This is a genomic window from Rhodococcus tibetensis (genome assembly GCF_024438035.1).
Classification (GTDB): domain Bacteria; phylum Actinomycetota; class Actinomycetes; order Mycobacteriales; family Mycobacteriaceae; genus Rhodococcus_F; species Rhodococcus_F tibetensis.
In genome coordinates this window covers 1-115,343 of record NZ_JANFQF010000009.1, presented here as the reverse complement: position 1 = coordinate 115,343, position 115,343 = coordinate 1, and the positions used below count along the sequence as shown (strand labels likewise).

The window sequence follows — 115,343 nt, the reverse complement described above, 5'->3', positions numbered from 1 at the left end:
CAGGACGGACTGTTCGAAGAGTGCTGGTCGCGGCTCCGCGACGGCGGCCGACTGGTTGCCAACGCCGTGACGGCGGAATCGGAGGCGCTGCTGGTGCAGTGGTTCTCCGAGCACGGTGGGCAACTCCGTAAGTTTCAGGTGTATCGCGGCCAACCGCTCGGCGGATTCACCGCCTGGCGTCCGCAGTTGCCGGTCGCGCAGTGGTCGGTGTCGAAGCAGGCGAAAGGTGACTCAGCATGACGGTCTACTTCATCGGGGCCGGCCCGGGAGCGGCGGATCTCGTCACCGTGCGGGCACAGCGCATCATTGCGGCCAGCCCGGTGTGCCTCTATGCGGGAAGTCTCGTCCCCGCGGAGTTGCTCGCCGAATGCCCCGAAGGCGCACGGGTCATCGATACGGCCCGGCTGAGCCTCGACGAGATCGTCGCTCTTCTGCTCGACGCCGACGCCGCCGGTCACGATGTCGCGCGGTTGCATTCGGGGGATCCCTCGATCTTCAGCGCGGTCGCCGAGCAGGCGCGCAGGCTCGACGCCGCGGGAGTCGCCTACGCCATCGTGCCCGGCGTTCCCGCGTTCACCGCTGCGGCGGCCTCGCTCGGGCGAGAACTGACGGTGCCCGGCGTGTCTCAGTCGATCGTGCTGACCCGGGTGTCCACGTTGTCCACCGCCATGCCGGAGGGGGAAGATCTGCGTTCGCTGGGACGCAGCGGCGCCACCCTCGTCGTCCATCTCGGTGCGCATCGCATCGATCAGATCGCCCTGGAACTGACTGAGAACTACGGGCCGGACTGCCCGGCCGCCGTCGTCGCCTTCGCGTCACGACCCGACGAGATCGTGTTGCGCGGCACCCTCGCCACCATCGCGGACCAGGTGAAAACCGCCGGTGTCACCAAGACTGCTGTCGTGATCGTCGGCAAAGTTCTTGCCGCCGAAGGGTTCCCGGACAGCTACCTGTACTCGGCTGCCCGCGAGCGCACCACCCACTGACCGTGCAGCGGATATTGATCCTCGGGGGCACCGGGGAGGCGAGGTCGCTGGCAGCAGCGTTGGCCGAGGATCCGGCCATCGACACCGTGTCGTCCCTCGCCGGGCGGGTTCGGGATCCGCGGATCCCGGCCGGTGTGGTGCGGATCGGCGGATTCGGTGGTGAAGGCGGACTCGCGGAGTGGTTGCAGCACAATCGCGTCGACGCGATTGTCGATGCCACCCACCCATTCGCCGCACGGATGACCGAGAACGCTGCCGAGGCGGCCCGGCGTTGCCGGATCCCCCTGGTCGTGTTGCGACGGCCCGAGTGGACACCCACCCCGGGCGACGACTGGCGCCCCGCCCGGGACCTGGCGGCCGCGGCCGCACTTCTTCCCGACCTCGGAGCGCGCATCTTCCTCACCGTCGGACGGCAGGGTGTCGGGGCGTTCGCCGACCTTCCTGCACTGCGGTTCCTCGTTCGCGCGATCGATCCACCGGCAGTCGACCTGCCCGCGCGCTCGACTCTGCTGCTCGCCCGTGGACCGTTCACCGTGTCGGCCGAAATCGCTCTCATGCAGAGGCACCAGATCGACGTACTCGTCACGAAGAACAGCGGTGGTGACCAGACCGCCGCGAAACTCCACGCGGCGCGCGACCTCGGAATTCCCGTGGTCATGATCGACCGACCACCGTTACCTCGCGCGAGCGCGACAGTAGGCGATGTCGCGGGAGCGCTCGACTGGATCCGCTCCGATCGGTAGACCCGAGCAGATCTTCAGCACGCGACGGCGGGTGCGTCCTCCGACAACGGTTTTCCCTCCGGTTCGGTGTAGAACGCCAACAGGACCAGCGGAACCTGACCCAGATTGGAACCGATGTGTACGTGGTCACGTCCGGAGTTTTCGGTGATCGCTTGCCCGGCGGTGGTTACCACTGTCGTGCAGTCGTCCAGAGTCCTTGTGAGAACGCCTGATTCGACGAGGGCGTACACCGGCCCGTCGTGGTAGTGCCACCCCGTGGTGCCGCCGGGGGCGATCTCGATGCGGCGCAGGGTGAGATGGGTGGCACCGGTCTCCGCGGAACCGGTCATGGCGGGCACGGTTGTTTCGAAGAGGATTTGCGCCGTCACGCCGGACGAGGGGGTGGCCTGCGCGGGGGAGGGAAGAAGCACTGCCAGGGCTACACAGGTCAACGCAGCCAGACTCGGTTTGACGGACATCGCCACCACCTCTCGGGGCACGGAAGTGCCCGAACACCCCAGCCTACGGTTGAGGGGGTGACCCGCGGGCCCGTTTCGGGATCGGATACTTCGGGCCCATTTTCGCCTCCCGCGCCCACCACTGCGGGTTACAGTCGGAACGGTTTTTCCTTCGTCAGCAGGGTGGGATCACGATGAACATGGTGAAGAAGACAGTAGCGTCGGCCCTCGTTGCGGGGGCGTTGACCATGGGAGCGGGTACGGCGCACGCCGATCCGGTGGAACCGAGCGGTGTCGTGCCCGCTCAGGCTGTTCCCTTCCGGCACGAGGTCGACAAGCAGAAAGCCCTCGAGAACATGCTCAACGAACTCGGCGTCGGCTGGGCCAACGGCGGCGCTGCGGGGACGGCGATCGGCGCCCTCATCGGTCTCGGGGTGGGGTGTGTGTCGATGTTCCCCGGTAGCCTCGCCGGTTGCATGATCGGGACGCCCATCGGTGCCATCACGGGCGCCATCGTGGGTATCGGTAACGGAAATCCCAGGGCGCAGCAGGCCATTCAGGAGTACATCACCACGCCGTAGGGGTCGGCGGTGGCCCGGACGGGTGGCTGTCCGGGTCACCCACGCCCACGCAGTGCGTCGATGACGGGCGCGAACACCTCCATATAGGGGTCGTGCACGGTGATGTACGAGAAGCCGTACCGTTCGCGGTGCCGCTCGAGTTGTTCGACCATCTCCTCCACAGTTCCGAGGAGCAGGTACGGGGTGTCGAGCACGTCCTCGGCAGTCATGTTTGCGGCCATCCGCTCGGCGATGCTCTGCGCCGCGGATTGTCGGTCGTCTGTCTCGACGACCATCTGTACCAGCAGGTGCCACTCGATACCGTCAGCCCGGCCTCCGGCGTGTTTGCGCACGAATCGGATTCGTTCGTCGGTTTCGCTGGCGGTGGCGAGCCGGAACGTTCCGGGCGGCTTACCGGGAATCTGGAACGTGCCCGCCACTCCGACCGTGTCCGCATGTGCCGCAGCGATGCGCAGCACCCGATCGCCCGTGCCGCCGATCAACAGGGGAGGCCCCGACCCTTCGAAGCCGGACCGCTGCAGTGGCCGCGGGGTGTCGCGCTCCTCGGGGAGTTCGTCGAAATCGTTGGTGAAGAACGTGTGCAGGCCGTCGACCATGGTCGCCAACTGTTCGACACGCCCACCGAACGGCTTCCACTCGATGCCGGCGGCGTCGAATTCCCACTTCATGTGTCCGGCGCCGAGACCGATCTCGAGCCGGCCGTCGGTGAGGACGTCGGTGGTCGCGATCTCCCGGGCGAGGAGGGCCGCGTTCCAGAACGGAGCATTGAGTACCAGAGTGCCGACCCGCTGTCGGGTGGCATCGGCGATGGCGACCAGCATCGGAAACGGTGCCGGTGCGCCGAGGTGGTCGGCGGCGAGCACGACGTCGTAGCCCAGTTCGGCGCTGCGGCGACATCGATCGATCAGCGCGTCGCGGGAACCGACATCGAGGATGTTGAAGGAGAACCGGAAATCGCGCATGACCTTCACGATGCCTGATCGGCGGGACAGTGCGCAGGAAATCCGGCACCACTGTCGAGATGCGAGGGTAACGATATTTTCGTGGCGAACGACCTAACGGCACAGAACTGTCGTGTCCCCGCCACGTGAAGGAGCTCTCGTGCAGAAGAAGTCCGTTCGGCGAACCGCAGCACTCGCCGGCCTCATGGCCGCACCCCTCGTCCTCGGCTCCACCGTCGGTGTAGGCACCGCCGGTGCCGACCCCTGGCACGTCGGACCCGTCTACCGCGCGGAGACCTCCGGTGAAGGTGCCGAGTACTTCTGCAACAAGGCGGCAGCGCTCGAGCAGACCACCGGTTACATCATCATCCCGTGCACCCTCGATACCGCGACGGACGTCTGGTATCGCGTGGTCGTCAACCCGGTCAACTGGGCTTTCGAAATCTGAACTGTGACGAGCGGGGCCTGCGCACCCGACGAAGCGGCACCCTCGAGCGCCGGGCACACTCCGCTTCGGCGAGTGTGCCCGGCGCCGGTTCTCGGCAGACTGACGGGCAGGGCAGAGCGCAGAGCGATATGCGTATCGGATCGTTTCCGACACCGTCGGTCGAGGTTGCGATCGCCCGGAGCTGGTTGCTGGTTCCCGCTGCCGTCACCGAGATTTTGACCGGCCAGCACGGTCGGGAGCCGACTGCCTCGTCGTCGACAGGAGTCGGTCACTCGGGTGGTCACCCCTCAGCTGTCCCGGGTCCATGACATTCTGCGACGTTCGGCGCATTTCGCGGTGTACTAGACCGTCGACGGTGGGCATCACCCGGCCGGTGCTGCGGTGGATCCGCTTCACGGGGCGGTGAGCGCTCCGATGACCGCGCTCGTGGTTTCCGCGACGGCCTCGTTGTTCGGTTGGGCTGCTTCCTGATTCGTCGAACTGTCGGTCAGGATGACGAGAACCAGAGGGTTGCCTTCCGGGTCCCACACCACGCCGGCATCGTTGGCGGTGCCGAAGCGTCCGGTCCCGGTCTTGTCGGCGGCGGACCAGCCCGGCGGCAATCCTGCGCGGATTCGTGTGTCGGAGGTGGTGCTGGCGCGCATCCAGTCGAGGAGTTGCTGCCGGTGCGCGGGCTCGAGTTCGTCGCCGAGGAGTAGTGCCCGGTAGCCCTCGGCGAGGCCGTTCGTCGTGGACGTGTCGCGGGGATCGCCGCGGAGCGCGGTGTTCAGTTCGGTTTCCCAGCGATCGAGTCGGGTGGTGTCGTCCCCGATGTCGCGGGCGAGGGAGGTGATGGCCTGCGGGCCGCCGATTTCGGTGAGCAGTAGGTTTCCGGCCGTGTTGTCGCTGCGGGTGAGGGCCGCTTCGGCGAGCTGTGCCAGTGTCATCGATGTGCCCACGGCCGCTGAGGTGACAGGTGAATTCTCCACGAGGTCAGCGGCATCGACGGGAACGGTCTTGTCGAGTGACGACGTGCCGGCACTCGTGCGGCGGAGTACCTCCGCGGCGGCGTACGTCTTGAACGTCGAGCACAGGGCGAACCGTTCGTCACCCCGATGCCGGTACACCGCGCCGGTGGCGGGATCGAGAGCCGTGACTCCGATCCGGGTCGAGTACCGCGCCTCCAGCGCACCGATGCTCGAGTCGAGGAAGGCGAACTGCTCCGCCGAGACCGCCTGCGGGGCGGAGGGTGCCGGCGTGGTGGGAGCGGCGGATTCGGCGATGTCCGTGCAGGCACCGAGCAGCAAAGGAAGTGCGAGCGCGAGGGCGTAGGCGCTGCGAGGAAGTCGAGTGGGTCGTGGTCGGGTCATGCACACAATCTCCGGCCCGACGTCCACGAACGCAAAGACGTGGCCGCCGCCCCACCGAGTCGTCTTCGATATCACCGCAGGTAGACAGCCGTCCGGAGAGGACCATTTTCGTGGACGCATCGAGTCGCGGCTGTCGCCGCTGGTTCAATGGTGGGCATGGATCTTCTCCGCCACCTCAGTTTCTTTGTCGCCGTTGCGGAAGAGGGTCATTTCGGGAACGCCGCCACCCGACTGGGGATGACGCAACCGCCGCTGTCGCAAGGTGTGCGGCGGCTCGAACAGCGGCTCGGCACCGAGCTCGTGTCCCGCAGCGCCCGCGGTGTCGGGCTGACGGAGGCGGGGCGTCATCTGTTGCCGCGGGCGCGACTTCTCGTCAGCGATGCCGCCCGGTTCGAGGACGAGGCGCACCGCATTGCCGGCGGAAGCGATGCGGTGGTGCGGTGGGGCGTGACCTCGGCGTTGGGTGACGATGTGGTGGTGCGGTGTGTCCGCGTCCTCCGCGACGCGGACCGTGCGCAGCCCACGCGGGTGGTGACGCGAACAGCAGCAACGAGCGAGTTGGTGGAAGAGGTGCGGGGCGGCAGTCTCGAGCTGGCCGTGATCGAACATCCCGCACTGCTCACCGGGCTCGGCAGTGGGCCCGTCCTGAAAATTAGGCGTTGGGTGGTGGTTCCGGACGATCACCCCGCAGCGACTGCTCGGCAGCCTCAGGTCCGTATGCTGCGCGGGCTGACGCTGTCGACCGGTCCGCGCTCGGACAACCCGCCGGCACACGATCTTTTCGTCGACCTGTGGCGGGTCCGCGGCCTCGACCCGGACGTCGTGGTCGCGTCGGGCCCACGGGAGGTGCTCGCTCACGTGGCGGCCGGCGGGTGTTTCGGGGTGACAACGTCTCCTCCGACGGACATGCCGGGAGTGGCCTGGATCGACCTTGCACGGGACGACTTGGCCCTCCGTGTGCGCATTGTCTGGCGGTCGGGCAGCGACGTCGCCGCCTCTGCCGGCGCACTCGACCGAGTGCTGTTCAAGGGCAGGCGATGACTCCTTCTGCCGAGAAACGGATCCGTGACGTCTTCGCCGACGCCGGCTGCATCGGCTGGCTTCATGCGCGGCGCATCGGTACGCCGGGTGGCGGCGCCAGCTCTCCGGACATCTCCGTGGACGGTGACGATCTGGTCGTCACCGCGTCGGTGTACAAACTTCCGCTCCTGGTCGCGCTCTGCCGCGCCTTCGATGCGGGCACTCTGTCGCCGACGGCGACGGTGCGCGTCAACCCGGCGGACTGCACACCGGGACCGACCGGGGTGTCGATGTTCCGCGATCCCGTCGTGATGAGCTGGCGGGATCTGGCGCTGTCGATGATGACCGTCTCCGACAACGCCGCGGCCGATCTCGTCCTCGGCGGTGTCGGGCTCGACGGCATCGAAAAGGTTCTCGCCGATCTGTGCCTGACGCGGACGCGCGTCGTCGGCGGGACGGCGGACTCCCATCGGAAACTCGTGATCGACTCCCGCGCGCACACCACCGCGGAAGCGTTCGCCGCACTCGCCGACAACGACGATGCGTGGACGGTGTCGGCCTACGACCCGTCGTACGCGAGTGCCACCACCCCGCGTGAGATGACGGCGCTGCTCGACGCGATCTGGACGGACCGGGCAGTGTCGCCGGTGCAGGGGAACTTCATCAGACAGGTGATGGCGGCGCAGGTGTGGCAACACCGCATCCGCTCGGGGTTTCCCTATGCCGACGTCACGGTGGCGGGGAAGACCGGGACCATCGGGGCGATCCGCAACGAGGCGGCCGTCGTTACCTTCCCCGGTGAGATCCCGGTCGCGGTGGCCGTGTTCACCCGGGCCGCGCGGGCGGATCCCCTGCTGCCCGTGGTGGATCAGGCGATCGGCCGCGCCGCCCAGATCGCGGTGTCCGAACTCCGGTCCGGACGCATCCATTGAGCCGCAGTGCACGCTGACGCGCGACGAGGCACAGTGAAGAAGTGACACTTCGAGTGGTCGTCCCGGAGTTGTGCTCGGAGGTGTCGGGGGTCATCGAGGCGCTCGACGCGGCGCCGACGACCTCCCTGCACCCCGGGTTGCTCCACGGGAACGGCTTTACCGCCTTCGTGAAGTCTCCCGACGAACTGCACGGCGCCGTGACCCTGCACGGGCGTCTCGAGGCCGACTACGGTGCACTCCTGCCCACGCCGGCCCGGGTGCGTGGCATCATTCGCCGCCGTCAGCTGATCACCCAGACACGACCCCGCGATCCGGACGGACGGCACCGGTCCGCCGGTACCTACGCGTTGAGCGACATGCCCGACGGCAAGGCGTCGTTCGACACGGGTCTCGTCCCGAAACGCCCGGATCCGTCGTCACCGTTCGCGGGCACCGGCTGGATGTCGATGGCGCCGCCCGACAACGGTCCGTGGGTATCGGAACGTGGGGTACTGGTCGCACTCGAGCCGCTCAGCCAGGGTAGCGGCGCGGAGTGAAGACCCGGGTGCCGTGTGCGTTCTCGACGACGGTGGTCATCGAGGACCCGACGATGAGCAGGCACCGCATATCGATCTCGGTGGGGTCGAGATCGGCGAGTCGGACGACCCGCACCGATTCCTGCGCCCCGGCCACGTCGCGCCCGATGACCACGGGAGTGTCGGGGGAGCGGTGCTCGAGCACGAGGTCGCGCATCGCGGCCACCTGCCAGGTGCGCGATTTCGACGCCGGGTTGTAGACGGCGAACGCCATGTCGGCGCTCGCGACGGCGGAAATCCGTTGCGCCACGATGTCCCACGGCTTCAACCGGTCCGACAGGGACAGGACGGCGTAGTCGTGTCCGAGGGGAGCGCCGACACGGCTCGCCACCGCGTTGGCGGCGGTCATGCCCGGGAGCACGCGGACGCGAACGTCGCGCCACTGGTCCTCGGCGGCCACCTCGAGGACGGCGGCGGCCATGGCGAACACTCCTGGGTCACCCGACGACACCACGGCCACCCGGGCACCGTTCTTGGCCAGGTCGAGTGCCATCGCGGCGCGTTCGGCTTCGACGCGGTTGTCGCTCGAATGCCGGCGCTGACCGGGTCGTTCGGGCAGCCTGTCGATGTATGGTCCGTACCCCACGACGTCGGTGGCAAGGGACAACTCGTACTGCACCTCCGGGGTGGTCCAGGCCTGATCGCCGGGGCCCAGGCCGACGACGACGAGCTCGCCCGTGGATGCCGCGGTGGGTGGGCGACTGTTGGACGGGCTCGGGACCACGGCGATCGAGAAGTAGGGCACGTCGCTGTCGGACACTTCGTCCGCGGAGGCGATCCGTTCGCGGTCGGTGCTGGCCCGCTCCACATACCAGGCCTCGTCGATGCGGCCGGAATCCTTCAGCGCCTGCCGGACCGCCGGATAGGTGCGGCCGAGCTTGAGGATTGCGGCGGCGTCGGTCTCGCGCAGGCGTCGGGTCAGTTCCGCCTGCGGCAGCGTGCCGGGCAGGACGGTGAGCACTTCCTCGCCCTCGACGAGTGGCATGGCCAGTGCGGCGGAGGCGGCGCTGACGGCCGTGACACCGGGAATCACCTCGGCGTCGAACCGCTGCGCCAACCTCTTGTGCATGTGCATGTACGAGCTGTAGAACAGCGGATCACCCGCGGCGAGCAGCGCGACCGACCGACCGGCCTCGAGATGCGCGGCGAGCCGCGCCGAGGCTTCCTCGTAGAACTCGTCCATCGCCCCCTGATACCCGCCGGGATGATCGATCGTCTCGGTGGTGACGGGGTAGACGAGGTGCTCTTCGATCTGGTCCTCGCGCATGTATGGAGCGGCGACTCCGCGGGAGATGCTCTTACCGTGCCGGGCGCTGTGAAACGCGACCACGTCTGCCTCGGCGATCACCCGCGCCGCCTTGACCGTCACCAATTCGGGATCGCCCGGACCGATACCGACTCCCCAGAGCTTGCCGGGCGCACCCGCGTCAGTGCTCATTCCACTTCGCTCGCAATCGCATTCAGGGCGGCCGCCGTGATGGCGCTGCCACCCCGCCTGCCGCGGACCACCAGGTGCTCGAGCCCACTCGGATGCTCGATCAGTGCTTCCTTCGATTCGGCCGCACCGATGAAACCGACCGGGCCACCGATCACGGCAGCGGGCCGAGGCGCGCCCGACTCGATCATATGGAGCAGGTAGAACAGGGCGGTGGGGGCGTTCCCGATCGCGACGACGGCGCCGTCGAGCTTGCTGCCCCACAATTCCAGCGCGGCAGCCGACCGGGTGTTCCCGATCTGCGCGGCCAGCACGGGCACCCGGGGGTCGCGGAGAGTGCACACCACCTCGTTGTCCGCGGGCAGCCGCTTGCGGGTGACGCCGGCCGCCACCATCTGTGCATCGCAGAGGATCGGTGCACCGTTCGCGAGGGCCTCACGCGCGGCTTTGACGACACCGGGGGTGAACGCGACGTCGTCCACCAGATCGACCTGCCCGCTCGCGTGGATCATGCGGACCACGGCCTGCGAGACGTCCTCCGGAAAAGCGCTGAGATCTGCTTCGGCGCGAATCGTGGCGAAGGACTGGCGGTAGATTTCCGCGCCGTCTCGGATGTACTCGATCATGGCCTCACGATAGAGGCAGTGCCGTCAGGGGTTGTCGACCCGGTAACCGGTGCCGGTCGCAACGACATCGGTCACCTCACCCTTGGGGCGCCCGCAACAGCGGTCGCAACCCGACCAGTGTTGCCTCCCGGGGGCGGGGAGTTCGCCACCGAGGACCGCGTCGCGAGCGTCGGTGCGCACGTCGGCGAGCGCCTTCTCGCATCCCGGCCGGCCCGTGCACGCGCTGACGAGCAGCCAGGGGGAGTTTTCGTCGAAGATCAGGCCCATCGGTGCGAGGACGCGGACCACCTGCTCGGCGGACCACTCGTCGAGATCGCACAGCAGCACCGACCTCCACGGGGTGACGATCACCGGTTTCTCCACCGCGGCCAGGAACTCCGCCATCCGAGATTCGAGGATGCCGAATGCGAGGCCGCCACCGAGCGTGACAGTGCCGTCCGGCTGATCCAGCCACCCGATCGGGGGCCGGTGCTCGGCGTACCCGGTCACCGGTTCCGCGGTGGGCTGGAGGGTGAGCGCGGTGAGTGTCCGTTCGATCCCGTCGTCGATCTCGGACAGCCGCCACTGCCCCCCGCGTAGACCGAGGAAGGTGCGGGCCGCGTCGAGCAGCACGTCGACCGACTGGGCGACCGAGATCCGGGCACCGCTGTCGCACCCGGCCAGCACCAGCGCCACCTCGGTCTCGTTCACTGCGTGCACTCCGAAATCGCCGCCGAGAGCGGACACGTCACCGCGGCCGTCGTCGAGGGTGAAGAGGACGCGGCCGGGCAGTTCGGCCAGCGCGCTGTCGGCGCACAACCGGCGGTCGAGTTCGTCGACCAGATCCCGCAGGTCGGCGACGCCACCGATGCGGCCTGTCAACGGTGAGGCGAGGATGTTGCGGACCCGTTCGTGGGTGTGCGACGGCAACAGGCCGGTGTCTGCGAGTCGCCGCGCGAACTCCGCGGGATCGTCGACGGCGCGAAGCTGCACGTTGCCGCGGGAGGTCAGTTCGATCTCCCCGTTACCGAGGTCGCGTGCCGATTCCGCGAGGACCTGCAGCTGCGCCGGCGTGAGGACACCACCGGGCAGTCGCACGCGGGCGAGCGGGCCGTCGGCGGCCTGATGGACCTGCAGCGCGCCCGGGCAGGCGTCGGGGCGGGAACGTGGGGCGACCATGGTCCCAGGTTACGTCGGCCGCCCGGTAGCATCACGACCACTTGCGGCAGCAGGAGAGGAAGCCGGTGTAATTCCGGTGCGGTCGCGCCACTGTGAGCTCGCCGAACCCGGTGGGCGAGCCAGACCCTCACCTGTCGTCCTGTTGACCCACGGTTCCGAAGCCGACCTGGTTTTCGGTGAACCACCGCCACGGGGCGCGACACCCCAGGAAGGCTCCACCTGTGATCCTGCTGCTCTCCACCTCCGACACCGACCTGCTCAGCGCACGTGCCAGCGGAGCGGACTACCGCTGGGCCAACCCGGCACGGTTGCTGATCGAGGAGGATCTGCCGGCCCTGCTCGCGGGCGCCGACCTCGTCGTGGTCCGGATTCTCGGTGGTCGCCGGGCGTGGGAAGACGGGCTCGACGCCGTGTTGGCCAGTGGCCGGCCGGTGGTGGTGCTGGGCGGTGAGCATGCCCCCGACGCCGAGTTGATGGAGTGCTCGACGGTGACCGCCGGGGTCGCCGCGGAGGCGCACAACTATCTGGCCGAGGGCGGAGCCGACAACCTCGCCCAACTGCATCACTTCCTGTCCGACACCGTCCTGCTGACCGGTCACGGCTTCGAGGCGCCGGTCCACCTGCCCAGCTGGGGCCTGGCACCGTTCGCCGTCGAGGGCGATGCGCAGCGCCCCACCATCGCCGTGCTCTACTACCGCGCCCAGCACCTGGCCGGGAACACCCGCTACATCGAGGCGCTGTGCGCCGCGATCGATGCGGCCGGGGGCAACCCGCTGCCGATCTACTGCGCGTCGCTACGCACCGCCGAGCCCGAGCTGCTGCAGACGCTGCGCCGCGCCGACGCCATGGTGGTCACCGTGCTGGCCGCCGGTGGCACCAAGCCGGCCGGAGCGTCCGCCGGCGGTGACGACGAGGCATGGGATGTCGCCGCGCTCGCCGCACTGGACGTGCCGATCCTGCAGGGTCTATGCCTGACGAGCAGCCGGGAGTCGTGGGCGTCCAACGATGACGGACTCTCCCCGCTCGACGTCGCGACCCAGGTCGCAGTGCCCGAGTTCGACGGACGCCTCATCACGGTGCCGTTCTCGTTCAAAGAGATCGACGCGGACGGGCTGTCCACGTATGTCCCCGATGCGGAACGCGCATCCCGGGTGGCCGGCATCGCCGTCCGGCACGCCCGCCTGCGCCACATTCCCGCATCCGAGCGCCGGATCGCTCTGATGCTGTCGGCGTACCCCACGAAGCACGCCCGCATCGGCAACGCCGTCGGTCTCGACACCCCGGCCAGCGCGATCCGGTTGCTCACCGAGATGCGCGCGGCCGGATACGACCTCGGAGCGGAGGACGGCCCGGACGCGGTGCCCGGCCTCGCCGCGCAGGACGGGGACGCGCTCATTCACGCGCTGATCGCCGCGGGCGGTCAGGACCCCGACTGGTTGACCGCCGAGCAACTCGAGGGCAACCCGATCCGCATCTCGGCCGCCCGCTACCGCGAGTGGTTCTCGGCGCTGCCCGCCGATCTGCGCGAGGGCGTCGAGGAACACTGGGGCCCGGCACCGGGAGAGCTGTACGTCGACCGGTCTCAGGACCCAGACGGTGAAATCGTCATCGCGGCAATGCAGTTCGGAAATCTGGTACTGATGGTGCAGCCGCCCCGCGGATTCGGGGAGAAGCCGGTCGCGATCTATCACGATCCGGACCTGCCGCCGAGCCACCACTACCTCGCCGCCTACCGCTGGATCGCCGCGCACCCCGGAGACGGGGGTTTCGGCGCCGACGCCGTGGTCCATCTGGGCAAGCACGGCAACCTCGAATGGCTGCCCGGTAAGACGCTCGGCATGTCGGCCTCGTGCGGCACCGACGCTGCACTCGGCGATCTCCCGCTCATCTACCCGTTCCTCGTCAACGACCCCGGCGAGGGGACGCAGGCCAAGCGCCGCGCCCACGCGACACTCGTCGATCACCTGATTCCGCCGATGGCCCGCGCCGAGAGCTACGGCGACATCTCCCGGCTCGAGCAGCTCCTGGACGAGCACTCCAACATCTCCGCCCTGGACCCGTCGAAGCTGCCGGCCATCCGCCAGCAGATCTGGACGCTGATGCGGGCCGCCAAGATGGACCACGACCTCGGGCTCGAGGAACGACCCGACGAAGACGTCTTCGACGACATGCTGCTGCACGTCGACGGCTGGCTGTGCGAGATCAAGGACGTCCAGATCCGGGACGGGCTGCACGTGCTGGGGCAGGCGCCCCGCGGCGACGCCGAGGCGGAGTTGATTCTCGCCATGCTCCGTGCCCGACAGATGTGGGGCGGCGAGCAGAATGTTCCCGGTTTGCGGGAGGCCCTCGGACTCAGCGAGGACGGCGACGAATCGCGCACCCGCGTGGACGACGTCGAGGCCCAGGCCCACGCGCTCGTGCGGGGCATGGCCGACGCCGATTGGCGGCCCGAAGCAGCCGACACGCTGACCGACGACGCCACGGTCGCGAAGATCCTGCGCTTCGCCGCCACCGAGGTCGTGCCGCGACTGCGGGAAACCGACAACGAGATCGCGCAGGTGCTCCACGCCCTGGACGGTGGTTTCATCGCCGCCGGGCCGAGCGGGTCGCCGCTGCGGGGGCTCATCAACGTGCTTCCGACGGGCCGCAACTTCTACTCCGTCGACCCGAAGGCCGTACCGTCCCGGCTCGCCTGGGAGACCGGCCAGGCGATGGCCGAATCGTTGCTGGACCGCTACAAGTCCGATCACGGCGAGTGGCCGCGCTCGGTGGGTCTGTCCGTGTGGGGCACGTCCGCGATGCGCACCTCCGGCGACGACATCGCGGAGGTCTTCGCGCTGCTCGGTGTGCGGCCGGTGTGGGACGAGGCCAGCCGGCGGGTGGTGAACCTCGAGGTGATCGACCTCGCGGAACTGGGCCGCCCGCGCATCGACGTGACCGTGCGGATCAGCGGCTTCTTCCGCGACGCGTTCCCGCACGTGCTGGCGTTGCTCGACGACGCCGTCCGGCTCGTTGCCGCGCTGGACGAACCCGCGGAGAGCAACTTCGTGCGCGCGCACGCGCAAGCCGATCTGGCGGACCACGGTGACGAGCGGCGCGCGACCACCCGCATCTTCGGTTCGAAACCCGGAACCTACGGCGCCGGACTGCTGCAGCTGATCGACTCCAAGAGCTGGCGCGGCGACGCCGATCTCGCCGAGGTGTACACCACCTGGGGCGGTTTCGCCTACGGACGCGGACTCGACGGCGCCCCCGCCGCCGACGACATGCGTGCGGCGTACCGGCGAATCACCGTGGCCGCGAAGAACACCGACACCCGCGAGCACGACATCGCCGATGCCGACGACTATTTCCAGTATCACGGTGGCATGGTCGCGACGGTGCGCGCGCTCACCGGGACGTCACCGGAGGCGTACATCGGTGACAGCACCCGACCCGACTCGGTGCGCACCCGCACCTTGTCGGAGGAGACGTCCCGCGTCTTCCGCGCGCGGGTGGTTAACCCGCGCTGGCTCGAGGCGATGCGCCGGCACGGGTACAAGGGTGCATTCGAGATGGCCGCCACCGTCGACTACCTGTTCGGTTATGACGCCACCACCAACGTCGTGGCCGACTGGATGTACGAGAAGCTGGCCGAGTCGTATGTCCTCGACGAGCAGAACCGCAAATTCATGGAGAAGTCGAACCCGTGGGCGCTGCACGGTATTGCCGAGCGGCTGCTCGAGGCCGCCGAGCGAGACATGTGGGAGCGCCCCGAACAAGGCACCCTCGACGGGCTCCGGCAGGTGTACCTCGAGACCGAGGGTGAACTCGAGGGCGACTGAGACGGCGCTCGCGCGGGCTAGCATGGGCCGGGTGACCACAGAATTCGATCGGGTGTCGGCCGCCAAGTATGTTCTGCTCACCACCTTTCGCCAGGACGGCTCCCCGGTGGCTACGCCACTGTGGGCGGCCCCCGACGGGGGCCGGTTACTGATGTGGACGGTCACCGACTCCTACAAGGTGAAACGAATCCGCCGCAACCCGGAGGTCACGGTGGCGGTGTGCGATGTCCGGGGCAAGCCGAAGGGCCCGGAAGTCCCGGGGCGGGCGGTCGTCCTCGACGCCGCGGACACTGATCGTGCGCGCGACGTCATTGCCCGCAAGTACGGGATCCTCGGGTGGGTCTCGATGAAGCTCAGCCTGCTTCGGCGAGGCAGAACGGGCACGATCGGGCTCGCCGTGACCGCGGGCGACCGGTAGCAGCGGCCACCCGCGCCGACGAGTGCGGCGAGGGGGCCGGCATCGCAACCACATCGGAATGGCTGCTCGACCGGCCTCTCGGAGCGGGCGCACGGAAGCCGCGCACGACAGGGTGGTGGCTCGGCCACCTAAGGTGTTCGATTGACCCACTCCGGGGTGGTGGTGGTCGATCCCGTCGCCCGCAACGATTGAGCAGGTGCGCCGTGGAATGTCTCGATCTGCTCATTCGCTCTTCCTCGAGCCGAGGGACGGCGCCCGATGAGCCGTCGTGCGATGATCGCGGCTGCCCTCTCGGCGGCCGTGCTGGTTGTTGCGGTGACGGCTTCTGTCGAGTGGCAGATGTGCCGGACCACCTTCGGCCCAACGGAATTGGCGTTGTTCCTGATGGTGGGCGGGGTGTTCGTGGCGGCGGGTCTGGTCGCGGGCTGTTACCGGCCGGCGGACACTCTGGGGCGGCTGCTCGTGGCGGCCGGGTTGCTCTGGTTGGTGAAAGGCTTTCGGCTGTCGACGGTCCCGGCTTTGTTCACCGCCGGCACGGTATTGACCAACATGTATATACCGGTGCTGATCCAGCTGGTGTTCAGTTTTCCCTGGGGGCGGTTGCACCACCGGTGGGAGCGCCGGTTCATTGGCGGGTGTTACGGGTACTACGCGGTATCCGTCATCTGCGAGCTGGCCTTCCTCGACACCCGCCGCGTCAACTCCGCTCATCCACCGGGATTGAACCTTCTCCTGGTACGGGACGACCCGACCATTTTCGCAGCGATGCAGGTCGTCTTCGGTGTCGGGGGAATGGCCATCGGTCTGGTTCTGATCGGTGTGCTGCTTGCGCGGTGGCGTTCGGGTACGCGAGCTTACCGGGCCGCCGTGGCACCGCTCTGCTGCGCCGCCCTGCTCGGAACTGCCGCCACCGCATGGACGCCGCTCGCGTCGGTCTGGGTGCACAGTCCACAACAGGCGTGGACCCTGCTTCTGCGGTACCCCTCGACCGCGCTGATCCCGCTCGCCGTATTGGTGGGGCTGTGGCGATACAGAGTCACGCGTGCCGCGGTGCGCAACCTGTCCGTCGACATCGGCGCCACCCCCTTCGGTGAGGGCTTCGTCGACGCCCTGCGCGAGGCGCTCCGGGACCCCAGCCTGGCGTTGTGGTCATATTCCCGCGTCCACGACGGATATGTGGATGCGCAGGGACTACGCCAGGTCCTTCCGCGCAGAAACGATGCCCGGGAAGCGACCGCTCTCATCCACGAAGGCGTTCTGATGGGCGCGCTGGTGTACGACAAGGCGGTCGCCGATCAGCCGCGGCTTCTCGCGGCTGTGCGCACCGCCACCACCCGGGCGCTCGACACTCGGCGACAGCGAGGTGGCCCATGCGCCGAACGCCATGGCACTCGATCCGGCGGGTAGCGGCGCCGCCGGTCGACGATCGGCCAGCTCCACCAGCATTCTCGCGGCTCGCTGCACGCTCACATGGTGGTGCCGGGACACATCCAGTAGTTCCTCGAATGCTTCGGCATCGCCGTACCCGCGGCTGGCGATGAGAATGCGCTTCGCCGCGGCGAGGATCTCACCGGGACCAGGCAGAGCTCGCGAAGTAGTGGCTTCCGGGGTGGGACGCAGGCATAGGGGAGTGCTCATACAGCGGCAACTGACAGGGCGGTCGCCAGAAGAACGATCGATCCCACTGCTGCTCCGACCAGCAGCGAGCCGGTGATGGCGCCGCTGCCCACACCCGAGACGAGGCAGACGAATCCGGCAAGAGCCACGTTCCCGAAGTCGGCTTTCGCCGCGACGATCGATCGACGCGACTCGGGGGTCAGCGAGTCGTGTTCGAGGGCACTGGAGTGCATACAACCTCCTGGGCAGAGTACGAGGGACAGAACTCGGCGCACGCCGAATACGCGGCAAGCCACCTGAGTTGTGGTCCCCTTCTCTGGAGACCGAAATGTGACGTCTCCCGCCCCTTCAGTGGTGAGTGAGAAATGTCATAACGAGGACGTCTGGACCTTTATAGCGTAAACGGGCACCAGATGTCATCTGGACAATCGTTCAGACAATGAACTTGCCGTTTCGGTTCGCAGCGGCCGGAATGAACATCACCAGTGTTCACGAGCACGCGCCCGAGTTCGGGGCGGCCACGGTGCTGGACAGGCGGACGAGGAGCCCCGTGCGAAGGACCGGCCGGCCAATGCCCGCCTGCGGAGCGGGGGAGTGGGCGGTCTCTTCCGGGAACGACGAGCGCCCCTGAGTTACGACGCCTGACTCACCGAGGACATGTGGAAGTCGGGGATCCGTAACGGCGGCATGGCCGTTCGGGTGAACCAGTCCTTCCATTCGCGCGGAAGCGTGCGCTCGGTGGCCCCGGCTTGGGAGACCCTGCGGAGCAAGTCGAGGGGGCTCTCGTTGAAACGGAAGTTGTTCACGGCGCCGGTCACCTTCCCGTTCTCGACGAGGTAGACACCGTCGCGGGTCAGTCCGGTCAGCAGCAGGGTGGCCGGGTCGACCTCGCGGATGTACCACAGAGTGGTCAGGAGCAGCCCGCGTTCGGTCTCGGCCACCATCTGATCGAGTGACAGCGATCCGCCCGCGTCGAGGATCAGGTTGTCCCCGGGCACCGTGACCTCGGCGCCGAACTCCCGGGCCGCTGCGCGGGGATAGGCGAGGGCGTGGACGGAGCCCTCGCGCACCCAGTCGACGCGCCCCGCGTCCAGTCCGTTGTCGAACACCGACACCGACTCGGACGAGGATCGGATGGCGACGAAGGGGGCGTACTCCAGGCCCAGTGCGGCGGGATCGGACGTGAGCGTGAGTGGTAGTGCGGAGAGGCGTTCGCCGATTCGTGTGCCGCCGGGCGCCGACAGTGCCGAATGGCCTTCCTCCGCGGCCCGCCCCTCCATGGTCCACATGAGGTAGATCATCAGATCTGCCACGGCGGACGGCGGAAGCAGAGTCTCGTACCGGCCGGCGGGTAGTTCCACCCGGGTGCTCGCCCAGTCGAGGCGAGTCGATAGTTCTTCGAGCATCTTCGTGCCGGGGACGTCGGTGAAATCCTTGGTGCTCGTGCCCACCCATGCGCTGGCGTCGCCGCGTTTGGCGTTGATCTCGACGGACCCGGTGGGCTGGACGAATCGGCGCCGGATTCCGGTGGACGTCCCGAGCCAGGTGGTGTGCAGCTGGTGATGGGCGAAGCCGTAGAGCTGATCGCTGCCGTCGAAGCCCATCGCGAGATCTTGGGCGAGGTGCTCGAACGCGCCGATCTCGGTGCCTGCGGCCTTCTCCTCCCACCGCGGGTCGGTGTCGGCCGCCGCGAGCAGGGGCATAGCGTCGGAGGCGGATCCGGCTGCGCGAGCGGCGGATTCGGCGGAACGGACGACGCCGTCGATGTCCGCGGCATCGACGGAGGCGGAGGTGACGATTCCGACTTTCGCCTCGTCACCGTCCCGGACGATGGAGACGACGGTCCAGCTGCGTGACGTCGACAGGCCGTTGGTGGTCATCGAGTTGCCGGCCCACCGCAGGGCCGCCTCGCTGGCGTCGGTCACGAGGACGATGGTGTCGTCCACGGTGGCGCGGGCGAGAACCTGCTCGACGAGTTGCTGCGGGGCGATCATCGGGCACCTTCCGTCCGGGTGTTCAGTACGTTGACGCCGCGGAACAACGCGGACGGGCAGCCGTGGCTGACGGCCGCGACCTGACCGGGTTGCGCCTTGCCGCAATTGAATGCGCCGCCCAGCTGCCAGGTAGAACGTCCACCGAGCGCCTCCAACGACCCCCAGAAGTCGGTGGTGGTCGCCTGATACGCGACGTCGCGGACCTGCCCGTGGATCTTGCCGCCGCGAATGCGGTAGAACCGCTGGCCGGTGAACTGGAAGTTGTACCGTTGCATGTCGATCGACCAGGACTTGTCGCCGACCACGTAGATGCCGTCCTCCACGCCGGCGATGAGGTCTGCGGTGCTGCGGTCGGTGTCCGGGTCGGGCTGCAGCGACACGTTCGCCATGCGCTGGATGGGAACGTGGTGGGGAGAGTCGGCGTACGAGCACCCGTTGGATCGGTTGAGCCCCAGGCGAGGCGCAAACGCCCGATCGAGTTGGTAGCCCACCAGGACACCGTTCGCCACGAGATCCCAGGACTGCGTTTCGACGCCCTCGTCGTCGTATCCGATGGTGGCCAGACCGTGGGGCACCGTCCGGTCCGCGGTGACGTGCATGATGGGGGTTCCGTACTGCAAGGTGCCGAGCTTGTCGGGTGTGGCGAACGAGGTGCCCGCATAGGCGGCTTCGTAGCCGATGGCCCGGTCGTATTCGGTGGCGTGCCCGATGGACTCGTGGATAGTCAACCACAGGTTGGTCGGGTCGATCACCAGGTCGGTGGGTCCGGCCACCACGGTCGGAGCCTTCACCTTCTCTGCCAGCATTTCCGGGATCTCGGCGAGTTCGGTGGCCCAGTTCCACGTGCTGTCGGATCGGACGTACTCCCAGCCGCGGCCGACCGGGGGAGCGAGCGTGCGCATGGTCTCGAACACCCCTGCCGACTGGTCGACGGCGGTGGCCTCGAGGTGCGGGTGCAGGCGTACCCGCTGCTGGACGATGGAGGAGCCGGCCAGGTCGGCGTAGAACGTCTGCTCCTTCACCTGAAGGCAATCGGCGGTGACGTGGTCGACACCGTCGGACGCGAGTAACCGGCGGGAGTACTCCCCGAGCAGTGAGATCTTCTCTGCGGTAGGCACTTCGAACGGGTCCACCTCGTACTCCGACACCCACTCGGCATCGGTGTACACCGGTTCGTCGGCGAGTTCGACGTGTTCACGGTTGAGTCCGCGCAACGCCCTGGCCACGGCGACCGCCTGCTCGGCCGTCGCGGCGGCGGTGGCCGGGGTCAGTTCCGCATGGGAGGCGAACCCCCATGTCCCCTCCACCACCACACGGACCGCGAAACCCACCTCGTTGGTGTCGACCGCCGCCTGAACTTTGCCGTCGCGCAGCCGGAGAGACTGGCTGGTCAGTCGGTGAACCCGCAGATCGGCGTGCGACGCGCCCGCAGCGCGTGCGGCCCCGAGTGCGGCGTCCGCCAGCACACGCAGAGGGAGGGCAAGAAATTCCGGATCAACCTGTCGTGGAGCCGTCACGGGGACCACCGTAGTCGGAAACTCAGCCGAACTGTTGCCAACCCAGCCGGAGCACCATACCGATGACCACCACCAGCAGGGTGATGCGGACGAATCCAGCGCCCTTGCTCAGCGCCATGCGCGATCCGACGATCGCGCCCAGCACATTGCAGACCGCCATACCGAGGCCCAGCGCCCACAACACGTTTCCACTGGCCGCGAAGAACACCAGCGCGCCCAGGTTGGAACCGAGATTGATCACCTTCGCCATCGCGGCGCTGCGCACGAACTCGGTGCCGAGGAAGGTTGCGAAGGTGATGATGAGGAAGGTTCCGGTGCCGGGGCCGAACAGCCCGTCGTAGAACCCGAGCAGCCCGGCGGCCAACAACACGACGGCGATCATCTTCCGTTGCGTCGGAGGATCCTTCGCCAGGGTGACGCCGAGTTGCGGCCGTGCGGTCACGAACACGGCGACCCCGACGAGAACCACCATGATCAGCGGGATGAAGACGTCCTTGTCGATGCGGGTGACCGTGGCTGCGCCGAGCGCGGACGTCGCCGCGGCGAGGAGACCGGCCGGAATCAGCAGCCGCCAGTTCATCCGGACACGCCGCGCGAAGGTGACGACGGCCGCGAACGTGCCGGTGACTGCGGTCAGCTTGTTGGTGCCCAGCGCGGCCTGTGGCGTCAGATGTGGGGCGACCAGAAACAGCGCCGGTATGAGGATCAGTCCGCCGCCGCCGACCACGGCATCGACCCACCCTGCGGCTGTCGCGGCGGTCAGCAGCAGGGCCCAGTCGCTGACGGTCATCGCCGGGTCGCTGCCGCGGACAGGGGAGGCGAGCTCTTGCGGACTTGCGATCGTCGGGGCACGGCTCACCATAGTAGGAGCGGGGGAAGACCCCGACTGCGCGGGCGAGCGCCGGCCGTTTCCGGTCGCGCCGGTGACCAGGTCGGTGGACACGAGCATCGCGCCACCATCGCCGCCAGCTCGGTCCTCACGACTACCCGCTGCTCCCTGCCGCCCGGGTCGCGCGGAAACCTCCGGGGGAGGACGCAGTTCGCCCAGTGCGCCGCTGTCCCCACCCACGGACCGTCGCTCGATATTGCGGCAAACCGGGGTGGACGCCCAGAATCGAAAGTGCCAGGAATTCGCTTCAGCCCCCGGTTCCCTGCGTTCGACGGGCGAAGGTCCGCCGCATCTGTGGGAGCCGCCCCAACGACGTGGGAGGACAACGATGTCCGGTCTCATCCGCAAAAGTCTCGATTCACCCGAGGAAACCCGCCCCTTCGAGGAGGACATGGGCAAACTCGAACTCGTCAACGTCCCATCCGGCGCTGTGGGGAGGGCAACCTTCCAACCCGGCTGGCAGTGGTCCAAGCACGTCAAACCGATAGCCAAGACAGACAGCTGCCAAGCCGCCCACATGGGTTACGTCATCTCGGGTCGAATGAAGATCGTCATGGACGACGGAGAGGACATGGAGTTCGGCCCCGGCGATCTCATGATCTGCCCGCCCGGACACGACGCCTGGATTCTCGGCGATGAGCCCTGCGTGTTCGTCGACTGGACCGGCGTCGCCGACTACGCCAAGCGGTAGTTCGGTCGCGCCGCATCCTTCCCGGCCGCGCTGGGCAATGTAGGGCTGACCCGGTCAGGATTGCAGCGCCACCCGCTATCCCATCCGGCTGATCACGTCCAGCACCTCGCGTAGCGCGGACACGGAGTGCGCTGGGAGGAAGGCATCGCAGAAGGGCAGCGCAGCCGCCATCGATCCGGCGAGCGGCCGGAAGTCGGGATCACCGGCGCGGGGGTTGAGCCACACGAGTCGATGGGCGCGGCGCCGGACCCGGGCGAGGGCATGCGCCAGGCGCGTCGGGTCGTCGCTGTCCCAGCCGTCGGACGCGATGACCACGACTGCGCCGCGCAGCGCGTTGCCGTGCGGGGACGCGAGCAGTTCGCTCACGCTGCCTGCGATGTGGGTGCCACCGAATCTGTCGACCACCTTGTCGTTCGCCTTGCGGACCGCGGTCTCGGCGCTGCGGTGCGCGAGCACGGGTGTGAGCCTCGTCAGCGAGGTGGAGAAGGCGAACACCTCCGGCCTGCCCGCGGTCTGTCGTTGCACCGCCGCCCGCATCAGATGGAGATAGATCGCGGCGTACGGCTGCATCGACCGGCTCACGTCGCACAGCATCACGATGCGCCGCTGACGGTTCCGCGGGCGGCTCCGCGCGAGGACCACCGGCTCCCAGCCCGTGGCCCTCGACCGGTTCATGGTGGCCCGCAGGTCGATACGCCGGCCGCGGCGATGCACTTCGCGACGCCGGGTGCGGCGGGACGGCCACGCGTCGGTGGCCTGCTCCAGCCAGGCCCCGAGGAGCCGGAGGTCGCCGGCGTCGAATCGGGCGAAGGGTTCGTCGGCGCGAGCCACGAGCCTGCTGGGCAGGGTGTCCGGCACGGCGGTGAGCACGTCGTGAATGTCGTCCTCGCCGCTGTCGTCGTCGCCGGTCATCATCGGTCATCCACGGCACGCCCTCGACGTCCTGCGCGTCACCGGGCCGGTCGCGGTCGTCGCGGACACCGGCGAGGTCCGTCTCCCGTCCCGCAGTGGCTCGCCGCGCAGGCGGATCCACGGACAGCAGGGCGTCCTCGAAGACCGCGGAGAAGACGGCGTCGAACGGCGCGAGGTCGTCGACGCGGTTGACGAGTGTCAGCCGCGCCGACCAGTACAGCCGCGACCGCGAACTCGGCGGCGACAGATGAAGCGCCTGCACGAACGCCGCGGGGCCACTCGCGGAGACAACGACGCCACGGGAACGCAACCGGGCGACGAGTGCCACCGCGAACGCCGCGAGATCGACGCCCCGCAGGACGCCCGACGCTGTCATCGCCTGCGGCGGCCCACCACGAGGACGACCACGATCCCGGCGAGGATGGCAGCGAGGATCGGGGCGTACCGTTTCCACGCACCCGCACCCGCACCGGACAGCGCCAGCAGGTCCAGCGGCGCCGGTTCGGCGGCAGGCCGGGCCACGGACAGCGTCGTGGTGCCGGCGGACTCGGGCTCGGCCGCGGGCTGGTCGGCGGGTCCCCCGGCGAGCTTCGCTTCCAGCGATTCCGCGAACTGGCCCATGAGTTTCTCCGACACCTGCTGGATCATCCCGCTGCCGAACTGCGCGAGTTTGCCGACGATCTTCATGTCGGTGTCCACGGTGACGCGGGTGCGGTCACCGACCTCGTGCAACTGGGCGGTGATCGTCGCGGACGCGTTGCCGGACCCGCGCGAGTCCCTCCCGCGGGCATCGATCACGGCGCGATGCTCCTTCGGGTCACGCTCGACGAAGGCGGCCTTGCCTTTGAACTCGCTGGTCACCGGGCCGACCTTGACCTTCACCTGCCCCAGGTAATCGTCACCCTCCCGCCCTGTCATCTGAGCTCCGGGGAGCAGGGGAGCAACCTCCTCGAGGTCGCTGAGCACCTCCCACGCCTGCTCGATCGGGGCGCTGACGGTGAACTCGTTGGCGATCTTCATGGCAGTTGCCTCTCATCCGGTGGCCAGGCCGTGCGCGTAGTCGGTGAATGCGTCCTGAACTATTGTGCGGTCGTCCGGGGTCTTCGCGAGGGCACTCAGGCTCTGGATCGCGTCGTCGCGCACCAGATCGGCCACTCCCAGCGCCGCGAGTGCGGACACCCAGTCGATCGTCTCGGCGATTCCGGGCGGCTTGTCGAGGTCGAGTTCGCGGGCCCGGCCGACGAAGCGGGTGGCGTGCTCGATGAGGGGCGACGCCGCCACGGGCACCGTGCGGCGCACGATGGCGGCCGCCCGCGCCGGCTCCGGATAGTCGATCCAGTGGTAGAGGCATCGTCTGCGCAGCGCGTCGTGGAGGTCGCGACTCCGGTTGGACGTCAGCACGACGACGGGGTGCTGTTCGGCCGTGAACGTTCCCAGTTCCGGAACGGTGACCGATGCCTCCCCCAGGAATTCGAGGAGGAGTGCCTCGAACTCGTCGTCGGCTCGGTCTATTTCGTCGATCAGCAGTACGGGCGGGGTCGGTCCTCGATATCTCACGCAATGAAGTATCGGACGTTCCAGCAGGAACTCCTCGGTGAACAGGTCGTCCTCGGTGAGGCCGTCGCCCCGCGATTCGGCCAGCCGGATGGTGAGCAACTGCCGCTGGTAGTTCCAGTCGTAGAGGGCTTCGTTCGCGGTGAGGCCCTCGTAGCACTGCAACCGGATCAGCGGGGCGCCGAGGACGGTCGCGAGAGCCTTCGCCGCGGTGGTCTTGCCGACTCCGGGTTCGCCTTCGAGCAGGAGCGGGCGGCGCAGGGCCGCCGCGAGATACAGGGCCGACGCGGTTCCGAAGTCCAGGAGGTAGTCCTCGGCATCGAAGCGCCGGACCACGTCCGCCACGTCCTCGAATGCCGCCGTCATACCGCTCCCGTCCGCTGCGCGAACGATGCCCGGCAACCCGGCCCGCAGAACCAGAAATCGTCACCGCCGCGCCGTAGGTGGGCGGTGTCCCGCCCCACGACGACGCGCATCCCACACACAGGATCGATCACCTCCGTCACCGCCGCTCGCGAAGTCGAATCATCTTCGGGCGCGCAAAGTCCCGCGGTTCGCAGTTCCTGCACCAACTCGGCCGCGATCGACACCGCGATCTCCGCCGACGTCCGCGCCCCGATGTCGAGACCGACGGGGGTGTGCACCCGCGCCCGTTCGGACTCGGTCAGCCCGAGGGTGTCGAGGATGGCCCCACCGCGTGTTCGGCTGGCGACGAGCCCGACATATCCGACCCCGGCGTCGAGCGCCGCACGGATCCCCTCCGCTTCGGGTCCGCCGTGGCCGGCGAGCACCACCGCCGTCGTGCCGGAGAACTGTTCGATTCCGGCGTCGTCGTGCTCGACGGTGAATCCCAGCAGTTCCGCTATGCCCCCCAACGCCTGCGCGATCGGCGTGGTGCCGAAGATCCGTACCAACGGCGGTGGCAGCTGCGGCTCCAGAAAGATCTCCATGGCACCGCCGGACAGGCACGGATTCACCACGACGGACGCGCCCGGAGTCTCGGGGAACTGCACCGCCCCGTCGGGAAGGACCCGCAACAGCACGCTCTCGTTGGTTGCCAGCGCGCCCAGGGCGGCCATGCGTACCGAATTCTGCGCGCACTGACCACCGACGAACCCCTCGATCGTCCCGTCCTGCAGGAGGATCGCCTCGTCGCCGGTGTGACTGGACGTGGGCGGCTGCGCCCGCACCACGGTCGCATGGACGAACGGCCTGCGGTCGCGCGTCAGTTGCGCCGCACGCTCTTTCAGATCCATCGGGCCTCCTCGCAGCCGACGGGCGACATTCAGATCGGGGGCGTCGCGCGACCCTGCATGGCCTCCCACACCCGGGACGGGGTGAGCGGCATGTCGGCGTGCCGGACACCGAACGGGGCGAGCGCATCCACAACCGCGTTGACCACGGCTGCGGGCGATCCGACGGTCGCGGACTCACCGATGCCCTTCGCGCCGATCGGGTGATGCGGCGACGGGGTCACGGTGAAACCGGTCTCGAGCTTCGGGACTTCGAGCGCGGTGGGGATCAGGTAGTCCATCAGTGATCCGCCGAGGCAGTTGCCGTCCTCGTCGAACTCGATGATCTGCATGAGCGCCATACCGATGCCGTCGACGATGCCGCCGTGGACCTGCCCCTCGATGATCATCGGGTTGATGCGCGTGCCGCAGTCGTCGACGGCGAGGAACCGCCGCACCTTCACCACCGCGGTGCCGGGATCGACGTCGACGACGCAGAAGTACGCGCCGTAGGGGTACGTCAGATTCTCGGGGTTGTAACAGATCTGCGCGTCGAGTCCGCCTTCGATTCCCTCCGGCAGGTCGCCGGCGCCGTGCGCCCGCATCGCAATGTCCTGGATGGTCACCTTCGCCGAGGGATCGCCCTTTACATGGAATTCGCCCTTCTCCCATTCCAGATCCGCGACCGAGGCCTCGAGCATTCCGGAGGCGATGATCTTCGCCTTGTCCCGGACCTTGCGGGCCACCAGCGCCGCGGCCGCCCCCGACACCGGTGTCGACCGGCTGCCGTAGGTGCCTAGCCCGAACGGCGTGTTGTCGGTGTCGCCGTGCACGACGTCGATGTCGTCCGGCGGGATGCCCAGTTCCTCCGCCACGATCTGCGCGAACGTCGTTTCGTGACCCTGCCCCTGGGTCTGCACCGACAACCGCACGACGGCCTTGCCCGTCGGGTGGACGCGCAGTTCGCAGCCGTCGGCCATGCCCAGGCCCAGGATGTCCATGTCCTTCCGGGGTCCGGCACCGACGGCTTCGGTGAAGAACGACATGCCGATTCCCATCAGCTCGCCGCGTTCGCGGCGTTCCTTCTGCTCCTCGCGCAACTGCTGGTAGCCGATCATGTCCATGGCCTTGCGCATGGTGGTCTCGTAGTCGCCCGAGTCGTACACCCACCCGGTCTTGCTGGTGTACGGGAACTGTTCCGGCCTCAGCAAGTTCTTCAGTCGCAGTTCCGCCGGATCCATCTTCAGGTCGAACGCCAGGCAGTCGACGAGCCGCTCGACCAGATACACGGCCTCGGTGATGCGGAACGAGCAGGCGTACGCCACCCCGCCAGGCGCCTTGTTCGTGTAGACCGCCGTCATCGCGCAGTGCGCGGCCTCGATGTCGTAGCTGCCGGTGAAGACGCCGAAGAAACCAGCCGGATACTTCACCGGGGCCGCAGTGCCGTTGAACGCACCGTGGTCGGCCAGCACCTTCGTGCGGATCGCGAGCATCTTGCCCTCTGCGGTCGCCGCGATCTCGCCGACCATGATGTAGTCGCGGGCGAAGCCCGTGCTCATCAGGTTCTCGCTGCGATCCTCCATCCACTTCACCGGTTTGCCGGTCACGAGCGACGCCACGATGGCACACACGTATCCCGGGTAGATCGGGACCTTGTTGCCGAATCCGCCGCCGATGTCCGGGGACACCACGCGGATCTTGTGCTCCGGGATCCCCGAGACCAGGGCGTAGACCGTCCGGTGCGCGTGCGGTGCCTGGGACGTGGTGTACAGGGTGAGCTTGCCGGACACCTTGTCGACGTCGGCGATCGCACCGCACGTCTCCATCGGCGCCGGATGCACCCTGGGGTAGACGATCTCCTGCTTCACCACCACGTCCGCCTTCGCGAACACGGCCTCGGTTGCGGCGGCATCGCCTGTCTCCCAGTCGAAGCAGTGATTGTCCGTCTTGCCCTCGAGGTCGTCGCGGATCACCGGCGCGTCGGGTGAGAGCGCGGCGCGCGCGTCGACGACGGGATCGAGCATGTCGTATTCGACGTCGATCAGTTCCAGCGCGTCCCGGGCCGAATAACGGTCCTCGGCGATGACGAACGCCACCTCCTGGCCCTGGAAACGCACCTTGTCGGTGGCCAGCACGGCCTGCACGTCGTTGGACAGCGTCGGCATCCAGGCGAGGTTCTTCGCGGCGAGGTCGGCGCCCGTCACCACTGCCGTCACCTTCCGGTGTTCCTGTGCGGCAGTGGTATCGATGTTCACGATCCGGGCGTGCGCGACCGGCGACCGCAGGATCGCCAGGTGCAGCATGCCGGGGAGGGTGATGTCGTCGACGTAATTTCCGAGCCCCCGGATGAAGCGGGGATCCTCCTTGCGCAGCATGCGGCCGTGGCCGCAGGGTTTCTTGTCGTTGTCGACGATGTCCGCGCCGCCAGACGGCGGGCGGGATTCGACGGTGGTCATGATGCACTTCCGGTCGTCGCGTGTTCCTCGACTGTCATCGGTGCGCCCTCGGCGCCCCGCGTCTTGTCCTCCTGCACCTCCGCGTCGAAGTCGCCTGCCGGTTCCGGCTCGGCGGCCTCGCCCGCCCGATGGTCCGCAGCCCACTGGATCGAGCGCACGATCGTGGTGTACCCGGTGCAGCGGCAGATCTGCCCGGAGATCGCTTCCCGGATGGTGGCCTCGTCGGGGCTCTCCTCCCGGTCGAGCAGTGCCCGCGCCGTCATCATCATGCCGGGGGTGCAGAACCCGCACTGCAGTCCGTGGCACTGCATGAAGCCCTGCTGGACGGGATCGAGTTCACCGTCGTGTTCGAGGCCCTCGACCGTGCGAACGTCGTGTCCGCTCGCCATCGCGGCGAGCATCGTGCACGACTTCACCGGATCGCCGTCCACGGTGACGACGCACGTGCCGCAGTTGCTGGTGTCGCAGCCCCAATGCGTCCCGGTCAGGCCGAGCTGGTCGCGGAGGAAATGGACCAGCAGCATGCGCGCTTCCACCTCGGCGGCCACTGCTTCACCGTTGACGGTCATGTTCACCTGCATGGCTATGCCTCTTCTCCGGTCGGCTCGTGCTCCACGTCGCTGCGGAGCACCCGGTCGACCGCTGTACGGAGTGTGCGGATCGTGAGTTCGGATGCGAGATGGCGTTTGTAGTCGACGGTGCCGCGGGCGTCCCCGACGGGCTCACAAGCCTGCGCGGCCATTCGGCCGGCCTGGGCGAACGCCTCCTCGGACGGGGGACGTCCGGTCAGGTAGTCGGCGACATCCGAGAGTCCGGACGGAACCGGGTTGACCGCCGTCAGGCCGACAGCGGCCCGGGCGATCTCACCGCCCTCCACCGTGACGGCCGCTCCGGCCGCGGTGATCGCCCAATCCCCGGTCCGCCGTTCGACCTTCGCGTACGCGCTGGAGCTGTGGCCGTGGACCGGGAGCACGATCTCGGTGAGCATCTCGTTGTGTGCGAGCGCCGTCTCGTATGGCCCGACGAGGAACTCGGACATGGGGATCTCGCGGCGTCCGCCGGGCCCACGCACCACGCACGTGGCGTCGAGAACAGAGCAGACAGTGGTGAGGTCCTCGGCCGGATCCGCCTGGCACAGCGATCCGCCGATGGTCCCGCGGTTTCGGACCACCGGGTCGGCGATCACCTTCTCCGCGTCGCGGAAGAGGGGGAACGCCGCCGCGAGTTCATCCGACTCGAGCAGTCGGCGGTGCCGTGTCATCGCACCGATCCGCAGCCTCGACCGCTCGGTAGTGATGTAGCCGAGTTCGCTCTCGAGGTCGTTGATGTCGATGAGAAACTCGGGATTGGCGAGGCGAAGTTTCATCATGGGGAGCAGGCTGTGGCCGCCTGCGACGAGGCGGGCTTCGTCGCCCAGCCGGTCGAGCAGGGCGATGGCGTCCTCGACGCCCCTTGCACGCTCGTATTCGAAGGATCCTGGTGCTTGCATTGTGACCTACCTCACAAACGTGGATCCTTTCAGCCTGCGCAACAACCTTGGGTCCGTCAACCCCGGGTGTACGGCCCTAGTCGACGCAGGAATCGACGTGTTCCTCGTGGTGGATCCGGCCGCTCGACTCCGCCAGCGGGCGCCCCGTGCCACCCCACCGGCGGGCGATGATCTCGGCGGCGATGGACACCGCCGTCTCCTCGGGTGTCCGGGCGCCGATGTCCAGGCCGATGGGGCTCGACAACCGGTCGAGTTCGGTGTCGGTCAGGCCGGCCTCACGCAGGCGTTCGCGCCGGTCCAGGTCCGTCCTGCGTGATCCCATGGCGCCGATGAACGCGACATCCGGGAGGCGCAGCGCCGTCTCGAGGAGAGGGACGTCGAACTTGGGGTCGTGGGTGAGCACGCAGATCACGGTCCGGCCGTTGATGGCCTGAGCCTCCGCCTGCGCAGCGAGATAGCGGTGCGGCCAGTCAACCACCACCTCGTCGGCCGTCGGGAACCGCGCGTGCGTCGCGAACACCGGGCGGGCGTCGCAGACCGTCACCCGATATCCCATGAAGGCGCCCTGCCTGGCCACCGCGGCGGCGAAGTCGATGGCCCCGAACACGAGCATGCGGGGTCTCGGCGCGTAACTGGCGACGAACACCTCCATACCTTCGCCGCGACGCTGACCGTCGGTGCCGTACGTCAGGACCGTGCTGCCGCCCGCCGCGAGGAGGCCCCGGGTGTCGTCGATGACCGCGGAATCGGCACGGTCCGAGCCGAGCGAGCCACTCACGTTCTCGGGCCGGACGACCAGCCGGCGCCCCACGCGGGCGGCATCGGGATGCGCCACGACGGTGGCGACCGCGACCGGCCGGTGGTTCTCGATGTCCCGGGCGATCTCACCGAGCTCGGGGAAATTGTCCCGCGACACGGGCTCGACGAAGATGTCGATGATTCCACCGCAGGTGAGACCCACCTCGAACGCGTTCTCGTCGCTGATTCCGTACCGCTGCAGCACCGGCGTGCCGGCCGCCGTGACCTCGGACGCGAGTTCGTAGACCGCTCCCTCGACGCAGCCGCCGGACACCGAACCGGACGCGCTGCCGTCGGGCGCCACGACCATCGACGCCCCCGGCGGTCGCGGCGCGGAGCGGAACGTGCGAACCACGGTTCCCACACCCGCCGTCCCACCCGCGGCCCACACCGCCATCAGGTCCGCCAGCACGTCGCGCATCAGTACCCTTCCCGCTCGAGTCGGACGTGTGATCACGCTCGGTTACAAGACTATTCCGCCGAAACGAGTTCGGCCTGGGAGACAGGAACCTCGACCTCCACCGGCGCCAGCGAGAACGGGGACGTCCCCACCCCGGCGAATGCGAGCCGCGCAGGCACTTCGGAACTGCCCCTGACTCCACCGAACCGTAGTCATCATCCCCGGCGGCCCCGGGGACACGGTGTCCGGACGGCCCCAGCGCTCACAGGGGCGGAGCGTGACGTGGTGTATCGGGTGTCGGGAAAGCAACTGATGGGGTGAATTCGTCCGAGTGTTTCGGGATGGGTGTCGGTCTCGTCGACGTCCACGACAAGGGACTGGGTGTCTTTCCTACCGGCCGTAGGTTGTTCGAGGGAGGTGTCCATCGACTCGTCGGATCCCGTGACTTTCGGCGCGGAGCCCGGGATACCTACGCTGTGGTCATGCGAAGGTTCAGTCTGTGGCTGCGAGGAAAGCCGACGGTTGCGGACTCCATGCTGGCGGCGATCTTGTTCACGCTCGAGGTGTTCGTGTTCGCGGCCTCCGAGGACAGGCCGCCGTGGGTGCAGTTGTTCATGGGCTTTCTGGTGTGCGTGCCGATCGTGTGGCGCCGCCGGTATCCGCGCGCGGCCGCCGGCGCCATTCTGCTGATCTCCGTCACCGTCACCTTCGTCAGTTATTCGATCGGTGACGTCGACGCCGAGCATCCCGCCCTCCTGGGACTTGCCGTGGCCCTCTACACCCTTGTGGCGTATGTCGATCGGCGGACGGCTGCCATCTATGCGGTCGGGCTCGTCGTCGACTCCGTCCTTTCCATCTGGCTGCTCGAACAGAGGGTGATCGAGGTCGGTCTGTATTCCGCGCTGATCTACGCACTGTCCTGGATCACTGCCGAATTCCTCGGCGCCCGCCGGGCCTACGACGAGGAGGTGGCCGCGCGGTTGGCCGTCGCGGACTACGACCGCGACCGCCGCGCCGAGGACGCGGTGGCCGCGGAGCGGACGCGCATCGCCCGGGAACTGCACGACGTGGTGGCACACGCCGTGAGCGTCATGATCGTCCAGGCAGATGGCGCGTCGTATGCGTTGACGAAGAACCCGGCGGTGGCGGAGCAGGCGCTGACCAACATTGCGAGTACCGGGCGGGAGGCGCTGGCGGAATTGCGGCGCACGGTGTCGCTGCTGCGAACCGAACCCGCGGTCGACGACATGCCCCAGCACGGGACCGCTGGTCTCGCCCGGGTGGTCGACATGATGCGCAGCGCAGGCTTGCCGGTCGAGCTCGAACTCACCGGGGAACTGGACGACATCAGCCCTGCCGTCAGCCTGGGCATCCACCGGCTGGTCCAGGAATCGTTGACCAATGTGTTGCGCCACGCGGGTGAGCGTCCCCGGGCGAAGGTCCGGGTTCGCCGCCGAAATGTCGACGTGCTCGTCGAGATCACCGACAACGGCAACGCGACGGAGAAGTTCACCCTCGGCTCGGGCAACGGGTTGCTCGGAATGCGGGAACGGGTGGCCGTTCTGCACGGCACCCTGGAGGCGGGTCGGCAAACCGACGGAAGCTGGCGGGTCACCGCGGAGTTACCGCTGCAACTCGAGGACTGAACCCGGGCGCATTAGTTAGCTCTTGATCTAAGTATTGCGTCGGTGATACTTTGCCTTATGGCTCAGTATTCGGAGCAGTTGGACGGCATCTTTCAGGCACTCGCGGATCCCACCCGCAGGGCCGTGTTGACACGGCTCGGCGAAGGGCCTGCCAGTGTCGGCGAACTGGCGAAACCGTTCGACATGGCGCTGCCGTCGTTCATGAAGCACATCCGTTTCCTCGAGGACAGTGGGTGGATTCAGACCCGCAAACAAGGGCGCGTGCGCACCTGCGCCCTCGAGCAGGAGTCGATGATCACCGCCCAGTCGTGGCTGGCGGAGCAACGCGCCCTGTGGGAGGGCCGCACCGACCGGCTCGAACAGTTCGTCACTACCCGAGAAGAGGACAATCGGAATGGTTCCATCACTGACAAATGAGCTCGACCTGACGATCTCGCGCATCATCAAGGCGCCGCGGTCGGCTGTCTGGGATGCCTGGACGGATCCCGCCAGCTTCGAACAATGGTGGGTGCCGGCTCCCGCCAAGTGTCGGGTTCTGGAAATGGACCTTCGTCCCGGCGGGGCCTTCGCCACCCAGATCAGCGAGGACGGCGGTGAATTCGCGCCCCACATCAACGGGTGCTTCCTCGCGGTCGACCATCTCGAACGGATCGTCTTCACCAACTCTCTCGTCGCTGGATGGCGACCCGCAGAAAACCCGTTCATGACCGCGATCATCACCCTGGGTGACCATCCGCAGGGCACCGAATATGTGGCTCATGCGATGCACAAGAACAACGCGGACCGGAACCTGCACGAGGAAATGGGTTTTGCCGACGGGTGGGGCACTGTGGTGGCGCAGCTCGCCGCGCTGGTGGAGCGGTAGGGGAGTGCCGCGGTCCTCGCCGTGACGGAGGTGGCGCCGATGTGGATTCGTGCCCACACTGGAGGGGGTACCCCACCCGCGGACGTTGGGTGGGTCGAACCGTCAGGAGACCGCCATGGCCAACGAGAGACCCTTCGGGTTCGACCCCGACGACCTCGACCGCGTGATTCGCGAAGCGAGTGAGGAGCTGCGCGGCTTCAAGGACAAGATCGTTCAGTTCGTCGAGGCGGACGCCCAGATTCCCTGGACCGGCCTGTTCGCCGACATCGCCGCCAGAACCAAGCGACCCGGACCTCAGCCGGAAACGACTGGCGAAACCGGCGACGGCGTGTGGGCCGTCTACAGCGTCGACGACGGCGGACTCGCCCGCGTCGAGGAGGTGTACGCCACCGAACTCGATGCCCTCCGCGCCCACAAGCACAACACCGATCCGCGGCGATCGGTGCGCTTCCTTCCCTACGGAGTCACCGTCAGCGTCCTCGACCAGCCGAAGGAACCGACACCACCGGAAGCTGAGTAACCGGACGCGGAGAGTTTCGGTGGCGGCCTGCTCGTGGTGCGAGCAGGCCGCCACCGATCAGTCTTCCGGAAGTGCGGCGAAGGCCTTCTTTGTCTTCATGTACCACCCCATGCCTGACAAGGGCCGTTTCCACCTGTCCTGCATGCTTTTCAAGGCGCTTTGATGCGTGTGGTCACCCTGGGCGCCCATCTCTTTCAGATGCTTGTCTTGCGCTTGGATGACCTCGTCGGCCTTGTTACCGTGGAACGGGGTATCGCAGGGGCCACCCATTTGTTTGCACGTCATCGTCTTCATTCTCATCACGTCCTTCAATGGTGTATCGGCAGCAGGATGCAGCGCGGTCGCGAGTCCCTGACAGAAGAGCCGGTTATGGTCGCTTTCTGAATTCGCGGCCCATCGACCAGGTCGTGACGGTGACTCTATTTGCGGTTCGGGGACCGGCGCTTCTCGATTCCTGACTGCTTTGACTGCCGACCTGCGCGCGAGCGCCTCGGGGCCCACACAAGCGTTCCCGCGGGCGTGGGCGGCACCCGGGCAGAAAGCCGATGACTGCGGTCAGTAGCGGGAGTAGTGCTGCCCAGTCGCCTGTCCGTCGGAACAGATGCAGTGTCGGTCGAGGTTTCGCTCCGAGGTCACGGCGCAGAACCGAATACCGAGCGCATCGTGAGAATCAGCACTGTGTGGACATGCCGTGCAGGACGGAGTTGAATCCAGTGCCTGCGCATCGCTCGTTGACTCAGAAGTTGCTACAGAATTCGATACAACAGTCGGGTTCGACGCCATGGCGGCGCTCCAGTTCTCGGCCCTTGAACTTCGGGCCGGTTTGGGCGCCGAGGACGATATGGCTTGACCGCGCATATTCGAATGGCCCTCGACACCCACGACGCTACTCTTCCCCGCCGGCCCCTTCGAGGTCGCGGGTCATGGCACCCAAACAGCGGACTGGTCCGGTCCGGCGGCGTCGTCGTACCGAGCCCTTCTCGTCGCAGACGGGTGGTTGCGGGCCGATGGTGTAGAACGCCCCCACGCAGGAGGGCCGATGCGCTGGTTCCGCAGCTTCTCGCTGTGTACGCGCAAGGGGTGTTACCGGCTGTGGGGTGCCGGCGGATCTGTTTACGCAGGGTCGGTCACCCTTGCACTCGCCGCGTCCGCGTGTCACGCTCTAGAATTATGACTACCGGAAAGGCGGACACCGCCACGGTCGCGTGAGCGCCGCACCGTGTCGCTCGGTGGCTCGACACCGAGCGACATTCACCGAGAACGCTGATGTCTCTTCTGAGCACCTGTCCGTCGTCAAGGCCGTGCGCGACACATGGCTCGGGCACGGGCTGTGCGCATACCCCTCCGATCGCACCACTGCAGAATCGGCTGTCGCGCAACTGTATCGGCAATCAGGGTCCCGAGAGCCGAAGTTCGTCTGGGTTCCGTCTCCCGTCGCCGGATCGGACCTGATCGCCGCCGAGGGATTGTCAACGTCGATGTCGCTCGCGGGCAACGGAGTCCGCTGCGCCTCCGCCCGTATCGCTACCCTGCTGTTGAAATCCCGCAGACGTATGGACGCACGTATCGAGCGGAGGAGATCCGACTGGCCCAGCGAACGCTGGGCGGTCGAGACCGCGCGGGTCCAGTCAACCGAGGATGCTGCCCGCGCGGGCGTCAGCCCCGATCGGATCATCCGAGCCGCCGTTTGGGATTCGTTGCACACCACACTTTTCGACGGGGTCGCCGCTGCAATACGGACGCTCTTGCCCCCTGTCGTCGTCGGTGTGACCTGGTACGGACAGCAAGAAGCCCACCGAGTCGCCTACTACAACACATACCGTCGGCTCGGCCTCGCCAAATTCCACTCCGACGACGACGAGCTACTCGACGCCAATGCCGCGCTGACTGGCGCAACCGGATGGTGGTGGGCGTTCGACAACGTGTGTGTCATGGCTGAACGACCGACGGCCCTTCATTTCGAGTCCATACCGGGCCGAGTGCACAACGAACGACGGCTGCACCACTCGGATGCCCCTGCAGTCCACTTCGATGACGGTCGCGCAGTGTTCGTTCAGCACGGAACCATCGTCCCGGATTGGGTCGTCCGAGACCCGACTGCCGAACGCATCGCACGCGAACGCAACGTCGAGATCCGCCGATGCGCGATCGAGCGCATCGGGTGGGACACCTACATCGATACGGCCGGACTCGCACTGGTCGACCGAGCCGACGATCCCGGCAATGTCGGTTGCACTCTTCAGCTCTACGCGACACCGGACGGTTGGGGGCGCAGTGGCCGTATCTTGCTCGCGGTCAACGGTCCTTCCGAACGCGACGGACATCGTCGACGGTATGGCCTTCACGTGCCCGGATGGATCTCGTCCGCACTGGACGCCGCTGGCTGGACCTATGGACTCGACGGTGCCGACTATGCCCGTCTCGTTCGTCGAACCTGACCCGAAACCCGAACTCGAAGGTGTCTCAGATGAATTCAAGCACGACCTTGTCCGCTCTCACTGCCCTTACCGGCCTCGATGTGTTCGACTATCTCGACCAGGAGGTATCCATACCCGTCATCGACGGCCTGCAGGCCCAAGGGGATCTACTTGTGATCCCGTATTCGCTTGTCGCCGACATCGTCACGCCCACCACGTGGACGCGGTCGGAGAATGTTCCGCTCTCAGGAGTGGAGTTGCTGCGTAGCGCTGTGGGCGGGAACCCGCACAGCCTGGTCGCTGACGAAGGGGTCTGCACGTGGTCAACGCCCGTGAACGACCCCCGGCGGCTTGCGCTCGGTATCCTCGACACCCGAGTGACCGCTTACCTCATTCATCCCGAGCACGGAGCCACCGGTATCGCCCCTGGCCGGTATGTCATCGGACGGCAACGAGAACAGGGCGTCGGGCGGTCCTCCGGGTGGGCGCAACTGGTCGCCGATTAACGTTCGGGGACGTCGTCTGAAGTATCGGAACTGCACTCGTATCAGGAACCCCGAAGATCAGAACATCTCTAGGGATACCCCTCGCACAAATGGCATGGTTACTAGGCAAGGGGTCGAACAACGCGATCCCCAAACCATGTGACGGTCAGGATGCCTGTAGATTCTCGCCGCCGATGGCATCTGAGATGCTTCGACCTTCGCGTTCATCGTCCGTCTCACGGCATGGGCACCACGTTCTCTCAGATGTCCGCTTCCCAGATCAGGTGCGGTCGTTCGGGGCCGTTCTTCGGGTGGCAGGATCAGCGGTATCGAGATCGGGAATTCGATGTGAGTGCCCGGATCGACATTTAGGGAGTATCAGCATGGCGCAGTGGCATCGTGAAGTGGTTCAACGGCGAGAAGGGCTTCGGTTTCATCGCACCCGATGACGGAACACCGGACGTCTTCGTGCACTACTCGGAAATCTCGGGCAGCGGCTTCAAGTCGCTCGATGAGAACCAGCGTGTGGAGTTCGAGGTGGGCCAGGGCCAGAAGGGCCCGCAGGCCACGAATGTGCGGGCTGTCTAACTAAGTCTGCGGGGGACCGCACCCGGTGGGTGCGGTCCTCATTCCATCGCCGGATGAGGATCTCTGATAGGGCATGTTCGAGTAGAAATAGATTTTCAGGTGGGGGAGTTCTTGGCGGATGGACGAAATGAGCGGCTGGGTCATGGCGGAGTTCAGGTCCATCTGCCTGATCGATGATTCTCAGGCCGACCCTGCATATCCGGGTGTCACCTCCGCCGAGGACGTCGACGACTATCTCCCACCTCCGGATCCCCCAGAGGGATTCGATCTGCTCGCCGCTGCACCTGGCGTCGTCACTGTGGTCACCACGGTGATGCGAGGCAGAGTGCATCTGACGGTTCAAGTTCTTGTCAGCGAGCCGATCGAGCTGGCTTTCGGTAATTGGGAGACAGTCGAGATCGGGTTCCGCGCGTTGAGCGCCTGAACAAGGGCGGCGGCCGGCAACTACTACCCGTTCGCTGCTGATGCACTTGGCACTTTTCACCAGTCGGTGACAGCGAGAGGTGCTGGTCTTTACCGAGTGCGCGCTCACGAGGTGAACACGAAGAGAGGCATTGGGCGGGCATCGAGAAGACGACGATCCGCCGACCGAGGAGCGGTATTACTCCAAGTTTGGCCTCGAATACAGAGGGCGAAGACCGCAGGCGGCTTCTTGGCCGGCAGCCCACCTTGCTTCTTTGACCGCGCTCTGGCTCAGGCATATCCGTGGTACCGGCCACTGGATCTGGCCGGGAACGCACCGCCGGCACAGCAGCGGTGAGACGTTGATCGATTAGCGGAGATCCTACGATCACGTCAGCCAACTCTGGATCTGGGATGAGGACTATCGCGTTTGGGGTCAACTGCCCCGGCCGCGAGTTCAAGTCGTCCGAGTTGGCCGAGCCGGCTCGTGATTCGCTCAATATCGACAGGGAGTTCGGTGCCGTCCGAAAGTGCGTCCAAGGGCGTGGTCGAGAGGAAAATGCTGGTGATGTCACGGTCGTACAGCACGTCAACGACGTTCGCGAAGCGTTGAGCTGGCTCCCGTCCTGACGCCCGAAGATTCGGCACGTCGCTGACAACCCACGTCCGGAACTGTTGGGTGAGTGCGAGGTAATCGACGGGGGCGGTGGTGTTCTCACAGAGGTCGACGAAGTCCACCCACAGGCATTGGTTCGTCGCGCGCCGGACGTGTACGGGATGCCCGGCCGGAGCGAGTGTCCTGCGTTCGTCGGGGCTCGGCGGGCGGAGTCCGAGACGCGCTTGTTGCTCTGCAGTGCCAGGACTGACCCACCATCCGGCGGCGAAGCCCGCCTCGTGGCTGGAGATGGTGCGGTAATCGACGGGACCGTCAATGGCGATGATCGTCAGCGCCTGCTCGATCAGCTCGATCGCGGGTACGAAGTCGTCGTGGAACATCGGATTCGGGAGCAAAGAGCGTGGAGGATAGTTCGAGGTCAGGATGACCCGGATCTTCCGATCGAGAAGTGCAGGCAGTAGGCGGGCGATGAATTTGCCGTCCGCGGGGTCGTGCACATGGAACTCGTCGAAACACACGAGATCCAAGCCACCGAGGAGCTCATCCAAGGCAGCCGCAAGGTCGTTGCCATGTCTTCGGATGGCCAGGTGTAGGTCGCGAAAGAACTCATGGAAGTGCATCCGCATCTTCCGGTCGGTCGGCAGTGCAGCGAAGTACGTCGCCATCAACCAGCTCTTACCCCGTCCGACGGGGCCCCACAGATACAGATTCCGAGCACCGGTCGCGAGTGCTGCCGCGGCCCGAAGCTGCGCGTCGTCGAGAGCAAACCCCAGTTCTTCCGCAGCCGTGTCGAACACAGACTCCTCTACGTGGAGCGAGCGACGGGGAGGTGAAGTCCGGCGAGGCCAACGCATCCCAAAACTCTAGCATCGTAGAGTTCTGGGAGGATGGTGGCATGGCTGACCGTCGCTCACGTCGAGATCTCATCTGCGAGGCCGCGCTGGATCTTGCTGCCGAAGGCGGTAACCACGCGCTCACGCATCAGGGAATCGACGCACGGCTCGGCCTGGCCCGGGGCTCGACCTCGTACTACTACCGCACCCGTCACGCCCTGGTGTCCGCCGCCATCACGCACCTGGCGCGCCGGTCCCGTGAACTCTTCGACAAGGCCGTCTCGTCGGTCCCGCCGCAGACGACCGACGAGGCAGGGAGGCTGATCGCCGACCAACTCGAAACGCTGCTAGTGGACCGTCGCAGGGATGTGCGGGCCCGGTACGCACTGGTCGTGGACGCGACAAACGATGACGCCCTGCGAACAGGCCTGGCGTCGTGCTTGTTCTCGCGCTCCGAGGCGACGGCACTGATGGGTGCTCTGGGCGCGTCCGACCCCCAACTTGCCGCACGTGACCTCATCAGCCTGCTCGAGGGACTCGTGTTCGATCTTACATTTGGGGCGCGGACTCTCGTCCCCAGTAGCTCTTTCGCCGAACACCGCGATTCGATGCGGACCGCGATCACCCTCTGGATCGACACACTCGTTGTGAGTCGATGATGTGCCCACAGTCGACGAGCCAGAACCACCCGCACGGAATCTATTCCGGTCAGCGATCCACCATCGGGGACTCGCTGTCGAGATCCCAGCCCCGGCTCCGTCCCAGCATCGAATCGGCAAGACAACAATTGGAGGATGGATCCCATGGCACACGTACAACGTTTCGACCACATCGGCATCACCGTCGCGGACCGCGCCTCGGTAACGGCGTTCTTCGTCGGACTGGGCCTCGAGGTAGAGGGCACCGGATCCGTGGAGGGCGAGTTTGTGGAGACCGTCTGCGGCATCTCCGGCGCGCACTGTGAGATCGCAATGCTGGGGCCGCCCGACGGAGGGTCCCGGCGTGCCCGTTGTTCCACGGCGCTACCTGACGCCGGCCGAGTACGCTGCCCACTGCACCCACACCCACCAACCGGTGGACGGGTGCGAGATCGACTGAACTCGAACAATCGCGACTCTAGAACGACGTGGTCCGACTATCGGGGACCTGCCAGTGGGGATTACGCAAATTTGCGACGTTATTTCGGAATGTAGATGCTGACGATCTCTGCAATACAAACCGGCTTGTCGGCATTCTCTCGTTCGATTGTGACGCCTGTGACAACTTGGGCGCCCGAGGGAACGGTTTCAACGTTTGCTATGTCAACCGTGGCCCGAATCCGTGAGCCGACGGGTACGGGTGCTGGGAATCGGACCTTGTTCGACCCGTAGTTGATTCCCATTCGGACGCCGTCGACGGCGTAGACCTCCCATACAAGCATCGGGATCATCGAGGTCAGCAGATGTCCGTGGGCGATGGTGGCGCCGAACGGTCCGTCAGCAGCCCGTGAGGGATCGACGTGAATCCACTGGTGGTTACCCGTCGCGTCACCGAACGAGTCGATTTTCTCCTGGGTGAGGGTGTGCCATGACGAGTAGCCGATCCGGGTGTTCGCCACGGCGTGCAGATCGTCGATTCCGTTGAGTGTCTTCATATCTTGGGCCCTCCGGCGACGTAGAGAACCTGCCCGGAGACGAATCCAGCTCCCTCGCTCGCGAGGAATGAGATCGCGTGTGCGATGTCTTCGGGGACCCCAACTCGGGCGACGGGGATGTCGGCGGCCGCCCTCTTCTTGAGATCGTCGAATTTCATTCCCATTCGCGCTGCCGTCGCGGCTGTCATCTCGGTCTCGATGAAACCGGGAGCAACTGCGTTGGCGGTGACGCCGAATTTGCCGAGTTCGAGGGCTAGAGTTTTGGTGAAACCTTGCAGCCCGGCTTTGGCTGCGGCGTAGTTTGCTTGGCCGCGGTTTCCGAGAGCCGACACGCTCGAGAGGTTGATGATTCGTCCGAAACCAGCCTGAGTCATGTGTCCCTGGCCCTCTCTCGTCATCAGGAACGAGCCACGTAAGTGGACGTTCATGACGGTATCCCAGTCGGTGGCCGACATTTTGAATAGAAGATTGTCGCGGGTGATGCCGGCGTTGTTGACCAGAACGACCGGTTCTCTGAGCTCCGTTGTGATCTTATCCACTGCTTTCTCGACACCAGTTCCGTTGGAGACATCTGCGCCGACAGCAAGTGCGGTGCCTCCGGCCTGGGTGATCGTGTCCGGCAAGGTGTCCCTGAACTCCACCAGGCGCGGGTACTTGTAAGCCGCCAACCGTTCCCGTGACCAGCCGATCAGGTCTTCCTCCTTCAACTCCGATCCGGGCTCGCGGATGACGAAGGCTTTCACTTCCTCACCGATTCGCTCATCGGGGATTCCGACGACGGCCACGAGGCTGACCTCTGGATGGCCGATGATCACCTCCTCGAGCTCGCGCGGATAGACGTTGAAGCCTCCCCGCACGATCAAGTCCTTGGCGCGATCGACGATGAAGTAGTAGCCGTCCTCGTCTCGCGTTGCGATATCGCCCGTCCGGAACCAGCCGTCGCGGATCACGTCCTTTGTCGCCTCGGGCCGCCCCAGGTATCCCTTCATCACGTTGTATCCACGTACGGCGAGTTCTCCTGGCTCACCGGCGGGGACCTCGTTCCAGTGATCGCCGATGAGCTTCACCTCTACTCCCCAGATCGGTTTGCCGATCGATCCCGACCGGTTCGGTTGGTCGAGCGGGTTGAACGTGACGGTCGGACTGGTTTCGGAGAGTCCGTAGCCTTCCCGGTTCCCGACACCGAAGACATCCCTGAACCGCTCCAGCACATCGACGGGCATGGCAGCTGCGCCGGAAAGCGCGATTCGCAGGAGACCGGCGAGGTCGACGTCTATTCCGTCAGCGGTCTTGTTGAGCAGAGCCCAGTACATCGTCGGGACAGCGGCGAAGACCGTCACCCGGTGCTTTGTCATCAACGCCAGTGCCTCAGCTGCGTCGAATCGCGGCAGCAGGACCAGGGTCGCACCCAATGTAAAACCGGCGTTCAGCTGTACGGTCTGTGCGAACGAGTGGAAGAGCGGAAGAGTGACCAGATGTACGTCGTCGGCTCGGGCGTCGAGCAGTTGGTTATGCCCGATGGCGTTGAGGACCATGTTGGCGTGGGTGAGCTCCGCCCCCTTCGGCTTGCCGGTCGTCCCGCTCGTGTACAGGACCACCGCTGTGTCCGTTGCCTCGGTCACCTGCAGGACGTCTTCCGCGGGGTGTTCGGCCAATGCGTCAGCCAAGGTTGTTCCCACGCCTGGCTCATCGAGCATGGCGGAGCCAAGGGTGACCAGATGCTCGCAGGATTCGACGTCCTGGAATCCGCGCCACGCCTCGTCGTCTAGCCCCGGCACGGTACAGAAGTATGCCGTCGCACCCGAATCACGGAGGTGGTAGGCAATCTCCTCCCGCTTGAGCATCGTGTTGAGCGGAACGACGGCTCCACCGGCCTTGAGGATGCCGAAGTAGACGATCGGAAACTCGACAACATTCGCGATCGTCAAGGCGACGCGGTCGCCTGGGCGCAACCCCCGTGAGAGAAGAAAATGGGCAACACTGTTCGCAGCCGCATCGATTTCACCGAAGGTGAGGGTTCGGTCACCTTCGATGACAGCGGTTCTGCCGGGAGTGCGTCGAGCAGTGTCGGCAAGCATGGTGGCCAGGTTGAGCATGATCCTGCTTTCAGATGATGACGGCGTGACGTTGTGAATGTGGATTGCCGACTCAGGACCAATCCCAGTCGTATTCGGCTCCCACCCGCTTAGCCAACGGCTTGAACATGCGATCTTCGTAAGTCGCCATAGTGTCGAGGCCGGGAATGGGCGCGAGGTTCAGGATCTCGGCAAGCCGCTCGAAGTCGAGTTCAGGTTTCGGCAAGCCCGCAGCAATCGCGAACCTTTGTAGCTGGTTGGTGAAGCTCTCACTACACGGCGGCTTCCCGAAGTTCACCGGATGCTTCATCGCCTCATCGAGGGTTACAAACTCCACGCCACGCTCGAGGAATGCCTCGAGGATCGGAGCGAGGGTGTCACGAGAGATCGTGGTGCCGTGTACGAGCCAGATGAGAGGCGCGTCGGCACCGAACAGGGTGTGCGCGGTGTCCGCGTGCTTGTAGAGCATGTCAATCGCGGTCGACACGTGCAGGTCGCGTACCTGCTTCTGCACGTCCTTGTCGCCAAGGGTCATCGCGCGGAAGTACGGCATGATGAACGCGAAATCACTGAACCAACTGGTGATCGGGGCAGTGCGGTAGCCGAGATCTGCGAGGTAATTCTCGACTTCCCCTCGACGTCGTTCCGATCCTGATGACATGTCCATGGGGTACCGGAAGTACTTCGACGGTGCGGCGTCGATCAGATGACCGATGTACTTCTCGGCCGTCTCAAAATCGCGTCGGAATGCCGCGTCGGGCATCCAGCGCAGTGGAGCATGCTGGTGAGTGTGGTTGCCCAGGTGATGGCCCGCTTCGGCCCACGCCTCGAAGGCCTCGATTTGCTCTGGCTCGTTCTCGAGCCGGTATGTGTGGGAGAAGCCGTAGGTCCCCGCGAGTTCGTAGTCGTTCAGCGTTTTCGCCACAGAGCGCGTGATGTCAGTGGGAGTCGTGTCGTCTGGCATGGGAACGCCGTCCCACAGGACGAAGTCGTCGATCGTGACCGCAATCTCGAGAGGTCGGTCGGCGCGTGTGTCATTCATTGCGTTGACTCCGGATCTTCCAGGAGGGCTCCTCGGCACGAAGCCCATTTGTCACCGACCCTATGAAGTGATGGACATCACGTCTTGGCTGTTTGCGCGTATCTGCTTTCATCAGGCGCACACGCATTCGGCATTGAGATGCGCGCTGTGCGCGCCCTTCGAGTCCCGTGCGCGTAGGGCCAAGTTTCGCCTTGTTATGACTTCTACCGTCGTTGGTGACGAAGGAGTAGCACACCGTGAATTCATCACAACAGATCGTCCTGGCGCAGCGCCCCCACGGGCACGTGAGCTTGGAGGACTTCCGCGTGGAGGACGTCGCCCTGCCCGAACTCAACGCTGGCGACGTCGCACTCGAGACCCTCTTCATCTCGATCGATCCGGCCATCAGGGGCTGGCTCGACGACCGACCGAGTTATCTTCCGCCAGGCGCACTCGGAGAGCCAGTTCGCGCTTTCGGTCTGGCACGCGTGACCGCCTCACGCAACAGCAACTTCACCGCGGGCGACATCGTTCGTGGCTTCGTCGGCTGGCAACGGCGCCAGATCGTCAGCTCGCCCGGTACTGACTGGGATCGCATCGCATCACGTGAGGACGTTCCCTTGGAGCACTACCTTGGCGTCCTCGGGATGACGGGGCTGACCGTGTGGGCCGGAGTGTGCGACATCCTGCGGCCGAAACCAGGGCACACCGTCTTGATCTCCGGTGCCTCTGGCGCAGTCGGAAGCGTGGCTGTCCAGCTCGCGAAGCAGGCGGGCGCACAGGTTGTCGGCATCGCAGGAGGCGCCGAGAAGTGCTCGATGGTGGCCCGACTGGGCGCCGATGCCGTCGTCGAACGCAAGCTCCGGATTGGAAGGACCAACTCGAGGCGGCAACACCGGACGGCATCGACCGCCTCTTCGAAAACTCGGGGGGCCCGATGTTCGAGGCATCGATCGCCCGGCTGAACAACCACGCACACATCGCGTTGTGTGGCCTGATCGACGGCTACAACTTGACCGAACGGCCCTCCGGCCCAATCAATTTCGGACAGCTTCTCACCAAGCGAATCCTTACGCAAGGATTCGTCGTGCTCGACTACATGGACCGCGCAGCAGAGGTTGAAGCCACGCTCGGCGAACTCATCAGTTCCGGACAGTTGGAGGCCGTGCAATCGGTATTGCCCGGATTCGAGCAGCTGCCGGCCGCCTTCGTGGAGTCGTTTTCCAACGGCCAACCAGGCAAGCTCATCATCGACCTGACTGCGTAGCCAGCCTCTGACGCCGCCTCAGTCGGAGGTCGTATACCGTCACCGCGCGGCCGGGATACGACCTCCTATGCATGCAATGGCCTGCTGGAAGTACTCCTCGACCCGCCGCCGCGATCCACCATGATCGGCGTGCGAACAGCCAGCGCCCCACCCTGGCGAGTAGATTGTGAAGCCGCACTTTTCGAGGCTGTCGAAGTGGCGGTGCTCGTTCGGGGAGTTGGGGGTGCTTTCGTAGCCCACCTGCGTTGCGCCGTTCGAGAGTGGCCCGTAGACGATGAAGGGGTGCCCGGTGACCCAGCCGATAGCGGCGGTGCACCAGCACATCTGTTTCGGGCTCGATGCGAAGACGTGCGGCTACGAAAGGACGATCTGCCGTCGCCCATGATCGACCGTCCCCACTACTGGGAAGTGGGGCGCACCCGACCGCGCCAAGGCCCGGCGCGGTCATGGAGGACATGAACGACTGATTGCGAGAACCCACGCCTACGATAGCCAATCCCAGGCCAGGTGTTGGTTTGCTGCAACGCCCCAATGGATCCCTTGTCATCGTCATCGTTGTTGGCGAGTCTGGTTCGTAACTCATACCGAGACTATCCGGGTGAACGAACTCCTTCATCGAACGGTGATCGAAGCCTGAGAAGCAACGCTATGGTTCGGTGTGCCCGAAATTGCCGGCCGGCGTCGCACCCAACCACCGCCGCCTCGTATCGTCTACGAAGCTCTCACCAACCCGGACCGTGACCCGGTTCGTCCGTGGCTGATCCTGCACACTGACGAACAACGTCCCGCGATTGCCGAAGCTGTCGAACCGAACCTTGTCGTTTGGACATCGATATGGCGGTGGCGACCGGATGCACGGATCCGATTCGACATCATTGGCCCACCACACGGCTGCACCACTCTGTCCTGGACATTGATCGTCGACGAACCGGTCCCGGACGGGGAAACGACCGTCCGCATGCGCAAGCGAGTGAACGAACTCATCAACGCGAACCTGCGCTTCACGTTCGGTCAGTAGTCGCCCCGATTGCGGATCGCTGACCGGTCACCGATCGTTGACCGGTCGCCGATCCTTCAGAGTTCCTGGCGTCCTTGACGTGCGGGACTCGGTTGACAGGGCCGGCCAGCTGGGCGAACGTTGACGTAGGTCGGGGTGGCTGCGAGCACTTGCCGTGCGATCGACGAGAGGATCCCCGATGTCCCCTTCCCCGATGTGGTACTGGCTCGGTGACCATTACTGGTACACGGTGTACCCGCTGATAACGGTCTTCGGCCCGATCTTCGGCTAAATGCGATGATCGGGTTAGGTGACGACGTTTACTTCTGGTGGCCGTTCGCCGACTAACCTGGGTTTATGGAGCACTACGTGCGCAAGGAACCGATCCCGTACGAGTCTGAGCCCTCGCCCAACCTGAGACGCTGGTTCCAGAGGATGACGTTTCGAGACCTCCTCCGTGGACTCCGAGGGCTTCTCCATGACCGGAAACCGAGCGCCTATTCGTCGGTATCACCTCGACGCGTGGACGGGTCCCATACCGAGATTTTTCCCTTCAACAGCAGCGGTGGTGGAGTAGGCGGCGGACTATAACTTCTGCGGCACAGAAGATGTCGTCAGTAGCGGATCGGAGAACGGTCACCGATCGACGGCTGCAGCCACTTGATGCCGGTTCGGCTGAGGACCCCACCCGACCGCGTCGGCTGAGGCCTTCGCATCGGAGCTCCAAACCGTCGGTTGATGTGCGACCGCCTGCTCCCTCCTAGGGGCTGCCGTCACTGTCAACGCCAGGACTGCTCGAAGACCGGCCGCATGATCTCGGTGGAGGTTCGACGAGGGAAGCGTCGGCCCCGGAAAGCCCAGCGAGCCGGGGGTGTTTCGGCCGCAATCCAGGGTTGACGTCGATAGGTTTGCGCAATGAGTGTTGAGGCGAACTGGGTTCGAATCATTCGATGGTGCGAGCAGCATGCCCCCACGACGGCGTCGCGGGTGCTACCGCCGTCCGGACAGCAAGCCGTACATGCAGCCGAGGCTGCAACGGGTCGGATCTGGCCTGCGCAGTTGCACGAGTGGTTCGCACTGCATGACGGCGGGTTCGATAGCCAGCCGGAGTCGATCGTGCTGCCGAGCAATGAGCCAATCTCGGTTGCTCTCGCGGTCCGAACTCATGACGAATTGGTTGAATTGTGGCAAGACAACACTGATGACCTCGGTGGCACGGAGGCTTTGATGGCGCTGCCGGCAGGAACCGAGACAGAGACCTTCCTACCTGCGTTCATTCCGATTGGAAGCGACGGGGCCGGGAACTACCTTGCGGTCGACACCCGTGGCGGTGTCCGCAGTGGCTGTGTCGTCGAGTTCTACAAGGAGGGTGGTGCAGCCTTCCGTTGGGACTCTATCGCGGACATGCTCGATTGCACGGCGACGGCGCTAGAGCAAGGAGTGCACTGCGAGGGGTGGGTGCCGGTCATCGAGAACGGTTTACTCCGATGGGACTATCAGCCATAGCGTCCGATCAGGCGATTGAGGTGTACTCCAAGGCGTCCGAACGTCGAGCTCCCGACCAGTTCCGCAACCGGATCCTTGACCGGCCGAGGAAGCTCACCACCCAGGGCACGGGTGGGACGATTGACCGATGGAGTACCACGGCAGCGTCCGCGTCAGTGATCATCTTCTCTGGTTGATACAGGAGCCAGTGTCCTATGAATTGATGTGGCCTCCTACAGGTGTGCAAGGCTTCGTTCATTTCGGCACGGACGGTGCCATTATCAAAACGGGGGTCTCCGGTGGGTTGGTCGACGTCACCGTTTCCATGCTCGATGCTGAACCACCGATGGACACCTCGTGGGATGACATCAACGAAGGCGATCTACGAACAACCGAGGGCGGTGTGTACGTCGCCGGCGGATACTCGTTCGAAAACATCATCCCCGGCAGATCCGATGGGCTCACCCCACAAGGTCCAACGGCACACAGAGTTCGAGTGTCAGCTTCGGGCCGGGCGTTGAAGTACGACGAGATCGGTGACGACGAGAAGTACCTCATCGAGATGTGGCCGACGTCAGAGGTGGCCGCAAGCACGGTGGTCCAGTTCAAGTCCGGAAGGTGATGACCTGCATCGAGTGATCAGTTGACCGCTCAAAGTATCGGCGGCCGTCACAGGCGATATCCACTCCATCAGAGCCCATGGTGTCCCATGTGCCGGTTGCCGATCCCGGAACGGTCACTGACTGCCTCGAATCGCTGGTCGCCTCCGGCGTTGCATGTGATGCCGCAAAATCACTCACTCATTAATTTCTGCGCTCGGTCTGTTCCACAACAGGTCAAGTGCTTCGAGGTCACTTTCGTCGATCTCAAGTACACCGTAGATCGCAAACACAGTGATGTCCCAAGGGCGTAGCCCGTCGTGGCGGGGTGTCAGAAGTATCGCTACTGTCCAGATATCCTCTCGGCCGTCGCTGGGAAGGGTTTCGGTCCACTCGTGGTGACGCAACATCACCCATCTGCGGAACGCTTCGCGGTGATGTGCGCTTAATTTGTTGCACACCCCGAACCCGAGTTGAAGATCCCCCTCACCGAACACATACCGTCGGAGATCGAATCGTGTTGCTTCGCGCGAAACGGACGATGCGCCGCGTAGCAGGCTGATCATGCGTCGACCGACTCTCGCTCGCTCAGTTACAGCTTGTCGATCGAGCAAGTGCAGAAGGGTCAGTCGATCTTCCTCAGGTCGATCCCATGGCGACGTGGCGAGGTCCTCCAGCATCTGTCGGAACATCGCTGCGCCCTGTTCGTCAAGGCTTGAGGCCGGTTCCATGGGCAGCAGCGGATACGAAAATCGCTGTTCCCCGGAGCCGAGGGCTACCGGTAGTCGCCCTGGATTCGGTGTGGCGCGTTCGTCTGCGGTGGCCAGCTCGTAGTAGTGCCCCGGATGATCACCAGGGGCGACCGCATCGCCTTTGATGCGGTGCAGGTAGGAACCCAGAGCGGTGACCGATCGCAGGTGGTCGAACAAGAACTCCCATTCGCGCCGCAGAAGGACGACGATCGGCAGGGCCGGTGTACTTTCGACAGGCGCGATGTTGTCAGGAGGGTCGTCGTGATCGACAATCACAACACCCACCCAGTCCAGGGACTTACCGTCGACTTTTATCGAACGTCCGCGGACATTAGTCATCGACACGGGCGTATCGCTGAGCGACCGTACCGAGCCCGCTGCCTGACGTGCACCCTTGGCGGCGTTCTTGGCGATCCACGCGCGTTCGCGTTCGGGTTTGGGACCGGGGTGGTCGCGTGCCTTCACTTGAATCGCTAAGGCACGGTTTCCAAAAATAACTGTGCCGTCGCCTAGTTCGCGCGTTGCCGTCGACTTCGACACCGTCAGTGGTGTCAGGACGAAGTCGGGCAAACCCCATCGGGCGGCTGCTCCCAACGTCGCGTTCTCCGCCGCGATCCCGCGCCGCAGATCCGGATCGAGTGCAACAGGCTGAGGCACGATTCTCCCGAAAACACCGTCTTCGGTGTTAACGATCATGATCATTTCGTCACCGTCGCGATATACGGCGAGTCCGAGATCGGATTCACTCAGTGCGATCTCGAGCTCGGGCACTGCGCTTGAGTCGACGGGCGCCCAAGTCGATGTGTCACGTTCGTGGCTCGGGGGCATGCCACCGCCCCTGTTCCGGTCCCGGACCTCGGTCGATCGCAGTCCGAAAGACCGCTCGAAAGATCGAACAACTTCCGCAGTCACCACTAGCAGTTGATGGCATCGCAGAGCGAAGGTGTCGTTCGGATCGATCGGCCAAGGCTCCGCATTGAACGCAATATCCAGCGCCACCTGTGGATTTCCGCGCAAATGGCGTGCGGGCCCGGCCGGTTCGAGTCGGAACCGCGCAACGGTGTAGGCGTCAACAACTCGCCCTGCAGGTTCGACTGTAAGCCCGGCGACGACTTGCGGCGTGTCGACCAGCACTATGGGAGACGCCGAGTGTGCCCACACCGTCACCACCTCAGAGTTCGTGCTCCGTGTAGTGACGCTTGAGAGAAGCCGCATAGTTCGGCGAACCAAGTTCACCGACATATCAATGGCCGGATCATCGGCAAAGGGCTGGAACGCCTCGAGGAGTTGCATATGATCCGGACGAAGCCCGGCCATCCCTCCGCGTTTGTCGTGGGCAATAAACTCGTCGAGGTTGCTGCACAGCGGGAACCGTGCCGGATTATCAGGAGTTGTTAACGACCCCGAGACAATCTTCTCAGCGATCGAAACGGCATCGTCGAGGGAGGCGTGCAATTCTTCTACAAATTCCCGCGCGACCTTTTGCAGTTCTTGGGCTTCCGGTGGCCAATCGACGGTGACAGCGATACTTCCCGAGCCGTCGTCATCGGCTCCAATCCATGTGCCGAACAAGTCCGAGCCGCCCAGCTCATTCCAGGCAGTCTGAATTAGACTTCGACAGTTCTCGGCCATGTCGTGGTGCGCCCACGCCGAAGCAAATTCCTGCGATCGCGAATCGATGGCAGCGTCGTCAGCGGTCACCGAGACATCTATACACGTACTCTCCGACAGATCCGAACGGCGTAGCCGGAGCCCGTATCCACCCGTGATCCAATAAACCAACGTTGATCGGGGCATGTACGCCGAACCCGTGCCGCTCAGCTTGATCCCGTAAGCGGATCGCTTATCGGACCACGACTCTTGACTCAGGATTACTGTGAGGGGATGAACTCATCGACTCGTCGAAAGTATGTTTCCGCCGGATAGCCCGGCGACTGCCGCCGGTGCTGAGGACTGGCTGGCACAAGTTTCCAATCTGATGCGCCACATCGAACGCAATTCTGGGGAGCGCCCACAGTTGGGATGGCCCTTCAAACGTGCACAGGAGTCCCTTACCGGTCGGTCGGTGACGGTTCCAGGGGCCTGGGTCGATGTCACGGCCGGTTACCGTTCCGCCGCAGATCTCGGATCATTCGCCGCTGACGTGGAGCCATTCGCGATCACCGCGCACGTGCATGCGTTCCCTGACATGTACCAGGACATCCGTACCTCTGGTCGCACCCGTATGGAGCTCGGAGACGCGGAGGCGGAGGCCTGGGCGCGCATCATGTTCGGCCCACGATGGGCGGACTACGCGTACCAGCTCACGGTAGAAATACCCGATCGGCTCAAACGTCAGATACCGCCCTACCAGAAGGTGTTCACCCTTCTCGTCGACCGCAATGGTGACCCGATGCTCGCCCCGGACAACTACCGCTGGGGCATGCTGTTCTTCTCCCTCTCCGCACCCCGCAGGCTCGAACCGTCGCCCGAGAACACCGAACTGCGCACGCTCCTTGCCACCTGAGGCCCGTACACCGACTCCGAACCCGTCCGCGATCCTCGGACCGATCCGGACGGGGGTTGGAAGATCGACGTCACCGGCGATCCGCTCGAGACCCTCACTCCCACGGCCCAGCAAGCGGTGGAGGCCGCGCGGCGCCTCTTCCGCCAGCGCGGCGCGGTGAACACGCACTTTCAGCCCACCCGCCTGGTCGTCGAGGGGGCCACGCTGCACGTGCATTTCCGGTGGAAGAAGAACCCCAACGTTTTCGCTATCGGCATCCGAATTCCTCAATCCGAGGCGGAGTTCACCAGCCCACCGGCACATAACCCGAGTGCCTGGATGTCGGCCGCGGCCCTGACCTACGACGAAGAACTGTCGACTGGACTGCTCGTGCGAGCACGCCATGAACGTTTCGACGGCGTGATCCACTTGGGTGGTCCAACGCGGAGAGAGCGCGAGGAACTGCCAGGCCGCGAGTTCGGCCTCGGGAGGACCGTGCCCGGTTATGCCGCCGCAAGCACGCTCAAACGGCTCGGCATGCACGTCGACGATGCCGGCGACGCACATCGAGAAGGACGGCTGATCTCCTGGGTGCACATCTGGCGGAACGATCCCGGTGGATGCGGGTCGGACTACCTCGGGCACACGGTCGCCACCTGGACCGCGACCGAATCGGTCGCGTCCGTCGATGCGATCGAGACTCTGCCCGAGGTCCCCAACGACGTAGTGCACCGTCTGGTGATGGCGGTCGTGCATGACGCCGCCGACGCCGGCGCACAACAAATAGTCACCCCACTCGACCACCCGGCGCTGACGGAACTCGGCTTCAATTCTGCTGAGGGCGGGAAGCTCACACTGGACGTGATGACCATGCTCTGAACAAGGACGAAGGATCGGCAACCAGTGTGCTCCGATAGGCGTTCCGCTCGCGGGAATCGATGGGAGGGCTGGTGCTCCCGCCGGTGCGACGCCGTGCATGATTCATCCTGTGACAGAGGGTAGAGCGTGGACGCATTCGAGATGGGGCACGGTCGCATGGTTCGCAGCGTGCGGTCTGGTTGTCGGAGCTCTGGGGGTCACTGCATGGCGATACGGAGCGCCGTACGGAGGTGTCGAGCATGCGCCGGTCCCGCCCGAGTTGATACCGCCGGGACCTGAGCCTGGGTTCATGATCGTCTTCGATCACTACGTCTACGTTTCCGGTCCCGCGTGGATGCCTATGGTGGTCGTGGTGCCCGTGCTCGGAACGCTGGTGGGGCTCTTAGTCGGTGTTGTGGTGGCGGCGCGTGGGCTGAGGTGGTCTCGACAGGAGCAGGGCGGTTGTTGGTTGGTCGCGGTGGCCCTTGGTGCCATCGGACTCCTGGGGGGTGTTGTGACCGCCGTCGCAGCTGCCGTGCATCCGCCGAGACTGTTGGTGACGACATCGACGACTGCATCCTCGGATCTGTATGCGATCGAAGGAGCGCCCTGGCATGTGGACCTGTCGCCGATTGCCCTGCTCTTCCCGGCTCTCGGACTTGCAGTCGGCGTTGCGCTCGCTCTCATTGCGGTTGCGTTCGAGTTGCGGCTGGGAAAGGGAGCGGGCTCTTAGAAGAACGCTGACACGCGTGGCGACAACTGAAGTTTCGACGCAGTAGAGATCAGGCGCCAGCTTGGGACGCGGACACACCGCGCCAATACACATTCAAGATCAGACCCGCAAATCACGGGAGTGCGCCTGATTGCGGGTCGGTCGCCGCAAGACGATCGCTGACGGGTCACCGATTCTCGAATGCCTTGGGAACACGGTGCGGACAGCGTCGGCTAGGTTTCTGACCATGCGTGGCGCCATCGCTATACTCGGAGTTGTCGTTGGCCTGTGTGTGTACGCCTCTGCCTTCCTCATTCGATCGCCGGAGGCCCTCTGTTCAGGGTACGAGTTCCCACCTCGCGTGGAGTTCGGCTGGGTGGGTTCGACGTTCGTTCCTGAGTACCGCAGGACCTGGTCACCTTTGGTTAGTGCGACGTGCCGAGTGACTGAGCCGGATGGGTTCCAACAATCGGTGGTCCTGATCGACTGGCAAGCAAATCTCGTCGCTTTGTTCGGTCTCGTGATCGTCGTTGTCTCGCTCGCGGTTTGGGTCCGCACACGTTCGACTGACTAGTGACTTCCGCTCGACGATCGGCGAACGGTCTCAACCTGGGACCTCTGTGCCCCGCGGCGGAGTCTTAGTCGTCGATATAGCCAGTCTCGGGGTTGATCTGACCGAGGAAGCCGTGGATCGACTCGCGATGCTCGTCAATCGTGATCGGCTGGAACGTGGATGGAGCGTTCGCTCGGTCTTGAATGCTGGAATAGGCTACGCGTTGGAAGCTGGAGAATCCGTACCCCTCGTTCGGTCCGGATTCCCAGTCATAGTCGCAGGCGCCTGGTTCCTCTGGACGTAGCCTCACCGTGAAAACCTCTCCATCGACAGTCAACGTGAACGGCCCATCGTCAGCCGTCGGTCGACTGTCACCTGCGGGCTCGTCGTGATCCTCAGTACGCATGAACGCATCTTCACATGCGCCCGGCTGATCGGATCTGACGCTTGCCGAGCCCGACAATTATTTGCGGTGACTCGTGCCAGACACTGAGCTCTCGGGGGCAGACCGTAAGGGGATCGCTGCGAGAACGCCGAGATCCGATCGCTCATAGTTCAGGTTTTCGATCGGACGTGGACCGCACTTGTTTTGCGAGGCTCTCGTACTCGGACTCCGTGATGGCAGATAGTCCCGGCACAAATCCCTCGCGCTCCAGGCAGAAGCCGGCCGCATAGCTGACGGCTGGTGTCCAAGACCTACCCAGTCCACTCGAATGTGCTGACGTGTGGATCGGCAATCCTCCCGGGATGCCCACTGCACAACTTCCGGAGCCTGGTGTGTTCCTCGTAGATTTCCCGTGCATTATCGGGCCCGGTGTAAAGCGCCACCATGGATGACCTCATCACCCGGTGACCGCGTAGTGGGCCGGTTCACCTACTGCGGAAGCCAGACCGGGGAATTCATGGGCATCCCCGCCAGCGGCAACCCGGTGGAGATGCGATCCATCGACATCTGGCGCGTCAAGGACGCCGTGTTCGTCGAACACTGGGACGAGTTGAACCTGCTGCAGATGTTCCAGCAGATGGGCGCATTGCCGCCACTGGGCGCCGGCCCCGAGTCACAGTCGTGATACACCTCGCCCATCTCGCCGCAATAGTCGCGGTGCTGAGCATCGGGGTTGCCTATGGTACCGACGTATTCTGCGCGCTCGTACAACGACCCGCAGTTGCCCGTGTCGACGACGCCACGCTCACCGCGGTCATGGGCAACGTGCATCGGTTCGGGGACCGGCGGATGCCCGTCCCCGGGATCCTCGGCATCCTCGCCACCGCCGCCGCATCCGTCTTCGCGATACTGGATGGCCGGCCCATCGCAGCAGCCGCCGCAGGGGTAGCTCTGGCACTGCTGTTGGTCTGGCTGCCGCTCTACCTCCGCGTCAGTGCGCCGATCAGCCGTGCACTCACCGAGGCCGCCGACAAACACCAGACGCTGGCTAACGCGCGTGCACTGCAACATGACTGGGACCGCATCATCGTCCCCAGGGCAATCCTGCAGGGTCTGGCAACCGCAGCGCTGTGCGTGAGCCTGATCAGCTGACGAACTCCCGAGTGCCCACCGTCGACAATTAATCAACGCAACCGAGAGGGGCACCTAGATCATGTTCCAACTCGGGATTTACACCCTGCGGACGGCCGTCGCACTCGAGCTCTACGCGACTGTGCACTGGCCCCGCCACATCCCCAGCCTGCGCGCCTTCGGCGTCACCACCCACGGGATCTGGACCCAACACGATGCCGACGTACACCGACTTACTAATTGAACGCGCGAGTTCAATTAGTAAGGTGATGCCGACAGGTTGTATTGACTCACGGCCGGCGCGGCCCCTTGTTCCTGAACTACCGACACCCACATCGCTGCCGCTCCGACTCGAGCCATTGACGAAGGCGTTCGAACCGGCATCGAGTCGGCAGGTCTGGGTCAGGGGATTGCGGTGTCGAGGGCGATGTCGCGGCCGCCCGGCGCCGGGTCGCCGACCTCGATGTCCTGTGTCCTGCGGGCGGTGGCCGAGGCGAACGCCGCCAATATCACGCAACGGGTGAACCATGAGACATCGGCTTCTCGCAACCGACGATTCATCGCATGCTGCGCACCGTGCTGGCGAACCCGGCTCTTCTCGACCCAACACCGACCGAGGTCATCGACCGCCGCACTGCCGGCCAAATCAGCGACGACGAGATCATGCAGGTTCTGCTGGACTGGGACTTCACCTTCGGCCGAGTCCCGGTCAAAGGGGGTGTCTCGGCGAATGCATACGAGCCCGGTAGTTAGGACGAGACCGACCGCGCCTATCACCGCGGACTGCTGCCCGACGACGAGATCGGCCGGCTAATGGACCTAAACAAGGACGCCCTCGAGCGGGCGGCACGGTATGCGTGAACTACCCGGATCCTGGCGCGGCAGGGTCGCCGCGCAGCTCACCGCCATGTCCGTGCCCGGCGGTCCGCTGCACACCAAATCCGACACGAACACCTCGTGGTCGTCGCCGGTCCGGTCGGTCACGGTTGTCATCCTCCCTGCTGTGGGTCGAACACCACTGGGGCGAATATTTCGCAGGGAGTGTGGTTGGGAGGACGGTGATGCCGGGCTCGAGACGGAGTGCCTCACTTAGGTGGTCAAGGGAATTTGAAAACCTCTAGTACAGAGCGCAATACTGCCTTAGTTGGCATTTGGCAAATTGCCGGCAAATGAATGAGGTTGCGCAACAGGGGCAAACGTCGGCGATGGCACTCTGGAGAACGCGGGCTTCGAGATCCTGCACGTGGTGGGGCGAACGGGGCGTCCGTAAATATTTGAACGTCAGGAAGCTCTGGAGAACAGTAGCTTTGGGGTGTACGTGCGCCGCACCAACAGAGCGGTCTGTGGAGAGCGCGTTATTCTCAGCTGGTCGGGACTGGTGGCGGCGGGAGCGCCGTCGTGGGGAGCGGCGCCGAGGAAGGCTCCGGCGGCGGCGGTTGGGTGGGCGGCTGCGTGGTCGGGTTGTCCGAAGGCACGGGCGGCGGCGGAGGTGGCACCACCATGGTCGTGGGATCAGGGCTCGTGGACGGGAACGTCTCGGGCGGCAGCGGCGGCGGCGTCGTGGGTAGCGGCGGCGGGAGCGTGGGCGGCGGCTGCGGAGGCAGCGTGGATGGCTCCGGCGACGGAATGGGCGGCTGTCCCGGAATCTGCAGATCGGTGGACGGTAGGGTGCCCGGCCCCGGCAGCGGTTCGACTCCCGGCGCCGTTGTGGAACCGGGTGTGCCCGGCACGGTGGCAGGCAGTTCGGCGGTCTGTGTCGGCGAGTCGGTGGTGGCGGTACCGGGCGTCGTCGTCGGCGGTGTGGTGGGAGCGATCTTCTCGAGTTCCGCGGCGAGCTTTGCACGCCACACGTCGAGTTCGTTGCGCATGTCGGCGTCGCGTACCCCGTCGGCACGGTTCGCGGCGCCCTCGAGCAGGTTCTTCGCCGCCTCCGCGTCGCCCGCGGTGATCAGCCGCTCGGCTTCCTGGAGCTGTGACGTGGTGTCGATCTGCGCGACGGTCGAATCGGCCTGTTGGCTGAATACGACCGACTTGACGCTCCACAGCGGATCGCCGGGTGCGGCGTTGTACGAGAAGATGGTGGCGCCGCCCATGACGACCGCGATCGCGGCGGCAGCGCCTGCGATGGGTCGCAACAGGCGGAGCTTGCCGCGGGCGGCGCTGCGTGTGGAACGGGCGTCGGAGGCGTCGATCGCCGCGATCACGTCGTCGAGCAGCGGACCGGTTGGCATCGGCGTCGCCACGATGTCGGCGCGCCACTTGGCCAGCAGAAGCGCGAGCTGGTCCTGTTCCGGTGAATCCGCCGTGACGGGACCGCCGCCGGCGATCGCGTCGATCAGCGCGTCGTCGCGGAGCACCGCCGCTACGTCCACCGGTGCGTCGTCTCCTGGGAGATCGGCAGCGGGATTGCCGTTGCGCTTGATGCCCCTAGCCAAACCTCTCACCTGCCCTCGTCACCTGCGATGGCTCGGTGTTGAGCCACGCGGCCAGCTCCCGTGGTACTTCCCACGGCCGGGTCCTCGGCTGAAATACCGACCACGAGGCGAAGGATCACGATTTCCCGGTGCTTCTCCGGCAGCGTGCTGAGCAGTTCGTTCATCTGCCTGCTCGCCTTTCGAGTGCAGCGCCCGCTGTTGACTGTGTCATCTGTTATTTCGGTGACGGGCCCCGACTTGTTACCGCATGTCAGAGAAGAGCGACAATCGGAGCGCTCCACGTCGGTCGCGGATTCCTCGGTGTCGGTCCGCACGCAGTCGGTTGCCGCACGAGCACACCCGTCCTGTTCGGGCCGACCCCGGCGCACTCGGGCGGTCCTGAGGCCCTGGGCCGGGGTCGACGTTTGCAAGGGCATCGTCTTCGGGGTGGGACGATCCTCCTAGTTGGATTATCCCCCGGCGGTCGGTACTCGGCGAGGCTCGAGTGAGATCCAGGTGAGGACGCGCAGACCGGCGGCGGGCATGATCCCGAAGACCGTGCCGGTACCCGGGTTGGGCACCCCAAGCAGACCGAACAATCTTGTAGAGATCCAAGTGGGGCAGAATCGTCCTCAGTCGGAAGGGCCGGCCATGACCGAGAAACTGCGTGTGAACCCGCTGGGCTCCTGAGCCGACGTTTTCGGTGCGTTGTCCGTGCAGGGTCACCACACCAGTTGACAGCGCGCCCTCGTCCAAAGGCGCCGCCCTTATGGATCCGCGGTCCGGGGCGGGGCGGTGTTAGGTTGGCGCTGTGCCGATCACCGTGCTACTCGTGGACGACCAGGAATTGATGCGTATGGGCCTCAACATGGTGCTCGATGCGCAGGACGACATCGTGGTCGTCGGTGAGGCCGGCGACGGGGCGGCGGCGGTGGCGGCGGTCCGCAAACTCGAACCCGACGTCGTGTTGATGGACGTGCGCATGCCGGTGGTGGACGGGGTCAGTGCGACGGCGCAGATTCTCGAATCGGGCGTCGCCAGCCGCGTGCTCGTGATGACGACGTTCGACCTCGACGAGCATGCGATGGGGGCATTGCGGGCGGGTGCCAGCGGCTTCCTGCTCAAGGACACCCCGTCCGAGGACCTGGTGTCGGCCATCCGCAGTGTCGCGGCGGGAGATGCCGTGGTGTCGCCGAAGGTGACGCGGCGACTGCTGGCCCGCTTCCTCGACGACGGCCCGGCTCCGCGCCGCGACCCGGCCGTGCTGGACGTGCTGACCGAGCGCGAGCGGGAAGTGCTGCAGTTGGTCGCCACCGGATTGTCGAACACGGAGATCGCGGAAAGCCTGTTCCTGTCCGAGTCGACGGTGAAGTCGCACATCGGCCGAATACTCACCAAATTGAATGTGCGGGACCGGGTGCAGGCGGTGGTCCTGGCCTACGAGACGGGTTTGGTGCGGCCCGGCTCGTAGACCCTCACCCGCTGCGGTGGTCAGGACGTGAATGTGCCGACCGTCGGAACAACGGTGCAGTTGACGTTGCCGGGGTAGCTCACGGTGCCGAACATCGTGGCGAGCACAGTGCCCGCACCCGTGTCGACGATCTTCGACAGCAGTGGGGTGTTGATGATGGGCAGCCGGTCGTCGAGTTTCACGATCCCGCCCTGAAAGGTGTTGAGGTTGATCCAGGCAACGCTGAGGTCGGACGACTGCGGTATCGCCACGTATGCGGGGATTGCCTGGAACCGCAACTGGCCGGCGGTGATCTGGGGGAAGAGGTTCGGTCCTGCCTGAGCGCTCGCGAGAGTGACGGTCGCGGGCTCGTCGGCGACACCGCATCCCAGAGTGGGGGAGGGGTACATGAAGTCCTGGGGGGTGGTGAGCCCGAATTCGAGCACGTCCTTCGGAACGAAGACACTGGCGCCGAGGAGCTGGTTCACCGCGTTGCTCGCAACCGGTGACACGTCGGCTGCCAGGGCCTGCAGTTCCCCGATGCCCCGAGCCGCGTCGGGGAGGGGCTGGGCCGAGGCAGGTGCGGCGGACAGCGCGCCGGCGACAGCGACTGATGCCAAAATCAACGTGGCACGGCGGAACAGGGTGGACCGGGACATAGCGGCTCCTCGTTGTGCGCGGGATCGGAAGATCCCCCATCCGAGAGAACTGCACCATGCACCAAGTCTCAATGTCAACTTTAGGGTTAGATCGTGAGCGGTTCGAGATCTGCGCTCGGGAGAAAATCGGCGCCCTCGAACGTTGAAGGGACAGACGGCCAGACTGTCGTTACCCGCCGTTCGAAAGGGGGCGTCATGTACGCCGCAATGTTCCTGCTGTACGTCGTGGTGGAAATCGCCGCCCTCATCTGGGTGGGCGGCACCATCGGCGTCCTCTGGACGGCCTGCCTCTTCCTGGGTGGATCGCTCGTCGGCCTGATACTGATGCGCTCCCAGTGGCGCCGCGTGATCCAAGGATTGCGTGAGGCCGCAGGCGGCAAGGGGTCGCCAGGCGCCGCGGTAGCGGACGGCGCCCTCGTGGCAGTGGGTTCGGCACTGATGGTCGTGCCCGGACTGGTCACCTCGCTTCTCGGACTGCTGCTGCTGATCCCGCCCACTCGATGGCTGCTCCGGCCCGTGGTCGTGCTGGTTGCCGGCAAACGTGCCGCCGTCGTCGCGGCCGGCGCCGAGGCGTTCGCGCGGGCGCCCCGGCGAGGACGCGGAGAGGTGATCGAGGGCGAGGTGGTTCACGACGTATTCGACGGCGAGGTGGCCGATGCACAACCTCCAACCCCGACCCGTGATCCACGCCTTCTGCCCTAGCAGGCACACTGGTTGCCCGTGACTACCCAACTGCTGGTCGGCGGCCGAATCTACAGTTCCTTTGCACCAGACGCGACGTCGATGGCAGTGACCGGCGGCACCGTCGTGTGGGTCGGCGACGACCGCGCTGCCCGTGCTCTGCATCCCGACGCGGAGGTCATCGATCTGGGTGGCGCGTTCGTCACTCCGGCGTTCGTCGACACCCACGTGCACGTGACCGCGCTGGGGCTGAACATCGTGGGCCTCGACCTCGTCGGGGTCGGCTCGTTGCGCGAGTGCCTCGACCGGTTGCGGGCCTTCGCGCGCACACACGCCGATGCCGTCATCTGGGGGCACGGCTGGGACGACTCGAACTGGCCGGAGGGCGCCGGCCCCACCACGGCGCAACTGGACGAAGCCGCCCCGGGACGCCCGGTGTACCTGTCGCGTATCGATGTCCACTCGGCGGTCTGCTCCACTGGGCTGCGGCAGCTGGTCCCGGACCTGAACGAGACCGCAGGCTACTCCCCGGTCGGGCCGCTGACCTTCGAGGCGCACCACGCCGCCCGCACGGTCGCACGGTCCCTGCTGACGGAACGGCAGCGAGCCGTTGCCCGCGCCGCAGCGCTCGACGCCATTGCCGCCCGCGGAATCGTGGCTGTGCACGAATGTGGTGGTCCGGACATCGCCGGACTCGACGACTTTCGCGAATTGTTGGCCACGTCGCACGGAGTTGAGGTACGTGGTTACTGGGGGCAGGCGGTCGGTGAGGTCGACGAGGCCCGAAACCTCTTGCATACCACGGGTGCTCATGCTCTCGGCGGCGACCTGTTCATCGACGGATCCATCGGATCGCACACCGCGTGGCTCCGCGAACCCTATGCCGATGCGCCCGGAACCACCGGGAAGAGCTACCTCACCGTCGACGAGATCGCGGCCCACATTCGGGCATGCACGATCGCCGGCATTCAGGCGGGCTTCCACGTCATCGGCGACGCCGCCGTGCGGGCGGCTGTCGACGCGCTTGCACTGGTGGCCGACGAACTCGGTGGTCCCGCAGTCGCCGCAGCCGGTCACCGGCTCGAGCACGCCGAGATGATGACCGGTGACGACGCGGCGCGGCTGGCGCAATGGGGTGTGATCGCCAGCGTGCAGCCCGCGTTCGACGCCCTGTGGGGCGGGGTAGACGGCCTCTACGCGCAGCGTCTCGGCCGCGAACGAGCCCTCACCCTGAACCCGTTTGCGGCGACTGCGTCCGCCGGTGTGTCGCTGGCGCTGAGCTCCGACGCTCCCGTCACCCCGGTCGAACCGTGGGCGATGGTCCGTGCGGCAGTCCAGCACCGGACACCGGGGAGCGGCATCTCCCCGCGTGCCGCGTTCTCCGCTGCCACTCGTGGTGCATGGCGGGCCGGCGGGGTTCGCGACGGACTGGCGGGCACCCTGAACCCGGGCGCCCCGGCGTCGTATGCGGTGTGGGACGCCGGGGAACTGGTGGTCAGCGCACCCAAGGATTCCGTGCAACGGTGGTCCACCGATCCGCGGTCCCGGGTGCCGGCCCTGCCACGACTCGACGAGAACGCACCCACGCCGGTGCTGCTGCGTTCGGTGCACCGGGGGAGCGTCGTCCATGAGCGCTGACGAGACTGTGCCCCGCCGCTCGGCCGGCGTCCGCGGCCTGGTGTTGCGCAGCCTCGTGTCGGTGGCCGCCGGATATCTAATTTTTGCCGGCTTTCCCCCGCGACCGCTGTGGTTCCTCGCGCCCGTCGGTGTGGCACTGCTCGTCCTGGTTCTCACCGGGGCCGGCGGGCCGGCGCCGCGACTCCGCGCCGGCTTCGGCTACGGCTACCTGGCGGGCCTGGGCTTTCTGGTGCCGCTGCTGCCGTGGATCGGCGTGTTCGTCGGCGCTCTGCCGTGGCTTGCACTCGCGGCCGTCGAAGCGGTGTTCGTGGGCCTGTTCGGGGTGGTGGCCGTGCTCGTGTCCCGGCTGCGCTGGGCCGCGCTGTGGATCGCAGCCGGCTGGTCTCTCACCGAATGGTTGCGTGCCAGTGTCCCGTTCGGAGGTTTTCCCTGGGGCAGGCTTGCGTTCGGCCAGTCGGAGGGATGGCTGCTGCCGCTGGCAAGTCTGGGCGGCGCCCCGCTGCTCAGCTTCGCGGTGGCGCTGACGGGCGCCGGCCTGGCCTCCGTCGCGGTGACGGTGTGGGCTCGGGCGCACGGCGCGGAGGACTGGAAGCGAACCCTTGCCGGCGGACTGGCCGCGACCCTCGCTGCCACGGTGCTGTCGGTGGTGCTGGGGCCGACGCTCGCTGACATGGGGTCGGGGGACCGGACGATCACCGTCGCGGCCATCCAGGGCAGCGTGCCCAAACTGGGGCTGGACTTCAACGACCAACGCAAACGGGTCCTCGACAACCACGTGCGACGCACTCTCGAACTGGCCGACGAGATCGCCGCCGGGACGGCGCCGCAACCGGATGTCGTGGTCTGGCCGGAAAACGCGTCCGACATCGATCCGTTGCGAAACGCGGACGCGGCTGCGGACATTTCCCGCGCGTCCGGGGCGATCGGCGCGCCCATCCTGGTGGGTGCGGTGCTGGTCAACGCCGACCGCACCACGACGAACTCGGTGATCGTCTGGGACGGCGACGAGGGACCGGGTGAACGACACGACAAGCGCATCATCCAGCCGTTCGGCGAGTACCTGCCCTACCGCGACTTCTTCCGGCACTTCTCCTCATACGCCGACCGGGCGGGCAACTTCGTACCCGGCGACGGCGACGGAGTGGTCCACGCGAAGGGTGTTCCGGTCGGTGTCGCCACCTGCTACGAGGTGGTTTTCGATCGAGCGTTCGAGGGCTCGGTGCGGGCGGGGGCCGAACTGCTCGCCGTTCCGACGAACAACGCCACCTTCGGTGACACCGAGATGACGTATCAGCAACTCGCCATGTCGAAGGTCCGGGCCGTCGAGCACGGACGGGCGGTTGTGGTGGCTGCCACCAGCGGAGTCAGTGCGATCATCGCGCCGGACGGTTCCACCGTGGAACAGACGTCACTGTTCGTTCCCGCCGCCCTGGTGTCGCAGGTGCCGCTGCGGACCGCGATGACGCCGGCGAGTCGCCTCGGTCCTCTTCCCGAAATCGTCCTCTGCCTCGTTGCCGCCGCGGCGATCGCCGGAGCCCTGGTGCAACGCCGACGGTCCCCGCGGGGCGCCGCCCCCGGTACGGAAGGGGAGCCGGCGGAAGCCGGGCGCCCCGCCGCCGGTGATCATTCCGGCGTCTGAAGAACGAGCCTGCGACCAGGCGAAATGCGCGTCGTTCCACATCGTGGAATGGGTGAAACGCTTTGAACTGGACGTCCGATAGGGAACTCGAGGCGTACTCCTGGGTAAGGTTCGGAAAACTCTCAGGGTCGCCGGTCACTATCGGGTGGTGACGGGGTGGACGTTCCACCCGCCGAGTGGATGAGAAACGGGGGGTGAACGGGTGGTCGACTCTGTGCCGGGTCCGGTACTGCCCGGATCAGGTGGCCTCCCCGATGGTGCCTTCCCCCTTTCCGCCGCGCAGCAGGGAATGTGGTTCGCTCAGCAGCTCGAACCTTCGGTCCCGGTCAACATCGCCCAGTGCGTCGAACTGGTCGGCGATCTCGACGTGCCCCTGCTGTCCGAGTCGATGATCACCGCCGGCCGCGAACTCGGGTCCGCATTCCTGCGCCTGGTCGAGGTCGACGGCGTGCCGTATCAGGTGGTCGATCCCACACTCGAAGCGTCGGTGCGCTTCGTCGATCTGCAGCACGAAGCCGACCCACGCGCCGCCGCCCAGGAGTGGATGCGGCAGGAGTACACCGTCCCGATCGATATGTTCGGTGACCGGTTGATGACCTCCGCGCTGCTACGGATCGCGCCCGACCGACACTATTGGTACAGCCGCGTACACCACGTCGCACTCGACGGCATGGGTTCGGTCACGCTCGTCGACCGCGCGGCGGAGCTCTACACAGCCACCGTCCGAGGGGTGAACGCCGCGCCATCGAAGGCGGCAGACCTGACGGAGGTCGCCGGCGTGGACCACAACTACCGGACCTCCGCCCGCTACGACACCGATCGCCGGTACTGGTCGGAGCGCGTTTCCCACATCGGCGAGCCGCACAGCCTGGTGGACCGCACCGCGCCGGCGCGCGCACGGAGTCGTACCACGGGCAGCCAGTTGCCCGGCAGCCTGGTCGATCACCTCGACGCCGCAGTCGACCGGCATACCTCCTCCGTCGCGTTCGAAGTGATCGCGGCATTCGCCGCCTACCTCTCACGCATGACAGGACGCGGGGACGTGGCCGTCAGCTTGCCGGTCACTGCCCGAACCACCGCGTTGCTCCGCCGCTCCGGCGGCATGGTGTCGAACGTGGTTCCCCTGCGACTGCAGGTCCGCCCCGACATGACGAGTGCCGACCTGGTCGCGGCAGTCCGGCTCGAGGTGACGGCCGCATTGCGCCATCAGCGGTATCCGCACATCGACATCCGACGCGACGCCGGCACCGACCATCAGGGCTTCTACGGACCGCTGATCAACGTGATGCTCTTTCACAACGAAATCACGCTCGGGGATATCGTCGGCAGACTGGAATTGTTGTCGACGGGCCCGATCAGCGATCTGGCGGTCAACATCTACCACGGGGTGGCGGGCACCAGCCTCAACCTCGACTTCGAGGCCAACCCGGACCTCTACTCGGACACCGCACTCGACGCGCACCACACCCGGTTCACCCGATTCCTCGGCGAGTTCGTCACCTCCGACACCGGTCGGATCGGCGACCTCGAGATTCTCGACGAGAACGAACGCCGCAGCCTGGTGCCTGCCACCGGCCGCGCCGGATTCGCCCCGGTCACCCTGCCGGAGCTGCTCGCCGGTGCGGTCCGCAGCAACCCGGACGGTGACGCCCTCGTCGCACCCCGGCCGGGAGTCGCCGCCGATACCCTGAGCTACCGCGCCCTGGACGAGAAGTCGAACCAGTTGGGGCGCTTGCTGATCGACCTTCAGGTCGGCCCCGAGGTCTCCGTCGCCCTGGCCGTGCCCCGCTCGCTCGAATCGGTGTCGAGCGTGTGGGCGGTGGCCAAGACGGGAGCAGCATTCGTTCCGGTCGACCCGAACTATCCGCGCGAGCGAATCGTGCACATGCTCGAGAACTGCGGGGCGCCGATCGGCATCACCACAGCGGCCCTGCGCGCAGACCTGCCGGACTGCACGCACTGGATCGTCCTCGACGACGACGATTTTCGGGCCGACCTCGCCTCCTACCCGAGGGATGCCGTCGCCGACGCCGACCGCACCGCGGCACTGTCGTTGGACCACCCCGCGTACGTCATCTACACGTCCGGGTCGACGGGGCGACCGAAGGGTGTGGCCGTGTCGCACCGCGGTCTGGTGAACCTGGCCGCGGACGAACGCGACCGGCTGGCGGTCACACCGGAGTCGCGGACACTGCATTTCGCGTCCCCGAGCTTCGACGCCTCGGTGTTCGAGCTGGTGATGGCGCTGTGCGCGGGTGCGGCACTGGTGATCGCGCCGACCACGATTTACGGTGGCGGCGAGCTGGCCGAGTTCCTGTCCGAGCAGCAGATCACGCACGCCTTCTGCACGCCCGCCGCACTGGCATCGCTCGATCATCGCACTCTGCAACACCTTCGGACGATCGTCGTCGCCGGTGACGTGTGCCCACCGGAGCTGGTCGCTCGCTGGGCGCCCGGCCGGACGATGGTCAATGCGTACGGCCCGAGCGAGACGACGATCATGTCCTCGGCCACCGCCGCTCTGACAGCCGGGCAGCCGGTGACCATCGGTGCACCCACCGTCGGTGTCGATCTCGTGGTCCTCGACCATCGGCTGCGTCCCGTTCCCGTCGGGGTTCGCGGGGAACTGTATGTCCTCGGCACGAGCCTGGCCCGGGGGTACGTGCACCGCGCCGGGTTGACGGCGGAACGGTTCGTCGCCTGCCCGTTCGGATCGGGCGGACGGATGTATCGCACCGGCGACGTGGTCCGCTGGGTGTCCGCGGCCGACGGGACACCGGTGCTCGACTTCCTCGGTCGCAGCGACCACCAGGTGAAGATTCGCGGGTTCCGGATCGAACTGGGGGAGATCGACGCGGCCCTGTCCGTGCATCCGCAGGTGGAGTTCGCCCGCACGATCGGCCACGAGGGCGCCGGAACCGCTCGCCTCGTCTCGTATGTGCTGCCTGTACCGGGTTCCGTGGTCGACATCAAGGCGCTGGCCGAGTTCGTCGGGCAGAGTCTGCCCGCGTACATGGTGCCGTCCTCGATCATGGTCCTCGACTCGTTGCCGCTCACCCCGGCAGGCAAACTCGACCGGAATGCCTTACCCGCACCCGTGTTCGCCGAGCGGTCCACCGCGATCGTGGCTCCCCGATCCGTCACCGAGGAGGTGCTCGCCGGCATCTTCCGGAACGTCCTCGGCGTCGACGAGTTGAGCGTCGAGACGAGCTTCTTCGAACTGGGCGGCAACTCGTTGATGGCCACCCAGGTGGTGTCCCGAGTCGGAGCCGCACTGGGCGCGCGGATCGGCGTCCGTGACCTCTTCGAGTCGCCGTCGGTGGCCCAGCTGGCCATCGCCGTGGCCGGGGCGACTCCGGACACGCTCCCGCGACCGGTGCTGCGGCCACGGGAGCGCCCCGAGCGGATTCCGTTGTCCGTTGCGCAGCAACGAATGTGGTTCCTCAACCAGTTCGATCCCGCGTCCGCAGCCTACAACCTGCCGATCGCGCTCCGGCTCACCGGTGACCTCGACCACGACGCCCTGCGGTGCGCACTCACCGATGCCGCGGAACGCCACGAAACGCTACGCACAATCTTCCCGGACAGCGCGGACGGACCACACCAGGTGGTTCTCCCGCCCGGGACGGTGCCGCCGCTCGACCCGCCGGTCGCGGTGGACGGCAACTCCCTCACGGCCGCGGTGGCGTCGCTGGGGGGCACCGGCTTCGACCTGACAACCGACCCCCCGCTGCGGGTGGGACTGTTCCGGGAGGCACCCAACCGTCACGTCCTGGTTCTGGTCGTTCACCACATCGCCGCCGACGGGTGGTCGATGACGCCCCTCGCCGCCGACGTGATGGTTGCGTACGCGGCGCGCGCCCACGGGCAGACACCGACCTGGGCGCCGCTGCCCGTGCAGTACGCCGACTACACGCTCTGGCAACGTGAACTGCTCGGCGCGGAAACCGATCCGGACAGTGTGGCCGCCCGGCAGCTGAGCCATTGGCAGGCCGTTCTCTCCGGTCTGCCGCAGGTGCTCGACCTGCCCACCGACCGTCCCCGTCCTGCCGAGATGTCGCATCGCGGCGGCCGAGTCGGCTTCACGGCCTCGGCCGTCCTCCACGAGCGGTTGACGCAACTTGCTCACCGCACCGGCGCCACGCCGTTCATGGTGACCCACGCTGCCCTGGCCGTTCTGTTGCATCGCCTCGGCGCCGGTTCGGACATCGTGATCGGCACCCCGATCGCCGGCCGCGGTGAGGAGGAACTCGACAACCTCGTCGGCATGTTCGTCAACACCCTGGTGCTGCGGACCTCCGTCGAAGCGGGCGACACCTTCGCCGACCTACTCGGCCGCGTCCGCACCGCCGACCTGTCCGCTTTCTCCCATGGTGACGTCCCCTTCGAGCGTCTCGTGGAAGTACTCAGCCCCGCCCGATCGTCGGCGTATCACCCGCTGTTCCAGGTGATGCTCTCGTTCCAGAACACCGCGACCACCAGTGTCGAACTCGACGGCCTCGCCGTCGAGGCAGCCGAGATCGACGTCCATCTCGCGAAATTCGACCTCCAGTTCACCGTCGTCGAGCACTTCGACACCGACGGCCGGGCTTCGGGGATGTCGATAGACCTCTCCTACGCGACCGACCTGTTCGACGAACGCACCGTCGTCGCGATGGGAGCACGGTTCGGCAGGATCCTCGATGCTGTACTCGGCGACGAACCGGTCACCATCGGCGACATCGACCTGCTCGAAGAACCGGAACGAGCTGCCCTCGCCGCACTCAATGCCACCGATCATCCTGTGCCCACCGACACGTTGGTGTCGCTGTTCGCAGCCGGTGCCGCCGCGACCCCAGACGCCGTGGCACTGGTATTCGACGACGAGTGGCTCACTTACGCGGAATTCGACGAGCGCAGCAACCGCCTTGCCCACCACCTGGTTTCGGAAGGCGTGGGACCGGAATCGGTGGTCGCCGTGGGCATACGGCGCTCGCTCGACCTCATGGTCGCCATTTACGCGATCCTGAAAGCAGGCGCCGCCTACCTTCCGGTCGACCCGGACCACCCGGTGAATCGCACCACCTACGTTCTCGAGACTGCCCAGCCGGAGTGCATCCTCACCCGCAGCACCGAAGGCGTCGAGTGGGTCACCGACTCACCGGTACTGAACGTCGACACCCTCGACCTGTCGAATGTCGATTCCGGCGAGCTCCCCGTTTCCCCGGCTCCTGAACAAACCGCCTACGTCATCTTCACGTCGGGCTCGACGGGACGACCGAAGGGGGTGGCGGTCACCCACGGGGCGATCGTGAACCGGCTGTTGTGGGCGCAGGAGGAATACGCCCTGACGTCCGCCGACGCGGTGGTGCAGAAGACACCGGTGACGTTCGATGTGTCGGTGTGGGAGCTGTTCTGGCCCCTTCAGGTCGGCGCGACACTGGTGATCGCCGTACCGGACGGGCACCGCGACCCCGAGTATCTCGCCGCCCTCGTGCGTCGGCACCGCATCACCGTGATGCATTTCGTGCCCTCGATGCTATCGACGTTTACAACCGAACCCTCGGCAGCGCAGTGCAGTTCGTTGCGGATGGTGTTCTGCTCGGGTGAGGCGCTGACACCGGACCAGGCAGCCAGATTCCGGGCGATCAGCGACGCCGATCTGCACAACCTATACGGGCCGACCGAGGCCGCAGTCGACGTCACCTACTGGCACACCAGCGCCGCAGACACCGTGACGGTGCCCATCGGCCGACCGGTGTGGAACACCCGACTGCACGTGCTCGACGCCCGGCTGCATCCGGTGCCCGCCGGAGTGGCCGGTGAGCTCTACCTCGCGGGCGCTCAGCTGGCGCGTGGTTATCTCAACCGTGCCGATCTGTCGGCAGACCGGTTCGTCGCCGATCCGTTCGCGGTGGGTGCCCGGATGTACCGGACGGGTGATCTGGTGCGGCGCCGCCCAGACGGTGCCGTGGAGTATCTCGGCCGCACCGATTTCCAGGTGAAGTTGCGCGGGCAGCGCATCGAGCTGGGGGAAATCGAGAGCGCCTACGAATCGCACCCGGATGTTCGTCGCGCGGTGGTGACGGTGCACCGCGACGACTGCGGCCAGGAAGCCCTCGTCGCGTATGTCGTGGGCGAGGAGCAGGTGACCACCGCTGCGTTGCGCGAGCACGTATCCGCGATGCTGCCGACGTACATGGTCCCGGCGTACGTGGTTTCGCTCGAGGATCTGCCGGTGTCGTCCAACGGCAAACTCGACCGCACCGCCCTGCCCGCCCCGGTCATCGAGGCCGTCACCGCCGAGTATGTGGCGCCGCGGACGCCCACCGAGATCGCGGTAGCCGAGGCGTTCGCCGACGTGCTCGAACTCGACCGGGCCGGGCTGACCGACAACTTCTTCGAACTCGGCGGCAACTCGCTCGTCGCCACCCGTCTGGTGTCCCGGCTCCGCACGGCCGCGGAGATTCCGGTGTCACTGCGTGACATCTTCGACTCGCCGACCGTCGGCGCCCTCGCGAAACGATTCGAAGGTGCCGGTCGCCACCTTCGCTCCGATCTCCCGCCGCTGCCCGGTCGAACCCGGCCGGAACGCGTCCCGTTGTCTTCCGCCCAGCAGCGGGTATGGTTCCTCAACCAATTCGACACCGGCAGCCCCGTCCACAATCTTCCTCTCGCCGTGCGGTTCTCGGGGGACCTGGATGTCGACGCACTCGGTCGGGCCGTGTGCGACGTTCTCGCGCGGCACGAATCGCTGCGCACCGTCTTCCCCGATTCCGACACCGGACCGTGGCAGCAGGTTCTCGACCCCGGTGAGGTTGATGTCGCGGTTACCGCCACCGAGGTGAACGTCGAGCGACTCGACGATGCGATCCGTCAGTTCGTTCTCGCCGGTTTCGACGTCACTACCGACATCCCCGTGCGCGCCCGGCTCTTCCGAACGCGGCCCGGTGAACACGTCCTCGCGTTGGTTCTCCATCACATCGCCGCCGACGGCTGGTCGTTCGCCCCCTTGTCGCGCGACCTGATGCTCGCCTACGCGGCGCACAGTGCCGGACACGACGTGCCGTGGTCGCCGCTATCGGTGCAGTACGCCGACTACACCCTGTGGCAGCGAGCACTGCTCGGCGACGAGGACGACCCGCAGTCGCGGGCGGCGCAGCAACTGGCGTACTGGGGCACCGCGCTGGCAGGTCTGCCGGACAGCCTCGACCTGCCCACCGACCGTCCCCGACCCGCCGCGGCGTCCCAGGGTGGTTCGACACTGGCCTGGGAACTTTCCGCCGACCTGCACGATCGACTTCTCGCATTCGCCCGCGCGCAGAACGTGACCCTGTTCATGGTGGCGCATTCGGCATTGGCCCTGCTCCTGAGCCGATTGAGTGCGTCCCGGGACATCGCGATCGGCACCCCCGTCGCGGGGCGAGGAGATCGTGAACTCGACGACCTGGTCGGCATGTTCGTCAACACCCTCGTCCTGCGTACCGAGGTCGACCCGGCGATGTCGTTCACCGCACTGCTGGACCGCGTGCGTGAGGTCGACCTGGGGGCCTTCGGCCACGCCGAGATCCCGTTCGAGCGGCTGGTGGAGCATCTCGATCCCACCCGCACCACCGCACACCATCCGCTGTTCCAGGTGGCGCTGTTCTTCCAGAATCACGCTCCCGCTCACCTGGAACTGCCCGGGTTGTCGGTGTCGAGTGAGCCGATCGTGCCCGACGTCGCCGCGTTCGATTTGCAGCTCGTGCTCACCGAAACCCACGGTGACGGCCATCCCGGACCGATCGGGGCGCAATTCAACTACGCGGCAGATCTTTTCGATGAATCCACGGTTCAGGGTTTCGCGGCGCAGTTCGTCCGGATCCTCGAGTCTGTCACCGCCGAACCCGACATCGCGGTCGGAGACGTGGCGATCACCGATCCTGCGGTGCGCGCGCGTGAATTGGTGGCCTGGAACGGCACTGATCGGTCCGTGCCGGCTGCGACGTTGTCGGTTTTGTTCGAGGCTCAGGTGGCGCGGACGCCGGGTGCGGTGGCGGTGGTGTTCGAGGGTGTGTCGTTGACGTATGCGGAGCTTGATGCGCGGGCGAATCGGTTGGGGCGGTATCTGATCGGGCGGGGTGTGGGTCCGGAGTCGCGGGTGGTGTTGGCGATGCGGCGTTCCCTCGATCTGGTGGTGGGGATGTATGCGGTGGTCAAGGCGGGTGGTGCGTATGTGCCGGTCGACCCGGATCATCCGGGGGAGCGGATTGGTTATGTGCTCCGGTCCGCGGGGCCGGTGTGTGTGCTGAGTACGGCGGCCGATCGCGCTGGGCTTCCGTCGGGGGCCGACATCGTCGCCATCGATACGCTCGACCTCACCGGCTTTGCGGACACCGCGGTGACCGACGGTGATCGGGTGCTTCCGCTGCGTGCAGGCAACACCGCCTACGTGATCTACACGTCGGGGTCGACGGGGAAGCCGAAGGGTGTGGCGGTGCCGCATGCGGGCATCGTGAATCAGTTGCTGTGGATGCAGGCCGAGTACGGGTTGACTGGTCGGGATGTGTTGTTGCAGAAGACGGCAACGACGTTCGATGTGTCGGTGTGGGGATATTTTTGGCCGTTGCAGGTCGGTGCGACGATGGTGCTGGCGACGGCGGACGGGCACCGGGATCCGGGGTATCTGGCGCAGGTCATCGATGAGCGGGGTGTGACGGTCACCGATTTCGTGCCGTCGATGCTCGATGTGTTCATCGCGTCCGTGCCTGCCGGGTCTTGTGTGAGTCTGCGTCATGTGTTCGTGATCGGTGAGGCGTTGCCTCCCGAGACGGTGGTCCGGTTCCGGGCGTTGACTTCTGCCCGTCTGCACAACTTGTACGGCCCGACCGAGGCCGCGGTGTCGGTGACGTTCTGGGAGGCCAGTGACGCCGACACGGTGACGGTGCCGATCGGTGTTCCGGAGTGGAATACCCAGGCCTATGTCCTCGATTCGCGGTTGCATCCGGTGCCGGCGGGGGTGGTGGGGGAGTTGTACCTCGGTGGTGTTCAGTTGGCGCGCGGGTATTTGGGGCGGGTCGATCTCACCGCGGATCGGTTCCTGGCGAATCCGTTCGGGGAGTCGGGTGCGCGCATGTATCGCACGGGTGATCTGGTGCGGCGTCGTAGGAATGGGGTGCTCGAGTATCTCGGCCGCACCGACTTCCAGGTCAAGTTCCGTGGTCAGCGCATCGAACTCGGCGAGATCGAGACCGTGCTGCGGGCGCATCCGGCGGTGACGGGTGCGGCGGTAACCGTGTACGCCGACGCCTCCACCGGCGATCATCTGGTCGCTTATGTCACCGCGGACGGGGTATTCGATGTCTCGGTGTTACGTACCCATGCGTCGGGGGCATTGCCGTCGTACATGGTGCCGTCCGTGATCGTGCTCCTCGACGAGTTCCCGCTCAACACCAGCGGCAAGCTCGACCGGAAAGCACTCCCCGCACCCGAATTCATCTCCCAGACCAATGATTACGTCGCCCCCGCCACCGCGGTCGAGGAGGCGGTGGCGACCGTCTTCGGTGCCATTCTCGGACTCGAGCAGGTCAGCGTTCACGACAGCTTCTTCGAACTCGGCGGCAACTCGCTGATCGCGACCAAACTGGTGTCCCGGATCCGCGCCGACCTCGGAGTGCCCCTGAGCGTGCGGGATCTCTTCGAGGCGCCGACGGTGGCGGAACTCGCGGCCAAGGTGTCGGGGACCAAGGCTGATGACGTCCGTCCCGCGCTGACGCCGCGGCCACGCCCGGAACGGATTCCGCTGTCGCCGGCGCAACAGCGGATGTGGTTCCTCAACCAATTCGACACCACCTCACCCGCCTACAACCTGCCGGTCGCCGTACGCCTGTCCGGTGCACTCGATATCGGCGCCCTCACCGCAGCGGTCGCGGACCTGATCGAGCGGCACGAAGCCCTGCGCACCGTGTTCCCGGACTCGGAGACCGGACCGCACCAGGTTGTGCTCGACACCGACTCCGCGACTCCCGAGTTGCCAATCACCGCAGTCGACGAGGCCCGGCTCGACACCGAACTCGCCGGGTTCTTCGGCGCCGGTTTCGACGTGACGGCCGACTTCCCCGTCCGCGTCGCCCTGTTCCGGATCGACGTCGACGACCACGTCCTCGCGCTGGTGGTCCACCATATTTCCGGGGACGGCTGGTCGATGGCCCCCATGGTGCGTGACACGATGACGGCGTACGCGGCACGCACACACGGGGAACGGCCCACCTGGTCACCCTTGCCGGTGCAGTACGCCGACTATGCGTTGTGGCAGCGCGAACTTCTCGGTGACGAATCCGACCCCGACTCGCTCGCTGCACAGCAGGTGGGCTACTGGACGACTGCACTCGCCGGGCTGCCCGAGGAGCTGCCCCTGCCGGCCGACCGTCCCCGACCTGCTGAGCAGTCCTACCGCGGAGGCCAGGTCGACGTCACAATCGACGGATCCACGCACCGAGCGCTGACGTCTCTCGCACAGTCCGAGCGGTCGACACTGTTCATGGTCGTGCACTCCGCGCTCAGTGTCTTGCTCAGTCGTGTAAGTGCGACACCGGTCGTCACGATCGGCACCCCGGTAGCAGGCCGCGGTGAACGTGAACTCGACAACCTGATCGGCATGTTCGTCAACACCGTCGTACTCCGCGCGGAGGTCGATCCTGGGAAGACATTCCACGATCTCCTGGACCAAGTGCGGCACGCGGACCTCGAAGCGTTCTCTCACACGGACGTGCCGTTCGAGCGGTTGGTCGAGATTCTCAGTCCCACCCGCAGTGCCGCCCGCCACCCACTTTTCCAGGTGATGCTCACCTTCCAGAATCTCGAGCAGACGGCCTTCGAACTCGACGGTCTCACCTTGCGCGGCATCGACGCGAACCTCGACGTCGCGAAGTTCGACCTGCATTTCACCCTCGTCGAACAGTTCGACGAGGACGGGCTGCCGGGCGGCATCTCGGCCCAGCTGATGTATGCCGCCGACCTGTTCGACGAGTCGACAGCCGCCGCCATTGCCGAACGCTTCCGCACGATTCTCGGTGCCGTCGCCGCGGACCCGACTGTGTGCGTCGGTGACATTCCGCTGCTCGATGCCACCGAACGCTCCGCGTTGGTGGCCTGGAACGGCACTGATCGGTCCGTGCCGGCTGCGACGTTGTCGGTTTTGTTCGAGGCTCAGGTGGCGCGGACGCCGGGTGCGGTGGCGGTGGTGTTCGAGGGTGTGTCGTTGACGTATGCGGAGCTTGATGCGCGGGCGAATCGGTTGGGGCGGTATCTGATCGGGCGGGGTGTGGGTCCGGAGTCGCGGGTGGTGTTGGCGATGCGGCGTTCCCTCGATCTGGTGGTGGGGATGTATGCGGTGGTCAAGGCGGGTGGTGCGTATGTGCCGGTCGACCCGGATCATCCGGGGGAGCGGATTGGTTATGTGCTCCGGTCCGCGGGGCCGGTGTGTGTGCTGAGTACGGCGGCCGATCGCGCTGGGCTTCCGTCGGGGGCCGACATCGTCGCCATCGATACGCTCGACCTCACCGGCTTTGCGGACACCGCGGTGACCGACGGTGATCGGGTGCTTCCGCTGCGTGCAGGCAACACCGCCTACGTGATCTACACGTCGGGGTCGACGGGGAAGCCGAAGGGTGTGGCGGTGCCGCATGCGGGCATCGTGAATCAGTTGCTGTGGATGCAGGCCGAGTACGGGTTGACTGGTCGGGATGTGTTGTTGCAGAAGACGGCAACGACGTTCGATGTGTCGGTGTGGGGATATTTTTGGCCGTTGCAGGTCGGTGCGACGATGGTGCTGGCGACGGCGGACGGGCACCGGGATCCGGGGTATCTGGCGCAGGTCATCGATGAGCGGGGTGTGACGGTCACCGATTTCGTGCCGTCGATGCTCGATGTGTTCATCGCGTCCGTGCCTGCCGGGTCTTGTGTGAGTCTGCGTCATGTGTTCGTGATCGGTGAGGCGTTGCCTCCCGAGACGGTGGTCCGGTTCCGGGCGTTGACTTCTGCCCGTCTGCACAACTTGTACGGCCCGACCGAGGCCGCGGTGTCGGTGACGTTCTGGGAGGCCAGTGACGCCGACACGGTGACGGTGCCGATCGGTGTTCCGGAGTGGAATACCCAGGCCTATGTCCTCGATTCGCGGTTGCATCCGGTGCCGGCGGGGGTGGTGGGGGAGTTGTACCTCGGTGGTGTTCAGTTGGCGCGCGGGTATTTGGGGCGGGTCGATCTCACCGCGGATCGGTTCCTGGCGAATCCGTTCGGGGAGTCGGGTGCGCGCATGTATCGCACGGGTGATCTGGTGCGGCGTCGTAGGAATGGGGTGCTCGAGTATCTCGGCCGCACCGACTTCCAGGTCAAGTTCCGTGGTCAGCGCATCGAACTCGGCGAGATCGAGACCGTGCTGCGGGCGCATCCGGCGGTGACGGGTGCGGCGGTAACCGTGTACGCCGACGCCTCCACCGGCGATCATCTGGTCGCTTATGTCACCGCGGACGGGGTATTCGATGTCTCGGTGTTACGTACCCATGCGTCGGGGGCATTGCCGTCGTACATGGTGCCGTCCGTGATCGTGCTCCTCGACGAGTTCCCGCTCAACACCAGCGGCAAGCTCGACCGGAAAGCACTCCCCGCACCCGAATTCGCCGCAGCCGACACCGAATACCTGGCACCGCGCACTCCGCACGAGCAGTCGGTGGCTGCCGTTTTCGCAGAAGTGCTCCAGGCAAACCGGGTCGGTGCGCACGACAGCTTCTTCGACCTCGGCGGGAACTCGTTGTCCGTCACGCGGGTGGCGGCGCGGCTCACGGAAATGTCCGGCAGCAGGCTGTCGGTCCGTGACGTCTTCGACGCCCCCACCGTGGCCGCGTTGGCTTTGCGCCTGGCGCGGCCAGGGTCGAGCGAGGGCCGCCCCGCGCTGACCGCGGCGCCTCGACCCGAGCGCATTCCGCTTTCGCCGGCGCAGCAGCGGATGTGGTTCCTCAACCAATTCGACACCACCTCACCCGCCTACAACCTGCCCTTCGCGGTGCGCCTGTCCGGTGCACTCGACGCGCAGGCGCTGGCGTCGGCAGTAGAGGACGTCGTTACGCGGCACGAATCACTGCGCACCGTTTTCCCGGAGACCGAGGACGGACCCGGGCAGGTCGTGCTTTCGCCAGCCGATGCGGCCGTCACAGTCGAGAGCGTCGAGGCGACCGAGGACGAACTCGGCGCCCGGATCATCGCCTTCGCGTCTCGGGGATTCGATGTGACGGTCGAATTACCTGTGCGTGCACTGCTCGTCCGCACGGGACCCGCCGAGCACGTGCTGGCGATCACGCTGCACCACATCGCGGCCGACGGCTGGTCGTTCGGACCGCTCAGCCGCGACGTCGTGACCGCCTACGCGGCGGGCACGGCCGGCGTGGCCGCGCAGTGGGCGCCGCTGCCGGTGCAGTACGCCGACTTCACCCTCTGGCAGCGAGAGGTTCTCGGCACCGAGGACGACGTCGATTCCCTGATGTCGACGCAACTCGCGCATTGGACGAATACCCTCGCCGGCGCCCCCGACGAACTCCGGCTTCCATTCGACCGGCCTCGCCCGCCGCAACCGGCGTTCGCCGGGGCAACGGTCGCCTTCGAGATCGACCCCGAGATCCACCGCGGCATCGACCGGTTGGCTCGTCAGCACGGGGCCACCACCTTCATGGTGACGCACGCTGCGTTCGCCCTCCTGCTGGGACGGTTGGCCGCCACCGACGACGTCGTCATCGGAAGTCCGATCGCCGGACGCGGCGAGCGGGCCCTCGACGATCTCGTCGGGATGTTCGTCAACACCCTCGTCCTGCGTACTCCGCTCTTCGGCGGTGACAGCTTCCGCGAGCTCCTCGGCCGGGTGCGGGACGCCGACCTCGAGGCATTCGGTTCGGCGGACGTTCCGTTCGAGCGGCTCGTCGACGTCCTCGCCCCCGTCCGCACCACCGCCCATCACCCGATTTACCAGGTCGCCCTGTCGGTGAACCCGATGCCCACCGGCACCTACGACCTCCCGGGCCTGCAGGTCGGGGTCGAAGACATCGACCCGGGCGTCGCCAAGATCGACCTCCAGCTGACCTTGGGTGAGAACGTCGACGAGGGCGGTGCACCTTCCGGTATCCGCGCGGAATTCGTCTATGCCACAGAGCTGTTCGATGACGCCACAGTGCGCGGCTTCGCGCGGCGATTCCAGAAGATCCTCGCCGCGATCGTCACCGATCCGGACGTCGTCGTCGGCGACGTCGACATTCTCGAGTCGGACGAGCGCGCCGCCATGGTGCCGGCCTCAGGCAGGTCGGGCTTCGAACCGGTGCCGTTGCCGCAATTGCTTGCCGGAGCGGTGCGGAGCAATCCGGACGGTGTGGCGGTGACGGGGCCCTCGGTTTCCGGTGTGTGGGCGTCGCTCTCGTACCGGGAACTGGACGAATCCTCGACGCAGTTGGCGCGGCTGCTGGTCGACCTTCAGGTGGGTCCCGAGGTGACGGTGGCGGTGGCGCTGCCGCGTTCGCTCGAATCGGTGTCGAGCGTCTGGGCGGTGGTGAAATCCGGGGCCGCGTTCGTGCCGGTGGATCCCGGGTATCCGGCCGAGCGGATCGTGCACATGCTCGAAGACTGCGGCTCCCCGGTGGGGATCACCACGGCGGCGGTGCGCGCGGGACTGCCCGACGGTGTGGAGTGGATCGTTCTCGACGACGCCGAGGTGCAGTCGATGCTGGCGACCTATCCGCGCCTGCCGGTGACGGATACGGACCGTGGTGCGGCGCTGTCGGTGGACCATCCGGCATATGTGATCTACACGTCGGGGTCGACAGGACGACCGAAGGGTGTCGCGGTCACTCATCGCGGCCTCGTCAATCTTGTTGCGGACGAACGGGATCGGCTTGCGGTCACGGCGCAGTCGCGGACCCTGCATTTCGCGTCCCCCAGCTTCGACGCCTCGGTGTTCGAATGGATGATGGCCATCGGTGCGGGGGCGACGATGGTGGTGGCCCCGCCGACGATCTTCGGTGGTGGGGAACTGGCGGAGTTCGTGGCCGAGCAGCGGATCACACATGCGTTCTGCACACCCGCGGCGTTGGCGTCGGTGGATCAGCGTGGCCTCGACCATCTCGAGACGGTGGTGGTGGCGGGGGACGTGTGTCCACCGGAGTTGGTGGCGCGGTGGGCGCCGGGCCGGCGGATGGTCAATGCGTACGGGCCCAGCGAGACCACGATCATGTCTTCGGCGACCGCGCCGTTGGTGGCGGGGGAGCCGGTGACGGTCGGATCGCCGACGGTAGGGGTGGACCTGCTGGTGCTCGACACACGGTTGCGTCCGGTCCCGCGGGGCGTGCGGGGTGAGCTGTATGTGTCGGGTCCGAGCGTGGCCCGCGGGTACGTAGGCCGCGCCGCGCTGACGGCCGAGCGATTCGTCGCAGATCCGTCGGGATCGGGCAGGCGCATGTACCGCACCGGCGACGTGGTGCGGTGGGTACGCGACCCGGTCGGTACCGATGTTCTCGAGTTCCTCGGGCGCAGCGACTTCCAGGTGAAGATTCGCGGGTTCCGGATCGAGCTCGGCGAGATCGACGCCGTGCTGTCGGGCCACGAGTGGGTGGAGTTCGCGCACACGGTCGGGCACGACGACGGTGCGGGTCTCACCCGGCTGGTGTCGTATGTGCTTCCGGCCGCCGGCGCTGAAGTGGATTCCTCGGCGTTGAGTGCGTTCGCCGGACAAAGTCTGCCCGGGTACATGGTGCCCTCGGCAATCGTCGTTCTCGAGTCGCTACCGTTGACCCCGGCCGGGAAACTCGACCGCGCCGCCTTGCCCGCACCCGTCTTCACCCGCCAGGGCAAGTTCGCTGCGTCCGAAACCCCACAGCAGCAGACTATCGCCGCGGTGTTCGCCGACGTGGTGGGGGAGCGCTCGGTCAGCCTGGACGACAACTTCTTCGACCTCGGCGGCAACTCCCTGTCCGCCACCCAGGTGGTCTCGCGTGTCGGCTCGGCGCTCGGCACCCGCGTCTCGGTCCGGACCCTGTTCGACAATCCCACCGTGCGCCTGCTCGCAGCGGCCGCCGAGTCCGGAACCGTCGTCGACCGCCCCGCACTCGTGCCGGCGATACGCCCAGCCCGCATCCCGTTGTCGCCGGCGCAGCAGCGGATGTGGTTCCTCAACCGGTTCGATCCCACCTCCCCGGCGTACAACATCCCTCTCGCCCTGCGCATGTCCGGGCGCATCGACGTCGCCAGTCTGCGCGCGGCGCTCACCGACGTGCTTGCCCGGCACGAGACCCTCCGCACCGTGTATCCGCCGACCGACGACGGCGCGGAACAGGTCATCGTGCCCGTCGACACGATCCCGCTCGACCTGACCCCGTTGCGGTTGTCGGGTGAGGATCTGACCTCCGCCGTCCTGCGGCACGCCTCCACCGGCTTCGACGTCACCGCGGAGCCGCCGCTGCGTGTGCACCTCTTCCGGGAGAGCCGCTCCGAGCACATCCTCTTGTTCGTCGTGCACCACATCTCCGCCGACGGTTGGTCCTTCGTTCCACTGGCCACGGACGTGATGACGGCCTACGCCTCCCACGCCGCGGGCCGCCCCCCGGTGTGGGCGCCGCTACCGGTGCAGTACGCCGACTACGCGGTATGGCAGCGGACGCTGCTGGGGGACGCGGCGGACCCGCAGTCCCTGGCGGCCGGGCAGATCGCGTTCTGGACGAAGACGCTCGCCGGCCTGCCCGATCACGTTGCGCTGCCGACCGATCGGCCCAGGCCGCCCGTTCCGTCGAATCGCGGCGGCACCGTGCGGTTGTTCCTCGAGGGCGAGCGCCACCGCGCGCTGCTCGAACTGGCCCGCACCCACAACGCCAGCCTGTTCATGGTGATCCACACCGGCCTCGCCGCCCTGCTCGCGCGGTTCGGTGCGGGCGCGGACATCGCCATCGGCACCTCCGTGGCCGGACGTGGCGAGCAGGCGCTCGATGCCCTCGTCGGCATGTTCGTCAACACCCTGGTGTTGCGTACCGATGTGCGACCGCACGCGACGGTCACCGACCTCCTGGGCGAGGTCCGCAGGGTCGATCTGGAGGCGTTCTCCCACGTCGATGTCCCCTTCGAGCAACTCGTCGAGGTGATCAACCCGACCCGATCGACTGCATTCCACCCGCTGTTCCAGGTGGCGCTCGCGCTGCAGAACCTCGAGAGCCCGACGCTGGAGCTGCCGGGACTCGAGGTCTCGGCACTCGACATCGACTCGCCCGTCGCCAAATTCGATCTCAACTTCGTTCTGGCCGCGCGGCACGCGGACGACGGCACGCCGGCCGGTCTCGACCTCGAGCTCGGCTACGCGCGGGACCTCTTCGACGAACAGACGGTGCACAGGATCGGCGCCGCCTTCCTCCGCGTGCTCGCCGAACTGGCACGCAGCCCCCGCACCCGAATCGGGGACCTCGACCTGCTCGGCGACGACCAACGCGCCGCCCTCGCCGGATGGTCCCAGGGACGCGTCCGGGAGAACCGGCACCGCACGCTCGTCGACCTCCTCGACGAGCAGATCCGCACCACGCCCGATGCGCCGGCGATTTTCTGGCGCGATTCGGTACTGACCTACCGCGAGTTTGCTTCCCGCGTGAACCGTCTTGCCCGCCGACTCATCGGCGTCGGTGTCGTACCGGATACCGTTGTTGCCGTTGAGGTTCCGCGGTCATTGAATCTTCTCGTCGCGATTCATGCCGTGATCGAGGCCGGCGGCGCGTACACCCCGCTGGACCCGGGCCAGCCGGCGCAGCGGAACAACGACATCGTCGACCAGTCCGGAGCCCGCCTCCTACTGACGACGAGCGCACTCTACGACGACCGGGCAAGCGGAAGCCGGTACGACATCGACGCGATCGTCGTCGACGACCTCGACCCGCACGAGTTCGATTCGGCGCCGATCCGCCCCGACGAGCGCAATGCCCCGCTCCGCCCCGACAATATCGCCTACGTCCTGTTCACCTCCGGTTCGACCGGCCGCCCGAAGGGGGTCGCCATCAGCCATGCGGCGATCACCGGACAACTCGAGTGGCTGTGCGCCCACTACGAGCTCGGCGGAAGCGACACCCTGCTGCTCAAAACGCCCATCACGTTCGACGTGTCGGTGTGGGAATGCTTCGCCCCGATGGCCGCCGGCGCCCGGCTCGTCATCGCCGAACCCGACGGGCATCGCGACCCGGACTACCTCACCGCGGTCATCCGGCAGCACGGTGTCAGCGTCATTCATCTCGTTCCCGCCATGCTCGCGGCCGTGGCCGGCGGACCGGGCCTCGCAGACCTGCCGTCCCTGCGATACGTGCTCGTCGGTGGCGAAGCGGTGTCCCCGGAAGCCGTCGACGAGTTCCGGGCGGCGCACCCGGCGGAGATCGACAACACGTACGGCCCCACCGAGGCGGCGGTGACCACCACCTACTTCGCTGCCCGGGCCGACAACGGCGACACCGTGCCGATCGGTTCGCCTGTGTGGAACACGAGCACCCTCGTTCTCGACGACCACCTGCGGCCGGTGCCCGTCGGTGTGCCGGGTGAGCTGTATCTCGGTGGGGCGCAGCTCGCCCGCGGATACCTCGGCCGCCCGGACCTGACCGCGGAACGTTTCGTCGCCGATCCCTTCTCGGCGACCGGTGCACGGCTGTATCGCACCGGCGACCTCGTCCGCTGGAACCGGGAGGGCCGGCTCGAATACCTGGGACGCACCGACTTCCAGGTGAAGGTGCGCGGCTTCCGCATCGAACTCGCCGAAGTCGTGTCCACACTGCTGCGCCATGAGGACGTGCACCAGGCCGTCGTGGTGTCGCACAGCGACCCGCACACCGGCGATCACCTCGTCGGGTACGTCGTGCCTCGCACCGAGATTGTCTTCGACTCCGGCGCGGTCCTCGACCACGCCGCGGCGACGCTGCCGTCGTACATGATTCCGTCGCTGCTGATTCCCCTGACCACGCTGCCGCTGACCCCGAACGGCAAAGTGGACTCCAGATCGCTGCCGGCACCGATGTTCGCGGTGACCGCCGACTACACAGCCCCCCGCACGGAGACCGAACGGATCGTCGCCGACATCTTCGCCGACCTGCTCGGTGCGCCGCGCGTCGGTGTGCACGACAACTTCTTCGCACTCGGCGGCAACTCGCTGTCCGCCACCAAGCTCAGTACCCGCATCGGCGCGGCGACCGGAACACGGATCGCCATCCGCGACGTGTTCGACGCCCCCACGGTGGTCGCGCTGGCCCGTCGGGTCGCGGCGCAGGTTCCGTCGAGTGCCACCACGCCGTTGACGGCGGCGCCCCGCCCCGCCCGCATCCCGCTGTCGCTGGCACAGCAGCGGATGTGGTTCCTCAACCAGTTCGACACGTCCTCGCCCGCCTACAACCTGCCCGCGGCGGTGCGGTTGAGCGGTGCACTGGACAAGGCGGCGCTGACGGCGGCGATCGACGACCTGATCATCCGCCACGAGTCGCTGCGCACCGTCTTCCCCGATTCGCCGGACGGGCCGCACCAGGTAATCCTCGAACCCGGCGACGTCGTCCGCGACCTCACCCCCGTGGCCACGACGGACACTCGCCTGCGCGCGGATCTCGCGCAGTTCGTGCTCACCGGCTTCGACGTCTCCCTGGCGGTGCCGTTGCGGGTGAGGGTGTATTCGCTCGGCGACTCCGAACACGTCCTCGCGCTCGTCGTACACCACATCTCCGCCGACGGTGCATCGATGGAACCGCTGATCCGGGACGTAATGACGGCGTACGCGAGCCGCGCCGCCGGATCGGAACCCCGCTGGGCACCCCTGCCCGTGCAGTACGCCGACTACGCGTTGTGGCAACGCGAGATCCTCGGCGACGACTCCGACCCGACAAGCCTCGCCGCCGAACAGGTGAAGTACTGGACACGTGCGCTGGACAACGTGCCCGATCAGCTGTTCCTGCCCCGCGACCGGGCCCGACCCGCAGTACCGTCGCATCGTGGTGCGGCCGTGCGCTTCTCGCTGTCCCCGAACACCCACCGCGCCGTGACCGAGCTGGCCCGGGCGCACGGTGCGAGTCTCTTCATGGTGGCGCACGCTGCCCTCGCGGTACTGCTGAGCAGGCTCAGCACCACCTACGACATCACGGTCGGCACCGCCGTCGCCGGGCGCGGTCGTCAGGAACTCGATGACATCATCGGCATGTTCGTCAATACCCTCGTGCTGCGCGCCGAGCTGGATCCGGGGGCATCGTTCGCGTCGTTGCTCGGGCAGGTCCGCGACGTCGACCTGGAGGCGTTCGCGCACGCGGATTTGCCTTTCGAGCGTCTGGTCGAGGTGCTGAGCCCCGTCCGATCCACCTCCCATCACCCGCTGTTCCAGGTGGCGCTGGGCGTTCAGACCGCGTCCGTCGATCGGCTCCACTTCAACGGCGTCACAGCCTCGCCGCTGTCCGTCGACGTGGACATCGCGAAGTTCGACCTGCACTTCACCCTCGTCGAGCGGCTCGACGACTCGGCGGAGCCGGCGGGCATCGACGGCGAGCTCGTCTATGCCACCGACATTTTCGATGCCGGTACCGCGGCGGAGTACGCCCTGCGCCTGCAGCGGATCATCGAGTCGGTCGTCGCCGATCCGCAGCGCGCCGTCGGGGACATCCCCGTACTCGGAAGCGAAGAATACGAGAAGCTGACACCGGTCTCGGGCGCCGAGGCCCGCCCGGTGCAGATGCTCACCGAGATCCTCGTGGACGCGGTGGCCGCCGCTCCGGACGAACCCGCGGTCGTGTTCGAGGGCCGGGGCATGTCGTACCGTGACCTGGACGAACGGTCGAACCAGCTGGCCCGGCTCCTCGTCGATCGGGGAGTGGGACCCGAAACACGGGTTGCGCTGGCACTGCCGCGCTCGTGCGAATCCGTGATGGCCGTCTGGGCAGTGGCCAAGTCCGGTGCCGCGTTCGTCCCGGTCGATCCCCGCTACCCCGAGGACCGGATTCGGCACATGGTGCAGGATTCGGGGGCGATGGTCGGCATCACCGTCTCCGCCGAACGTCACCTCCTCCCGGATTCGATCCGGTGGCTGTTGCTCGACGACACGGCGCTCGACGTGCGCTGCACCCACGAATCACGACTGCCCCTGACCAACCGGGACCGCATGCGGCCGATTTTGCCCGACCAGGTGGCGTACGTGATCTACACCTCCGGGTCCACGGGCCGCCCCAAGGGTGTCGCGGTGACACACCGTGGCCTGGTAAATCTGGTGACCGACGAACGCGAGCTCCTCGCGGTGACGTCCCGGTCACGGGTGCTGCACTTCGCCTCCCCGAGCTTCGACGCATCCGTGTTCGAGATGTTGATGGCTCTGAGCGCCGGTGCCACGCTGGTGATCGCCCCGCCGACCATCTACGGCGGTTCCGAACTCGCGGAACTCCTTGCTACAGAACACGTCACCCACGCGTTCTCGACGCCCGCGGCCCTCGCGTCCGTCGACCATCACGGGCTCGACGACCTCGCTGTCGTGGTGGTGGCCGGGGACGTGTGCCCTCCGGAACTGGTGGCGCGCTGGGCTCCCGGGCGGCGCATGGTCAACGCGTACGGGCCGAGTGAGGCGACGATCATGTCGTCGATTACCGAGCCGTTGCAGGCAGGCGCACCGGTCACGATCGGCGGGCCGAGTCGCGGTGTGCAGGCGCTCGTGCTCGACGGGCGGCTGCGTCCGGTGCCGGTCGGTGTGCCCGGCGAGCTGTATGTGAGTGGGCCGAGCCTGGCCCGCGGCTACCTCGGTCGCCCCGGCCTCACCGCCCAACGGTTCGTCGCCGACCCGTTCGGTGAACCCGGCGCTCTGATGTACCGCACCGGCGACCTCGTCCGGTGGCGCGAGGACCAGGTACTCGACTTCGTCGGCCGCACCGACCACCAGGTGAAGATCCGCGGCTTCCGGATCGAGCTCGGCGAGATCGACGCCGCGCTGACCGCACATCCGCAGATCGAGTACGCCACCACGCTCGGGCACCAGCATCCCAACGGGGACACCTCCCTCGTCGCATACGTGCTGCCGTTCACCGGCGAGGACGTGGACCGGGTGGAGGTGGCGAACTTCATCGGACAGACTTTGCCCGGGTACATGATTCCGTCGTCGATCACGATCCTGGACGCCCTGCCGCTCACCCCCGCCGGAAAGCTGGACCGCGCCGCGCTGCCCGAGCCGGTGTTCGCCGCCGCGGACCGCCCCTTCGAGGAGCCGCGCAACCCGTTCGAAGTCATCGTCGCGGGCATCTTCGCGGACGTCCTGGCACTGCCGGAAGTCGGGATCCGCGACGGGTTCTTCGATCTCGGCGGCAACTCCCTGCTGGCCACGCAGGTGGTGTCGCGGGTCAACGCCTCTCTCGACGTGCACGTCGGTGTCCGCGAAGTATTCGAAGCGCCGACGGTCGCTGCGCTCGCCGCCCGCCTCACCGAGTCCACCGGCAACAGTGTGCGACGCCCGCCGCTCGTCGCCGGACCACGCCCCCATCACATCCCGCTGTCACTCGCCCAGCAGCGGATGTGGTTCATCAACCAATTCGACACGGCGTCGCCCGCCTACAACCTGCCCATCGCGCTGCGCCTGACCGGCGAGTTCGACCTGCCCGCGATGCGCGCCGCGGTCGCCGATCTGGTGGGACGGCACGAATCGTTGCGCACCATCTACCCCGACTCCGCACACGGGCCCCGTCAGGTTGTCGTCGACGCCGCGGGCGTTGTACCCGACGTGACCCCGATCTCCGCGCACCCCGACGACGTCCTGGAGCGGGTAATCGAACTCGTGACGACAGGATTCGACGTCACCACGGAGGTGCCGCTGCGCGCCCGCATCTATCGCGTCGCCGACGACGATTACGTCCTGGTCATGGTGGCCCATCACATCTCCGGGGACGGGTGGTCGCTGGCACCGCTCGCGCGGGACGTCATGCTGGCCTACACCGCCAGGGCTGAAGGTCACGTGCCGCAGTGGTCCCCGCTACCGGTGCAGTACGCCGACTACAGCCTGTGGCAAAGGGAACTACTCGGGGACGAGACCGACCCCGAATCGCTTGCCGCCGAACAGATTGCATACTGGACGTCCGCGTTGGCGGGGCTGCCGGACCGGCTCTCGCTGCCGACCGACCGGCCCCGGCCCGCGGTGGCGTCGAACCGTGGCGCGCACGTCACGTTCACGATCGACGCCGGCATCCACGCTGCGCTGCTCGCGGTGGCGCGCCGTCAGAACGCGTCGCTGTTCATGGTCATGCACACCGCCCTCACGGTGCTGCTGGCGCGGTTGAGTAATGACACCGATGTCGCCGTCGGCGCTCCCGTCGCCGGCCGCGGTGAACAGTTCCTCGACGAGTTGGTCGGCATGTTCGTCAACACGCTGGTGCTGCGCACCTCGGTCGATCTGGATGGTTCGTTCGCCGACAATCTCGGGGCCGCGCGGGCAACGGACCTCGGCGCGTTCGCGCACTCCGACATTCCGTTCGAACGGCTCGTCGACGTGCTGAATCCCGCCCGGTCCCGGGCGCACCACCCGCTTTTCCAGGTGGCGTTCTCCTTCCAGAACCTTGCCCGTACTGCTCTCGAACTCCCCGGGTTGCACGTTGAAGGTCTCGACGTACCGAGCGCGATCTCCAACTTCGACCTGCATCTGACACTGTCGGAAAGCTACGATCACGACCGGAACCCGGACGTGATCGAGGCGCAGTTCACCTACGCCACCGACCTGTTCGACGAGTCGACGGTGCAGTCTTTCGCAGACCGATTCCTGCGGATCCTGGGATCGGTCGCCGAGGATCCCGGTGTCGTGGTCGGCGGCATCGACCTCCTCGACGGCGCGGAGAAGTTGCGGGTCCTCGGCGAGTTCAACGACACCGCGATGGAGGTGCCGGCGACAACACTCGTCGATCTGTTCTCCGAGCAGGTGTCGCGCACACCCGATGCGGTCGCGCTGTGGTTCGACGGCGTCGAGGTGACGTACGCGGAGTTCGACCGTCGCGTCGCGCTGCTCGCCCGACGACTTGCCGAGCGCGGTGTGGGCCCGGAATCGGTGGTGGGCCTGGCGATGAACCGGTCCATCGAGCTCATGACCGGGATGTACGCGGTCCTGCGTGCGGGTGGCGCCTACCTGCCGATCGACCTCACCCACCCTGCGGACCGCCTCGCCTACGTCCTCGACGTCGCGGCACCGGTCTGCATTCTCACCACGTCTTCGGATGGTTTCGTCGCCCCAGGCGTGCCCACCATCGAGATCGACGGGTCCTACCTCGACACCGCGACACCGGAAGAGTCGTCCGGCACGCAGAACCTCGCGGCGCCGCGACCCGACAACACCGCCTACCTGATCTTCACCTCCGGCTCCACCGGGCGACCCAAGGGTGTCGCCGTGTCCCATGCCGCCATCGCGAACCAGCTGCTCTGGAAACTGCATCAGTACCCGCTCGACACCACCGATGCCGTGGTCCAGAAGACACCGGTCACCTTCGACCTCTCGGTGTGGGAACTGTTCTGGCCGCTGGTCTCGGGGGCGCGCTTGGTGATCGCCCGACCGGACGGCCACCGCGACCCGGCGTATCTGGCGGAGCTCATGCGCGAACAACGGGTCACCGCTGCGCATTTCGTGCCGTCACTGCTCGAGGCGTTCCTGGCGACACCGGGTGCCGCGGAGCAGCCTGCCCTGCGCCGTGTGCTGTGCATCGGCGAGGCGTTGCCCACCGACGTGGCCGCCCGCTTCCGCAGCCGGTTCGGCTCGGCCGTGGCACTGCACAACCTGTACGGGCCGACCGAGGCCGCAGTGTCCGTCACCTCCTGGCAGCACACCGACGACGATCGCGACAGCGTCCCCATCGGTACTCCCGCGTGGAACACGCAGGTGTTCGTACTGGATACGCGTCTACAGCCGGTTCCGCTCGGGGTAGCCGGCGAGCTGTACCTGGCCGGTGACCAGCTGGCCCGCGGGTACGTCGCCCGCACCGATCTCACCGCGGACCGCTTCGTCGCCAACCCGTTCGGCGCGCCCGGGTCGCGGTTGTACCGCACCGGTGACGTGGTCCGCTGGCGCCTGCGCGGCACCGAGGGCATGCTCGACTACCTCGAACGTTCCGACTTCCAGGTGAAGGTACGCGGATTCCGGATCGAACTCGGGGAGATCGAGTCGGCTCTGATCGCGTGCACCGGAGTGCACCAGGCCGTCGTGGTCGCGTATCAGAACCCGACGACCGGAACGGCCCTGGTCGCATACGCGGTTCCCGAGGACGGAGCCACCCTCGTCGCTACGGACGTGCAGGCCGAGACAGCCCGGCGGGTGCCGAGCTACATGGTGCCCGCAGCGATCGTCGTCCTCGACGCCCTGCCCCTGACCCCAAACGGAAAGCTCGACCGCAAGGAGCTGCCCGCACCCGAGTTCGGAACCGGGCACGACGAATACCGAGCCCCTGGAACGGATCTGGAGACTGCGGTCGCGGCGGCATTCGGGAACGTGCTCGGAATCGAGCCCGTCGGCGCCGAGGCAAGCTTCTTCGAACTGGGCGGGAACTCGCTGGTCGCTACCCGGGTGGTCGCGCGGTTGTCCGAAACCCTGGGACGCCGGGTGGAGATCCGTGCACTGTTCGAAGCCCCCACCGTGGCCGGTCTCGCAGCGCTGCTCGAATCGACGGAGGACGCCGGCGCCGAACGTCCGCGCCTCGCACCGGCCACGCGCCCCGCACGCATCCCACTGTCGTCGGCGCAGCGCCGGATGTGGTTCCTCAACCGGCTAGACCCCGACTCGGCCGCAGACAACATTCCGGTGGCGGTGCGACTGTCCGGGTCCCTCGACGTGGACGCGCTCCAACACGCGGTCACCGACGTAATCGGCCGCCACGAGTCGATGCGGACCGTCTACCCGGATTCCCCCGAAGGGCCGCACCAGGTGATCCTGCCCGTCGACCGGGTCGGCGGGGAAGTGTCCGTGGTCGGTGCCGACGAGACGGAGCTGGCCGGGCTGATCGCCGCAGTGGCCACGGCCGGGTTCGACGTCACCACCGAGGTCCCGTTGCGAGTGCGGATCTTCCGGTTGTCCGACACCGAGCACGTCCTGGCGCTCGTTGTGCACCACATCTCCGGCGACGGCTGGTCGATGGCACCGATGGTCCGGGACGTGATGACGGCGTACGCTGCCCGTTCGGCGGGCGCCGCACCGCAGTGGTCGCCGCTGCCCGTGCAGTACGCGGATTACGCGTTGTGGCAGCGCGACCTGCTCGGCGACGAATCGGATCCGACCTCGTTGGCGGCGCAGCAATTGGCGTTTTGGACCCGCACCCTGGCGGGTGCGCCCGACCAGCTGAATCTGCCCACGGACCGGCCGCGTCCGGCCGTGTCGTCGTACCGGGGCCGGAGCATCGACTTCATCGTCCCGGCCGCACTGCACCACAGTCTCCACCGAACGGCCCGGGACGCGAACGCCACCCTGTTCATGGTGGTGCATTCGGCCCTCGCGGTGTTGCTGAGCCGCCTCGCCGGGACCGGGGACATCGCGATCGGCACCCCGGTCGCCGGCCGCGGCGAGCGCGCACTCGACGACCTGATCGGCATGTTCGTCAACACCCTGGTGTTGCGACAGCAGGTCGACGGCGCACGCACGTTCGCCGAGTTCGTCGAAGACGTGCGGGACACCGATCTGGCGGCGTTCGCCCACGCGGACGTCCCCTTCGAGCGTCTCGTCGAGGTGATCAATCCCGCGCGGTCCACCGGACGGCACCCGTTGTTCCAGGTGATGCTCACCTTCCAGAACCTCGACCAGGAAACCCTTCAGCTCGGAGAGCTGGCGGTGAGCGGCGTCGACTTCGATGTCGACCTGGCCAAGTTCGATCTGCAGTTGACGCTGATGGAACGCTTCGACGCCGACGGCCGGGCGGACGGGATCACCGCCCGGCTCACCTACGCGTCCGACCTGTTCGACGAATCCACCGTGCATGTCTTCGGTGAGCGATTCCTGCAGGTGCTGACCACGGCCGCCGACAATCCGGACGTTTCGGTCGGTGACATCGACGTCCTAGGCGCCGGTGAACGGAAGCAGATCGTCGGCACCAATGCGACGTCGCACGACGTGCCGGCGGGCACCTTGGTGTCGCTCTTCGACGCGCAGGTCGCCGCCACCCCCGACCGGACCGCACTGGTCTTCGAGGGGGAAGTCCTGACGTACGCCGAGTTCGATGCCCGCGCGAACGTCCTCGCGCGCCGACTGATCGAGCAGGGTGTGGGCCCCGAATCGGTGGTCGCAGTGGCGATGCGCCGCTCCCTCGAACTGCTGGTGTCGATCTACGCCGTCGGAAAAGCCGGCGGCGCATACCTTCCCGTCGACCCCGACCACCCGGCCGAACGCACCGCCTCGGTGCTCGAGACGGCGGCACCGGTGTGCGTGCTCGTCGACGGCGGTGCACTCGACACCGCGGTCCCGGTGATCGACGTCGCGACCGAGGACCTCCCCGGATACTGGCGCGGAGCCGTCACCGACGAGGAACGGCTGGCGCCGCTGTCGTCGGCGAACACCGCGTACGTCATCTTCACGTCGGGATCGACCGGCCGGCCCAAGGGTGTTGCCGTCACCCACGGCGCGATCGTCAACCGGCTGCTCTGGATGCAGCACGAATACGAGCTCACCAGCGAAGACGTCGTTCTGCAGAAGACTCCGGTCACCTTCGACGTGTCGGTGTGGGAACTGTTCTGGCCGCTGCAGGTCGGTGCGAGCCTGGTGATTGCCGCACCCGACGGTCACCGCGATCCCCGGTACCTGTCGAGGCTCGTCCAGGAACGTCACGTGACGACCATCCACTTCGTTCCGTCGATGCTGTCCGTCTTCGTTGCCGAACCGTCTTCTGCGCAGTGTAATTCGCTACGGACGGTGTTCTGTTCAGGCGAGGCGCTCACCCCGGAGCAGGTGCAGAGGTTCCGGTCGGTCAGTGGGGCGGGCCTGCACAATCTGTACGGCCCCACGGAGGCGGCCGTCGACGTAACCTACTGGGCCACAGGCCCGTCCGACATCCACGCTGTGCCTATCGGACACCCGGTCTGGAACACGCAACTCCACGTCCTCGATGCCCGGTTGCATCCGGTGCCCAACGGCGTGGTGGGGGAGTTGTACCTTGCCGGTGACCAACTCGCACGCGGGTATCTCCAGCGGCCGGACCTGTCGGCGGAACGGTTCGTCGCCAACCCCTACATGCCGGGGGCTCGGATGTACCGGACCGGAGACCTCGTGCGGCGTCGACCCGACGGAGCGCTGGAGTATCTGGGCCGCACCGACTTCCAGGTGAAGCTGCGGGGCCAGCGCATCGAGCTCGGCGAGATCGAGACGGCCCTCGAATCGCATCCCGACGTCCGCCAAGCCGTGGTGATCGTGCACCGCGACCGCCGCGGGGACGAGGCCCTGGTCGCGTACCTGGTAGGACGGCACTCGCCGAGTACGCCCGACGTGCGCGCCCACCTGTCCGCGCGGGTCCCGTCGTACATGATCCCGGCGCACATCGTCGAACTCGACGCCCTCCCGTTGTCGCCCAACGGCAAACTCGACCGTGCCGCACTGCCCGCACCCGAGGTGTCCTCGGCGGCCGCCGAATACACGGCGCCTCGGACCGCGGCCGAACGCACCGTCGCACGTGTCTTCGAGGAGGTGCTCGACCGGGACCGGGTGGGCCGCACGGACAGCTTCTTCGACTTGGGCGGCAACTCGCTGATCGCGACACGGGTCGCCTCCGCACTCGCCGGTGAGCTGGGGATCGACTTCCCGCTCCAATGGATGTTCAGTGACCCCACGCCGCAGTCGCTGGGGGAGCGCATCGCGAAGTGGGCGACGGAAGGCATGCTCGACACCGGAGCGTCCCTCGACGTCCTCCTTCCCATCCGCACCCGCGGAGCGGCGGAGCCGCTGTTCTGCGTCCACCCCTTCATCGGGCTCGCATGGAGTTACGCCGGGTTGAGCGGGGAACTGACCCAGGATCGGCCGATCTACGGACTGCAGTCCCCGGCTCTCACCGAGGACGAGGCGCCGCTCGCGACGATCACCGAGTTCGCGGCACGGTATGTGCGCGAGATCCGCTCGATTCAGCCCCACGGTCCCTATCACCTGCTGGGATGGTCCCTCGGTGGGGTGATCGCCCAGGAAATGGCGGTACAGCTACAGGAGGCCGGCGAGGAAGTCCGACTCCTCGGGCTGCTCGACAGCTACGTCGGGCTCGACCGCAGTGCGAGCTCCGAGAACCCCGCTACCGTGGCGGACCTCCTGGGTGGCTTCGGTCTCGAACTGCCCACAACGGGCGAATTCGACGACCTCGCGCCGGACGGGATTTTCGACGCGGAGCGGGCCGCAGCGCTCCTCGGGGTGATCGGGGGCCCGCTGGCGAGTCTCACCGCGCCCCAACTCGCCCGCATCTACGCGAACGCACAGCGGGCGCCGGAGCTGATCGACCGGCACCAGGCGCGAATGTTCGACGGCGACCTCGTATTCTTCACCGCCGCATTGGATGACGGGTTCCACGTCGACCCGGTGACCTGCTGGAAGCCCCATGTCGGCGGCGACATCCACGAGCACCTCGTCGACGCGACGCACTGGACGATGACCACGCCCGAGGCGCTCTCCGTCATCGGGCCGCGCCTCGCCACACCCGCTCGTCCACAGCACAGTGCGCTCGGTGGTACCGACGGCAGCGACCCCGACGACAGCGAGGAACGGCAGCCGTCCGTCCGCTAGTGCGGCGATGAATCCGGTACTCATCGCCGCTCCGACGATTTCGGCGTGGACGCCAGCGGGCAGACCGAGATGTTTGAACGTGACACGGCGGGAAATACCACACCCGGCGGCGCGTTACAGAGTGAACGGATTGCTGACCGTCGCATTCCGAGTCCCACACGCAGATGGTGGCGGAATTACGACTGGTTCTACAGCAAGAACAGAGTGTGTGACACCGTTCATCCACGTTCGCGAAGGATAAATCAGCCAACCGTTATTTGCTCGGGGCGGCCAATCGAAGGCATAGAGTCGATCAGCGCCCCAAGCCCAATGGAAGCAGACACACTTCGAGTAGACAACGCGGCAGCTTGATCGAGACGGGCCAGCGCTTCGTCAACTTCTACACCGGAGTCACATATGGGCCGGTCACGGTGTCCGTCGAAGTACTGGAAAAGTCCTCGCAGGGCAACGCTTTCAACGAGTGAAAGATTATCGACCAGTTCAGTATCGAGTGCATCTTGTGAATTGATTGTGCGGCATCATCTTTGTCTCGTTTAGAGGCCCCGGAGGGCCGTCGGCACGGACTCCGCATGGTGTGTAATGCGCCACCCCTGCAGCCCGATAGCCTCCACGAATCAAGTACGTGAGCATATTCTCGTGCAGATTGGATAAAACATGCCAAGAGTCCGTACCTTCGTGGCCGCGGCGGCGGCCGCAACCGCAGTGTCGATTGCGATCGGCCCGGCCGCGTTGGCAGCGCCCGCGGTTTTCATCGCATCCCCGGACCGCATGCGTCGGCTCAGGGACCGACGACAGCTCAGCTGACCCAGCCACTTCCGCCGCGACTTCCTCTGCAGAGATGGCGTCAACGATGTCGAGTCCACCACCTGTGGCCCCAGCCAGCAACACGCCGGCACCACCGGAAGTCGACGGAGCACCACAGGCGTCGGCCACTATCGACAACCCGGGTATCGCCGCGCCACAACAGGGTGCGGATGCAGCACCGACCGCACCCGACGAGCCGGCAGCAGCCGGCACTTACTGTGGACCCGGCTACAACGGTCTGGCCGTGTGGTCCTACGGCCCCGACTGCGATACCGCGATGGTCGTACAAGGCGAATACGGCAGCTTCCTAGCCGGCTCGAATTCGACCTCGACAACCATTGATGCAGCAGGCATGCACTGGCAATGCTACGAAGGAACAAGTGGCCCGGTTTCTTACCTGGAATGCGGCAGCAACGCAGGAGCAGTTCGCCTCACCTCCTAATCGAGGCGGCCACGACGCGTGCCGCTCAGGTCATCTCGACATCACCCGTACCTGCGGCGGTGGTTCACTGCAACTGTCGCGATTCACGCCGAACCGGGCTGACCGCGCCAGAACGAGCCGTATGCGGTCGCCAAGTTGCGACACGTCCCCGAGCGAGACCCTAACCAATGGTGGCGCGATGCGCACTGTTAGCGTATTGATCGTGTTGCAGGATGATTCGTTGTTAATTATGAACAAGGCTCGACGCCTCCACCGAACTCCAGCAGACCCATGGTGAGCCGCGGCTGAGCGTGCTCTGCCAAGGCAGGTGTCCACAGGCGGCAGAGGACGTCGGGGCGAAGTTCCCGGTTCAGAACCGGAGGAGCACCTTGCTCGATGAGGACGCATCCCTGGCCGACACGAAGGCGGTGAGCGCATCGGCGACGTCGTACTCGGCCGTGACGATCGGATCCACCACCAGCGAGCCGTCGGCGAGGGCGGCCACCACCTCGTCGATCTCGTCGTTGAACCGGAACGAGCCGACCAGATCCAGTTCCCGGGTGATCGCGATCGACACGGGTACCGGCTGATCCCCGGCGGGAAGCAGACCGACCATCACGACCCGGCCGCCGCGGGCCGTTCCGTGTATCGCCGATGCCAGACCGCGATGGTTGCCGGAGCATTCGATGGTGACGTCCGCTTCCACCGCCGCGACTGCGTCGGCATTGGTGGCGGTGAGGGTCTCGTCGGCGCCCACGGCCCGCGCGATCTCGAGCGGGTACTCGTGCATGTCCACCGCCGTGATGTGGCCGGCGCCCGCTCGCTTCAGTACCGCCACCACGAGCGCGCCGATGGGTCCGGCACCGATGACGAGGACCGCCCGGTCCTTCACGTCCCCCGCCCGCGCGACCGCGTGCCACGCCACGCTCGCCGGCTCGGCCAGTGAGGCCAGACGCAGATCGAGGCCGTCGGGAAGAACCCGGAGCATGCGGGTCGGGACGGCAACGTGGCTGACGAACAACCCGTCCGCGTGGGGAAAATGCGCCGCGCTGCCCAGGTACGTGCATCCGGGCGAAATGTTGGGGCGATCGGCCGGATACTTCGCGCTGTCGCCGCCGGGGGTTGCGGGATGGATGGTGACGGGGGTGCCTGCGCCGGGACCGCTTCCGTCCGTCGCACCGATCAGGACGGTGCCCGACGCCTCGTGTCCGAGCCGCATCGGTGCGCGAAGGATCGACTCGCCGGCGGCGCCGTGCTGCCAGTAGTGGAGGTCGGATCCGCAGATCCCGCCGTAGGCGATGCGGATCACCGCTTCGTCCGACTTCGGTGCGGCGATCGGCACCTCCTCCACGCGCAGGTCCTGCGCACCGTGGGCGACGACCGCCTGCGCGTGCGTCGGAACCTGTACGGCTTCGGAAGCGGTGGTTGGGCTGGTGTTCATCGGTGAAGTCCAGTTCTGTCGGAGATGGGAGCGTGTCATCGGGTGACGGGTTCCGCCGTGGTGAGGAGGCCGAGTTCGTCCCGGCGCGGCATGCCCTCCCAGTCGCCGGACACGGTGCACGCGAACGCCCCGACCGTCACAGCGGTTCTCAGGCGGTCGGCGGGCGCCACGCCGGCCAGGCGTTCCGCGAGGTAGCCGGCGACGAAACCGTCTCCGGCCCCAACGGAGTCGACCACGCTCACCGGCACCGCGGGCAGGGCGTACGTCTCTTCATCGATGATCGCCAGGCACCCGTGGTCACCCAGTTTCAGGATGCTCTCGCGTGGTCCGAGGTCGTGGACACGGGCGACGAGTTCTGCGGGGGTGCCCTCGCCCACCGCGATCGCGGCCTCGTCGTCACCCGCGAAGACGATGTCCGACAACGCGATCAGCTCACGGAAGACGGGACCCGCATCGTCCGGCGACCACAGCGTCCGGCGATAGTTGAGATCGAACGACACCGGGATGCCCAGCGCGCGTGCCCGTTCCACGCAGTGCAGAGTGGTCTTCCTGGCGGAGTCGGACAAGGCGGGGGTGATGCCGGTGACGTGCAGCAGGGACGCCGACTCGAGGCGGTCGTCCGCGATGTCCGACATCGTGAGCCGCGACCCCGCGCTGCCGCTCCGGTAGTACCAGACGCGGGTGGCGGTGGCGGTTCGCCGCTCCTTCACCATCAGTCCGGTCGGAGCATCCGGATCGCGGATGACATCGGCGGTGATTCCCTCGGCCCGGAGTTCCCGTTCGATCAGGTCGCCCAGGCTGTCCTGGCCGACGCGCCCGATCCAGGTGACGTCAACACCGAGTCGCCGCAGTGCGATCGCGAAATTCGATTCGGCGCCGCCGATTCCCAGGTGGAGCGTGGAGGTGTGGGCGAGCGGTCCGGTGTCCACCGCCCTGGTGAGGGCCATCGTCTCGCCGAATGTCAGCACCGTCATCGCGTGACCTCCATTTCGTCGACGACGTCGCCGAGGCGCCGGCATCGTTCGGCCAGCTGCCCGAGGTCGCCGCCGCGGAGTGCGTCACCGATCAGCGGGCCGCCGAGGCTCACCGCCGCCGCTCCGGCCGCGATCCACGCGGGGACGTCCGCGATGCCCACCCCACCCGAGGGAACCACCTGGATGTCGGGGAAGGGACCGCGCAGGTGCCCGATGTACTCCGGTCCGACCACCGACGCCGGGAACAGCTTCACCGCAGTCGCACCGGCGTTCCATCCGTCCCATAGCTCGGTCGGGGTGAATCCGCCCGGGTAGATCGGAACGCCGGCACGCACGGCCGTGGCGATGACGTCGAGGTTGGTCGTCGGCGTCACGAGGAAGTCGGCACCCACGTCGATTGCGGCGCCAGCCTGGTCGACGGTGGTAACCGTCCCGACCCCGATCGCGACGCCGTCGGGTGCGTCGCGCCGGATGGTGCTCAGGGACCCAAGGGTTCCCGGTGTGCTCATCGTCAGCTCGACGGCACGGACCCCGTTCTCGGCGAGGACGTTGACCACGGGGGCGTACCGGTCGGCGTCCGCGGCACGCAGCACCGCGATGACGGAGGTGGTCATGCCGCCGTCACCTCGCGGTCGGTGGCGTTGGCCGCCAGCGTGAGGTCGCGGTCGCGGGTTTCCGGTGCCATCGTCGAGGCGATCAGAACCGTCACCGCCATCACGATCATGTAGACGGCCACCGGAATCCACGAGCCGGAGAAGGCCGTGACGAGGGCCGCACAAATCAGTGGCGCGACACCGCCCCCGAAGATCGAGGCGAATTCACGGCCGAGAGTGACGCCGGCGTAGCGGTAGCGGGAGCCGAAGATCTCCGGGAAGTAGCTCATGGTGACGCCGACGGCGCCCTGGCAGGCCAGGATGAAGCCGACGATCATCGCCATCGTGATCAACAAGTGTGAGCCGGTGTTCAGGGCCAGGAACGTCGGCACCGGCAGGATGATGAGGGCGATCACGATCGAGATGTACACCGGCTTGCGGCCCACCCGATCGGACAACCGACCGAACCCGTATGCCGCGATGCCGCCGCAGATGGCCCCGACCAGCAGCACCTTGGGAATGAACGTGGGGTCGACATGCACGTCGTTCTTGAGGTACGACGCCATGAACACCTGATACGTGTACGACTGCGCGCTGATGCCGATGGTCATGAACATGACGATGAACAGCGGCTTCTTGCCGTTCGCGAAGATCTCCTTTACGGGCGTCTTCGGAACGTGGTGCTGCTCCTTGAGTTCCTGGAACACCGGGCTCTCGTTGAGCTTGCGACGGATGACGAATGCGGCGACCGTGACGAACAGACTGCTGATGAAGACGAGACGCCAGCCCCAGGACATGAGCTGCTCTTCCGGGAGGAGCTGCGCGGCGATCCACGCGACTGCGCCGAGCGCTGTGCCCAGCGCGGCTCCGGTCATCACCAGGGCGGCAAGCCTACCTCTCCTGCCTATCTGAGCGGTCTCTGTCAGAAGGGTTGCACCACCTGATTGTTCGGCGCCCGCGCCGAACCCCTGGAAGAACCGGCACGCGACGAGGAGAGCGGGTGCAAGCAGCCCGACCTGACTGTAGGTGGGCAGCAGGCCGATACACAGTGTCGCGCCGCCCATCAGCATCAGCGTTGCGACGAGCACCCACTTGCGGCCGAGACGCTCTCCGTAACGCGAGAAGAACAGGCCGCCGAGCGGCCGGGCGAGAAACCCGACGGCGTAGGCGCTGAAGCTCGCGAGGATGCCCGCCGCCGGCGAGATGTTCGGGAAGAACAGTGTGTTGAAGATCAGCGCCGAAGCGGTGCCGTAGATGACGAAGTCGTACTGCTCGAGCGTGGTGCCGATGAGCCCCGCCCACGCTGCCCGGCGGACCGCGGACGGGTCTGCCTGGGGTGTACCGCCTGCGCGGCCGGGAGTTTTCGGGTTCACCGTGGGGTCGAGTGTAGTGTCCATGGATTCCTCCATTGGTGGTTCCCGGAATCGTCCGGGCAGGGGTGAGGGAGTCAGATGGTCGCGCTGGACTGCAGCGATGTGATCGTCCCGAGGTCCGGGACCGGGTCGGATGCTTCGCCGGCGGCGGCTGCCGGCCCGTGGCGCACGATGATGTCGACGAAGTCGGCGATTCGCGAGACGAACTCGGTGTGCGAAGCGAGAGTGCTGGGAAACAGACCTCCATCGACGAAGACGGAGCGAACGAATTCGGTAGTGGACGCGGCGTTGTCGGCCATTCCTGCCAGGCGCGGTCGAGCGGGGTCGGTCATGGATCGTGCGTGCGGGCCGGGGTCGAACCCGGGCGGCGGGGCGATGCAGCAGAGGTATGCCGCGACCGTGAGAGAAAGGTACTGCGGGACCGTGCCGCGGCGGAGGTGTTCGAGTGCGGGGATCGGGATGCGCTGCGCCAGTTTCACCGATCCGTCGGATCCGACCTGCGAGGTGCGGTGTCCCAGCGCGGTATTGGACCAACGCGAGAAGAGCTGCCGGATGTAGTCGTCCGTGTCCACCGATTCGGGAACGGTGACCGTCGGCAGGTACTCGTCACAAAGGATGCGCCGCGCTGCGGCCTCGACGAACGGTTGCGCCACGGACTCGGGGATGGTGGCACGCCCGTCGAGTGCGCCGAGGTAGGCGATGAGCGAATGCGTCCCGTTGAGCAGCCGGACCTTCATCAGCTCGTACGGCTCCACGTCGTCGGTGAACAGCGCGCCACCGTGCTCCCAGGCGGGACGACCGGCGGCGAACCGCTCCTCCATGACCCACATCGTGAACGGCTCCGCGGGAACGGCGATCGTGTCGCGCACGCCGAGGTGTGCCAGTGCCGTCTCGTTGTAGCGGTCCGAACCGGAAGGCACGATCCGGTCCACCATGGAGTTGGGGAACGTCACGGACGAGTCCATCCAGGACAGCAGGTCGTCGCGCAGAGTCGGTGCGAACGTGCCGACGAACTCGCGTACGAGTCTTTCGGTCTGGCGCCCGTTGGACAGCAGGTTGTCGCAGCTGAGGACCGTGACCGGGGCCGCGTGTGTGCTCGCCCGCAGGGCCAGTCCGCGGGCGATCTGCCCGATCGTGGTGCGGGGCGTCCACACCTCGCCGAGGTCGCGGCGAACGGCGTCGGAGTCGAGGTCGAGGGACCCGGTCTCGGGTGACACCGTGTACCCGTGTTCGGTCACCGTGATCGTGACGATCTTCGTCGCCGGGTCCGCGATTGCGCGGACGACGGACTCCGGGTCCTGTTCGGCCACCAGGGTTCCGGTGTGCGAACCCGGGACGCTCACACGAGAACCCTCCGGCGAGATCTCGACGACGCTGTACAGGAGGTCCTGTGCGTTCATCGCATCGGCGACGGTGCTCGACCGGCTCGCGACACCGAGGATGCCCCACGGTCCGGGTTCGCGTTCCATCGCGAGCGCGGTGTACACCGCCTGGTGTGCGCGGTGGAAGTTGCCGAGGCCCAGGTGCACGATCCCGGTGCCTTCCGGCGCCCGCCGTTGGATCTGTGCCGCGGCGGGAACGTTTCGGCGCGAGAGTGTCGGTACGGACATGCTCGTCACCAATCCGTCATGGAGCCGTCGCGGCGCCGGGCGACCGGGAGATAGGCCTGCTCGTACGGATACTGCTCCGCGAGTTCCTCGTTCATGCTCACTCCGATGCCCGGAACGTCGCCGGGGGTGAGGTGCCCGTCCGAGAACGACCACGCGTGAGGGAAGACCTCGCTGACGAGCGGGTCGTAACCCATGTACTCCTGGATTCCGAAGTTCGGCGTCGCGAGCCCGAGGTGCAGGCTCGCGCCCAGGGAGATCGGCGAGACGTCCGACGGGCCGTGCGGTCCGCCGCGAACCTGGTACACCTCGGCGAGCGCGAAGATCTTGCGGACGTGGCTGATTCCGCCCGCGTGGACGATGGCCACGCGGATGAAGTCGATCAACTGTTCGGTGATCAGGTGCTGGCAGTCCCAGATCGTGTTGAAAACCTCTCCGATCGCCAGGGGTGTGGTGGTGTGGTTGCGCACCAGACGCAGCGCGTCCTGGTTCTCGGCCGGCGTGACGTCCTCTAGCCAGAACAGGTTCACGTGTTCGACGGCCTTCCCCAGCCGCGCGGCCTGCTGCGGGGTGAGCCGATGGTGGGCGTCGTGCAGCAATTTGAGGTCGGGGCCGACGTGTTCACGTACGGCTTCGAGGATTCGGGGTGCATGGTTGAGGTACGCGTCGGTGTCCCACACTTCCTCGACCGGAAGGGCGCCGCGGCTCGCGGGCTCGTATCCGGCGGCGCCCTGGTGCACGCCGTACACCGAATCCAGGCCGGGAACCCCGGACTGCACTCGAATCGCCTGAAAGCCGTTCGCGCGCTTGGCATCGACGGAGTCGAGCAACGCGGGCGCGTCCCACCCGGTCGCGTGGGTGTAGGAGAGCACCCGGTCGCGGACGGCACCGCCGAGCAACTGATAGACGGGCTGGCCGAGGGTCTTGCCCTTGATGTCCCAGAGGGCGACGTCGACGGCTCCGATCGCGGCCATCGTGACGGGTCCGCGCCGCCAGTACACGCCGCGATAAAGGTATTGCCAGGTGTCCTCGATCCGCGCCGGGTCGCGCCCGATCAGCAAGGGCGCGACATGGTCCCGGAGATACGACGCGACCGACAGTTCACGGCCGTTGAGCGTGGCGTCACCGTAGCCGACGACGCCGTCGGCGGTGGTGATCTTCAGAGTGACGAAGTTGCGGGTGGGGCTGCAGACCAGCACCTCCGCTGAGATGATCTTGTCGGTCATGCTCGTGTTCCTTTCGAGCCGACGGCGAGTGCGACGACGTTGCGCAGTTGCTCACCGCGCGCGAGTCGAGTGATGTTGTCGGCGATGTCGTCGACGCGGCCGACGAAAGTCTGTTGTGTGACCCCGGAAGAATGCGGTGTCATCAGGATGTTGGGGAGGTCGGAGAACGGGAGAGCGCTGGGCGTCCCGCGACCGTCGGGTCCGGGATAGTCGTACCAGACGTCGATGGCCGCAGCGGCGATGGTCGACGAGGACAGTGCGTCGAACAGGGCCTGCTCCTGGACGAGAGGTCCGCGGCCCACATTGACCAGCACACCCTCGCGGCCGAGCGCGCGCAATTCGTCGGCACCGATCATGCCTCGCGTCCGGTCGTCGAGCGGTGCGGACACCACGACGACATCGGATTCGACGAGGAGACGCCCGAGTTGGGACACGTCGGCGGCCCAGTCCAGTCCTGCACTCGGCGCGTCGACGTTGCCACGACCGGTCACGGCCGCTCCTGTCGCGCCGAACGCCCGGAACAGAGTCCATGTGGCGTGGCCGATGTGGCCGAAGCCCACGAAGCCCACTCGTGCGCCTTGCAGCGAATTCGACTGTGCGAGTCCGTCGTCGTAGACCGAGGTCGCCCAGACGCCCTGCCGGAGTGCCTTGTCCTGGGCCACGAAACCGCGCCGGAGCATCACCGCGGCAGCCACGACGTATTCGGCGATCGACTTCTCGTGATGGAAAGTGTTCGCCACCAGAATGTCCGGCGTCAGGGCATCGAAGGCAACGTTGTCGGTTCCTGCACCCGCGACGTGGACGAGACGCAACCGCTCGGCAGACGATGCCATGGACGGTGTGAACTTTCCCCCGACGTAGACGTCGGCGTCGCGCAGATCTTCGATCAGGGCAGCCTCGTCGAAGCTGCCGTGCCAGGACAGCCGCGAATCGGACGGAACTGCGGCCTCGAGCCGGGATCGGTGCGGAATCAGGTTGCTGTCGGCAACAACGATTTTCATCTAGCGGCTCTCTTTTCCGGGGCGAAACACCCGATCGTGCGCCGGTCCGGCCGAAGCCCGGACGACCAGTTGAGTGGGGAGATGGATTTCTCGGATATCGGAGTCCGGCTCGTTCGCGCGCTGGAACACCAGGTCCAGACTCAGCACGCCGGCTCGTGCCATTGGCACGTTGATGCTGGTGAGCGCAGGGCTGGCGAGTTCGGCGAGCGGCGAGTCGTCGATGCCGACGACGCTCAGGTCCGCCGGCACCGAGAAGCCCATTGCGCGGACGCCGTTCATCACTCCGATAGCCATCGGATCGTTGTGTGTGATCACGGCGCTCGCGCCGGTCGCGATCACGCCCGCGGCTGCGGCATGGCCGCCCGCGAGGGTTTCCTGCTGCCAGCCGAGCAGACTCAGCTGCACATCCCGGGCCTTGCAGAACTCTTCGACCGCGGCGACGCGGCGCTGGTTCGACCAGGACTGCGGCGAGCCCTGGACGTAGGCGAGGTGCTCGTGCCCGAGAGCGACGAGGTAGTCGATGGCCTGGCGAATTCCGTCCTCGGAATCCGCCACGATGCAATCGCATTCGGGTGACGAGCGGTTGACGAGCACCAAGGGGGTGTGGCCGGCGAGCTGCACGATGTCCGATGCGGGCAGCCGTGGAGCGCAGACCACGAGCGCGTCGACGCGACCTTGCAACTCGCCGAGAACCTCACGCTCGCGGTCGGCGCTGCCGTCGGTGTCGGTGAGGAGCACCGTCTGGCGCCGGTGCCACCCCTGAGCCTGCGCCGCCTTCACGAAGCTCGCGAACACCGTGTGTCCGATGTCGGGCACCACGACCGCGACGGTGGTGGCGGTGGGGCGTACGACGTCGGTGCGGGTCGGTGACGCCGCCCGGTAGCCGATCTCGTCGGCGACGGCGATGATCCGCGCGAGTGTGTCCGGTCCGATCCGGTCTGGGGAACTGAACGCCCGTGACGCGGTGGACAGGGATACTCCTGCGCGTTGTGCGACCTCGGTCAAGGTGGGTGCCACGGTGCTACCGCCTCGCTGTTCGTTGTGACTGCCGACACATACTATCCGTCAGCTTGCGCAAGATTGTCAATCCTTGCGCAAGGATTGCAGCAAGCGTGTGCGCCGTGCGTTTGCCGATCAGCGGTGGCCAGCCCGAGCGGTGCTAGACGAGTACATCGAGCACACGCGTAGTTTTCCGAGGGAGTGCTGTGTCGGTCCAGTATGAAATTCTGGGTGCTCTTCAGCCGGTAGGAAGCTGTGGAACACAGGGGGAACGTGAGCGTCGGGGTTGATGATGGTGTGGGTGCGCCTGATGCGGTGCAGGTGCGTGAGCATGCGCAGGCCATTCAGGGGCGGATCACGGAGATGGTAGGGCTGGGCGCGGGTGTGTACCTCCTCGTGTGTGGGATGCTGGCGTTCGTCAATTGGGAGGGGTCGTGGGGCGGCAGTCCTCCATCGTGGCGTGTCGGTGTCACTATCACTTCGGGGATGCGGCAGCGATCTTGGGTGTCCTTGGTGGGCTGGTAGTTGGGATCAACTTCATTGTGTGGGGGTGGCATACAACCGGTCGGTCGGATCCCCGTGTGTGCGCCCATGCCCAGGCGATGGCCAAAGCAGCTGTCGCGGTAGGGCAGGGTTCGATCTTTGTGGGAACTGCGCTTGTATTGTCCTATTGGACAACTGAATTGGATGTTCCGCGACTTTCGTCGGGTCTGATCGCGGTGGCGCTGATCGTCATGATCTCGGTGCATACAGCCGAGAGATTGAACGACGGCACGGCATGCGGGGTCCAGTGGCGAGAAAAGTCGCGCTAAGCGGTATCTGACATCTCTTGGTTCCCGAGATTGACTGTTTAGCAGTGGGTTTCGTCCGGACGGACACAGGGCACTGCCCAGATCCGCGAAAAGTCGCGCTAAGGAGTTACCGCAGACAATGGCCTATTATCTGCGGTAACCTCCATCGCGACCAGGCGCTACAGCCCGCTCCACACCGGGCGACTCCGTAAATTATCTGCTGTAGCGCCGATCGGGATCCGATAAGCCGGGTGGAAGGACTGATCGTGGGACAGGTGCGGGCGCTGCCGGTGCGCGGCGTGCGGTTGAAGGATGCGGTGGATCAGTTCTTGTCGACGATCCCGAGCGCCAACACCCGCCGCGGGTACGCCGTCGCCCTCGATCAGCTCGTACGCGACTTCGGCGCGGACTCGGACGTGGGTCTGCTGGAGGCCGAGCGGGTTGGTGGCTGGTTCACGTTCAAGTGGGGCGGCAGCTCTGCCCAGACGTTCAACGTCCGTCTTGCCTCCCTGCGAGCGGCGTGCGAGTACTGGCGTGCGCAGGAGTGGCTGGTCGGTGAGCCGCTCGTGCGGCTGGTGCCGCAGAAGGTGCCGCCTGACCATCGCCCGGGCGATGACTCGCGACGAGGTCACCGGGCTGCTCTCCAAGGATGTGCCGCTGCGGGAGCGGGTGTTGTGGACGATGCTGTACGAGACCGCCGCCCGCGCCGACAAGCTGTTGCTGCTCGATATCCCGGACCTGGATACGGCGAACCGGTGTTCACGGTGACCCGCAAGGGTGGGGCCAGGGATGTGGTGCCTGGCAGACCGGCACCGCGCGACTGCTGCCGAGGCTGCTGGCCGGCCGCAGGAGCGGGCCGGTGTTCCTGACCGACCGAAAGGCGAAACCCGGTATGGCCGTGGGCGATATCGACCCGTCGACCTTGCGGGGACGGTTGTCATATCGGCGGGCCCTCGAATTGTTCGAGCATCACACCGCCGATTTCGCGCGCGGGCCGTTCACGTTGCATCAACTTCGTCATAGCCGGTTGACGCACGCGGCGGAGGACGGGGCGTCCACGCCGATGCTGATGCGCATGAGCGGGCACACCTCGGTGCGATCGCTCGGCAAGTATGCGGGGCCGTCCGCCGAGGCGCTGATCCGGTGGCAGGCCCACACCGACCCAGCAGCTCGTAAGCGGAGATGATGACGCGACAGAGGTTCGGACCGTCCCCCCGGGGACGCAGGTGCGGCGTCCAGGAGGGTCAAAGGGTCCGGATGAGCGTGTCTGTGCTCTGTTCAGCGCTTGTGCCCGGTCACCACGAGGTAGGGATCGGCCAGTTCGGGGGTGTTGGTGTCGAGATGTGTGCACGCATCGAGGTATTCGTCCAGTCGGGTGCTTGCTTGGTGCCACCGGCCGAGGGTTTCCAGTTGCGTTCGCATGGCCGCCAGTGCGCCCATCTGCTCGGTGACTTGATCAGCGAGGCTGCGCCGACCATCCAGTGGCAACCGCAATGAGCGGGATCGGACCTCGATCGTTTCCAGCCCGGAACTCGCGGCTGCTTGGTCGGCGGCTTCGGGATTGCTCCATATGCTCGGGAATTGCGGTGGTGGTGCGTTCAGTTCGTCGGCGAGTATCCTTCGTGCCCCGTTCGGCCACCCATCCGCGCTGAGCGTGGTGAATGCGACCGGTCCACTGGGGCGCACGCATCGCACCAACTCCGAGAGAGCACGTGCTGGATCGTGCGCGAAGATGATCCCGAATACCGATACCCCGGCGTCGGCATACGCGGTCGGAAACGGAAGATCTGCGGCGTCGGCCACGACGAACTCGGCATTCGTGGTCGGGAGTCGTTCGCGGGCCGCGGCGATCTGCTCGGGTGAGGAATCCACGCCGATGACTTGTGCCCCATGTGCGAGGGCAACCACGGCAGCGTTTCCCGTACCGGTAGCGCTGTCCAGCAGAACATCACCGCGTCGCAGCCCCAATGTTGCCACCGCTTCCTGCGACGCGGGAAACAGGTATTCGGCAGTCCTGGCATACCGCGCTGGGACCCATCGCTGGTTCATCGTTCACTCCGTGTGGTTCCAGATGCCGGGATGGAGGGGTTGACCAGCGCTGAATCCTTGTGTGCGGTGATGATGTCGCTGAGCCGGAGCACCTCGCGCGGATCCGGCAGCAGGTGTCGTTTGGCGAATACCGCGACTCGGGCCAGGCGGCGAACCGTGTAACTGAACGCGGTGGGCGGCCGCGGGATGCCGAGGGTGTCGATGACGTGTTCTTCGGAGAATGCCAGGGCCAGCCAGCGACCGAACCAGCGCAGTGGCTTGGGGAACCACCGGGTCGCGAACTGGTCGACGAGTGCGTTCGCCAGGCGCTGCCCGGGCGGCGAGTACGCGAATTCGGTTCCGTGTTCATAGGTTTCGAGAAGTTGTTCCATCTCCTGCCAGGTGTGCGGGATATCGGTGACGCCGAGGCGTTCGGACACGCTGCGCCAGTGGATGAGTTGGGCGCGGCGTTCGTTCTCGTTCAGTCCGGGAGACCCCGCGATGTGTCGCAGCAGTCGGTCGTAGATGAGGGTGAAGACCGCGGCGCTGTGCTGGAAGGTGTGCATCGGCATGGGCCAGTCGCGGGCGACGCCGGAGTGCCAGTTCCGTACGTAGTCGAGGCTTTTCATGCTGGTGGGGTTGGATACCCCGTCGTCGACCCATGAGAAGAGGTGGAACATGGTTTCGTCGGCGCGGCGGATGCCGTGGTCGTAGAGCATCCCGGTGCCGTTGCGGTCCACCGACTCCGCCGAGACGGGTGGGCCGGCGAAGCGGATGAATCCGACGGTATAGAAGAGATGTACGACGAGCAGGCTCTTCGGTAGGAGCTGGCAGCTGGTCAGTCGGACGATCTGTTCGCTGTCGGTCTCGGGATCGAGTCGTTCGATCTCGGCGCGAATCCATTTGACGTTGCGCTTGCTGGTTGCCATCTTCGGTCTCCGGTCACTCGTGTACTGCGGCGGGGGTTTCGGATTCCGGCTCCGTGACCGGAGCCGGATTGGTGCGTAGTAGGACGACGGTGAGCACAGCGCCGGTCGCGGCCAGTGCGGCCGCGACCGGCGAACGCGAGATTCAGGCCCGCCCGGTAGGCGTCGGCGGCCGTGGAATTGCGGGTCGCGAGCTCGGCGATCAGCAGGACGGCGGTGACTCCGAGCCCCGACCCGACGCGCTGTGCGGTGTTGACGACGCCCGCGGTGATCCCGGCGTCGGCTTTGTCGACCGAGGTGACCGCGGGGGCCGTGACTCCGACGAAGGCGGCGGGCAGGCCGATGCCCAGCAGTACCGCGCCGGGCAGCACATCGATCAGGTAGCTGCCGTGATCGGGTAGGCGGGCGAACCAGGCCATGGCGAGGGCTTGCAGCAGCAGGCCCGCGGTCAGTACTCGCCAGGCGCCCAGCCGATCCAGCACGGAGGGCAGCACGGTGCGGGAGATGACGATGTTCACCACGGCGACCGGCAGCACCGCGAGGCCGGACTCAGTCGGGCTGTAGTGCTGGGTGTTCTGTAAGTACAGCGCCAGCAGGGCGAAGGTGGGCACATGCGCCGCGCCGACGAGCGCGTTCACCAGAGCCGACCCGCTCACCTGGCGAATCGTGAACAGCCGCAGCGGCATCAGAGGATGGGGGCTGCGCGCTTCGAGGAATAGGAAGGACGCCAGCAGCGCGAGTCCCACTGCGAGCAGAACCGCGGCCAGGGTGCGCGTCGACTCGTCGCCGATCGCGCCGATGGCATAGCCGATGATCAACAGTGCCGCGGTACCGGTGATCGCGCCGGGCACGTCGAGCCGACCTACGGCCCGAGCCGGTCGTGCCGGATCCGGCGGCAGCACCCGGACGAACGCCAGCGCCAGCACCCCCACGGGCAGGTTGATCAGGAAGATCGACGGCCAGCCGAACAGGTCGGTGAGCGGCCCACCGACCGCGGTGCCGATGGCCGCGCCTGCCGCCCCCATGGCACTCCACACTCCGAAGGCGCGATTGCGCACGCCGGGGTCGGTGAACGTCGTGGCGAGCAAGGCCAGCTGAGCAGGGATGACCACGGCCGCGCCGAGACCCTGCAACGCCCGCGCGGCGATGAGAATGATTGGCTCCGTGGCGAAACCGGCCAGTGCGGACGCCACGGTGAACACGGTGAGGCCGCCCGCGAATACCCGGCGCGGACCGAGCAGATCGGCGGCGCGCCCGCCGAGCAACATGAACCCGCCGAAGGTCAGCAAGTAGGAGTTGGTCACCCAACCCAGTCCCGCCTCATCGAGCCCTAGGTCCGCGCCGATGCTGGGCAGCGCCACATTCAGCACGGTCGTGTCCAGGAAAACCACCAGTTCGACCATCGTGATCAACAGCAGGACCAGCCGGTCTCTCGCCCCGAGTGCACCTCTGCTCACCATGAGCACACCCTTTCGCTAGAGCATCACTACAGTCAGAGTTCACTAGTGTCGCACTCTAGTCAAGTAGTATTCGGGCCATGACAGGCAAGAACACCGGCGTTCGGGCGGCCAAGACAACGGCCAACCGAGCAAAGATGCTGGCAGCGGCACAGGAACTGTTCACCACCCGCGGCTACACGGCCACGACCATGAAGGCCATTGCCGATGCGGCGGGCATGGCAGTACAGACGCTGTACTTCACCTTCGCCACCAAGCGCGCGATCCTGTCCGAGCTACTCGACGTCGAGATCGCCGGCGACACCGAACCGGTCGCCACCATGGACCGTCCCTGGTTCGCCGCTGCCGTGGCGGCTGCGCCCGCCGAGCAGATCCGGCTTCAAGTCGCGGCGGCGGCAACGATTTACACCCGTGTCAGCCCACTGCTCGAGGTGATCCGGTCGGCCGCGGCGACCGACCCCGAACTCGCCGAGCTCTGGGAAACCAACATCGCCCAACGTCACCTGGTCCAGCTCCGCCTGGCCGAGGCCCTCGCCGCCAAGACGCCGCTGCGCGCGGGCGTCACTGCTGCGCGCGCCGCCGACATCGCGCTCTCCACGCTGGCCCCCGAGACCTACCGGCTCCTCGTCCACGAACGCGGCTGGACCGATGCTGAGTGGGAGTCCTGGGCCATCGACGCTCTCACCCTGCAATTGCTCCCATCGCGACGATCCCACGGAGACTCCATGGCTACGCCCGCGCCGGAGGAGGTCCGATGAGCGTGCTGGTCCTGGGCGGATACGGAGCCGTCGGCGCTCACCTGGTGAGATTGCTACGCGCGCAAGGCATCCCGACACTCGCGGCCGGACGCGACCCGGCACAGGCGGACCGGGTGCTCGATCTCACCGCGACGGACAGTTTCAGAACCGCGCTCGCCGGGGTGTCGACAGTGGTGAACTGCGCGGGCGCCGAAAACATCCGGCTCGCCGAGGAGTGCACCCACCGCGGGATCGTATTCATCGAGATCTCGGCGACCTCCGACTACGTGCGGGCCTTGGAGCGCGTCGACGGGCCGGCGGTACTCGGGGTCGGCTTGGCGCCCGGCCTGAGCACCCTGCTCGCCGTCGACGTGCTCTCGAGCGCCCCCGGCCCGGTCGACATCATGATCGGGCTCGGTTCCGGCGAACACCACGGCCCCGCCGCCACGGCCTGGACCTACCGACTGCTGGGACAGCACTTCGCCGACCCCGACGGCACCAGCGTCCGCAACTTCACCCAACCCGCACACTTCACGATCCCCGAACAAGCCGGATACCAACCGTTTCCCGCGCTGCGCGCCGACTTCGCCGACCAACACCGCCTCACCCGCGAATACGCGGTCCCCGTCCGCACCTATCTGAGATTGGACTCCCGCCTCGCCACCACCGGATTGGCCGCTCTCACCTGGGCGCCCGCGCTACGGGCGCTGGTGCCGCAGCGTATGCCCGGCAGCGACCGGTGGGTGGTCCTCGCTCGATCCGCCGATGGACCGACACGGTGGGCCACCGGCTGTGGACAATCGCTGGCCACGGCCGCGGTCGCCGCCGCCACGGTGCGGGAGGTGACACGCCACCGAATCACCGCACCGACATGGATCCACGAACTACTCGAGATCGGCACGCTGCGGCACGACTTGGCGGCGGCGGGTATCAGACTCTGACACCCTCCTCGACCGACATCGCCGCCCGGACCTCCCTAAAGAGATTGTCCTCGTCCGGGCTGCAAGCGCACCCGCGCCGACACCATGTCAGTCGTCATCGTCGGAACTGTCAGGATCGCGCAGCGGTCGGTGGCCCTCGCCGAGTTCGGGCAGATGGAAGCTGTAGTGGCCTTCCAGGCGAATGTGTTTGCGGATGAACGCCGAGAGCCGGGCGGCGTCCTCATCCCGGACCGGGTAGTCCTGGGCGCGCAGCTCGGCCAATGCCCGGTCCAGGTACACCGAATTCCACAACACGACACAGTTCAGGATCAGCCCGAGCGCAGAGAGCTGGTCTTCCATGCCGTCGAGGTAGGTGCGGGTGATCTCACCCTTCTTGCCGTGAAAGATGGTGCGGCCCAGGTCATGACGGCCCTCCTGAAGGTTCGCTTGTGCCTTGGCCTCACGCCGGTAGGGTTCGTCGTCGGCCATGCGCAGGATGTGCAGGGTTTTGAAAATCCGGCCGAAGTGGGCGATGGCCTGCCCCAGCGAGGTGGGGTTGCCGTCGCGGGAGATCATGCGGGTGACCTCGTGCGCGGAGACCTCACCGCGGTTCATCGACACCGCCACCCGGCACATGTCCTCCCAGCGGGAGCACACTTTCTCGATGTCGATGCGCCCGCGTGCGGCTTTGTCCAGGGGACCGTAGTCGGCGGCCGGGTCGATGCGCCACAGCCGCTGATCGGGCAGGTGCTTGAGCTGCGGCCGGTACTTGCGGCCCAGCAAATGCAGCAGGCCGAAGACGATGTCGGAATACGATCCGGCGTCGGAAATGATGTCGTCGGGCACCTTGCTGCCCTCGGGTTGGCGCAGGATCACGTCGATGGCGTTGAGCGAGTCGCGCGGGGTGCCCGACACGACCATCGCGTTGAGCCCGGCGGCCTGGTCGTTGAGCATGTTCAGCCAGGTACTGCCCCGTTTCGGTCCGAAGTATTTTCGGTTGGGTCGAGCGTGGATGGACCGGACCGGGACGACGAACCGCATCCCGTCCACGCTGGCGACGCAGCCGCCGCCCCACAGCCGCGCCAACGCGATGCTCGCCTGGGCGTTGACCAGCACCGTGTTGGCCGCGGCCATGGTCTCGGCACGGATGTAGTGCTGGTCGACGTGGCGCAGCCGGTCCCGCGTCAGCGCGGGCGCGCCGGGTGAAACAACCGCTGTCAGCCCGACAGTCATGGCCTGCGAGCACAACACCGCCGCGACCGAGACACCGAGATCGGCGACGCGAGCACTGGTGCCGGCGACGTGAGTGAAGGATTCACCGAACTCCGGAAGCCACGACATCACTTCCAAGACCAGTTCCGGCAGGTCCACGCGCGGGATCATCGCCGTCGCGCGGCGGCGCAGATTGGTCAAGCTGGGCGGATCAAGGATCGCGCTCAACGACGCTACGTGCAGTTTCCCGTCCTCATCCACGCTGGCCTGAGTGTCGTCACCAAGGCGAGTAGCCAACTCCCGATAGGCGGCGTCCACACTCGCGGCCAGCTCGCCCAACATCGCCTGCGGGTTGTCCGGCAGGCCCAGGGCGTTCATGCCGGTATCGCGCGCGCCCTCCCATGCCATCCCCGACAGCAGATGCGCACGCGGGTCACGCCATTTCGAGGAATCCTCAGCGAAGAGGTTGCGGTACTTGAGATGTCGGTGGAACTGCTCAAGCACGCACAGCGTGTACGCGGCCCGGTCCACGGTCTCTTCCGGCCGCTCCGGCGGATAGACCAGGCGCTGCCAGCCCCCGCCCACCAGATCGTGATCGACACGGCGGGCATCGAGCCACCGGGCAGGCAGCCCGCGATTGCGTTGCGGGGAAATCAGATCCGCCAGCGTGTGCATGGCTTTCAGGACAGGTTTTGCGTCGCCGGTGGCACCGAAATCGATCGTGCGCATCATCGCGGGCAAAAACGCCCGCACCGTGGCGAACCGGCCCGCCAGCTCCTCGGGACGCTGGTCGTCGAACTCCGGATCCGCCTGCGGCACAAGCTCGTCTATCGCGGCCAGCGCGGCCCGCAACTCGGATTTGGAGACGGTATTCTCGATCAGATCCCACACCAGCTCCAGCGACAGGCCCGGGTCGGCCTCGCTCATCTCCAGCAGCACCCGCACCGCGCGGGTGAGCTTGCCGGCGTTGCGGGTCACCCGTGGGTATCGGCGCAGTTTCTCGTCTTTGGACTGGCGTTCGGCCTTGGCTATCAGGTCGGTAACCATGATCAGGTCGAACAATTCGAGCACATCGTCGACCGCCTTGTCCCGCAACGTGAACGCCGTCGCGGTCAACAACGCCAGCAACCGTTCCCGCTGCGATTTCATGCGCCGCAGATGTGAGGTCTTGCCGGTGATCCCGTGCGCGGCCAGGGCGATCAACCGGCGCGGCGGCACCTCGGCGATGTCCACCGACGCCGGGACCACCGCGTTCAGATCCCGCGCCCGGGCCAACGCGTGACGCATCCCGGTCAAGGTCGGCGTGAACGCGCCCTTGCGCAGCCGTTCGAGCTCCACCACCTTGCGGCGGCCCTCTTCACGAGTTTCCAACAGCCCCCACAGGACACCGGCCTCCCTGCGGGTCAACTGCCCCGCCAGCTGCGTCCACAACCTTTGATCGGTGGCCTGTTTGCCCTCGGTGACGAGGCGTTCCAGGGTCGATACACCCGGAAGCAGGGCCGATCGTTCGCGCAGCCAGCGCACCGCGCCCGCGGTCAGAGCCTTGCCACCGTCGCCACTCATCCACGCCTGATCGGCGACCCACGCCGCCAACTCGGCCTCAACCTGCGCGAACTCGGTCAATCCGTCGATGCGGACGATCTCATCCTGATGGTCGTAGCGGGTCTGCTTGCGCTCGGTGTAGGACTTCACGCACGTCGGATCGGCGATATCGAGCTGCTCGGCCAGATAGGCGACCACATCGCCGGGAACATCGAGCGGGTCGGGCAAGAACATGCCCAGGTAGCGCACAGTCACCAGCTGGAGGGCGAAGCCGAGGCGGTTGCTGTCGCGGCGTCGCTCCGCGATCAGCTTGCGATCCTCATCATCGAGATAGAAAAACCGTTCCAAATCGGCCCGCGTCAACGCACCGAACCGGCCGTACTCCACGGCCCCCTCATCACGCACAGCCGCACATGAAACCACCAGCAGCGCAACCGCACTCACCGAACGACCGAATCAACCAGATCAGAGCACTGTCTCGGCCGGACCCCGCCACTCGATGACCAGACCGTTCACGAAATCCGCCACCCGTCCACTCACCTCGCTCGGGTCCGGCGGCATAGCCACCCGCGCTTCGGCGATCAGCGCCGCCGCATTCACCGCCTCGACCATGCCCGCACGATCCCACCGGCCACCGGTACGCCCCGACCAGGAAAACACCGCTAAGCGCGACTTTTCACGTAACTGGACCCCACATGCCGGCACCAACCTTAGGTGGCAGATATATCGTGCGGGAGTCGGGGCCGACGCGGCCCGCCTGGGCCGTGTGCTGAGCCGATGGGATGTCTTCGGCAGCGAAAATAGGATCATCAGCCGTGTCGTGAGAGACAACATTGTCTCGGCAGTGACGGTAGCAATCCCGGTGATCGTTGTCACCTTTGTCAGGGGTGAGAACGGCAGACCGTTCCATATCTCACTGATTGACTGTGCCGCTGTATGTCTCGCTGCACTTGCGCTGACAATCGTTGCCTTCGTCACCGTTGTCGGAACGGTTCGATCTGACCAGTGCGTTGTCTGCGCTGTCAGTAGCACTGAAGCAGCAGACAGCTCTTTGGCAGCTGCTCCTCGGGATAGCTCTTCTGATTCTTCTGGGCGGACCGTTGGCTAGATCCGTTTCCGGTCTGCGGCGCACCCGCGATCACTGGCTTTTCGGGCACAGCGCACGACTTGTCGTGCGCCGCAATGTACGTAACCAAATTGTGCGCAAAAGGCGCGTCCTGCGCGAACCAGCAATTGGTCGGCCGACGCGACGACCGGGACGGTGGCAGAAGATGGTGGACTGGTACCACGCAGCAACAGGCTCGCCCACCTAACCAGAGTGAGTGTGCAGCGTTGCTGATCACAGAACTTCCAGTATCGCTGGGCCGGTGCGCTGCAGGATTGCGGTGTCAGGGTCGACCTTGTGATGGCATGGCGCTGCTGGCCTCTTCGCATCTCAGTGCGACGGCCCCGAACTGGTCGAGGTCGTGGAGTGAATCGCCCCGGTTCTTGCCGCTCTCACACGGAATCGAGGCAAGTCGCCTATCGACCGCATCGGCGGTCACAACGTCGCCCGGAACTCCAACTAGCCGACACGTGAAGCTGATTGGGCACTGGCCGCGGGTACTCACGGCTTGCAGCAACTGACTCTAGTGTCGTACGCCATAAATTCGTGCTCTAGCTTGATATTCTGAGGCATGCCTCGAACCGGACGCCCGAAGGCTGAGTTGATGTTGACCGATAGCGAACGCGAACAACTCGTTCGATG

85 protein-coding genes, 3 pseudogenes and 1 riboswitch (1 of these 89 running past the window's edge) are annotated in these 115,343 nt (G+C 66.4%); of the genes and pseudogenes, 44 read left to right on the top strand and 44 right to left on the bottom strand.

All coding sequences use genetic code 11. The features are described from left to right. The 3 genes in view from cbiE to NOF53_RS12885 are tightly spaced (at most 2 nt apart) and all read left to right on the top strand, a layout consistent with a single transcriptional unit that may run on beyond the window. On the top strand, positions 1–240 hold the final stretch of the coding sequence (cbiE, locus tag NOF53_RS12895; RefSeq protein ID WP_255968812.1) for a precorrin-6y C5,15-methyltransferase (decarboxylating) subunit CbiE. The gene continues 999 nt to the left of window position 1, outside the view; 240 of the gene's 1,239 nt are visible here — the last part of the coding sequence; its start codon lies beyond the left edge, outside the window; the stop codon is at positions 238–240. Beyond that, complete coding sequence (cobM, locus tag NOF53_RS12890; RefSeq protein ID WP_255968810.1) at positions 237–986, top strand: precorrin-4 C(11)-methyltransferase; 750 nt, start codon at positions 237–239, stop codon at positions 984–986. Before cbiE ends, cobM begins: the two co-directional genes overlap by 4 nt. A 2-nt stretch (positions 987–988) precedes the next feature. Then, positions 989–1,729 (top strand): cobalt-precorrin-6A reductase, encoded by a 741-nt coding sequence (locus tag NOF53_RS12885; RefSeq protein WP_255968807.1) that lies wholly within the window; start codon positions 989–991, stop codon positions 1,727–1,729. A gap of 14 nt (positions 1,730–1,743) precedes the next feature. Here the strand turns inward: NOF53_RS12885 and NOF53_RS12880 are convergent, their stop codons facing one another. Continuing rightward, a complete protein-coding gene (locus NOF53_RS12880) occupies positions 1,744–2,187 on the bottom strand; it encodes a cupin domain-containing protein (protein ID WP_255968805.1) in 444 nt (147 codons plus the stop codon). A 179-nt stretch (positions 2,188–2,366) separates the two neighbouring features. Between NOF53_RS12880 and NOF53_RS12875 the strand changes: the two genes are divergently transcribed. Then, entirely contained in the window at positions 2,367–2,747 is a 381-nt protein-coding gene (locus NOF53_RS12875; protein ID WP_255968997.1) for a hypothetical protein, read from the top strand. A gap of 35 nt (positions 2,748–2,782) precedes the next feature. On the opposite strand, the gene NOF53_RS12870 is transcribed toward NOF53_RS12875, so the two are convergent. Beyond that, a complete protein-coding gene (locus NOF53_RS12870) occupies positions 2,783–3,709 on the bottom strand; it encodes an LLM class F420-dependent oxidoreductase (protein WP_255968803.1) in 927 nt (308 codons plus the stop codon). A 139-nt stretch (positions 3,710–3,848) separates the two neighbouring features. On the opposite strand from NOF53_RS12870, the gene NOF53_RS12865 reads away from it, so the two are divergent. Next, on the top strand, positions 3,849–4,136 hold the full coding sequence (locus NOF53_RS12865; RefSeq protein WP_255968801.1) for a hypothetical protein: 288 nt from the start codon (positions 3,849–3,851) through the stop codon (positions 4,134–4,136). Positions 4,137–4,528: 392 nt separating this feature from the next. On the opposite strand, the gene bla is transcribed toward NOF53_RS12865, so the two are convergent. After that, positions 4,529–5,485 carry a class A beta-lactamase gene (gene bla, locus NOF53_RS12860; RefSeq protein WP_255968799.1) on the bottom strand — a complete coding sequence of 319 codons (957 nt, stop codon included), beginning with the start codon at positions 5,483–5,485 and terminating at the stop codon, positions 4,529–4,531. Between the two features lie 147 nt (positions 5,486–5,632). Between bla and NOF53_RS12855 the strand changes: the two genes are divergently transcribed. The 3 genes from NOF53_RS12855 to NOF53_RS12845 are packed head-to-tail and all read left to right on the top strand — an operon-like array spanning position 5,633 to position 7,973. Beyond that, on the top strand, positions 5,633–6,526 hold the full coding sequence (locus tag NOF53_RS12855; RefSeq protein WP_255968797.1) for a LysR family transcriptional regulator: 894 nt from the start codon (positions 5,633–5,635) through the stop codon (positions 6,524–6,526). Then, a complete protein-coding gene (locus tag NOF53_RS12850; RefSeq protein ID WP_255968796.1) occupies positions 6,523–7,437 on the top strand; it encodes a serine hydrolase in 915 nt (304 codons plus the stop codon). Before NOF53_RS12855 ends, NOF53_RS12850 begins: the two co-directional genes overlap by 4 nt. A gap of 41 nt (positions 7,438–7,478) precedes the next feature. Next, a complete protein-coding gene (locus NOF53_RS12845) occupies positions 7,479–7,973 on the top strand; it encodes a hypothetical protein (RefSeq protein WP_255968794.1) in 495 nt (164 codons plus the stop codon). On the opposite strand, the gene NOF53_RS12840 is transcribed toward NOF53_RS12845, so the two are convergent. From NOF53_RS12840 to cobG, 3 genes are read right to left on the bottom strand one after another with little or no spacing between them, the layout of a single operon-like run. Then, entirely contained in the window at positions 7,948–9,450 is a 1,503-nt protein-coding gene (locus NOF53_RS12840) for a precorrin-3B C(17)-methyltransferase (protein ID WP_255968792.1), read from the bottom strand. The two genes, NOF53_RS12845 and NOF53_RS12840, sit on opposite strands and share 26 nt — an antisense overlap. After that, a complete protein-coding gene (locus NOF53_RS12835; protein WP_255968790.1) occupies positions 9,447–10,073 on the bottom strand; it encodes a precorrin-8X methylmutase in 627 nt (208 codons plus the stop codon). The genes NOF53_RS12840 and NOF53_RS12835 overlap by 4 nt, the downstream gene beginning before the upstream one ends. Before the next feature lie 24 nt (positions 10,074–10,097). Further along, positions 10,098–11,231, bottom strand: coding sequence for a precorrin-3B synthase (gene cobG / locus NOF53_RS12830; RefSeq protein WP_255968788.1), 1,134 nt, complete (start codon positions 11,229–11,231; stop codon positions 10,098–10,100). A 6-nt stretch (positions 11,232–11,237) separates the two neighbouring features. Continuing rightward, positions 11,238–11,380: riboswitch (cobalamin riboswitch) on the top strand. A gap of 72 nt (positions 11,381–11,452) precedes the next feature. Between cobG and cobN the strand changes: the two genes are divergently transcribed. The 3 genes from cobN (at position 11,453) to NOF53_RS12815 (ending at position 16,880) form a co-directional block, all read left to right on the top strand. Beyond that, on the top strand, positions 11,453–15,055 hold the full coding sequence (gene cobN / locus NOF53_RS12825; protein ID WP_255968786.1) for a cobaltochelatase subunit CobN: 3,603 nt from the start codon (positions 11,453–11,455) through the stop codon (positions 15,053–15,055). 22 nt (positions 15,056–15,077) lie between these two features. Beyond that, positions 15,078–15,473: a PPOX class F420-dependent oxidoreductase gene (locus tag NOF53_RS12820; protein ID WP_255968784.1), complete on the top strand. Its 396-nt coding sequence runs from the start codon at positions 15,078–15,080 to the stop codon at positions 15,471–15,473. Between the two features lie 258 nt (positions 15,474–15,731). After that, the gene (locus NOF53_RS12815) at positions 15,732–16,880 is read left to right on the top strand and encodes a hypothetical protein (protein ID WP_255968782.1); all 1,149 of its coding nucleotides are present in this window, start codon (positions 15,732–15,734) and stop codon (positions 16,878–16,880) included. A gap of 227 nt (positions 16,881–17,107) precedes the next feature. On the opposite strand, the gene NOF53_RS12805 is transcribed toward NOF53_RS12815, so the two are convergent. The 4 genes from NOF53_RS12805 to NOF53_RS12790 form a co-directional block, all read right to left on the bottom strand. Further along, positions 17,108–17,323 carry a hypothetical protein gene (locus NOF53_RS12805; RefSeq protein WP_255968781.1) on the bottom strand — a complete coding sequence of 72 codons (216 nt, stop codon included), beginning with the start codon at positions 17,321–17,323 and terminating at the stop codon, positions 17,108–17,110. 399 nt (positions 17,324–17,722) lie between these two features. Beyond that, entirely contained in the window at positions 17,723–19,084 is a 1,362-nt protein-coding gene (locus NOF53_RS12800) for a metallopeptidase TldD-related protein (RefSeq protein WP_255968779.1), read from the bottom strand. After that, positions 19,081–20,601 (bottom strand): TldD/PmbA family protein, encoded by a 1,521-nt coding sequence (locus tag NOF53_RS12795; protein WP_255968777.1) that lies wholly within the window; start codon positions 20,599–20,601, stop codon positions 19,081–19,083. The genes NOF53_RS12800 and NOF53_RS12795 overlap by 4 nt, the downstream gene beginning before the upstream one ends. A gap of 22 nt (positions 20,602–20,623) precedes the next feature. Further along, positions 20,624–21,391: a TSUP family transporter gene (locus tag NOF53_RS12790; protein ID WP_255968995.1), complete on the bottom strand. Its 768-nt coding sequence runs from the start codon at positions 21,389–21,391 to the stop codon at positions 20,624–20,626. Between the two features lie 427 nt (positions 21,392–21,818). Here NOF53_RS12790 and NOF53_RS12785 point away from each other — a divergent pair, with 427 nt between their 5' ends. Further along, positions 21,819–22,181, top strand: a complete 363-nt coding sequence (locus NOF53_RS12785; protein ID WP_255968775.1) for a cupin domain-containing protein — start codon at positions 21,819–21,821, stop codon at positions 22,179–22,181. 75 nt (positions 22,182–22,256) lie between these two features. On the opposite strand, the pseudogene NOF53_RS12780 reads toward NOF53_RS12785, so the two are convergent. From NOF53_RS12780 to NOF53_RS12745, 8 genes and pseudogenes are all read right to left on the bottom strand, one after another. Next, positions 22,257–23,469: pseudogene (locus tag NOF53_RS12780) on the bottom strand (vWA domain-containing protein). After that, positions 23,466–24,113, bottom strand: coding sequence for an SRPBCC family protein (locus NOF53_RS12775; protein WP_255968772.1), 648 nt, complete (start codon positions 24,111–24,113; stop codon positions 23,466–23,468). The pseudogene NOF53_RS12780 and the gene NOF53_RS12775 overlap by 4 nt, the downstream one beginning before the upstream one ends. Positions 24,114–24,125: 12 nt before the next feature. Then, entirely contained in the window at positions 24,126–25,013 is an 888-nt protein-coding gene (locus NOF53_RS12770; RefSeq protein ID WP_255968770.1) for an AAA family ATPase, read from the bottom strand. Further along, the gene (locus NOF53_RS12765) at positions 25,010–25,903 is read right to left on the bottom strand and encodes an XdhC family protein (RefSeq protein WP_255968768.1); all 894 of its coding nucleotides are present in this window, start codon (positions 25,901–25,903) and stop codon (positions 25,010–25,012) included. Before NOF53_RS12765 ends, NOF53_RS12770 begins: the two co-directional genes overlap by 4 nt. 29 nt (positions 25,904–25,932) lie before the next feature. Continuing rightward, on the bottom strand, positions 25,933–28,335 hold the full coding sequence (locus tag NOF53_RS12760) for an aerobic carbon-monoxide dehydrogenase large subunit (protein WP_255968766.1): 2,403 nt from the start codon (positions 28,333–28,335) through the stop codon (positions 25,933–25,935). Beyond that, complete coding sequence (locus NOF53_RS12755) at positions 28,332–28,916, bottom strand: (2Fe-2S)-binding protein (RefSeq protein ID WP_255968765.1); 585 nt, start codon at positions 28,914–28,916, stop codon at positions 28,332–28,334. The genes NOF53_RS12760 and NOF53_RS12755 overlap by 4 nt, the downstream gene beginning before the upstream one ends. Positions 28,917–28,918: 2 nt before the next feature. Then, positions 28,919–29,824 carry an FAD binding domain-containing protein gene (locus NOF53_RS12750; protein WP_255968763.1) on the bottom strand — a complete coding sequence of 302 codons (906 nt, stop codon included), beginning with the start codon at positions 29,822–29,824 and terminating at the stop codon, positions 28,919–28,921. A 76-nt stretch (positions 29,825–29,900) separates the two neighbouring features. Beyond that, positions 29,901–31,043 carry an XdhC family protein gene (locus tag NOF53_RS12745; RefSeq protein WP_255968761.1) on the bottom strand — a complete coding sequence of 381 codons (1,143 nt, stop codon included), beginning with the start codon at positions 31,041–31,043 and terminating at the stop codon, positions 29,901–29,903. Between the two features lie 461 nt (positions 31,044–31,504). Between NOF53_RS12745 and NOF53_RS12740 the strand changes: the two genes are divergently transcribed. From NOF53_RS12740 to NOF53_RS12725, 4 genes are all read left to right on the top strand, one after another. Beyond that, on the top strand, positions 31,505–32,668 hold the full coding sequence (locus NOF53_RS12740) for a sensor histidine kinase (RefSeq protein ID WP_255968759.1): 1,164 nt from the start codon (positions 31,505–31,507) through the stop codon (positions 32,666–32,668). A gap of 57 nt (positions 32,669–32,725) precedes the next feature. Further along, positions 32,726–33,085, top strand: a complete 360-nt coding sequence (locus NOF53_RS12735; protein ID WP_255968757.1) for an ArsR/SmtB family transcription factor — start codon at positions 32,726–32,728, stop codon at positions 33,083–33,085. Further along, a complete protein-coding gene (locus NOF53_RS12730; protein ID WP_255968755.1) occupies positions 33,063–33,533 on the top strand; it encodes an SRPBCC family protein in 471 nt (156 codons plus the stop codon). The genes NOF53_RS12735 and NOF53_RS12730 overlap by 23 nt, the downstream gene beginning before the upstream one ends. Before the next feature lie 115 nt (positions 33,534–33,648). Continuing rightward, on the top strand, positions 33,649–34,053 hold the full coding sequence (locus NOF53_RS12725) for an Rv0313 family protein (protein WP_255968753.1): 405 nt from the start codon (positions 33,649–33,651) through the stop codon (positions 34,051–34,053). Between the two features lie 57 nt (positions 34,054–34,110). Here NOF53_RS12725 and NOF53_RS12720 read toward each other — a convergent pair whose 3' ends face one another. Further along, complete coding sequence (locus tag NOF53_RS12720) at positions 34,111–34,347, bottom strand: hypothetical protein (RefSeq protein ID WP_255968751.1); 237 nt, start codon at positions 34,345–34,347, stop codon at positions 34,111–34,113. 261 nt (positions 34,348–34,608) lie between these two features. Beyond that, on the bottom strand, positions 34,609–34,836 hold the full coding sequence (locus NOF53_RS12715; protein WP_255968750.1) for an RGCVC family protein: 228 nt from the start codon (positions 34,834–34,836) through the stop codon (positions 34,609–34,611). A 422-nt stretch (positions 34,837–35,258) separates the two neighbouring features. On the opposite strand from NOF53_RS12715, the gene NOF53_RS12710 reads away from it, so the two are divergent. From NOF53_RS12710 to NOF53_RS12695, 4 genes are all read left to right on the top strand, one after another. After that, complete coding sequence (locus tag NOF53_RS12710; protein ID WP_255968748.1) at positions 35,259–36,491, top strand: DUF6745 domain-containing protein; 1,233 nt, start codon at positions 35,259–35,261, stop codon at positions 36,489–36,491. A gap of 29 nt (positions 36,492–36,520) precedes the next feature. Further along, positions 36,521–36,976, top strand: a complete 456-nt coding sequence (locus NOF53_RS12705) for a DUF8820 family protein (protein ID WP_255968746.1) — start codon at positions 36,521–36,523, stop codon at positions 36,974–36,976. A 375-nt stretch (positions 36,977–37,351) separates the two neighbouring features. Next, positions 37,352–37,543, top strand: a complete 192-nt coding sequence (locus NOF53_RS12700; RefSeq protein ID WP_255968993.1) for a cold-shock protein — start codon at positions 37,352–37,354, stop codon at positions 37,541–37,543. Positions 37,544–37,661: 118 nt separating this feature from the next. Continuing rightward, positions 37,662–37,967 carry a hypothetical protein gene (locus NOF53_RS12695; protein ID WP_255968744.1) on the top strand — a complete coding sequence of 102 codons (306 nt, stop codon included), beginning with the start codon at positions 37,662–37,664 and terminating at the stop codon, positions 37,965–37,967. Between the two features lie 371 nt (positions 37,968–38,338). On the opposite strand, the gene zapE is transcribed toward NOF53_RS12695, so the two are convergent. After that, the gene (zapE, locus tag NOF53_RS12690) at positions 38,339–39,358 is read right to left on the bottom strand and encodes a cell division protein ZapE (protein ID WP_255968742.1); all 1,020 of its coding nucleotides are present in this window, start codon (positions 39,356–39,358) and stop codon (positions 38,339–38,341) included. 98 nt (positions 39,359–39,456) lie between these two features. On the opposite strand from zapE, the gene NOF53_RS12685 reads away from it, so the two are divergent. Further along, positions 39,457–40,053, top strand: a complete 597-nt coding sequence (locus tag NOF53_RS12685; protein WP_255968740.1) for a TetR/AcrR family transcriptional regulator — start codon at positions 39,457–39,459, stop codon at positions 40,051–40,053. A gap of 144 nt (positions 40,054–40,197) precedes the next feature. Then, positions 40,198–40,425 (top strand): annotated as a pseudogene (locus NOF53_RS12680) (VOC family protein); the annotation flags it as partial. Between the two features lie 146 nt (positions 40,426–40,571). Here NOF53_RS12680 and NOF53_RS12675 read toward each other — a convergent pair. From NOF53_RS12675 to NOF53_RS12665, 3 genes are read right to left on the bottom strand one after another with little or no spacing between them, the layout of a single operon-like run. Further along, on the bottom strand, positions 40,572–41,027 hold the full coding sequence (locus NOF53_RS12675) for a MaoC family dehydratase (protein WP_255968738.1): 456 nt from the start codon (positions 41,025–41,027) through the stop codon (positions 40,572–40,574). Beyond that, a complete protein-coding gene (locus NOF53_RS12670; protein ID WP_255968736.1) occupies positions 41,024–43,123 on the bottom strand; it encodes an SDR family oxidoreductase in 2,100 nt (699 codons plus the stop codon). The genes NOF53_RS12675 and NOF53_RS12670 overlap by 4 nt, the downstream gene beginning before the upstream one ends. 52 nt (positions 43,124–43,175) lie before the next feature. Further along, positions 43,176–44,144, bottom strand: a complete 969-nt coding sequence (locus NOF53_RS12665; protein ID WP_255968734.1) for a polysaccharide deacetylase family protein — start codon at positions 44,142–44,144, stop codon at positions 43,176–43,178. A 236-nt stretch (positions 44,145–44,380) separates the two neighbouring features. Here NOF53_RS12665 and NOF53_RS12660 point away from each other — a divergent pair, with 236 nt between their 5' ends. From NOF53_RS12660 to NOF53_RS12635, 5 genes are all read left to right on the top strand, one after another. Beyond that, the gene (locus NOF53_RS12660; protein ID WP_255968732.1) at positions 44,381–45,088 is read left to right on the top strand and encodes a zinc-binding dehydrogenase; all 708 of its coding nucleotides are present in this window, start codon (positions 44,381–44,383) and stop codon (positions 45,086–45,088) included. Continuing rightward, entirely contained in the window at positions 45,061–45,390 is a 330-nt protein-coding gene (locus NOF53_RS12655; RefSeq protein WP_255968730.1) for an MDR/zinc-dependent alcohol dehydrogenase-like family protein, read from the top strand. Before NOF53_RS12660 ends, NOF53_RS12655 begins: the two co-directional genes overlap by 28 nt. Positions 45,391–46,048: 658 nt before the next feature. Further along, positions 46,049–46,408 (top strand): hypothetical protein, encoded by a 360-nt coding sequence (locus NOF53_RS12645; protein WP_255968721.1) that lies wholly within the window; start codon positions 46,049–46,051, stop codon positions 46,406–46,408. A gap of 894 nt (positions 46,409–47,302) precedes the next feature. Beyond that, on the top strand, positions 47,303–47,893 hold the full coding sequence (locus NOF53_RS12640; RefSeq protein WP_255968720.1) for an SMI1/KNR4 family protein: 591 nt from the start codon (positions 47,303–47,305) through the stop codon (positions 47,891–47,893). 220 nt (positions 47,894–48,113) lie between these two features. Next, positions 48,114–48,494 (top strand): hypothetical protein, encoded by a 381-nt coding sequence (locus NOF53_RS12635; protein ID WP_255968719.1) that lies wholly within the window; start codon positions 48,114–48,116, stop codon positions 48,492–48,494. Positions 48,495–48,668: 174 nt separating this feature from the next. Here the strand turns inward: NOF53_RS12635 and NOF53_RS12630 are convergent, their stop codons facing one another. Beyond that, a complete protein-coding gene (locus NOF53_RS12630) occupies positions 48,669–50,924 on the bottom strand; it encodes a hypothetical protein (protein WP_255968717.1) in 2,256 nt (751 codons plus the stop codon). 364 nt (positions 50,925–51,288) lie between these two features. On the opposite strand from NOF53_RS12630, the gene NOF53_RS12625 reads away from it, so the two are divergent. The 3 genes from NOF53_RS12625 (at position 51,289) to NOF53_RS12615 (ending at position 53,299) form a co-directional block, all read left to right on the top strand. Next, positions 51,289–51,729: a hypothetical protein gene (locus tag NOF53_RS12625; protein ID WP_255968715.1), complete on the top strand. Its 441-nt coding sequence runs from the start codon at positions 51,289–51,291 to the stop codon at positions 51,727–51,729. A 156-nt stretch (positions 51,730–51,885) separates the two neighbouring features. Continuing rightward, a complete protein-coding gene (locus NOF53_RS12620; protein ID WP_255968713.1) occupies positions 51,886–52,587 on the top strand; it encodes a hypothetical protein in 702 nt (233 codons plus the stop codon). Positions 52,588–52,876: 289 nt separating this feature from the next. Beyond that, positions 52,877–53,299, top strand: a complete 423-nt coding sequence (locus tag NOF53_RS12615) for a hypothetical protein (protein WP_255968711.1) — start codon at positions 52,877–52,879, stop codon at positions 53,297–53,299. A gap of 617 nt (positions 53,300–53,916) precedes the next feature. On the opposite strand, the gene NOF53_RS12610 is transcribed toward NOF53_RS12615, so the two are convergent. Further along, on the bottom strand, positions 53,917–54,237 hold the full coding sequence (locus NOF53_RS12610; protein WP_255968709.1) for a hypothetical protein: 321 nt from the start codon (positions 54,235–54,237) through the stop codon (positions 53,917–53,919). A gap of 427 nt (positions 54,238–54,664) precedes the next feature. Here NOF53_RS12610 and NOF53_RS12605 point away from each other — a divergent pair, with 427 nt between their 5' ends. From NOF53_RS12605 to NOF53_RS12595, 3 genes are all read left to right on the top strand, one after another. Then, positions 54,665–54,901: an ester cyclase gene (locus NOF53_RS12605; protein ID WP_255968707.1), complete on the top strand. Its 237-nt coding sequence runs from the start codon at positions 54,665–54,667 to the stop codon at positions 54,899–54,901. After that, positions 54,898–55,368: a DUF1772 domain-containing protein gene (locus NOF53_RS12600; protein ID WP_255968705.1), complete on the top strand. Its 471-nt coding sequence runs from the start codon at positions 54,898–54,900 to the stop codon at positions 55,366–55,368. The genes NOF53_RS12605 and NOF53_RS12600 overlap by 4 nt, the downstream gene beginning before the upstream one ends. Positions 55,369–55,429: 61 nt before the next feature. Continuing rightward, on the top strand, positions 55,430–55,591 hold the full coding sequence (locus NOF53_RS12595) for a hypothetical protein (protein ID WP_255968703.1): 162 nt from the start codon (positions 55,430–55,432) through the stop codon (positions 55,589–55,591). A 158-nt stretch (positions 55,592–55,749) separates the two neighbouring features. Here NOF53_RS12595 and NOF53_RS12590 read toward each other — a convergent pair whose 3' ends face one another. Continuing rightward, on the bottom strand, positions 55,750–55,908 hold the full coding sequence (locus tag NOF53_RS12590; RefSeq protein ID WP_255968701.1) for a hypothetical protein: 159 nt from the start codon (positions 55,906–55,908) through the stop codon (positions 55,750–55,752). A gap of 3 nt (positions 55,909–55,911) precedes the next feature. Here NOF53_RS12590 and NOF53_RS12585 point away from each other — a divergent pair, with 3 nt between their 5' ends. Then, entirely contained in the window at positions 55,912–56,100 is a 189-nt protein-coding gene (locus tag NOF53_RS12585; protein ID WP_255968699.1) for a hypothetical protein, read from the top strand. Between the two features lie 66 nt (positions 56,101–56,166). Here the strand turns inward: NOF53_RS12585 and NOF53_RS12580 are convergent, their stop codons facing one another. The 3 genes and pseudogenes from NOF53_RS12580 to NOF53_RS12570 form a co-directional block, all read right to left on the bottom strand. Then, on the bottom strand, positions 56,167–56,331 hold the full coding sequence (locus NOF53_RS12580; RefSeq protein WP_255968698.1) for a hypothetical protein: 165 nt from the start codon (positions 56,329–56,331) through the stop codon (positions 56,167–56,169). Between the two features lie 377 nt (positions 56,332–56,708). After that, the gene (locus NOF53_RS12575) at positions 56,709–57,791 is read right to left on the bottom strand and encodes an anti-sigma-D factor RsdA (RefSeq protein ID WP_255968696.1); all 1,083 of its coding nucleotides are present in this window, start codon (positions 57,789–57,791) and stop codon (positions 56,709–56,711) included. Then, positions 57,775–58,024: pseudogene (locus NOF53_RS12570) on the bottom strand (RNA polymerase subunit sigma); the annotation flags it as partial. The pseudogene NOF53_RS12570 and the gene NOF53_RS12575, both read right to left, overlap by 17 nt. Positions 58,025–58,572: 548 nt before the next feature. Between NOF53_RS12570 and NOF53_RS12565 the strand changes: the two are divergent. Then, on the top strand, positions 58,573–59,232 hold the full coding sequence (locus tag NOF53_RS12565) for a response regulator (RefSeq protein WP_109329663.1): 660 nt from the start codon (positions 58,573–58,575) through the stop codon (positions 59,230–59,232). Positions 59,233–59,252: 20 nt separating this feature from the next. On the opposite strand, the gene NOF53_RS12560 is transcribed toward NOF53_RS12565, so the two are convergent. After that, positions 59,253–59,870: a hypothetical protein gene (locus tag NOF53_RS12560; RefSeq protein WP_255968692.1), complete on the bottom strand. Its 618-nt coding sequence runs from the start codon at positions 59,868–59,870 to the stop codon at positions 59,253–59,255. A 195-nt stretch (positions 59,871–60,065) separates the two neighbouring features. Here NOF53_RS12560 and NOF53_RS12555 point away from each other — a divergent pair, with 195 nt between their 5' ends. The 4 genes from NOF53_RS12555 (at position 60,066) to NOF53_RS12540 (ending at position 93,544) form a co-directional block, all read left to right on the top strand. Next, entirely contained in the window at positions 60,066–60,572 is a 507-nt protein-coding gene (locus NOF53_RS12555; RefSeq protein ID WP_255968690.1) for an FxsA family protein, read from the top strand. Positions 60,573–60,584: 12 nt separating this feature from the next. After that, positions 60,585–62,189, top strand: a complete 1,605-nt coding sequence (locus tag NOF53_RS12550; RefSeq protein WP_255968688.1) for an amidohydrolase — start codon at positions 60,585–60,587, stop codon at positions 62,187–62,189. Continuing rightward, entirely contained in the window at positions 62,179–63,828 is a 1,650-nt protein-coding gene (gene lnt, locus NOF53_RS12545; protein WP_255968686.1) for an apolipoprotein N-acyltransferase, read from the top strand. Before NOF53_RS12550 ends, lnt begins: the two co-directional genes overlap by 11 nt. Before the next feature lie 202 nt (positions 63,829–64,030). Then, complete coding sequence (locus tag NOF53_RS12540; RefSeq protein WP_255968684.1) at positions 64,031–93,544, top strand: non-ribosomal peptide synthetase; 29,514 nt, start codon at positions 64,031–64,033, stop codon at positions 93,542–93,544. Between the two features lie 1,595 nt (positions 93,545–95,139). Here the strand turns inward: NOF53_RS12540 and NOF53_RS12535 are convergent. Genes NOF53_RS12535 through NOF53_RS12500 form a run of 8 tightly spaced genes read right to left on the bottom strand, consistent with a single transcriptional unit; the run spans position 95,140 to position 104,001 of the window. Next, on the bottom strand, positions 95,140–96,210 hold the full coding sequence (locus tag NOF53_RS12535; RefSeq protein ID WP_255968682.1) for an L-idonate 5-dehydrogenase: 1,071 nt from the start codon (positions 96,208–96,210) through the stop codon (positions 95,140–95,142). Between the two features lie 35 nt (positions 96,211–96,245). Further along, on the bottom strand, positions 96,246–97,184 hold the full coding sequence (locus NOF53_RS12530) for a sugar kinase (RefSeq protein WP_255968680.1): 939 nt from the start codon (positions 97,182–97,184) through the stop codon (positions 96,246–96,248). Continuing rightward, positions 97,181–97,798 carry a bifunctional 4-hydroxy-2-oxoglutarate aldolase/2-dehydro-3-deoxy-phosphogluconate aldolase gene (locus tag NOF53_RS12525; protein ID WP_255968678.1) on the bottom strand — a complete coding sequence of 206 codons (618 nt, stop codon included), beginning with the start codon at positions 97,796–97,798 and terminating at the stop codon, positions 97,181–97,183. Before NOF53_RS12525 ends, NOF53_RS12530 begins: the two co-directional genes overlap by 4 nt. Further along, complete coding sequence (locus NOF53_RS12520) at positions 97,795–99,174, bottom strand: MFS transporter (protein WP_255968676.1); 1,380 nt, start codon at positions 99,172–99,174, stop codon at positions 97,795–97,797. Before NOF53_RS12520 ends, NOF53_RS12525 begins: the two co-directional genes overlap by 4 nt. A 50-nt stretch (positions 99,175–99,224) precedes the next feature. After that, positions 99,225–100,760 carry a mannitol dehydrogenase family protein gene (locus NOF53_RS12515; protein WP_255968674.1) on the bottom strand — a complete coding sequence of 512 codons (1,536 nt, stop codon included), beginning with the start codon at positions 100,758–100,760 and terminating at the stop codon, positions 99,225–99,227. Positions 100,761–100,765: 5 nt separating this feature from the next. Continuing rightward, positions 100,766–101,983, bottom strand: a complete 1,218-nt coding sequence (gene manD, locus NOF53_RS12510; protein ID WP_255968672.1) for a D-mannonate dehydratase ManD — start codon at positions 101,981–101,983, stop codon at positions 100,766–100,768. After that, on the bottom strand, positions 101,980–102,984 hold the full coding sequence (locus NOF53_RS12505) for a 2-hydroxyacid dehydrogenase (protein WP_255968670.1): 1,005 nt from the start codon (positions 102,982–102,984) through the stop codon (positions 101,980–101,982). Before NOF53_RS12505 ends, manD begins: the two co-directional genes overlap by 4 nt. Beyond that, complete coding sequence (locus NOF53_RS12500; RefSeq protein WP_255968669.1) at positions 102,985–104,001, bottom strand: LacI family DNA-binding transcriptional regulator; 1,017 nt, start codon at positions 103,999–104,001, stop codon at positions 102,985–102,987. Between the two features lie 255 nt (positions 104,002–104,256). On the opposite strand from NOF53_RS12500, the gene NOF53_RS12495 reads away from it, so the two are divergent. The 3 genes from NOF53_RS12495 to NOF53_RS12485 all read left to right on the top strand — a co-directional run bounded on the left by NOF53_RS12495 (position 104,257) and on the right by NOF53_RS12485 (position 105,960). Then, complete coding sequence (locus NOF53_RS12495) at positions 104,257–104,508, top strand: hypothetical protein (protein ID WP_255968667.1); 252 nt, start codon at positions 104,257–104,259, stop codon at positions 104,506–104,508. Between the two features lie 878 nt (positions 104,509–105,386). Beyond that, positions 105,387–105,542, top strand: coding sequence for a hypothetical protein (locus tag NOF53_RS12490; RefSeq protein ID WP_255968665.1), 156 nt, complete (start codon positions 105,387–105,389; stop codon positions 105,540–105,542). A gap of 91 nt (positions 105,543–105,633) precedes the next feature. Further along, positions 105,634–105,960: a tyrosine-type recombinase/integrase gene (locus tag NOF53_RS12485; protein ID WP_255968663.1), complete on the top strand. Its 327-nt coding sequence runs from the start codon at positions 105,634–105,636 to the stop codon at positions 105,958–105,960. 92 nt (positions 105,961–106,052) lie between these two features. On the opposite strand, the gene NOF53_RS12480 is transcribed toward NOF53_RS12485, so the two are convergent. From NOF53_RS12480 to NOF53_RS12470, 3 genes are read right to left on the bottom strand one after another with little or no spacing between them, the layout of a single operon-like run. Continuing rightward, entirely contained in the window at positions 106,053–106,823 is a 771-nt protein-coding gene (locus NOF53_RS12480) for a class I SAM-dependent methyltransferase (protein WP_255968661.1), read from the bottom strand. Beyond that, positions 106,820–107,731 (bottom strand): oxygenase MpaB family protein, encoded by a 912-nt coding sequence (locus NOF53_RS12475; RefSeq protein ID WP_255968659.1) that lies wholly within the window; start codon positions 107,729–107,731, stop codon positions 106,820–106,822. Before NOF53_RS12475 ends, NOF53_RS12480 begins: the two co-directional genes overlap by 4 nt. Continuing rightward, on the bottom strand, positions 107,641–109,188 hold the full coding sequence (locus tag NOF53_RS12470) for an MFS transporter (RefSeq protein WP_255968657.1): 1,548 nt from the start codon (positions 109,186–109,188) through the stop codon (positions 107,641–107,643). The genes NOF53_RS12475 and NOF53_RS12470 overlap by 91 nt, the downstream gene beginning before the upstream one ends. A gap of 77 nt (positions 109,189–109,265) precedes the next feature. Here NOF53_RS12470 and NOF53_RS12465 point away from each other — a divergent pair, with 77 nt between their 5' ends. Both NOF53_RS12465 and NOF53_RS12460 read left to right on the top strand, forming a co-directional pair. Further along, the gene (locus NOF53_RS12465; protein ID WP_255968655.1) at positions 109,266–109,943 is read left to right on the top strand and encodes a TetR/AcrR family transcriptional regulator; all 678 of its coding nucleotides are present in this window, start codon (positions 109,266–109,268) and stop codon (positions 109,941–109,943) included. Next, complete coding sequence (locus tag NOF53_RS12460) at positions 109,940–110,863, top strand: NAD-dependent epimerase/dehydratase family protein (RefSeq protein ID WP_255968653.1); 924 nt, start codon at positions 109,940–109,942, stop codon at positions 110,861–110,863. Before NOF53_RS12465 ends, NOF53_RS12460 begins: the two co-directional genes overlap by 4 nt. A gap of 87 nt (positions 110,864–110,950) precedes the next feature. Here NOF53_RS12460 and NOF53_RS12455 read toward each other — a convergent pair whose 3' ends face one another. Both NOF53_RS12455 and NOF53_RS12450 read right to left on the bottom strand, forming a co-directional pair. Continuing rightward, positions 110,951–114,040 (bottom strand): Tn3 family transposase, encoded by a 3,090-nt coding sequence (locus tag NOF53_RS12455; protein WP_255968651.1) that lies wholly within the window; start codon positions 114,038–114,040, stop codon positions 110,951–110,953. A gap of 21 nt (positions 114,041–114,061) precedes the next feature. Further along, positions 114,062–114,208, bottom strand: a complete 147-nt coding sequence (locus NOF53_RS12450; protein WP_255968649.1) for a hypothetical protein — start codon at positions 114,206–114,208, stop codon at positions 114,062–114,064. Positions 114,209–115,343: the final 1,135 nt, after the last annotated feature.

Excerpts from the sequence above, each read along its gene's own strand:
- cobM (WP_255968810.1), top strand. The coding sequence starts at position 237 with ATGACGGTCTACTTCATCGGGGCCGGCCCGGGAGCGGCGGATCTCGTC.
- NOF53_RS12880 (WP_255968805.1), bottom strand. The coding sequence starts at position 2,187 with ATGTCCGTCAAACCGAGTCTGGCTGCGTTGACCTGTGTAGCCCTGGCA.
- NOF53_RS12875 (WP_255968997.1), top strand. The coding sequence starts at position 2,367 with ATGGTGAAGAAGACAGTAGCGTCGGCCCTCGTTGCGGGGGCGTTGACC.
- NOF53_RS12870 (WP_255968803.1), bottom strand. The coding sequence starts at position 3,709 with ATGCGCGATTTCCGGTTCTCCTTCAACATCCTCGATGTCGGTTCCCGC.
- bla (WP_255968799.1), bottom strand. The coding sequence starts at position 5,485 with ATGACCCGACCACGACCCACTCGACTTCCTCGCAGCGCCTACGCCCTC.
- NOF53_RS12855 (WP_255968797.1), top strand. The coding sequence starts at position 5,633 with ATGGTGGGCATGGATCTTCTCCGCCACCTCAGTTTCTTTGTCGCCGTT.
- NOF53_RS12850 (WP_255968796.1), top strand. The coding sequence starts at position 6,523 with ATGACTCCTTCTGCCGAGAAACGGATCCGTGACGTCTTCGCCGACGCC.
- NOF53_RS12840 (WP_255968792.1), bottom strand. The coding sequence starts at position 9,450 with ATGAGCACTGACGCGGGTGCGCCCGGCAAGCTCTGGGGAGTCGGTATC.
- NOF53_RS12835 (WP_255968790.1), bottom strand. The coding sequence starts at position 10,073 with ATGATCGAGTACATCCGAGACGGCGCGGAAATCTACCGCCAGTCCTTC.
- cobG (WP_255968788.1), bottom strand. The coding sequence starts at position 11,231 with ATGGTCGCCCCACGTTCCCGCCCCGACGCCTGCCCGGGCGCGCTGCAG.
- NOF53_RS12820 (WP_255968784.1), top strand. The coding sequence starts at position 15,078 with ATGGGCCGGGTGACCACAGAATTCGATCGGGTGTCGGCCGCCAAGTAT.
- NOF53_RS12815 (WP_255968782.1), top strand. The coding sequence starts at position 15,732 with ATGAGCCGTCGTGCGATGATCGCGGCTGCCCTCTCGGCGGCCGTGCTG.
- NOF53_RS12805 (WP_255968781.1), bottom strand. The coding sequence starts at position 17,323 with ATGCACTCCAGTGCCCTCGAACACGACTCGCTGACCCCCGAGTCGCGT.
- NOF53_RS12800 (WP_255968779.1), bottom strand. The coding sequence starts at position 19,084 with ATGATCGCCCCGCAGCAACTCGTCGAGCAGGTTCTCGCCCGCGCCACC.
- NOF53_RS12790 (WP_255968995.1), bottom strand. The coding sequence starts at position 21,391 with ATGACCGTCAGCGACTGGGCCCTGCTGCTGACCGCCGCGACAGCCGCA.
- NOF53_RS12785 (WP_255968775.1), top strand. The coding sequence starts at position 21,819 with ATGTCCGGTCTCATCCGCAAAAGTCTCGATTCACCCGAGGAAACCCGC.
- NOF53_RS12775 (WP_255968772.1), bottom strand. The coding sequence starts at position 24,113 with ATGAAGATCGCCAACGAGTTCACCGTCAGCGCCCCGATCGAGCAGGCG.
- NOF53_RS12770 (WP_255968770.1), bottom strand. The coding sequence starts at position 25,013 with ATGACGGCGGCATTCGAGGACGTGGCGGACGTGGTCCGGCGCTTCGAT.
- NOF53_RS12765 (WP_255968768.1), bottom strand. The coding sequence starts at position 25,903 with ATGGATCTGAAAGAGCGTGCGGCGCAACTGACGCGCGACCGCAGGCCG.
- NOF53_RS12760 (WP_255968766.1), bottom strand. The coding sequence starts at position 28,335 with ATGACCACCGTCGAATCCCGCCCGCCGTCTGGCGGCGCGGACATCGTC.
- NOF53_RS12755 (WP_255968765.1), bottom strand. The coding sequence starts at position 28,916 with ATGCAGGTGAACATGACCGTCAACGGTGAAGCAGTGGCCGCCGAGGTG.
- NOF53_RS12750 (WP_255968763.1), bottom strand. The coding sequence starts at position 29,824 with ATGCAAGCACCAGGATCCTTCGAATACGAGCGTGCAAGGGGCGTCGAG.
- NOF53_RS12745 (WP_255968761.1), bottom strand. The coding sequence starts at position 31,043 with ATGCGCGACGTGCTGGCGGACCTGATGGCGGTGTGGGCCGCGGGTGGG.
- NOF53_RS12740 (WP_255968759.1), top strand. The coding sequence starts at position 31,505 with ATGCGAAGGTTCAGTCTGTGGCTGCGAGGAAAGCCGACGGTTGCGGAC.
- NOF53_RS12735 (WP_255968757.1), top strand. The coding sequence starts at position 32,726 with ATGGCTCAGTATTCGGAGCAGTTGGACGGCATCTTTCAGGCACTCGCG.
- NOF53_RS12730 (WP_255968755.1), top strand. The coding sequence starts at position 33,063 with ATGGTTCCATCACTGACAAATGAGCTCGACCTGACGATCTCGCGCATC.
- NOF53_RS12725 (WP_255968753.1), top strand. The coding sequence starts at position 33,649 with ATGGCCAACGAGAGACCCTTCGGGTTCGACCCCGACGACCTCGACCGC.
- NOF53_RS12720 (WP_255968751.1), bottom strand. The coding sequence starts at position 34,347 with ATGAAGACGATGACGTGCAAACAAATGGGTGGCCCCTGCGATACCCCG.
- NOF53_RS12715 (WP_255968750.1), bottom strand. The coding sequence starts at position 34,836 with ATGGCGTCGAACCCGACTGTTGTATCGAATTCTGTAGCAACTTCTGAG.
- NOF53_RS12705 (WP_255968746.1), top strand. The coding sequence starts at position 36,521 with ATGAATTCAAGCACGACCTTGTCCGCTCTCACTGCCCTTACCGGCCTC.
- NOF53_RS12695 (WP_255968744.1), top strand. The coding sequence starts at position 37,662 with ATGGACGAAATGAGCGGCTGGGTCATGGCGGAGTTCAGGTCCATCTGC.
- NOF53_RS12685 (WP_255968740.1), top strand. The coding sequence starts at position 39,457 with ATGGCTGACCGTCGCTCACGTCGAGATCTCATCTGCGAGGCCGCGCTG.
- NOF53_RS12675 (WP_255968738.1), bottom strand. The coding sequence starts at position 41,027 with ATGAAGACACTCAACGGAATCGACGATCTGCACGCCGTGGCGAACACC.
- NOF53_RS12670 (WP_255968736.1), bottom strand. The coding sequence starts at position 43,123 with ATGCTCAACCTGGCCACCATGCTTGCCGACACTGCTCGACGCACTCCC.
- NOF53_RS12665 (WP_255968734.1), bottom strand. The coding sequence starts at position 44,144 with ATGAATGACACACGCGCCGACCGACCTCTCGAGATTGCGGTCACGATC.
- NOF53_RS12655 (WP_255968730.1), top strand. The coding sequence starts at position 45,061 with ATGTTCGAGGCATCGATCGCCCGGCTGAACAACCACGCACACATCGCG.
- NOF53_RS12640 (WP_255968720.1), top strand. The coding sequence starts at position 47,303 with ATGAGTGTTGAGGCGAACTGGGTTCGAATCATTCGATGGTGCGAGCAG.
- NOF53_RS12615 (WP_255968711.1), top strand. The coding sequence starts at position 52,877 with ATGATCGTCTTCGATCACTACGTCTACGTTTCCGGTCCCGCGTGGATG.
- NOF53_RS12610 (WP_255968709.1), bottom strand. The coding sequence starts at position 54,237 with ATGCGTACTGAGGATCACGACGAGCCCGCAGGTGACAGTCGACCGACG.
- NOF53_RS12605 (WP_255968707.1), top strand. The coding sequence starts at position 54,665 with ATGACCTCATCACCCGGTGACCGCGTAGTGGGCCGGTTCACCTACTGC.
- NOF53_RS12595 (WP_255968703.1), top strand. The coding sequence starts at position 55,430 with ATGTTCCAACTCGGGATTTACACCCTGCGGACGGCCGTCGCACTCGAG.
- NOF53_RS12590 (WP_255968701.1), bottom strand. The coding sequence starts at position 55,908 with ATGAATCGTCGGTTGCGAGAAGCCGATGTCTCATGGTTCACCCGTTGC.
- NOF53_RS12585 (WP_255968699.1), top strand. The coding sequence starts at position 55,912 with ATGCTGCGCACCGTGCTGGCGAACCCGGCTCTTCTCGACCCAACACCG.
- NOF53_RS12560 (WP_255968692.1), bottom strand. The coding sequence starts at position 59,870 with ATGTCCCGGTCCACCCTGTTCCGCCGTGCCACGTTGATTTTGGCATCA.
- NOF53_RS12555 (WP_255968690.1), top strand. The coding sequence starts at position 60,066 with ATGTACGCCGCAATGTTCCTGCTGTACGTCGTGGTGGAAATCGCCGCC.
- lnt (WP_255968686.1), top strand. The coding sequence starts at position 62,179 with ATGAGCGCTGACGAGACTGTGCCCCGCCGCTCGGCCGGCGTCCGCGGC.
- NOF53_RS12535 (WP_255968682.1), bottom strand. The coding sequence starts at position 96,210 with ATGAACACCAGCCCAACCACCGCTTCCGAAGCCGTACAGGTTCCGACG.
- NOF53_RS12530 (WP_255968680.1), bottom strand. The coding sequence starts at position 97,184 with ATGACGGTGCTGACATTCGGCGAGACGATGGCCCTCACCAGGGCGGTG.
- NOF53_RS12525 (WP_255968678.1), bottom strand. The coding sequence starts at position 97,798 with ATGACCACCTCCGTCATCGCGGTGCTGCGTGCCGCGGACGCCGACCGG.
- NOF53_RS12520 (WP_255968676.1), bottom strand. The coding sequence starts at position 99,174 with ATGGACACTACACTCGACCCCACGGTGAACCCGAAAACTCCCGGCCGC.
- NOF53_RS12515 (WP_255968674.1), bottom strand. The coding sequence starts at position 100,760 with ATGTCCGTACCGACACTCTCGCGCCGAAACGTTCCCGCCGCGGCACAG.
- manD (WP_255968672.1), bottom strand. The coding sequence starts at position 101,983 with ATGACCGACAAGATCATCTCAGCGGAGGTGCTGGTCTGCAGCCCCACC.
- NOF53_RS12505 (WP_255968670.1), bottom strand. The coding sequence starts at position 102,984 with ATGAAAATCGTTGTTGCCGACAGCAACCTGATTCCGCACCGATCCCGG.
- NOF53_RS12490 (WP_255968665.1), top strand. The coding sequence starts at position 105,387 with ATGACTCGCGACGAGGTCACCGGGCTGCTCTCCAAGGATGTGCCGCTG.
- NOF53_RS12480 (WP_255968661.1), bottom strand. The coding sequence starts at position 106,823 with ATGAACCAGCGATGGGTCCCAGCGCGGTATGCCAGGACTGCCGAATAC.
- NOF53_RS12475 (WP_255968659.1), bottom strand. The coding sequence starts at position 107,731 with ATGGCAACCAGCAAGCGCAACGTCAAATGGATTCGCGCCGAGATCGAA.
- NOF53_RS12470 (WP_255968657.1), bottom strand. The coding sequence starts at position 109,188 with ATGGTGAGCAGAGGTGCACTCGGGGCGAGAGACCGGCTGGTCCTGCTG.
- NOF53_RS12465 (WP_255968655.1), top strand. The coding sequence starts at position 109,266 with ATGACAGGCAAGAACACCGGCGTTCGGGCGGCCAAGACAACGGCCAAC.
- NOF53_RS12460 (WP_255968653.1), top strand. The coding sequence starts at position 109,940 with ATGAGCGTGCTGGTCCTGGGCGGATACGGAGCCGTCGGCGCTCACCTG.
- NOF53_RS12450 (WP_255968649.1), bottom strand. The coding sequence starts at position 114,208 with ATGGTCGAGGCGGTGAATGCGGCGGCGCTGATCGCCGAAGCGCGGGTG.